Source organism: Mycobacterium sp. DBP42 (assembly GCF_005924235.1).
GTDB classification, from domain to species: Bacteria; Actinomycetota; Actinomycetes; order Mycobacteriales; family Mycobacteriaceae; genus Mycobacterium; species Mycobacterium syngnathidarum.
On sequence record NZ_VCMY01000014.1, the window covers coordinates 1 to 111,520 of the forward strand.

At 66.4% G+C, this 111,520-nt stretch carries 114 protein-coding genes, 3 pseudogenes and 2 riboswitches (1 of these 119 cut by a window edge); of the genes and pseudogenes, 62 read left to right on the forward strand and 55 right to left on the reverse strand.

Going from position 1 to position 111,520, the window contains the following annotated elements:
- Positions 1–147: 147 nt before the first annotated feature.
- Both E0T84_RS15005 and E0T84_RS15010 read left to right on the forward strand, forming a co-directional pair.
- Positions 148–594, forward strand: a complete 447-nt coding sequence (locus E0T84_RS15005) for a transposase (protein ID WP_249383645.1) — start codon at positions 148–150, stop codon at positions 592–594.
- A 32-nt stretch (positions 595–626) separates the two neighbouring features.
- A complete protein-coding gene (locus tag E0T84_RS15010) occupies positions 627–3,914 on the forward strand; it encodes an error-prone DNA polymerase (protein ID WP_138744803.1) in 3,288 nt (1,095 codons plus the stop codon).
- A 15-nt stretch (positions 3,915–3,929) separates the two neighbouring features.
- Here E0T84_RS15010 and E0T84_RS15015 read toward each other — a convergent pair whose 3' ends face one another.
- Complete coding sequence (locus E0T84_RS15015; protein ID WP_249383646.1) at positions 3,930–4,931, reverse strand: hypothetical protein; 1,002 nt, start codon at positions 4,929–4,931, stop codon at positions 3,930–3,932.
- 264 nt (positions 4,932–5,195) lie between these two features.
- Between E0T84_RS15015 and E0T84_RS15020 the strand changes: the two genes are divergently transcribed.
- Complete coding sequence (locus E0T84_RS15020) at positions 5,196–5,768, forward strand: forkhead-associated protein (RefSeq protein ID WP_070187360.1); 573 nt, start codon at positions 5,196–5,198, stop codon at positions 5,766–5,768.
- A gap of 143 nt (positions 5,769–5,911) precedes the next feature.
- Positions 5,912–6,565, forward strand: coding sequence for a nitroreductase family protein (locus E0T84_RS15025; protein ID WP_070187359.1), 654 nt, complete (start codon positions 5,912–5,914; stop codon positions 6,563–6,565).
- A gap of 110 nt (positions 6,566–6,675) precedes the next feature.
- On the opposite strand, the gene E0T84_RS15030 is transcribed toward E0T84_RS15025, so the two are convergent.
- Positions 6,676–7,140: a tRNA (cytidine(34)-2'-O)-methyltransferase gene (locus tag E0T84_RS15030; RefSeq protein WP_070187358.1), complete on the reverse strand. Its 465-nt coding sequence runs from the start codon at positions 7,138–7,140 to the stop codon at positions 6,676–6,678.
- A gap of 332 nt (positions 7,141–7,472) precedes the next feature.
- On the opposite strand from E0T84_RS15030, the gene E0T84_RS15035 reads away from it, so the two are divergent.
- The 5 genes from E0T84_RS15035 to E0T84_RS15055 are packed head-to-tail and all read left to right on the forward strand — an operon-like array spanning position 7,473 to position 12,444.
- The gene (locus E0T84_RS15035) at positions 7,473–10,481 is read left to right on the forward strand and encodes a sensor histidine kinase (protein ID WP_138744804.1); all 3,009 of its coding nucleotides are present in this window, start codon (positions 7,473–7,475) and stop codon (positions 10,479–10,481) included.
- On the forward strand, positions 10,478–10,885 hold the full coding sequence (locus tag E0T84_RS15040; protein WP_070187356.1) for a roadblock/LC7 domain-containing protein: 408 nt from the start codon (positions 10,478–10,480) through the stop codon (positions 10,883–10,885). The genes E0T84_RS15035 and E0T84_RS15040 overlap by 4 nt, the downstream gene beginning before the upstream one ends.
- A 34-nt stretch (positions 10,886–10,919) precedes the next feature.
- Entirely contained in the window at positions 10,920–11,285 is a 366-nt protein-coding gene (locus E0T84_RS15045) for a DUF742 domain-containing protein (protein ID WP_070946031.1), read from the forward strand.
- Positions 11,266–11,877 carry an ATP/GTP-binding protein gene (locus E0T84_RS15050; RefSeq protein ID WP_070945979.1) on the forward strand — a complete coding sequence of 204 codons (612 nt, stop codon included), beginning with the start codon at positions 11,266–11,268 and terminating at the stop codon, positions 11,875–11,877. The genes E0T84_RS15045 and E0T84_RS15050 overlap by 20 nt, the downstream gene beginning before the upstream one ends.
- A 3-nt stretch (positions 11,878–11,880) precedes the next feature.
- On the forward strand, positions 11,881–12,444 hold the full coding sequence (locus E0T84_RS15055) for a pentapeptide repeat-containing protein (protein WP_070945980.1): 564 nt from the start codon (positions 11,881–11,883) through the stop codon (positions 12,442–12,444).
- Between the two features lie 171 nt (positions 12,445–12,615).
- Here the strand turns inward: E0T84_RS15055 and E0T84_RS15060 are convergent, their stop codons facing one another.
- Positions 12,616–15,279, reverse strand: a complete 2,664-nt coding sequence (locus E0T84_RS15060; protein ID WP_171055040.1) for an FHA domain-containing protein — start codon at positions 15,277–15,279, stop codon at positions 12,616–12,618.
- Positions 15,280–15,355: 76 nt separating this feature from the next.
- Here E0T84_RS15060 and E0T84_RS15065 point away from each other — a divergent pair, with 76 nt between their 5' ends.
- Positions 15,356–17,098, forward strand: coding sequence for a PQQ-binding-like beta-propeller repeat protein (locus E0T84_RS15065; RefSeq protein WP_138744806.1), 1,743 nt, complete (start codon positions 15,356–15,358; stop codon positions 17,096–17,098).
- Here E0T84_RS15065 and E0T84_RS15070 read toward each other — a convergent pair.
- Together E0T84_RS15070 and E0T84_RS15075 are read right to left on the reverse strand one after the other, a co-directional pair.
- Positions 17,095–18,003, reverse strand: coding sequence for a diphosphate--fructose-6-phosphate 1-phosphotransferase (locus tag E0T84_RS15070; protein WP_138744807.1), 909 nt, complete (start codon positions 18,001–18,003; stop codon positions 17,095–17,097). The two genes, E0T84_RS15065 and E0T84_RS15070, sit on opposite strands and share 4 nt — an antisense overlap.
- 7 nt (positions 18,004–18,010) lie before the next feature.
- Positions 18,011–19,234 carry an NADH:flavin oxidoreductase gene (locus tag E0T84_RS15075; RefSeq protein WP_138744808.1) on the reverse strand — a complete coding sequence of 408 codons (1,224 nt, stop codon included), beginning with the start codon at positions 19,232–19,234 and terminating at the stop codon, positions 18,011–18,013.
- Between the two features lie 38 nt (positions 19,235–19,272).
- Between E0T84_RS15075 and E0T84_RS15080 the strand changes: the two genes are divergently transcribed.
- The 4 genes from E0T84_RS15080 (at position 19,273) to E0T84_RS15095 (ending at position 22,738) form a co-directional block, all read left to right on the forward strand.
- The gene (locus E0T84_RS15080) at positions 19,273–20,124 is read left to right on the forward strand and encodes a bifunctional methylenetetrahydrofolate dehydrogenase/methenyltetrahydrofolate cyclohydrolase (protein ID WP_075910292.1); all 852 of its coding nucleotides are present in this window, start codon (positions 19,273–19,275) and stop codon (positions 20,122–20,124) included.
- Entirely contained in the window at positions 20,121–20,414 is a 294-nt protein-coding gene (locus tag E0T84_RS15085; RefSeq protein WP_070187350.1) for a DUF3017 domain-containing protein, read from the forward strand. Before E0T84_RS15080 ends, E0T84_RS15085 begins: the two co-directional genes overlap by 4 nt.
- A 165-nt stretch (positions 20,415–20,579) precedes the next feature.
- Positions 20,580–21,203: a TetR/AcrR family transcriptional regulator gene (locus E0T84_RS15090; RefSeq protein ID WP_138744809.1), complete on the forward strand. Its 624-nt coding sequence runs from the start codon at positions 20,580–20,582 to the stop codon at positions 21,201–21,203.
- Complete coding sequence (locus tag E0T84_RS15095; protein WP_138744810.1) at positions 21,200–22,738, forward strand: FAD-dependent monooxygenase; 1,539 nt, start codon at positions 21,200–21,202, stop codon at positions 22,736–22,738. The genes E0T84_RS15090 and E0T84_RS15095 overlap by 4 nt, the downstream gene beginning before the upstream one ends.
- Before the next feature lie 25 nt (positions 22,739–22,763).
- Here the strand turns inward: E0T84_RS15095 and E0T84_RS15100 are convergent, their stop codons facing one another.
- From E0T84_RS15100 to E0T84_RS15110, 3 genes are read right to left on the reverse strand one after another with little or no spacing between them, the layout of a single operon-like run.
- On the reverse strand, positions 22,764–23,492 hold the full coding sequence (locus E0T84_RS15100) for a class I SAM-dependent methyltransferase (RefSeq protein ID WP_138744811.1): 729 nt from the start codon (positions 23,490–23,492) through the stop codon (positions 22,764–22,766).
- Positions 23,489–24,619, reverse strand: a complete 1,131-nt coding sequence (locus E0T84_RS15105) for a homoserine O-acetyltransferase (protein ID WP_138744812.1) — start codon at positions 24,617–24,619, stop codon at positions 23,489–23,491. The genes E0T84_RS15100 and E0T84_RS15105 overlap by 4 nt, the downstream gene beginning before the upstream one ends.
- A 20-nt stretch (positions 24,620–24,639) precedes the next feature.
- Positions 24,640–25,971, reverse strand: coding sequence for a bifunctional o-acetylhomoserine/o-acetylserine sulfhydrylase (locus E0T84_RS15110; protein ID WP_138744813.1), 1,332 nt, complete (start codon positions 25,969–25,971; stop codon positions 24,640–24,642).
- 170 nt (positions 25,972–26,141) lie between these two features.
- A riboswitch (SAM riboswitch) is annotated at positions 26,142–26,261 on the reverse strand.
- A 277-nt stretch (positions 26,262–26,538) separates the two neighbouring features.
- Here E0T84_RS15110 and E0T84_RS15115 point away from each other — a divergent pair.
- Complete coding sequence (locus tag E0T84_RS15115; protein WP_138744814.1) at positions 26,539–28,794, forward strand: NADP-dependent isocitrate dehydrogenase; 2,256 nt, start codon at positions 26,539–26,541, stop codon at positions 28,792–28,794.
- 6 nt (positions 28,795–28,800) lie between these two features.
- Here the strand turns inward: E0T84_RS15115 and E0T84_RS15120 are convergent, their stop codons facing one another.
- Positions 28,801–29,634 (reverse strand): alpha/beta fold hydrolase, encoded by an 834-nt coding sequence (locus tag E0T84_RS15120; RefSeq protein WP_070187343.1) that lies wholly within the window; start codon positions 29,632–29,634, stop codon positions 28,801–28,803.
- Between the two features lie 89 nt (positions 29,635–29,723).
- Here E0T84_RS15120 and E0T84_RS15125 point away from each other — a divergent pair, with 89 nt between their 5' ends.
- From E0T84_RS15125 to E0T84_RS15135, 3 genes are all read left to right on the forward strand, one after another.
- Positions 29,724–30,515, forward strand: a complete 792-nt coding sequence (locus E0T84_RS15125; RefSeq protein WP_070187383.1) for an exodeoxyribonuclease III — start codon at positions 29,724–29,726, stop codon at positions 30,513–30,515.
- Positions 30,516–30,602: 87 nt separating this feature from the next.
- Positions 30,603–30,902 (forward strand): nucleotidyltransferase family protein, encoded by a 300-nt coding sequence (locus E0T84_RS15130; RefSeq protein WP_234998372.1) that lies wholly within the window; start codon positions 30,603–30,605, stop codon positions 30,900–30,902.
- On the forward strand, positions 30,892–31,236 hold the full coding sequence (locus E0T84_RS15135) for a DUF86 domain-containing protein (RefSeq protein WP_070187342.1): 345 nt from the start codon (positions 30,892–30,894) through the stop codon (positions 31,234–31,236). Before E0T84_RS15130 ends, E0T84_RS15135 begins: the two co-directional genes overlap by 11 nt.
- Here the strand turns inward: E0T84_RS15135 and E0T84_RS15140 are convergent, their stop codons facing one another.
- On the reverse strand, positions 31,237–31,854 hold the full coding sequence (locus E0T84_RS15140) for a TIGR03086 family metal-binding protein (protein WP_070187341.1): 618 nt from the start codon (positions 31,852–31,854) through the stop codon (positions 31,237–31,239).
- 6 nt (positions 31,855–31,860) lie between these two features.
- Here E0T84_RS15140 and E0T84_RS15145 point away from each other — a divergent pair, with 6 nt between their 5' ends.
- From E0T84_RS15145 to yhjD, 3 genes are read left to right on the forward strand one after another with little or no spacing between them, the layout of a single operon-like run.
- Positions 31,861–32,325 carry a MarR family winged helix-turn-helix transcriptional regulator gene (locus E0T84_RS15145; RefSeq protein WP_070187340.1) on the forward strand — a complete coding sequence of 155 codons (465 nt, stop codon included), beginning with the start codon at positions 31,861–31,863 and terminating at the stop codon, positions 32,323–32,325.
- A 27-nt stretch (positions 32,326–32,352) separates the two neighbouring features.
- On the forward strand, positions 32,353–33,369 hold the full coding sequence (trpS, locus tag E0T84_RS15150) for a tryptophan--tRNA ligase (protein ID WP_070187339.1): 1,017 nt from the start codon (positions 32,353–32,355) through the stop codon (positions 33,367–33,369).
- A gap of 20 nt (positions 33,370–33,389) precedes the next feature.
- Positions 33,390–34,409, forward strand: coding sequence for an inner membrane protein YhjD (gene yhjD / locus E0T84_RS15155; RefSeq protein WP_070187338.1), 1,020 nt, complete (start codon positions 33,390–33,392; stop codon positions 34,407–34,409).
- Positions 34,410–34,510: 101 nt separating this feature from the next.
- On the opposite strand, the gene E0T84_RS15160 is transcribed toward yhjD, so the two are convergent.
- Positions 34,511–34,828, reverse strand: a complete 318-nt coding sequence (locus E0T84_RS15160; protein WP_070187337.1) for a multidrug efflux SMR transporter — start codon at positions 34,826–34,828, stop codon at positions 34,511–34,513.
- 12 nt (positions 34,829–34,840) lie between these two features.
- A riboswitch (guanidine-III (ykkC-III) riboswitch) is annotated at positions 34,841–34,905 on the reverse strand.
- A gap of 31 nt (positions 34,906–34,936) precedes the next feature.
- On the opposite strand from E0T84_RS15160, the gene E0T84_RS15165 reads away from it, so the two are divergent.
- Positions 34,937–35,785: a nitronate monooxygenase gene (locus tag E0T84_RS15165; RefSeq protein WP_070187336.1), complete on the forward strand. Its 849-nt coding sequence runs from the start codon at positions 34,937–34,939 to the stop codon at positions 35,783–35,785.
- Positions 35,786–36,009: 224 nt separating this feature from the next.
- On the opposite strand, the gene E0T84_RS15170 is transcribed toward E0T84_RS15165, so the two are convergent.
- The 5 genes from E0T84_RS15170 to E0T84_RS15190 all read right to left on the reverse strand — a co-directional run bounded on the left by E0T84_RS15170 (position 36,010) and on the right by E0T84_RS15190 (position 41,097).
- Entirely contained in the window at positions 36,010–36,684 is a 675-nt protein-coding gene (locus E0T84_RS15170; protein ID WP_070187335.1) for a ferric reductase-like transmembrane domain-containing protein, read from the reverse strand.
- A gap of 135 nt (positions 36,685–36,819) precedes the next feature.
- A complete protein-coding gene (locus tag E0T84_RS15175) occupies positions 36,820–38,034 on the reverse strand; it encodes a D-alanyl-D-alanine carboxypeptidase (RefSeq protein WP_070187334.1) in 1,215 nt (404 codons plus the stop codon).
- A 94-nt stretch (positions 38,035–38,128) separates the two neighbouring features.
- Positions 38,129–39,127: an SMP-30/gluconolactonase/LRE family protein gene (locus E0T84_RS15180; protein WP_234998363.1), complete on the reverse strand. Its 999-nt coding sequence runs from the start codon at positions 39,125–39,127 to the stop codon at positions 38,129–38,131.
- A gap of 90 nt (positions 39,128–39,217) precedes the next feature.
- Positions 39,218–40,588 (reverse strand): aspartate aminotransferase family protein, encoded by a 1,371-nt coding sequence (locus tag E0T84_RS15185; protein ID WP_070187332.1) that lies wholly within the window; start codon positions 40,586–40,588, stop codon positions 39,218–39,220.
- Positions 40,585–41,097 carry an Lrp/AsnC family transcriptional regulator gene (locus tag E0T84_RS15190; protein ID WP_070187331.1) on the reverse strand — a complete coding sequence of 171 codons (513 nt, stop codon included), beginning with the start codon at positions 41,095–41,097 and terminating at the stop codon, positions 40,585–40,587. The genes E0T84_RS15185 and E0T84_RS15190 overlap by 4 nt, the downstream gene beginning before the upstream one ends.
- A gap of 123 nt (positions 41,098–41,220) precedes the next feature.
- Between E0T84_RS15190 and E0T84_RS15200 the strand changes: the two genes are divergently transcribed.
- The 3 genes from E0T84_RS15200 to E0T84_RS15210 all read left to right on the forward strand — a co-directional run bounded on the left by E0T84_RS15200 (position 41,221) and on the right by E0T84_RS15210 (position 44,209).
- Positions 41,221–42,708 carry a gamma-aminobutyraldehyde dehydrogenase gene (locus E0T84_RS15200; protein ID WP_070187330.1) on the forward strand — a complete coding sequence of 496 codons (1,488 nt, stop codon included), beginning with the start codon at positions 41,221–41,223 and terminating at the stop codon, positions 42,706–42,708.
- A gap of 98 nt (positions 42,709–42,806) precedes the next feature.
- Complete coding sequence (locus tag E0T84_RS15205) at positions 42,807–43,715, forward strand: sigma-70 family RNA polymerase sigma factor (RefSeq protein WP_070187329.1); 909 nt, start codon at positions 42,807–42,809, stop codon at positions 43,713–43,715.
- Positions 43,715–44,209 (forward strand): PPOX class F420-dependent oxidoreductase, encoded by a 495-nt coding sequence (locus E0T84_RS15210; protein ID WP_070187328.1) that lies wholly within the window; start codon positions 43,715–43,717, stop codon positions 44,207–44,209. The genes E0T84_RS15205 and E0T84_RS15210 overlap by 1 nt, the downstream gene beginning before the upstream one ends.
- Positions 44,210–44,212: 3 nt before the next feature.
- On the opposite strand, the gene E0T84_RS15215 is transcribed toward E0T84_RS15210, so the two are convergent.
- Positions 44,213–45,037 (reverse strand): 3-oxo-5-alpha-steroid 4-dehydrogenase, encoded by an 825-nt coding sequence (locus tag E0T84_RS15215; protein WP_070187327.1) that lies wholly within the window; start codon positions 45,035–45,037, stop codon positions 44,213–44,215.
- A 63-nt stretch (positions 45,038–45,100) separates the two neighbouring features.
- A pseudogene (locus E0T84_RS15220) lies at positions 45,101–45,721 on the reverse strand (carboxymuconolactone decarboxylase family protein); the annotation flags it as partial.
- A gap of 114 nt (positions 45,722–45,835) precedes the next feature.
- Between E0T84_RS15220 and E0T84_RS15225 the strand changes: the two are divergent.
- Positions 45,836–46,696 (forward strand): hypothetical protein, encoded by an 861-nt coding sequence (locus E0T84_RS15225; protein ID WP_070187325.1) that lies wholly within the window; start codon positions 45,836–45,838, stop codon positions 46,694–46,696.
- 72 nt (positions 46,697–46,768) lie between these two features.
- On the opposite strand, the gene E0T84_RS15230 is transcribed toward E0T84_RS15225, so the two are convergent.
- Genes E0T84_RS15230 through sdhC form a run of 4 tightly spaced genes read right to left on the reverse strand, consistent with a single transcriptional unit; the run spans position 46,769 to position 50,201 of the window.
- Positions 46,769–47,554 (reverse strand): succinate dehydrogenase iron-sulfur subunit, encoded by a 786-nt coding sequence (locus E0T84_RS15230; RefSeq protein WP_070187324.1) that lies wholly within the window; start codon positions 47,552–47,554, stop codon positions 46,769–46,771.
- A gap of 2 nt (positions 47,555–47,556) precedes the next feature.
- On the reverse strand, positions 47,557–49,311 hold the full coding sequence (sdhA, locus tag E0T84_RS15235) for a succinate dehydrogenase flavoprotein subunit (RefSeq protein ID WP_070187323.1): 1,755 nt from the start codon (positions 49,309–49,311) through the stop codon (positions 47,557–47,559).
- Between the two features lie 3 nt (positions 49,312–49,314).
- Positions 49,315–49,737 carry a succinate dehydrogenase hydrophobic membrane anchor subunit gene (locus E0T84_RS15240; protein ID WP_255742026.1) on the reverse strand — a complete coding sequence of 141 codons (423 nt, stop codon included), beginning with the start codon at positions 49,735–49,737 and terminating at the stop codon, positions 49,315–49,317.
- Between the two features lie 47 nt (positions 49,738–49,784).
- On the reverse strand, positions 49,785–50,201 hold the full coding sequence (gene sdhC / locus E0T84_RS15245; RefSeq protein ID WP_075910179.1) for a succinate dehydrogenase, cytochrome b556 subunit: 417 nt from the start codon (positions 50,199–50,201) through the stop codon (positions 49,785–49,787).
- Positions 50,202–50,415: 214 nt separating this feature from the next.
- Here sdhC and E0T84_RS15250 point away from each other — a divergent pair, with 214 nt between their 5' ends.
- The 4 genes from E0T84_RS15250 to E0T84_RS15265 all read left to right on the forward strand — a co-directional run bounded on the left by E0T84_RS15250 (position 50,416) and on the right by E0T84_RS15265 (position 55,128).
- Entirely contained in the window at positions 50,416–50,814 is a 399-nt protein-coding gene (locus E0T84_RS15250; RefSeq protein ID WP_070187320.1) for a cytidine deaminase, read from the forward strand.
- Between the two features lie 49 nt (positions 50,815–50,863).
- Positions 50,864–52,153: a thymidine phosphorylase gene (locus tag E0T84_RS15255; RefSeq protein WP_083284276.1), complete on the forward strand. Its 1,290-nt coding sequence runs from the start codon at positions 50,864–50,866 to the stop codon at positions 52,151–52,153.
- Between the two features lie 96 nt (positions 52,154–52,249).
- Positions 52,250–53,338: an adenosine deaminase gene (locus E0T84_RS15260; protein WP_070187319.1), complete on the forward strand. Its 1,089-nt coding sequence runs from the start codon at positions 52,250–52,252 to the stop codon at positions 53,336–53,338.
- A 476-nt stretch (positions 53,339–53,814) separates the two neighbouring features.
- Entirely contained in the window at positions 53,815–55,128 is a 1,314-nt protein-coding gene (locus E0T84_RS15265; RefSeq protein WP_131823137.1) for a PQQ-binding-like beta-propeller repeat protein, read from the forward strand.
- Positions 55,129–55,131: 3 nt separating this feature from the next.
- Here the strand turns inward: E0T84_RS15265 and E0T84_RS15270 are convergent, their stop codons facing one another.
- From E0T84_RS15270 to E0T84_RS15290, 5 genes are all read right to left on the reverse strand, one after another.
- A complete protein-coding gene (locus tag E0T84_RS15270) occupies positions 55,132–56,403 on the reverse strand; it encodes a primosomal protein (protein ID WP_070187317.1) in 1,272 nt (423 codons plus the stop codon).
- Positions 56,404–56,475: 72 nt separating this feature from the next.
- Positions 56,476–57,543, reverse strand: coding sequence for a C40 family peptidase (locus E0T84_RS15275; protein ID WP_070187316.1), 1,068 nt, complete (start codon positions 57,541–57,543; stop codon positions 56,476–56,478).
- A gap of 2 nt (positions 57,544–57,545) precedes the next feature.
- The gene (locus E0T84_RS15280) at positions 57,546–57,845 is read right to left on the reverse strand and encodes a type VII secretion target (RefSeq protein WP_234998361.1); all 300 of its coding nucleotides are present in this window, start codon (positions 57,843–57,845) and stop codon (positions 57,546–57,548) included.
- A gap of 42 nt (positions 57,846–57,887) precedes the next feature.
- Entirely contained in the window at positions 57,888–58,622 is a 735-nt protein-coding gene (locus E0T84_RS15285) for an SDR family NAD(P)-dependent oxidoreductase (protein ID WP_070187315.1), read from the reverse strand.
- A gap of 20 nt (positions 58,623–58,642) precedes the next feature.
- Complete coding sequence (locus E0T84_RS15290) at positions 58,643–59,260, reverse strand: sigma-70 family RNA polymerase sigma factor (protein WP_070187314.1); 618 nt, start codon at positions 59,258–59,260, stop codon at positions 58,643–58,645.
- 106 nt (positions 59,261–59,366) lie between these two features.
- Between E0T84_RS15290 and upp the strand changes: the two genes are divergently transcribed.
- Positions 59,367–59,990: a uracil phosphoribosyltransferase gene (gene upp / locus E0T84_RS15295; protein ID WP_070187313.1), complete on the forward strand. Its 624-nt coding sequence runs from the start codon at positions 59,367–59,369 to the stop codon at positions 59,988–59,990.
- Positions 59,991–59,994: 4 nt separating this feature from the next.
- On the opposite strand, the gene E0T84_RS15300 is transcribed toward upp, so the two are convergent.
- The 3 genes from E0T84_RS15300 to E0T84_RS15310 are packed head-to-tail and all read right to left on the reverse strand — an operon-like array spanning position 59,995 to position 63,592.
- Entirely contained in the window at positions 59,995–61,611 is a 1,617-nt protein-coding gene (locus E0T84_RS15300; RefSeq protein ID WP_138744815.1) for a phospho-sugar mutase, read from the reverse strand.
- A gap of 52 nt (positions 61,612–61,663) precedes the next feature.
- On the reverse strand, positions 61,664–62,428 hold the full coding sequence (locus E0T84_RS15305) for a hypothetical protein (protein WP_138744816.1): 765 nt from the start codon (positions 62,426–62,428) through the stop codon (positions 61,664–61,666).
- A 15-nt stretch (positions 62,429–62,443) separates the two neighbouring features.
- Positions 62,444–63,592 carry an NAD(P)/FAD-dependent oxidoreductase gene (locus E0T84_RS15310; RefSeq protein WP_138744817.1) on the reverse strand — a complete coding sequence of 383 codons (1,149 nt, stop codon included), beginning with the start codon at positions 63,590–63,592 and terminating at the stop codon, positions 62,444–62,446.
- 100 nt (positions 63,593–63,692) lie between these two features.
- Here E0T84_RS15310 and E0T84_RS15315 point away from each other — a divergent pair, with 100 nt between their 5' ends.
- Positions 63,693–64,238: a TetR family transcriptional regulator gene (locus E0T84_RS15315; protein ID WP_138744818.1), complete on the forward strand. Its 546-nt coding sequence runs from the start codon at positions 63,693–63,695 to the stop codon at positions 64,236–64,238.
- On the opposite strand, the gene E0T84_RS15320 is transcribed toward E0T84_RS15315, so the two are convergent.
- Positions 64,235–65,041 carry a purine-nucleoside phosphorylase gene (locus tag E0T84_RS15320; protein WP_171055041.1) on the reverse strand — a complete coding sequence of 269 codons (807 nt, stop codon included), beginning with the start codon at positions 65,039–65,041 and terminating at the stop codon, positions 64,235–64,237. The genes E0T84_RS15315 and E0T84_RS15320 overlap by 4 nt on opposite strands.
- A 79-nt stretch (positions 65,042–65,120) precedes the next feature.
- Between E0T84_RS15320 and E0T84_RS15325 the strand changes: the two genes are divergently transcribed.
- Positions 65,121–66,305: a M20 family metallopeptidase gene (locus E0T84_RS15325; RefSeq protein WP_138744820.1), complete on the forward strand. Its 1,185-nt coding sequence runs from the start codon at positions 65,121–65,123 to the stop codon at positions 66,303–66,305.
- Positions 66,306–66,355: 50 nt separating this feature from the next.
- Positions 66,356–67,468 (forward strand): M20 family metallopeptidase, encoded by a 1,113-nt coding sequence (locus tag E0T84_RS15330; protein ID WP_138744856.1) that lies wholly within the window; start codon positions 66,356–66,358, stop codon positions 67,466–67,468.
- Here the strand turns inward: E0T84_RS15330 and E0T84_RS15335 are convergent.
- Positions 67,465–67,932 (reverse strand): gamma-glutamylcyclotransferase, encoded by a 468-nt coding sequence (locus tag E0T84_RS15335; protein WP_070187306.1) that lies wholly within the window; start codon positions 67,930–67,932, stop codon positions 67,465–67,467. The genes E0T84_RS15330 and E0T84_RS15335 overlap by 4 nt on opposite strands.
- A gap of 41 nt (positions 67,933–67,973) precedes the next feature.
- Between E0T84_RS15335 and E0T84_RS15340 the strand changes: the two genes are divergently transcribed.
- The 4 genes from E0T84_RS15340 to E0T84_RS15355 are packed head-to-tail and all read left to right on the forward strand — an operon-like array spanning position 67,974 to position 72,840.
- Positions 67,974–69,389, forward strand: coding sequence for an NAD(P)H-quinone dehydrogenase (locus E0T84_RS15340; protein WP_138744821.1), 1,416 nt, complete (start codon positions 67,974–67,976; stop codon positions 69,387–69,389).
- A 42-nt stretch (positions 69,390–69,431) separates the two neighbouring features.
- Positions 69,432–71,177, forward strand: a complete 1,746-nt coding sequence (locus tag E0T84_RS15345) for a glycerol-3-phosphate dehydrogenase/oxidase (RefSeq protein ID WP_138744822.1) — start codon at positions 69,432–69,434, stop codon at positions 71,175–71,177.
- Entirely contained in the window at positions 71,174–72,028 is an 855-nt protein-coding gene (locus E0T84_RS15350; RefSeq protein ID WP_171055042.1) for a pseudouridine synthase, read from the forward strand. Before E0T84_RS15345 ends, E0T84_RS15350 begins: the two co-directional genes overlap by 4 nt.
- Before the next feature lie 41 nt (positions 72,029–72,069).
- Positions 72,070–72,840, forward strand: coding sequence for an SDR family NAD(P)-dependent oxidoreductase (locus tag E0T84_RS15355; protein ID WP_138744823.1), 771 nt, complete (start codon positions 72,070–72,072; stop codon positions 72,838–72,840).
- On the opposite strand, the gene E0T84_RS15360 is transcribed toward E0T84_RS15355, so the two are convergent.
- Positions 72,837–73,604: an enoyl-CoA hydratase/isomerase family protein gene (locus E0T84_RS15360; protein WP_138744824.1), complete on the reverse strand. Its 768-nt coding sequence runs from the start codon at positions 73,602–73,604 to the stop codon at positions 72,837–72,839. The genes E0T84_RS15355 and E0T84_RS15360 overlap by 4 nt on opposite strands.
- Before the next feature lie 168 nt (positions 73,605–73,772).
- Here E0T84_RS15360 and E0T84_RS15365 point away from each other — a divergent pair, with 168 nt between their 5' ends.
- The gene (locus tag E0T84_RS15365; protein WP_070187301.1) at positions 73,773–75,161 is read left to right on the forward strand and encodes a sodium:alanine symporter family protein; all 1,389 of its coding nucleotides are present in this window, start codon (positions 73,773–73,775) and stop codon (positions 75,159–75,161) included.
- On the opposite strand, the gene E0T84_RS15370 is transcribed toward E0T84_RS15365, so the two are convergent.
- Entirely contained in the window at positions 75,155–75,850 is a 696-nt protein-coding gene (locus E0T84_RS15370; RefSeq protein WP_138744825.1) for a TetR family transcriptional regulator, read from the reverse strand. The genes E0T84_RS15365 and E0T84_RS15370 overlap by 7 nt on opposite strands.
- 71 nt (positions 75,851–75,921) lie before the next feature.
- On the opposite strand from E0T84_RS15370, the gene E0T84_RS15375 reads away from it, so the two are divergent.
- From E0T84_RS15375 to E0T84_RS15395, 4 genes and pseudogenes are all read left to right on the forward strand, one after another.
- A complete protein-coding gene (locus E0T84_RS15375) occupies positions 75,922–77,001 on the forward strand; it encodes a ferredoxin reductase (protein WP_138744826.1) in 1,080 nt (359 codons plus the stop codon).
- Between the two features lie 27 nt (positions 77,002–77,028).
- A complete protein-coding gene (locus E0T84_RS15380; protein WP_070187298.1) occupies positions 77,029–78,165 on the forward strand; it encodes an acyl-CoA desaturase in 1,137 nt (378 codons plus the stop codon).
- 330 nt (positions 78,166–78,495) lie between these two features.
- Positions 78,496–79,116, forward strand: a complete 621-nt coding sequence (locus E0T84_RS15390; RefSeq protein ID WP_138744827.1) for a TetR/AcrR family transcriptional regulator — start codon at positions 78,496–78,498, stop codon at positions 79,114–79,116.
- Between the two features lie 93 nt (positions 79,117–79,209).
- Positions 79,210–80,531: pseudogene (locus E0T84_RS15395) on the forward strand (flavin monoamine oxidase family protein).
- Between the two features lie 6 nt (positions 80,532–80,537).
- On the opposite strand, the gene E0T84_RS15405 reads toward E0T84_RS15395, so the two are convergent.
- The 5 genes and pseudogenes from E0T84_RS15405 to E0T84_RS15425 form a co-directional block, all read right to left on the reverse strand.
- On the reverse strand, positions 80,538–82,124 hold the full coding sequence (locus tag E0T84_RS15405; RefSeq protein ID WP_138744830.1) for an HNH endonuclease signature motif containing protein: 1,587 nt from the start codon (positions 82,122–82,124) through the stop codon (positions 80,538–80,540).
- Positions 82,125–82,231: 107 nt separating this feature from the next.
- Positions 82,232–83,402, reverse strand: a pseudogene (locus tag E0T84_RS15410) (integrase core domain-containing protein); the annotation flags it as partial.
- Positions 83,403–83,594: 192 nt separating this feature from the next.
- Positions 83,595–84,347 (reverse strand): endonuclease VIII Nei2, encoded by a 753-nt coding sequence (gene nei2 / locus E0T84_RS15415; protein WP_138744831.1) that lies wholly within the window; start codon positions 84,345–84,347, stop codon positions 83,595–83,597.
- Positions 84,348–84,359: 12 nt separating this feature from the next.
- Positions 84,360–88,877, reverse strand: coding sequence for an ATP-dependent helicase (locus E0T84_RS15420; RefSeq protein ID WP_138744832.1), 4,518 nt, complete (start codon positions 88,875–88,877; stop codon positions 84,360–84,362).
- Between the two features lie 36 nt (positions 88,878–88,913).
- On the reverse strand, positions 88,914–89,567 hold the full coding sequence (locus E0T84_RS15425; RefSeq protein WP_138744833.1) for a TetR/AcrR family transcriptional regulator: 654 nt from the start codon (positions 89,565–89,567) through the stop codon (positions 88,914–88,916).
- A 22-nt stretch (positions 89,568–89,589) separates the two neighbouring features.
- Here E0T84_RS15425 and E0T84_RS15430 point away from each other — a divergent pair, with 22 nt between their 5' ends.
- Both E0T84_RS15430 and E0T84_RS15435 read left to right on the forward strand, forming a co-directional pair.
- Positions 89,590–90,978, forward strand: coding sequence for a cytochrome P450 (locus tag E0T84_RS15430; RefSeq protein WP_138744834.1), 1,389 nt, complete (start codon positions 89,590–89,592; stop codon positions 90,976–90,978).
- A 78-nt stretch (positions 90,979–91,056) separates the two neighbouring features.
- Positions 91,057–92,505: a lipase maturation factor family protein gene (locus tag E0T84_RS15435; protein WP_138744835.1), complete on the forward strand. Its 1,449-nt coding sequence runs from the start codon at positions 91,057–91,059 to the stop codon at positions 92,503–92,505.
- Here the strand turns inward: E0T84_RS15435 and E0T84_RS15440 are convergent.
- Entirely contained in the window at positions 92,485–93,288 is an 804-nt protein-coding gene (locus E0T84_RS15440; protein ID WP_138744836.1) for an SDR family oxidoreductase, read from the reverse strand. The genes E0T84_RS15435 and E0T84_RS15440 overlap by 21 nt on opposite strands.
- Positions 93,289–93,339: 51 nt before the next feature.
- Positions 93,340–94,890 carry an aldehyde dehydrogenase family protein gene (locus tag E0T84_RS15445; protein ID WP_138744837.1) on the reverse strand — a complete coding sequence of 517 codons (1,551 nt, stop codon included), beginning with the start codon at positions 94,888–94,890 and terminating at the stop codon, positions 93,340–93,342.
- A gap of 41 nt (positions 94,891–94,931) precedes the next feature.
- On the opposite strand from E0T84_RS15445, the gene E0T84_RS15450 reads away from it, so the two are divergent.
- Complete coding sequence (locus tag E0T84_RS15450) at positions 94,932–95,396, forward strand: Lrp/AsnC family transcriptional regulator (protein ID WP_075910106.1); 465 nt, start codon at positions 94,932–94,934, stop codon at positions 95,394–95,396.
- Positions 95,397–95,448: 52 nt separating this feature from the next.
- On the forward strand, positions 95,449–96,786 hold the full coding sequence (gene lat / locus E0T84_RS15455; RefSeq protein WP_138744838.1) for an L-lysine 6-transaminase: 1,338 nt from the start codon (positions 95,449–95,451) through the stop codon (positions 96,784–96,786).
- Here lat and E0T84_RS15460 read toward each other — a convergent pair.
- The gene (locus E0T84_RS15460; protein WP_171055043.1) at positions 96,777–97,349 is read right to left on the reverse strand and encodes a restriction endonuclease; all 573 of its coding nucleotides are present in this window, start codon (positions 97,347–97,349) and stop codon (positions 96,777–96,779) included. The two genes, lat and E0T84_RS15460, sit on opposite strands and share 10 nt — an antisense overlap.
- A 71-nt stretch (positions 97,350–97,420) precedes the next feature.
- On the opposite strand from E0T84_RS15460, the gene E0T84_RS15465 reads away from it, so the two are divergent.
- From E0T84_RS15465 to usfY (E0T84_RS15475), 3 genes are read left to right on the forward strand one after another with little or no spacing between them, the layout of a single operon-like run.
- Positions 97,421–98,107 carry a PAS and ANTAR domain-containing protein gene (locus E0T84_RS15465; RefSeq protein WP_138744839.1) on the forward strand — a complete coding sequence of 229 codons (687 nt, stop codon included), beginning with the start codon at positions 97,421–97,423 and terminating at the stop codon, positions 98,105–98,107.
- A 58-nt stretch (positions 98,108–98,165) separates the two neighbouring features.
- Entirely contained in the window at positions 98,166–98,783 is a 618-nt protein-coding gene (locus tag E0T84_RS15470; protein ID WP_138744840.1) for a flavodoxin family protein, read from the forward strand.
- Between the two features lie 12 nt (positions 98,784–98,795).
- Positions 98,796–99,104 carry a protein UsfY gene (usfY, locus tag E0T84_RS15475; protein ID WP_138744841.1) on the forward strand — a complete coding sequence of 103 codons (309 nt, stop codon included), beginning with the start codon at positions 98,796–98,798 and terminating at the stop codon, positions 99,102–99,104.
- Positions 99,105–99,163: 59 nt separating this feature from the next.
- Here usfY (E0T84_RS15475) and E0T84_RS15480 read toward each other — a convergent pair whose 3' ends face one another.
- Positions 99,164–99,406, reverse strand: a complete 243-nt coding sequence (locus tag E0T84_RS15480; RefSeq protein WP_036388797.1) for a CsbD family protein — start codon at positions 99,404–99,406, stop codon at positions 99,164–99,166.
- A gap of 192 nt (positions 99,407–99,598) precedes the next feature.
- On the opposite strand from E0T84_RS15480, the gene E0T84_RS15485 reads away from it, so the two are divergent.
- Both E0T84_RS15485 and E0T84_RS15490 read left to right on the forward strand, forming a co-directional pair.
- Positions 99,599–100,276: a HemK2/MTQ2 family protein methyltransferase gene (locus tag E0T84_RS15485; RefSeq protein WP_138744859.1), complete on the forward strand. Its 678-nt coding sequence runs from the start codon at positions 99,599–99,601 to the stop codon at positions 100,274–100,276.
- The gene (locus tag E0T84_RS15490; protein WP_138744842.1) at positions 100,273–100,476 is read left to right on the forward strand and encodes a CDGSH iron-sulfur domain-containing protein; all 204 of its coding nucleotides are present in this window, start codon (positions 100,273–100,275) and stop codon (positions 100,474–100,476) included. Before E0T84_RS15485 ends, E0T84_RS15490 begins: the two co-directional genes overlap by 4 nt.
- Here the strand turns inward: E0T84_RS15490 and E0T84_RS15495 are convergent.
- Together E0T84_RS15495 and E0T84_RS32730 are read right to left on the reverse strand one after the other, a co-directional pair.
- Positions 100,456–101,475 carry an iron-containing redox enzyme family protein gene (locus E0T84_RS15495; protein WP_138744843.1) on the reverse strand — a complete coding sequence of 340 codons (1,020 nt, stop codon included), beginning with the start codon at positions 101,473–101,475 and terminating at the stop codon, positions 100,456–100,458. The genes E0T84_RS15490 and E0T84_RS15495 overlap by 21 nt on opposite strands.
- Positions 101,472–102,023, reverse strand: a complete 552-nt coding sequence (locus E0T84_RS32730) for a DUF4383 domain-containing protein (protein ID WP_371725979.1) — start codon at positions 102,021–102,023, stop codon at positions 101,472–101,474. The genes E0T84_RS15495 and E0T84_RS32730 overlap by 4 nt, the downstream gene beginning before the upstream one ends.
- Here E0T84_RS32730 and E0T84_RS31840 point away from each other — a divergent pair.
- Positions 101,944–102,111, forward strand: a complete 168-nt coding sequence (locus E0T84_RS31840) for a hypothetical protein (RefSeq protein WP_159437534.1) — start codon at positions 101,944–101,946, stop codon at positions 102,109–102,111. The two genes, E0T84_RS32730 and E0T84_RS31840, sit on opposite strands and share 80 nt — an antisense overlap.
- A 159-nt stretch (positions 102,112–102,270) precedes the next feature.
- Here E0T84_RS31840 and E0T84_RS15505 read toward each other — a convergent pair whose 3' ends face one another.
- Both E0T84_RS15505 and E0T84_RS32575 read right to left on the reverse strand, forming a co-directional pair.
- Positions 102,271–102,573 (reverse strand): hypothetical protein, encoded by a 303-nt coding sequence (locus tag E0T84_RS15505; RefSeq protein ID WP_138744845.1) that lies wholly within the window; start codon positions 102,571–102,573, stop codon positions 102,271–102,273.
- Between the two features lie 81 nt (positions 102,574–102,654).
- Positions 102,655–102,783 carry a hypothetical protein gene (locus E0T84_RS32575; protein WP_256366544.1) on the reverse strand — a complete coding sequence of 43 codons (129 nt, stop codon included), beginning with the start codon at positions 102,781–102,783 and terminating at the stop codon, positions 102,655–102,657.
- A 163-nt stretch (positions 102,784–102,946) separates the two neighbouring features.
- Here E0T84_RS32575 and E0T84_RS15510 point away from each other — a divergent pair, with 163 nt between their 5' ends.
- Positions 102,947–103,342, forward strand: coding sequence for an ATP-binding protein (locus E0T84_RS15510; RefSeq protein ID WP_138744846.1), 396 nt, complete (start codon positions 102,947–102,949; stop codon positions 103,340–103,342).
- A gap of 3 nt (positions 103,343–103,345) precedes the next feature.
- On the opposite strand, the gene E0T84_RS15515 is transcribed toward E0T84_RS15510, so the two are convergent.
- From E0T84_RS15515 to E0T84_RS15530, 4 genes are all read right to left on the reverse strand, one after another.
- Positions 103,346–103,774, reverse strand: a complete 429-nt coding sequence (locus E0T84_RS15515) for an STAS domain-containing protein (RefSeq protein ID WP_138744847.1) — start codon at positions 103,772–103,774, stop codon at positions 103,346–103,348.
- 302 nt (positions 103,775–104,076) lie between these two features.
- The gene (locus E0T84_RS15520) at positions 104,077–104,430 is read right to left on the reverse strand and encodes a maleylpyruvate isomerase N-terminal domain-containing protein (RefSeq protein ID WP_138744860.1); all 354 of its coding nucleotides are present in this window, start codon (positions 104,428–104,430) and stop codon (positions 104,077–104,079) included.
- Positions 104,427–104,654: a hypothetical protein gene (locus E0T84_RS32075; protein ID WP_212757710.1), complete on the reverse strand. Its 228-nt coding sequence runs from the start codon at positions 104,652–104,654 to the stop codon at positions 104,427–104,429. The genes E0T84_RS15520 and E0T84_RS32075 overlap by 4 nt, the downstream gene beginning before the upstream one ends.
- Positions 104,651–104,971, reverse strand: coding sequence for a helix-turn-helix transcriptional regulator (locus E0T84_RS15530; RefSeq protein ID WP_070947019.1), 321 nt, complete (start codon positions 104,969–104,971; stop codon positions 104,651–104,653). The genes E0T84_RS32075 and E0T84_RS15530 overlap by 4 nt, the downstream gene beginning before the upstream one ends.
- 80 nt (positions 104,972–105,051) lie before the next feature.
- On the opposite strand from E0T84_RS15530, the gene E0T84_RS15535 reads away from it, so the two are divergent.
- The 4 genes from E0T84_RS15535 (at position 105,052) to usfY (E0T84_RS15545) (ending at position 106,193) form a co-directional block, all read left to right on the forward strand.
- Entirely contained in the window at positions 105,052–105,285 is a 234-nt protein-coding gene (locus E0T84_RS15535; RefSeq protein WP_070187273.1) for a hypothetical protein, read from the forward strand.
- A gap of 7 nt (positions 105,286–105,292) precedes the next feature.
- Positions 105,293–105,448, forward strand: coding sequence for a hypothetical protein (locus tag E0T84_RS31845; RefSeq protein ID WP_019348837.1), 156 nt, complete (start codon positions 105,293–105,295; stop codon positions 105,446–105,448).
- Between the two features lie 57 nt (positions 105,449–105,505).
- A complete protein-coding gene (locus E0T84_RS15540) occupies positions 105,506–105,763 on the forward strand; it encodes a Rho termination factor N-terminal domain-containing protein (RefSeq protein WP_070187272.1) in 258 nt (85 codons plus the stop codon).
- A gap of 121 nt (positions 105,764–105,884) precedes the next feature.
- The gene (usfY, locus tag E0T84_RS15545) at positions 105,885–106,193 is read left to right on the forward strand and encodes a protein UsfY (protein WP_070187271.1); all 309 of its coding nucleotides are present in this window, start codon (positions 105,885–105,887) and stop codon (positions 106,191–106,193) included.
- Between the two features lie 30 nt (positions 106,194–106,223).
- On the opposite strand, the gene E0T84_RS15550 is transcribed toward usfY (E0T84_RS15545), so the two are convergent.
- Positions 106,224–106,508 (reverse strand): hypothetical protein, encoded by a 285-nt coding sequence (locus tag E0T84_RS15550; RefSeq protein ID WP_242671642.1) that lies wholly within the window; start codon positions 106,506–106,508, stop codon positions 106,224–106,226.
- A gap of 111 nt (positions 106,509–106,619) precedes the next feature.
- Between E0T84_RS15550 and E0T84_RS15555 the strand changes: the two genes are divergently transcribed.
- Positions 106,620–107,606 carry an LLM class F420-dependent oxidoreductase gene (locus tag E0T84_RS15555; RefSeq protein WP_075910146.1) on the forward strand — a complete coding sequence of 329 codons (987 nt, stop codon included), beginning with the start codon at positions 106,620–106,622 and terminating at the stop codon, positions 107,604–107,606.
- On the opposite strand, the gene E0T84_RS15560 is transcribed toward E0T84_RS15555, so the two are convergent.
- The gene (locus tag E0T84_RS15560) at positions 107,574–108,119 is read right to left on the reverse strand and encodes a DUF6328 family protein (protein WP_138744849.1); all 546 of its coding nucleotides are present in this window, start codon (positions 108,117–108,119) and stop codon (positions 107,574–107,576) included. The two genes, E0T84_RS15555 and E0T84_RS15560, sit on opposite strands and share 33 nt — an antisense overlap.
- A gap of 278 nt (positions 108,120–108,397) precedes the next feature.
- Here E0T84_RS15560 and E0T84_RS15565 point away from each other — a divergent pair, with 278 nt between their 5' ends.
- Entirely contained in the window at positions 108,398–108,832 is a 435-nt protein-coding gene (locus E0T84_RS15565) for an ATP-binding protein (protein ID WP_070187269.1), read from the forward strand.
- A 26-nt stretch (positions 108,833–108,858) separates the two neighbouring features.
- Positions 108,859–109,581, forward strand: coding sequence for an RNA polymerase sigma factor SigF (locus E0T84_RS15570; protein ID WP_249383647.1), 723 nt, complete (start codon positions 108,859–108,861; stop codon positions 109,579–109,581).
- Here E0T84_RS15570 and E0T84_RS15575 read toward each other — a convergent pair.
- The gene (locus tag E0T84_RS15575) at positions 109,552–109,974 is read right to left on the reverse strand and encodes an STAS domain-containing protein (protein ID WP_138744851.1); all 423 of its coding nucleotides are present in this window, start codon (positions 109,972–109,974) and stop codon (positions 109,552–109,554) included. The genes E0T84_RS15570 and E0T84_RS15575 overlap by 30 nt on opposite strands.
- Before the next feature lie 195 nt (positions 109,975–110,169).
- On the opposite strand from E0T84_RS15575, the gene E0T84_RS15580 reads away from it, so the two are divergent.
- Entirely contained in the window at positions 110,170–110,715 is a 546-nt protein-coding gene (locus tag E0T84_RS15580; RefSeq protein WP_138744852.1) for an NTP transferase domain-containing protein, read from the forward strand.
- Between the two features lie 3 nt (positions 110,716–110,718).
- Here the strand turns inward: E0T84_RS15580 and E0T84_RS15585 are convergent, their stop codons facing one another.
- A protein-coding gene (locus E0T84_RS15585) for a malate dehydrogenase (RefSeq protein WP_070187266.1) crosses the window boundary here: on the reverse strand, positions 110,719–111,520 show its 3' portion. It continues 194 nt past the right edge of the window; the window shows 802 of its 996 coding nt (coding positions 195–996); its start codon lies beyond the right edge, outside the window; it ends in the stop codon at positions 110,719–110,721.

Consider the following 111,520-nt stretch of genomic DNA (forward strand, 5'->3'; position numbering starts at 1 on the left):
TTCTTCACCCGCGAAGTGCCTTCCCGTCAGGACGATTGAACCCTAGAGAAGTCCAATTATCCCTTGCAGGACAGGCACTTTCGCTTACCTACACACCCCACACGCAACATTCCGTGAAAAATCCGGGCTAGCCGCGCAGACTTCACATTGTCCTCAGGACAATGGCGAAAAGCCCGCACCGCGTTACGAACCGGCGCCGAGCGACTCAACCCCGCCCGCGGTCACCTCGTTGAAACCATCACCACACAGAACCACGACATTGGCACCGCCTGGCGAATGAAAGAGCAACTACGACAACTCTTTCGAATAACACACCCCGCACGAGCATCACGGTATCTACGACGCTGGATCCGCCGCGCCACCGACAGCGGCATCCGCCCTCTCATTCAACTGGCACGCCGGCTCGACCTGCACTTCGACGGCATCATCAACACCATCAAACTCGGCATCAGCAACGCCCTCATCGAAGGCATCAACGCCAAAATCCGCCTCATCAACGCACGCGGCTACGGACACCACTCCGCCAAAGCACTGACCTCAATGATCTACCTCTGCCTCGGCGGCCTGAACCCTCAACTACCCACAAGAACATGAGGAGTAGCACAAATGTTCGATATGCTGGCGTGGTGGGTTGGCATAACGGGCCGCCGAGCTGGTCGGAGATGGAGCGGGTACTTACCGGTAAACCGCGTCGTTCCGGGCTGCCGTTGGAACCCGTCGGCGACGGTGGGGACAGCCCGGCCTGGTCGCGTAAACGCGGTAGCTATCAGCCGCCGGAACTTGACCGGCCGCGGACGTCCGTCCGCTATGCCGAGCTACATGCGCACAGCGCCTACAGCTTCCTCGACGGCGCCAGTACGCCGGAGGAGTTGGTCGAGGAGGCGGCCCGGTTGAACCTGCGGGCGATCGCGCTGACCGATCACGACGGCCTCTACGGCGTGGTCCGGTTCGCCGAGGCGGCTCGGGAGCTGGACGTGGCCACGGTGTTCGGTGCCGAATTGTCGCTCGGCAACATTTCGCGCACCGAAGATCCCGATCCACCTGGCCCGCATCTGCTGGTGCTGGCCCGCGGGCCGGAGGGGTACCGGCGGTTGTCCCGTGAGATCGCCAAGGCGCACCTGGCCGGTGGCGAGAAAGGTAAGCCCCGTTACGACTTCGACGGCCTCGCCGAGGCTGCCGGTGGGCACTGGCACATCCTCACCGGATGTCGTAAAGGTCATGTCCGCCAAGCGCTCTCGAAAGGCGGTCCGGAAGCGGCTGCCGTCGCACTGGCCGATCTGGTGGATCGCTTCGGGGCGGGCCGGGTTAGCGTCGAACTCACCCGTCACGGTCATCCGTGTGACGACGAACGCAACGCCGCCCTGGCCGGGCTGGCCCGGCGGTTCGGGCTACCGGTGGTGGCCACCACAGGTGCGCACGTCGCGGTGCCTGAACGGGGCAGGCTGGCCATGGCGATGGCCGCGATCCGGGCCCGGAACTCGATGGATACCGCGGCTGGCTGGCTGGCCCCGCTCGGCGGGTCTCACCTGCGCTCGGGGGAGGAGATGGCCCGGTTGTTCGGTACCGAGATCGTGACGGCTGCAGCAGATCTCGGTGAGCAGTGTGCCTTCGGGTTGGCGCTCATCGCCCCGCAGCTGCCCCCGTACCCAGATGTACCGTCCGGCGAAACCGAAGACAGTTGGTTGCGGCATCTGGTCATGACGGGTGCGGCCGAGCGGTACGGCCCGGTCGGCAACGCCGAGAAGGCCTATGCGCAGATCGAACACGAACTGCGCATCATCGAGCAGTTGAAGTTTCCCGGCTACTTCCTTGTGGTGCACGACATCACCCGGTTCTGCCGGGACAACGACATCCTGTGTCAGGGCAGGGGATCGGCGGCCAACTCGGCGGTCTGCTATGCGCTGAAGGTCACCAACGTCGATCCGATCGCCAACGAGCTGTTGTTCGAACGGTTCCTGTCCCCGGCCCGTGACGGCCCGCCCGACATCGATATCGACATCGAATCGGACTTGCGTGAGAACGTCATTCAGTATGTCTACGAGCGTTACGGCCGTGACTACGCCGCGCAAGTCGCCAACGTCATCACCTATCGCGGCCGCAGCGCAGTCCGTGACATGGCCCGGGCCCTGGGATTCTCCCAGGGGCAGCAGGACGCCTGGAGCAAGCAGCTCAGCCGGTGGAACGGACGTCCGGACTCGCCGGAGGCCGAGGACATCCCGCGGCCGGTGATCGAGTTGGCCACCCAGATCGCCAACCTGCCGCGGCACCTCGGCATCCACTCGGGAGGCATGGTGATCTGTGACCGTCCGATCGCCGACGTGTGCCCGGTGGAGTGGGCCCGCATGGCCAACCGCAGCGTGCTGCAGTGGGACAAAGATGACTGTGCGGCAATCGGTTTGGTGAAGTTCGACCTGCTTGGCCTCGGGATGCTCTCGGCGTTGCACTACGCCATCGACCTGCTGGCCGAGCACAAAGGCATCGATGTAGACCTGGCCAAGCTGGACCTGTCCGAACCAGCGGTCTACGAAATGCTGCAGAAGGCCGACTCGGTCGGGGTGTTCCAGGTGGAATCCCGCGCACAGATGGCCACCCTGCCCCGGTTGAAACCGCGGAAGTTCTACGACCTCGTGGTGGAGGTGGCGCTGATCCGGCCGGGGCCGATCCAGGGCGGCTCGGTACACCCCTTCATCAAGCGGCGCAACGGTCTGGAGGAAGTGACCTACGACCATCCCTCGATGGAGCCGGCGCTGAAGAAAACCCTTGGGGTGCCACTGTTCCAGGAACAGCTCATGCAATTGGCAGTCGACTGTGCGGGTTTCACCCCGGCCGAGGCCGACCAGTTGCGCCGGGCGATGGGTTCCAAACGCTCCACCGAGAAGATGCGCCGGTTGCGTGCCCGGTTCTACGACGGCATGCGAGACCTCCACGGCATCACCGGCGAGGTGGCCGAGCGGATCTACGAGAAGCTGGAGGCATTCGCCAATTTCGGTTTCCCGGAAAGTCATTCGCTGAGCTTCGCGTCGCTGGTCTTCTATTCGTCATGGTTCAAGCTGCACCATCCGGCGGCGTTCTGCGCGGCACTGCTGCGGGCCCAGCCGATGGGGTTCTATTCCCCGCAGTCACTGGTGGCCGACGCGCGCCGACACGGGGTGGTGGTACACGGCCCTGATGTCAACGCCAGCCTGGCCTACGCGACGTTGGAGAACGCCGGTATGGACGTACGGCTGGGGTTAGGCAGCGTGCGGCACATCGGTGACGAGTTGGCGGGGCGTCTGGTCGATGAACGAAATGCCCACGGGCCGTTCACCACCCTGATCGACCTGACCAACCGGGTGCAGCTGTCGGTGCCGCAGACCGAGGCGCTGGCCACCGCCGGGGCGCTGGGGTGTTTCGGGATCAGCCGGCGTGAGGCGCTGTGGGCCGCAGGTGCGGCGGCTACTCAGCGGCCGGACCGGTTACCGGGAGTGGGCTCTTCCTCCCACGTCCCGGCATTGCCGGGCATGAGCGCGCTGGAGCTGTCGGCCGCCGACGTGTGGGCCACCGGTATCTCACCGGACAGCTATCCCACCCAGTACCTGCGTGCCGACCTCGATGCGATAGGCGTGATTCCGGCCGACAAGTTGCTGGATGTCGTCGACGGGACTCGGATCCTGGTTGCCGGGGCGGTAACTCACCGGCAGCGTCCGGCGACCGCGCAGGGGGTGACGTTCATGAACCTGGAAGACGAGACCGGGATGGTGAACGTGCTGTGTGCACCGGGGGTGTGGGCGCGCTACCGCAAGCTGGCGCAGACGGCGCCGGCCCTGGTGGTCCGCGGAATCGTGCAGAACGCCAGCGGCGCGGTCACGGTGATCGCCGACCGGATGAGCCGGGTCGAGCTGAGGGTGGGGTCCCGGTCGCGCGATTTCCGTTGAGCGCTGAGGCCGGGTTCAGTGCTCCGCGTCGGCGCTCGGCTCCGCCTTCGGCAGCTCCGGCGGGCTCGCACTGGTGCCGTTCTCAAGCCCGCTCCGCAGCAACGACCATGCCAGCCGCCGCGCGGCAGTGGCCCGCTCTTGTAGCAGCCGCTGGACCGCCGGGATGGGGTTGGTTTCCGGGGTGCGTCCCTCGACCACGTCGGAGTGCACATCCTCGGCGACCTGGATCGCCATCAGAACCGCGTCGTTGACGCGGTTCAGCGCATCCTGCAGGCGCTCGTCTTGGTTGAGCAGGTGGGCATTGTCCAGCTCGACCGAAACGTCGTTCACGACCTGGCTGATCTGCTCGAAGAGCGCGTTCATCGCGGTTTCCCGCTCGTCACGGTCCGGGTTGCGCAATTGCGTCGCAGCTTCGGTCCACAGCGTTGCGAGCATCCGGGTGTGTGCGCCGACCGCCCGCGAGACCTCGATCATGGCCTGCTTCTGCAGTTGTTCGAGCAGGTTGTTGCGCTCGATACGGGCCAGTTCCTGCTGAGCCGCCAGCTCGGCATGGTGCAGTCTCTGCTGGGATTCCATCTGGGCCCGATGCCATTTCTGGTTCAGGGCGATCTCGAGGGCGGAGCGTTCGTCGGCGGCCGCGAGCTCACGGCGTAGCCGTTCGTCGGCTTGGGCGATGTCGTACTTGGCCTGACGCTGGAGCGTGAGGATGAGCCACATCGTCACCATCACGACGACGAAGACGACGGCGCCGAAGAACCACTCGGCCTTGCTTCCCGACTCGCCCGGACCGAACACCAGGTATCCGACGATGGCCAGGGCGCCCAGACCGGCGCACACCAACCAGCCGATGCTGACCTTGGTGATGCCGGCCTTGGTGTCGATCGGCGTGGCGTCGGGGGCCCGGACTTGATCCACTGCGGCCACCCGCATGGGCTCGGTCGTCTCGCCGATCTCGCTGTAATCCAACGGGGCACCCCCTGGCTCAGCGACCCTTGTCGATTCAGTTAGTCCGGCCATGTCGACCTCCCGTCGGCCAAGCCTGCCACCGTGCGGCGTTCAGAGTAAGGCCATCCTCGGCAGCGGGTGCTACCGGCCGGTGGCATCCGCATTCGCATACCTTGTTTTTCGTCATTCTTCAAGTGCCCCTAGCGATGACGCGCGGCGTCGAAACCGCTAGTGTCATCCCGAGTTCAACCGCGAGCGGCGGCGAATCGACCACCCAGGCCGAGCAGCCGGCCGTTCACCATGTATCTATTGCACTCGCTGGAGAATTGAGGCCTCATGGGACAAAAAGCCACGCTGGAAGGTGATTCGGCGGTCATCGTCAGTCTGTCGGAAGCGGCGATGCACATGTACTCGGCCGCCATCGACGCACTGCCGTTCCCCGAGGACAAGAAGTTCCACAAACGCGCCGACGTTGTCCTGTCCGGGCTGCGGAAGCTGCGCGCTTCCCTGACCGAGGCAGCCAGCAGCGACCGCCCTTCACCCTCGGTCATCGTGGCGCTCAGCGGAGTCCGTCAGCGGTACGACTCGCTGATGGCGCACGCCGCCGCGGCGCCGGGATCCTCTCTGGGGCAGCAGATCTACGTCACGCGCGTCCACGCCAAGCTGTCGGCGCAGGAAGTGGCTAACGGTGCCGGCCTGCCTGACGGCCTGCTCGACGAGCTCGAGGCGGGCGCAACCCCGACCGAGGCCGAGGCGCAGAAGATTCGGGACACCATTGCCGCGCTCGGCGGGTTGCCCGGCGACGATCACGGTATTCACGCTGTGCCCAACCCGATCGACTACGCGTCGTCCGACGAGTCGCAGGTCAGCGGCTGGGAGCCCATGGTGGTCTCGGAGAACGCCGGCTGATCGGCCCGTGCGCCGGCGCCTCGACGGCGTCGGTGTGCAACTTTCATCGGTTAGCTGAGTTTCACTGCGGCGCACGATGATTGAAGCTCCCCAGCAAACTGCTGGGGAGCTTCGCTGTTTTGGCGGCGCGGTAGTCTCGCGGCATGACAGCCGAATCCACCCTGAACCTGACCGTCGATGAACTCCTGACCACCACCCGATCGGTGCGCAAACGGCTCGACTTCGAGAAACCGGTGCCCCGGGACGTGGTCATGCAATGTCTCGACCTGGCGCTACAGGCCCCCACCGGGTCGAATGCACAAGGCTGGCAATGGGTTTTCGTGGAGGATGTGGCAAAGAAGAAGGCGTTGGCCGACATCTACCGGGCCAACGCCAACCCGTACCTCGACCTACCGAAGCCGGAGCGCGGTGACATCCGTGATGAGCAGATCGGCGCGGTGATGAGCTCGGCCAAGTACCTGGCCGACAACTTCGAGAAGGCGCCGGTGCTGATGGTGCCGTGCCTTGAGGGCCGGCCCGACGGTGCGCCAGCCGGGATGAGCGCGTCCTTCTGGGGCTCGCTGCTGCCCGCGGTGTGGAGCTTCATGCTGGCACTGCGGTCACGGGGCCTGGGGTCGGCCTGGACGACGCTGCACCTGCTCGGTGACGGAGAGAAGCAGGCCGCCGAGCTGCTGGGGATCCCGTTCGAGCGGTACGCCCAGGCGGGTCTGTTCCCGATCGCCTACACCGTGGGCACCGACTTCAAGAAGGCCAAGCGCCTTCCGGCCGAGCAGTTCTCACACTGGGACAGTTGGTGAGTCGGGCGCTCTGGGGCCTCTGGTGCACCCGATGCAATTGTGAAGCCGGTGTATGAACTCTCTGTGAGATTCGGGCGTGGGTCGCGGGGCGGCCCACGCCCGAGGCGTAACTAGACGCCGCCGGCGAACCCGTGCTGGCGCCACGCCTCATAGGCGGCGACTGCCGCCGCATTCGACAGATTCAATGACCGTCTGCCGTCGAGCATCGGAATACGCACCTGCTCGGTGATATTCGGGTCGGCCAGAGTGTGTGCGTCCAGGCCGGTGGGTTCCGGGCCGAACATCAAAACGTCTCCCGGCTCATAGGCGATATCGGCGAACGAGGTCGACGCATGCGCGGTGAACGCGTAGACCCGGGCCGGCAGCAATGCCCGCCACGCGGCGGCCAGATCGGCGTGCACGGTCACCGATGCCAGGTCGTGGTAGTCGAGGCCGGCCCGGCGCAGCTTGGGCTCGGACAGGTCGAAGCCCAACGGCTCGACCAGGTGCAGCTCGCATCCGGTGCCCGCCACCATCCTGATCGCATTGCCGGTGTTGGGTGCGATGCGCGGAGAAAAGAACAACACCCGGAACATCCGACGATGATCGTACGAAGGCCGGCCGCGGGGCGAATCGGGATGCAAATGCGGGCGAAATCGGCTACCCGGAATGCGGCGCGGAAATCGGTACGCGATTCGGCAAGGTCGGCGCTGTTTGCTCGATTACCACACAACTGCGCTACAGCTCGGTCACGAACTCTGTCTGTTCAGTAAGAATTGTGGAAACGCTCGCGGGAGACTGTCATACTCGTGCAATTGCCAAGGCGTTTGACGCCCGCCCCCGCGTGGGCGGAAACAGCAGGAAGTCTTATGAATCACGCCCCACGAGTGAATTGCGGCCACGCAGCCGGTAGTGCGGTTGGGCGCCGATGACTGCCTTTACGCAGCTGAAACAGGCTGACGGCACCCTCGTCGAATTCTCCCCAGCTCCATCGGCTCCGGCCAAGCGCCCCTCGCGCTGGTCACCGGCCAACTGGCCGGTCACGAGGAAAGTCCTTGCCATCGTCGTCGTGCCGTTGATCCTGGCGGCGACATTCGGTGGCTTGCGCATCTATGCCAGTGCCAGCGCTGCCGGAGACCTGCGGTTGGCGGCCGACCGCGCCGAACTGATCCCCGACATCGACGGCTATATGGCGGCGATGGAGGGCGTGCTGATCGCAGCCACCGAAGGCGGCGACGGGCAGTCGGCCATGTCGACGTTCGACGAGCGCAAATCCGACTTGAAGCAGCGGGTGGATGCCACCGATCTGCCGGAAGACGTGGATCAGGCGGTGACCGGCCTGCTCGGGAAAGGCCAGCAACTCGTCGATGCCGTGATGTCCAATTCGATCGACCTGCGGCAGCGCATCCTCGAGTACGGTCCGCTGCTGCTGACCGGCGAAGCCGCCATCACCGGTTCGGTGCACAGCAATCAACAGGCGGTCCAGGCCCGGGTGGAGGCACTGGCTCGCGCGGTGGGCGCCCGTGGGCAGATGGCGATCCAGCGGATGCTGGTCAACCGCGGCGGCGACGAGCCGGAGCCGTTGCTGCGCACCTCGATGATCACGATGGCCGGCACCGAGCCGTCCACGGTCGCGGCGCTGACGAAGGTGCTCGGGGGCGGCTCCGAGGAGGCGGCCACACTGCGCGCCGAGATGGTCAAGCGCATGGCGATGATGTCCAACCCCGGCATCCCGCTCGTCGGGAACCCGGACATGTTGGCCTCGCTGGACGCGACCAACAAGATCGCCGAGCAGATCATCGAGGACACCACGACGTCCATCCCGGCGGCCGTGGAGGCACAGGCCGCCGATGCCCGCAACGACGCCATCCGCGACGCCATCCTGGTGGCGACCGCGATCGTCAGCGCCATGGTCATCGTGTTGTTGGTGGCCCGATCGCTGGTGCGCCCGCTGCGCACCCTGCGTGACAGCGCGCTCAAAGTGGCCCACCAGGACCTGGCCAAGGAGATCGAGCGGGTTCGCGCCGGCGGCGAGTTGGTGCCGGTCAACCCGATCCCTGTGCAGACCACCGAAGAGGTCGGTCAGGTGGCCCATGCCGTCGACGAACTGCACGAGCAGGCGGTGTTCCTCGCCGGGGAACAGGCCCAGCTGCAGCTGCAGGTCGCCGACATGTTCGAGACGTTGTCGCGGCGCAGCCGTTCCCTGGTCGACCAGCAGTTGTCGCTCATCGATCAGCTCGAACGCAACGAGGACGATCCAGAACGCCTGGAGAGCCTGTTCCGGCTCGACCATCTGGCTGCCCGCATGCGCCGCAACGGCGCGAACCTGTTGGTGCTGTCCGGTTCCAAACTCGCGCGTGAGCACAGCCGTCCGGTGCCGCTGGCGACGGTGATCAACGCCGCTGCCTCGGAAGTGGAGGACTACACCCGCGTCGTCACCGCGTCGGTGGCCGACGTCGAGATCGTCGGTGCGGCGGCCGGTGACCTGATCCACCTGCTGGCCGAACTGCTCGACAATGCGCTGCGCTATTCGCCGCCGATCTCGCAGGTGCGGGTCTCGGCCGTGCATGCCGCCAAGGGCGCGTTGGTGATCGAGGTCAGCGACGTCGGCCTGGGCATGACCGAGGCCGATCTGCGGGTCGCCAACACCCGACTGCAGTCCGGCGGTGAGGTCAACCCCTACACCGCGCGTCACATGGGTCTGTTCGTGGTCGGGCGCCTGGCCACCCAGCACGGCCTGGTGGTGCGGCTACGCAGCACCGTGGCCGAAGAACCGAGTTCGGGTACCACGGCAGGGGTGTACATCCCGGCGGCACTGCTGGCCCGCGACGGGGCCGACCCGATCGACGAGCTGCCTTACGGCAGGCCCGTCGACGCCCATGCCGGGATCTCGACGGCGCTGTCGTTGGACGCCGACCCGGCCGATGCGTCGGCGTTGGACTCGGAAACGGCTGAGGCCCACCTGAACGGCGCGGAGATGCCGTTCGACCTGCTGCCGCAGCGCAGTCCCGGGGCCAGCGGAATCTCGGAGCTGCCGGGCACCCTCGCCCCGCAACCGGAACCGGAGCCGGCGGCGGAAGTGCCGGCCCAGGAACCTGAGGACGAATCGGTCAGCGAATGGCCACAGCAATGGCCCGTGCATACCGAAGAGAGTGCGGCGCTGGCCAAGGGCGAAGTCAAGGGTGAGGGCGCGGGTGCGGCCGGCCCGCCGGCCGACGAAGTGGACGACACCGACGAAGTGGACGACACCGAGGCTGGACGTCAAACACCCACCAACACGTCGTCGTTCTTCGCCTCGCGCGGCCAGGCCGCCGCCTACGGCGTCAACGGCCTCAACGGCGCAGACGACCACGACGGCCGCAACGGCGTCAACGGCCACAGCGGTCTGAACGGAGTCAGCGGTCTCAGCGGTCTCAACGGTGCGGCTCAACCAGCCGAGCCCGCACCCGAGGAGCACGTCGAACCCGCGGCCCAGGTCGAAAGCCCCGAGGCCCAGGGCGACTCCATCTATCAGTCGATGGTCTCCGAATTCGAGATCGACCCGACCACCCACGTGGGCAGCGCCGACCTGGATTGGCAGACGGTCTGGGAGAAGGGCTGGTCGGTGGCCGCGGCCGCGCAGGACGCGCCCGTCGACCAGCGCACCGAGGAAGGCCTGCCCATGCGTACCCCGGGCGCCCGCCTGGTGCCGGGCGGCGTCGCCGCTGCCGTCGGCGCTGCCGGCGAGTCCAACGGCCGTCACCGCAACGGTGGAGTACACCGTAACGACGACAGCATCGAGACGGTAGCATCGGCAGACGAACCTGACAGCGGCATGTTCGCGGCGTTCAAACCGCGCGATCCCGAGGCTGTCCGTACGAGCACCAGCAACCTTTTCGGAGGCGTGCACGCCGGCCGGTCGCATGCCCGTGAGACCAGAGGAACCGATAACGAATGACCCGTCCGACGCAGCGCGACTCCCTGGACTGGCTCGTGTCCAAGTTCGCCCGCGAGGTTTCCGGGGTGTCCCATGCGGTGCTGGTTTCGGCCGACGGACTGCTGATGGCCGCCAGCGAACACATGCCGGTCGAACGCGCCGACCAGCTCGCCGCGGTCTCCTCCGGACTGGCCAGCCTCGCCACCGGAGCGTCCCAGTTGTTCAACGGCGGCCACGTGATGCAGTCGGTGGTCGAAATGGAGAACGGCTACCTGCTGCTGATGCGGGTGGGAGACGGCTCCAACCTGGCCACGCTGACCACCCCGTCGTGTGACATCGGCCAGGTCGGCTACGAGATGGCGATTCTGGTCGAGCGGGTCGGCGCGGTGGTGCAGTCTTCGCGCCGCACGCCGCAACCGTCCTGAGTCCCCGCCCCCTTCTGCCCTTCGCGAGGTGCCTGTGGACGAACCGGAAAACACTGACCGTCCGAGTCTGGTGCGGCCGTACACGCTGACGGCCGGCCGCACGGACTCGCGCGTGCACCTTCCGCTGGAAGCGCCGGTGCAAAAAACCGACACGACACGTGAACCGCGCTGGACTGGGCACGATGTGCGCGCACAGATCGTAGAGTTGTGCACCGGCAGCCCTTCGGTTGCCGAGATTGCCGCTCATTTATCTCTCCCGCTCGGCGTGGCGCGCGTGCTGATCGGGGACTTGGTGACGCAGGGTTATCTACGGGTGGAAGCCACCCTTGATGATTCGGCTAGCTTCGACGAACGCCGCGAATTGATTGGAAGGACCCTGCGTGGCCTACGAGCACTCTGAACCCCGCTCGGCCTCCGCCGGTGGCGCCCCCCGACGTGGGGCAGCCTCGACGAAGATCGTCATCTCTGGCGGGTTCGGGGCAGGGAAGACGACATTCGTCGGCGCGGTCTCCGAGATCATGCCGCTGCGGACAGAAGCGTTGGTCACCAACGTGTCTGAAGGTGTCGACGCCCTGGACGGAACCCCGGACAAGCGCACCACCACGGTCGCGATGGATTTCGGCAGGATCACGCTGGACGAGGATCTGGTGCTCTACCTGTTCGGCACGCCCGGGCAGCGCCGGTTCTGGTTCATGTGGGACGACCTGGTGCGCGGCGCGATCGGTGCCATCATCCTCGTCGATGTGCGACGCCTGCAGGACAGCTTCGCCGCGGTCGACTTCTTCGAGGCCCGCAAGCTGCCGTTCATCGTCGCGGTGAACGAGTTCGACGACGCGCCAAAGCATCCCACCCAGGCAGTCCGCAAGGCGCTGGCACTGCCCGAGCACATCCCGGTGGTCGCCGTGGACGCCCGTGACCGCAACTCGGCCAAGGCTGCCCTGATCGCGGTCACCGAGTACTCGTTGACGACGATGTCGGCGTTGCCCGGCTGAGGCGTGGCAGCTGACGAAACCGCCTGGGCGGACCGGGAATTCACCGGCCACGACTTCCGCGACGAAGATCTGAGCCGGTTGCGAACTGAGCGGGTGGTGTTCACCGAGTGCGATTTCAGCGGCGTTGACATGTCTGAGTCGGAGCATTTCGGCTCTGCGTTCCGCAACTGCACGTTCCGGCGCGCCACCCTCTGGCACAGCACCTTCACCAACTGCAGCCTGCTCGGTTCGGTGTTCAGCGAGTGCCGGCTCCGGCCGATCAAGATCGTGGAATCGGATCTGACCCTGGCCGTGCTCGGTGGTTGCGATCTGCGCAACGTCGACCTGTCGGACTGCCGCCTGCGGGAGGCCAGTCTAGTCGGTGTGGACCTGCGCAAGGCGGTGCTACGGCAGGCGGACCTGACCGGTGCGCGGGTGCAGGACGCCAAGCTCGACGAGGCCGATCTGCGTGGTGCCCGCGTCGACCCCACTTTCTGGACCACCGCGAAGCTGCGCGGCGCCAAGATCGACATCGCCCAGGCGCTGGCGTACTCCGCGGCACACGGTCTCGACGTCCACGGCGGCTAGCCGGGGCCCAACCGGCCGGCCTTCCGGCGCCCGCTTTGTCACGCCAGCCGGCCCGTCGGCGTCGAGCGTCACGCTGGCGTGGCATCCAAATCTGTCTTGTCACGTCAGAGTGGCGCCCGAGCCCGAGCGTCACTCTGGCGTGACAAGGGCCTGACAACGAACGGGTAGAACTCAGCCGGCCTTGAGGCGGATGCGCCAGCGCACGAACCCGGTGTAGACGATGCAGAGCAACAGCAGGATGCCGATGTTGATCAGCCACACGGTCGGGGTGTGCTTCCAGTGCGAATCGGCGGGCAGCAGCGGTGGCGGCACCAGGCGGGTCAGGTCGATGGTCGACGCCGACGCCGCGAAGCCCCAGCGGGCCGGGGTGATCCACGACAACTGATCGAGCACCACGCGGTCGGTCACCGGGATCATCCCGCCGGAGAACACCAGCTGGCTCATCACGGTCACAACCAGCAGAGGCATGATCTGTTCGGCAGAGCGGGCCAGTGCCGACAGCGCCAGGCCCACCATCGCGGAGGCCACACATGTCATGGAGATGTCGATGAACAGCTCCAGGTTGCGGCCGCTGACGAAGGCCCCGCTGTCGACAGAGCCCGGACCCCAGCCCTTCCCCAGGATCGTGATCACCGTGACGATGGCGGATTGGAGCACGGCGAACACGGCGAAAACCGCGATCTTGGCCAGCAGGTAGGCCGTCGTCGACAGGCCGACCGCCTGCTCGCGACGGAAGATCGCCTGCTCGCCGATCAGCGCCCGGATGGTCAGCGCGGTGCCCATGAAGATCGCACCGACGTTGAGCATCACCAGGATCTGCCCTGCTTCGTTGGGCGCCTCGCCGCCTTGGACGGCCGGCACCGGCAGACCGAACCCGACATCACCGGGCACCGACAGCGACAGCACACCCATGATGAACGGCAGCATCAGCAGGAACGCGGTGTAGCCCCGGTCGGACACGATCAGCCGAACTTGTCGGCGGGCGATCGTGGACAGCTGCCGGAACAGGCTGGTCTTGGCGGGCTCACCCAGATCGCCCGGCTGTGCCGACGACGCCGCGGCCGCCGGTGCCGGACCGGTACGGGCCAGATACTTGCGGTTGGCCTCGGCCGGATCACCTGCCACGGTGCTGAAGATGTCGGCCCAGTTGGTCGTGCCGAGCTCGGGACCGATCTGATCGGGCGGGCCACAGAACGCGGTCTTACCGCCGGGGGCCAGCAGCAGCACCTGATCGCACACGTCGAGGTAGGTCAGCGAGTGCGTGACGACGAGCACCACGCGGCCGGCGTCGGCCAGCTGGCGCAGCATCGTCATCACCTGGCGGTCGAGTGCTGGGTCCAGGCCGGAGGTGGGCTCGTCGAGGATCAGCAGTGACGGGCCGGTAAGCAGTTCGAGTGCGACCGAGGCGCGCTTGCGCTGCCCGCCGGACAGCTTGTCGACGCGAGTGTCGAGGTGCTTGGTCATCTCAAGCTCTTCGAGCACCTGCATGACGACCTGCTCGCGGTCTTCCTTGGTGGTGTCCGGCGGCAGTCGCAGCTCAGCTGCGTACATCAGGGCCTGCCGGACCGTGAGCTGGCCGTGCACCACGTCGTCTTGGGGGACCATGCCGATCCGGGAACGCAGCGAGGCGTATTCGGCGTGGACGTCGTGACCCTCGAAGGTGACCGAGCCGGTCGTCGGATGTGTGTAGCCGGCGACCTGTTTGGCGAATGTCGACTTGCCCGCACCCGACGGGCCGATCACCGCGGTGAGGGTGCCGGGCCGGGCATCGATGGAGATGTTGTCGAGCAGGGTCTTGTTGCCCTCGATGGTCCACGTCAGGCCGCGTACCTCGAGACCGCCGGTGCGGGTGTCGGCCTCGGTTTCACTGCGGCGCACCAGGGTGCCCCCGGTGAACACCAGGTCGACATTGCCGATGGTGACCACGTCGCCGTCGTGCAGGACGGCGGAATCCACCCGCGCGCCGTTGACGAACGTGCCGTTGATGCTGCGCTCATCACGGATTTCGGTGCCGCCGGTCATCGGGATCAACGTCGCGTGATGTCGCGAGGCCAGCACGTCGGGAATGACGATGTCGTTGTCGGTCGCGCGGCCGATCTTCACCGAACCTGCCGGCGCCGTGGTGGTGCGCCCTGGCCGCAGGATCTTCATCATGCTGGTCGCGATGTTGCCGCCGGCTTCACTGCTGCCGCGAGCCGAGCCGGCCGCCGGGCCCATCGCCGTCGGTGCCGCGGCCGGGTTCGAGTTGCGGACCGGCTGCGACTGATAGGACTGCGGCCCGCTGGGGTGGCCCGGCTGCGGGCCGCTCGGGTAACCGGTTTGTGGGCCGCTCGGGTAGCCGCCCTGTGGGCCGCTGGGATATCCGGCCGGCGCGGTGGGGTAGCGCGGCTGCGGACCGGACGAGTATCCGGGGCGGGCAGGTGCGGGCGGCTGACCGTAGTGCTGACGGCCGGGAGCGGCCGCCTGGGTAGGCCAGGCGCCGCTGGGACGGTTGCCGACGGGCACCGCAGCGGTCGGTGTCCGGCCGACCGAACCCTGGTGTCGCCCCACCTCGAAGGTCAACTGGGGCCCGTCGGGGTTACCGATGTTGACGACCTGGCCGTCGTGGATGTCGATCGTGGGCACCCGACGGCCGTTGGCATACATGCCGTTGAGGCTGCCGTTGTCGATCGCGACCCAACGGCCTTGGTCGAAGCGCAGCACCAGGTGCGCACGCGAGATCAGCGGGTGGGCAATGCGGACGTCGGCACGAAGGTCTCGGCCGATGACGACATCGTTGCCCGGGGCAAAGGTACGGGTCGACCCGTCGAAACGAACAGTCAGCGCAGGGCTCATCGCGCTCAACTCTATCGGTTGTTCTCACCGGGGCTGGGCCGTTGCGGAGGTGTCGCCGCGTGTGACGATGGCACCCATGGGTTCTGAAGAGGCGCGGAAGACGGCAGGCCGGGTGCTCGGCGTGCTGCGGTCGCTCGGCACGATGCTGGCTGGGGCGGCAGTGGTGTGGCTGGTGTGGGCGGCGGTGCTGGCGGCCTGGGCGCGGCTCGGCGCGCAGCACAGCGCCGGCGAAAGCGCCTGGTACGTCTCCGGGCTGCACCGGTGGGGCGACGCCCTCCCGGGCCGTATGGCGCTGATCGTGGTGGTCGTCGCGGTGGTGCTGCTCGCGGCGATGGCCTACAGCGTCTGGCGCGGCCACACGGGCCGGGATCTGGCGGCCACCCCGGCCGGAGCGGCGGGTGTGGCGGCGCTGCTGGTCATCGCCTACGTCTCCCAGGGAATCCCGGCGTTCTACCGGACGGCGATGGACAACGCGCCGGTCACCGCGGCGCTGCCGGCCGGGATGGCGGCCTGGTGGTTGGGCCTGGCGGGTGCCGCGGCGACTTTCCTGGCGGCCCGGGCCTTCCCTGTGCTGGATCGCGGTGCCGTGAAGTTGCTGGCGCTCGGTGCAGCGATCGCAGTCGTGGTTGCCGCGGTGGTGACCGTGGGCGCCTTTCGTGCCGGTGACGACACACGTTTCCTCGATGCGTCGACGGCAGCAGCTACCGATGTGCCTGCGGTGCCCGACACGTTGGGGAAGCGCACGTTCACGGTGTCTGTGCCCGACGCGTTCGAGGGGGACAGGCACGAGCCCACTCGCCAAATCGCTGCTGCCGGAGCCGGTTTCGCGGTGTACGGCGATCATCGCATTACCGCCTACGGCGTCGACGGCAAGGAACGCTGGCACTTTGTGCGCACCGGGCCCGGCGGGGTGGCGGTCAACGGCATGCGGGTGTTCGACAACGGCGCCACGGTGGTGGCCGTCGTCGACAAGGGTCTGGTGGGTCTCGATGCCACCACCGGCGAGCGGCTGTGGGCAGGCGCCGACGATCAGATGATGTATGCGCTGGCCGAAGTGCCCGGCTACAACCTGGAGGCGCCGTTCTTGGTGTACCGCGACGACCGGGCTTGGGTGCGCTTCGACACCCGCACCGGTGCCCCGAAGTGGACGGTGCCCGCACCCCACGCCGATTGCGTCTTCCCGGCCCGCGCGGTGGACACCCGCGCGTGGCTGGTGTCGGTGGTGCAATGTCCGTCCGAGCAGGGCAATGCGATCCGGGTGGTCGCACTCAACCCCGACAACGGCGAAACCGTTTGGGACCACGAGGTGTTCAAAGGTCAGGCCGACGCGGGCGCGGTGGCCACTGCGGCGAATGCGGTGGGCATCTTCATTCAGTTCGGTGGGGCCGGCGCACCTTCGGGGATCTCCTACGTCAACGTGGTGGACAAGAGCGTGACCCCGCTTCCGGAGCGGGGCACCGGCGAACCTTCCCTCGGGCCCAGTGACAACTTCCTGTTCTCGGGCCGTGACGGCGGCCGCCAACTCATGTTGTTCGGTCCCGACGGTAAGCAGAGATGCGCTGGCGTCCAAGGTGTTCGCGGTACCCAGACCCGTCTTGCGGGGCACGGTTCGGGCCTGGCGTATCTGTCGTTCGCGAACAGCTTCGTGCTGGCGGACAACTCAGATCAGGGGTCGCTGCGTACCTTCGACGCGAAGACCTGCGCTCAGACCGCGGCGGTGCCCGCGGAGTCGGTGGAGGGTTTCGTTCCGGTGCCGGGTGCGGTCCTGGTGCTGCGGCGCGACGGGCAGACGCTGCAGATCGACGGGTACACCGCTTAGGCGGGCGTGTTGGCCAGTGCGGGCACCGCTTCTTTCGGGTAGCGGTCCTGGGCGTCCCAGACGTCCCAGGTCTGCACTGCCCAGAACACGGCGAACAGCACGATGAGGATGAGTTCGACGGTGATCACGCCGAAGTGCCAGCCGAGGATCAGCAGTACGACGCCGGCCGCGATGGTGATGAGCATGAGCCCGGCGATCGTGGCGTAGAACCGCGCCAGGTGCCGGCGCACAGCTGCCCTGGCGTAGCACGCGTGGTAGACCGCCACGAGCGTGATGGCCAGAAACATTGCCACCGAGGCGATTACGTGTGCGTGTTGAGCGAACCAGCCCCACAGCATCAGCGGTGCCCCGGCGACGGAGATGGCCAACAACCCTGCCGGAAGCCACTTTTCGGTGCGAATCAGCGTCGTGGCGATGGTCTTCCACGGTGTGGCGGCCTCGGAGCAGGACGGCTCAGAGGCCACGGGGGGCTCATGCGGTCGCCGCCAGTGACTCAGCGCCAGATAGGTCCCGGTGCCGACGGCGACGGCCACGAACAGCGCGGCGACGTTGTTGGCGACGCCGCCGAACGGGTCGGTGACGGTGGGAAGCCATGGTCGGCACAGATCACCGGGGCCGGTGGGCACCAGCGCCACGATGAACGCCATGAACCCGGAATAGTTCAGCAACGCGTCTTCACCGATGCGGCTGCCCTTGTAGGCGATCAGGCAGATCCCGATCGCACACAGCGAGGCCAGGAACACCGCGTGGGTGCGGGTGTAGAAGAACGCACTGATCGAGCCCTGCGGGCAGGTGTGCGCCCACGTCAACGCCAGCGAGGTCAACAGGAACACCACCAGCGCGACCAGACCGACCCGCACATAGCGGTAGGTAACCATGGTGTCGCTGGGATCGTTGCCAACCATGGAGCTATTACCTCACGAGTGAGTCCGGGGCTCCCGTCACCACGCAGTGGGTATGGCTGTAGATCGTCGGCATACACATGTTGCAGTGCGTGCACAGCGATTTGGTGGAACCCTTGGATTCCTCGTTCTTGATCCGGTTGAGCAGGTCCGGCTCGGCGAGCAGGGCGCGGCCCATTGCAACGAACTCGAAGCCCGCCGCCATCGCCCGGTCCATGGTCTCGCGGTTGGTGATGCCACCCAGAAGGATGATCGGCATGCTCAGCTCGGCGCGGAACTTCTCGGCGTCGCGCATCAGATATGCCTCGTGGTACGGATACTCGCGGAAGAACTTGTTGCCGCTCATCCGGATGCCCCAGCTGATCGGGGGTTTGAAGTTCGCTGCGAACTCCTTGACCGGTGCACCCCCACGGAACAGGTACATGGGGTTGACCAGCGAGCTGCCCGCGGTGAGCTCGATCGCGTCCAGCCCGCCGTCCTCCTCGAGCCACTTCGCGGTCTGCAGCGACTCGTCGATCGGGATGCCGCCGCGGACTCCGTCGCTCATGTTGAGCTTGGCGATGACGGCGATCTTCTTGTCGCCGTGCTTGTCGACGGCGTCGCGCACCGCGCGCACCACGCCGCGGGCCACCTTCGCGCGGTTCTCCAGCGATCCGCCGAACTCATCGGTGCGGCGGTTGATCAGCGGGGACAGGAACGAACTGGCCAGGTAGTTGTGGCCGAGGTGCACCTCGACGGCGTCGAAGCCCGAGTCGATGGCCAGCCGGGCGGCGTTGGCGTGGGCTTCGGTGACCTCGCGGATGTCGTCGATCGTGGCCTTCTTGGCGAACCGCATCGACAGCGGGTTGAAGAACCGTACCGGCGCCAGTGCCGTGGCCTTGTTGGTCCGGGAGTTGGCCACTGGCCCGGCGTGGCCGATCTGGGCGCTGATGGCCGCACCCTCGGCGTGGATGGTCTCGGTCAATTTGGTCAGTCCGGGCACGGCTTCGGGCCGCATCCAGATCTGCCAGCCATCGGTGCGGCCGCCGGGCGCCACCGCGCAGTAGGCGACGGTGGTCATGCCGACCCCACCGGCTGCGGGCAGCCGGTGATAGTTGATCAAATCCTCGGTGACCAGCGCGTCAGGAGTGGACGCTTCGAAGGTGGCGGCCTTGATGATGCGGTTACGCAGCGTCACGGGGCCGAGCTTGGCCTCACTGAAAACATCAGTGAACACATTGGGCTGAGTGTTCATAGGTGGAGCTTGCCACGCCACCTGACACAATGGCACCCGTGGGTGCGATTGTTTTGGACGGTAAGGCCACGCGTGACGAGATCTTCGTCGACCTCAAGCAGCGCGTAGCGAAATTGGCCGAAGCCGGCCGGACGCCGGGCCTCGGGACGGTGCTGGTCGGTGACGACCCAGGATCGCAGGCTTATGTGCGCGGCAAGCATGCCGACTGCGCCAAAGTCGGCATCAACTCGATCCGCCGCGACCTGCCTGCCGACATCACCCAGGCCCAGCTCGACGAGACGATCGACGAGCTCAACGCCAACCCGGACTGCACGGGATACATCGTGCAGCTGCCGCTGCCCAAGCACCTGGACGAGAACGCCGCGCTGGAGCGCATCGACCCGGACAAGGACGCCGACGGCCTGCACCCGACCAACCTCGGCCGGCTGGTGCTGGGCAAGGACGCGCCGCTGCCCTGCACCCCCCGCGGCATCGTGCACCTGCTGCGACGGTTCGAGGTGCCGATCGCCGGGGCGCATGTCGTGGTGATCGGCCGCGGCGTCACCGTCGGTCGGCCGATGGGCCTGCTGCTCACCCGACGTTCGGAGAACGCCACCGTGACGCTGTGCCACACCGGAACCCGCGATCTGCCGGCGTTGACCCGCCAGGCCGACATCATCATCGCTGCGGTCGGCGTACCGCACATGGTCACCGCGGACATGGTCAAGCCGGGCGCGGCCGTCGTCGATGTCGGCGTGAGCCGGGTGGACGGCAAGCTCACCGGTGACGTCGCGCCGGACGTCTGGGAGGTGGCCGGGCATGTATCACCCAACCCGGGCGGGGTGGGTCCGCTGACGCGCGCATTCTTGCTGACCAATGTCGTCGAGCTCGAAGAGTCGAAACTGGCGTGACAGCAAAGGAGTTCGTCCGCAAGGTGGTTGCCGGGCAGTGGCCGATCCTGGTGGTCGGGCTGATCTTTGTCGCGGCCTTCGCCTTGGTGGTGGCGGGCTATTGGCGGCGCGGCGCGCTGGTCATCGGCATCGGGGTGGGCGCGGCAGCGGCGCTGCGACTCGCGCTGACCGATGACCGGGCAGGCCTTCTGGTAGTGCGCTCGCGCACCATCGACTTCGCGACCACGGCGACGGTGAGTGCTGCGGTGCTCTACATCGCCTGGACCATCGACCCGCTGGGCACTTCGTAGTTCCTCGCCGAGTGGCCAGTTGTTGCCCATGAATTGGGAAAACCCGTGTCATAACTGGCCTTTCGGCACAGCCCAGGTGTCGGCGGAGTTGTCGTAGACGCGCCGTTAGATAAATGCCCAGTGGGCAATATTGCTCAGTGGGCAATAATTGGCTACCGTGGTGGCATGGCACCGGGACTGCGAGAGCGCAAGAAGCTCGACACGCGACGGGCGCTCAGCGATGCGGCGCTGACACTGGCGTTCGAGCGCGGGCTGGAGAACGTCACCCGCGAAGACATCGCCAATCTGGCTGGCGTCTCGCTGCGCACCTTCACCAACTACTTCTCCGGCAAGTACGACGCCTTGGCGTACCGGCAGCAGGAGCGCCTGCGCCGCAGCATCGACCTGTTCCGCTCGCGCCCGGCCGACGAACCGCTGTGGACCGCCATCACCGAATCGGTGGTCAATCCGGTGGACGCCGACATGTCCGACGTCTACGGTGTGGAGAACGCGCTGCCGACTCGCCAGCAGCTGGCCGAGGTCCGAAAATTGCTGATGATCCCGGAAATTCGCGATGCCACCTTCCGGGGGATGGTCGACGAGTGGGTGGCGGCGATCGCCGAGCGGACCGGCACCGACCCCGAATGCGACATGTATCCCCGGCTGGTGGCCGCCGTGGTGCGCGCGGTCGGCGATGTAGCGATGGACGAGTACGGGATCTCCGATCCGCCAGTGTCTTTCACGGCACTGCTGCGCCAAGGATTTGCGGCAGTAGCCGCAGGCCTGCCTGAACCAGGAAGGAACTCATGAACGAGAACAGGGTAGACGTCGTCATCTCCGGTGCCGGCCCCAACGGCCTGTTGGTGGCGGGGGAGCTGGCGCTGGCCGGGGTGCGGCCGGTGGTGCTCGAGCAACTGCCTGAGCCCAGCGCGGAACTCAAGGCCAATGGCATTGTCGGACAGGCCAACCGAGTGCTCGATCTCCGGGGTCTGTACGGCGAGCTCAGTGGTACCGGCGCGGCGCCGGAACCCATGGCCGGTTACATCTTCGCCGGAATGCAGGTGCCGTTCGTCGATGTTGTCGACAATCCCATGTACGGCATGCTGATCCAGCAGCCCCAGGTGGTGCGTGAGCTGGTGGACTGGGTGCAAGGCCTGGGGGCTGAAATCCGTTGGGGACACGAACTCATCGACTTCGAACAGGGACCAGAAGGCGTCGTCCTGCACGTCTCGGCGCCCGAGGGGGCCTACCGGTTGCCGGCCACCTACCTCGTCGGCGCCGACGGTGGCCGCAGTCCGGTGCGGAAGAAGGCCGGCATCGAGTTTCCCGGACTCACCACCGACGTCGTCGCACGGGTGGCACACGTCAGCCTGCCCAGGGAACTGCGGACCGCGCCCGGGTGCATCGAAATCCCCGGCGTCGGACATATCCCATTCGGGCACAATCGGTTTGATGACGGAGTGCTCATCTATGCGGAATTCCAGGAGGGACGGTCCATGCTCGGAACCATCGAGTACGGTTCCGTTCTTCCCGACGACGCGCCGGAGCTGATGATCGACGAGTTGCGCGCGAGCGTGAGGCGAGTGGTCGGCGCCGACCTGCCGATCGAGCCCCCGGCCGGGCCGGGGCCGCACGCGTTACGGCGTATCAACGGCCAGAACACCCGCCAGGCCGAACGGTACCGTGCGGGCAACGTGTTCCTGGTCGGCGATGCGGCCCACGTGCATTCGGCCATGGGCGGGCCGGGCCTGAACCTGGGCCTGCAGGATGCGATGAACCTGGGCTGGAAACTGGCCGCGACTGTGCAGGGCTGGGCGCCAGACGGCCTGCTGGACAGCTACCACAGCGAGCGCTGGCCGGCCGGGCAGCGGGTGATGATGCACTCCATGGCCCAGGCTGCCCTGATGGCCGCCGGCCCCGAAGTCACGGCGCTGCGAACGCTTTTCGGTGAACTTCTGGCCACACCGGACGGCTCGACGCACATCGCCGGCGTGCTGGCCGGCTCCGATGTCCGGTACTCGGTCGACAGCGGGCACCGGCTGTCCGGATACTTCATTCCCGATTTCGTGCTGGACGACGGCCGCCGTATTGCCGAGCTGTTGCGCACGGGCCGGCCGATGTTGCTCGACCTCTCGGGCGGGGCTTACGCCGAGATCGTCGACGGCTGGCGTGACCGCGTCGACGTGACGGTGACGACCGCAGCAGGTCGGCCCGCCGCCGCTATGCTTATCCTCCCCGACGGCTATGTCGCCTGGGCGGCAGACGAATTCGATGGCGAAGGGCTCCGGGCGGCTCTGGAACGCTGGTTCGGCCCGGAGGCCGAGTCGTCCGCGCTCAGCGCCTGAGGGCGCCTCAGCTTCAGTCTCTGCCTCAGCCGAGGGTGGCCCGGATCCCCACGGTGACATAGGGCAGCGCAAGCCCCGACGAGTTGGCCAGCGCTGGGTGGGTGGCCAGCAGTTCACGCACCTGCTCCAGCGTCCGGGTACGCACCTGCTCCGGTGAGGTGATGCAGTAGCTGCGCGAGGCCACGAGGTCGATGAGGGCCTGGGGCGTCAGGTAGCTCGTCCACTCCACCTGGTGGCGTTCGATATCACCGAACGGCTCGGCCAGCGTCACCTCGCTGTTGAACGGATCGTGCTCGGGGCCGATGATCCGGCCCAGATCCTTGACCCATCCGGACCGTTCGTCGCGGGTGTTCCACACCAGGCCCAGCCGGCCGCCGGGGCGAAGCACCCGGCTGACCTCCTTGACGGCCCGCTCGGGGTCGAACCAGTGCCAGGCCTGCGCCACCAGCACGGCGTCGACGCTGTTGTCGGCCAGTGGGATCTCCTCGGCCGTACCCAGCAGCGCCGGGGTGTCCGGCAGTGAGTTCGACAGCAGCTCAAGCATTTCGGGGATGGGATCCACGGCGATCACGTCCAGCCCGCGCTCGACGAGCCGGGTGGTCAGCTTGCCGGTGCCTGCGCCCAGATCCAGCACGTCGTGCGCACCCTCGGGAAGCAGCCAGTCGATCGTCTCCGGCGGATACGACGGCCGGCCGCGTTCGTAGGCTGCGGCTTCCGAGCCGAAGGACAGAGAACGCGCCTTGGGCGAGCTCACCGTGCTGCCAGCTCCAGCGTGCGGCGGATCAACTTGCCAACCACTTCCGTCTCGACCAGGAAGCCGTCGTGCCCATAGGCCGAGTCGACCACGTCCAGGCCGTTGCAGCCGGGTAGCAGCTCGGCCAGCTCCTGTTGTAGCCGGATGGGGTAGAGCCGGTCGGAGGTGATCCCACCGACGATGACGGGCACCGGACAGCTGCGCAGAGCACTGGTGACGCCGCCGCGGCCGCGGCCCACATCGTGGGTCGACAGCGCATCCGAGAGGGCCACATAGGTGCCCGGGTCGAACCGGCGGGCCAGCTTGCCGCCCTGGTATTCCAGGTAGCTCTGCACTCCGTAGCGTCCGCCGGTGGCCGGATCCTCATCGCCCTGGGCGTCGTTGCGGAAACGCTCGTCGAGCTCTTCCTCGCCGCGATAGGTCAGGTGCGCGAAGCGCCGGGCGATCTCCATGCCGGCCAGCGGGGCCCGGTCGGTGTCGTAGTAGTCCCCGCCCTGCCAGTCCGGGTCGGCCTTGATCGCGGCCACCTGGGTGCTCTGGGTACCGATCTGATCGGCCGTGGCGCGGGCGCCGACCGCCAGCACCAGTCCGGTCCGAACTTCGTCGGGGTGTCCGACGAGCCATTCCAGGGCGCGGGCTCCGCCCATCGACCCGCCGATCACGGCGGCAATCTCGGTGATGCCGAAGGCGGCCAGGGCGGCCCGGTCGGCTGCGACCTGGTCGCGGATGGTGATCTGGGGAAACCGTGAGCCCCAAGGCTTTCCGTCGGGCGCAAGCGAACCGGGCCCGGTCGAGCCCTGGCAGCCGCCGAGCGCGTTGGTCGAGATCGCGCACCACTGGTCGGTGTCGATCGGGGCACCCGGTCCGGCCACCCCGTCCCACCAGCCCGCGGTCGGATGGCCGTCGCCGGCCGGTCCGGTCACGTGGGAGTCGCCTGTCAGGGCGTGCAGCACCATCACCACGTTGTCGCGTGCGGGCGACAGTTCGCCCCAGCGCTGCACGGCGATCGACACGTCGGGCAGGACGGTGCCGTTCTCGAGCGTCAGCGCACCGATGTGCACGACGGTGGTCTCGCCTTCGGCGGGCAACGGGAGGGTGGACACGGCCGGTTCTTCGGTGATCGTCATGGCGGTCTTCTCTCGCCGTCCTACACCGTCGCCGCAGTCTGCGGTACGCCGCTGAACGGGCGGGCGGCGGCGAACCCCTGCTCCAGGTCGGCCAGGATGTCGTCGATGCCCTCGATGCCGACGGCCAACCGCACCAGACCGGGCGTGACACCGGTGGACAACTGTTCGGAGGGGGAGAGCTGCTGGTGGGTCGTCGAGGCCGGATGGATGACGAGCGAGCGCACATCGCCGATGTTGGCGACGTGGCTGTGCAGGGTCAAGGCGTTGACGAAGGCCTTGCCCGCTTCCACACCTCCGGCCAGCTCGAAGGCCAGCACAGCGCCGGTGCCCTTGGGGGCGATCCTGCGGCCCAGCTCGTACCAGGGTGAGTTGGGAAGTCCGGCGTAGTTCACCGAGGTCACGTCGGAATGTCCGGCGAGGTACTCGGCGACCTTCTGCGCATTGGCCACGTGGCGTTCAACACGCAGCGACAGCGTTTCCAATCCCTGCGCGATCAAAAAGGCATTGAAGGGAGAGATCGCGCTGCCCAGATCGCGCAGCAGCTGCACGCGGGCCTTGAGGGCATAGGCCGGTGCGCCGAGTTCGGCGAAGACCACGCCGTGGTAGCTGGGATCTGGGGTGGTGAACCCGGGGTGGCGGCCCTGCGTCCAGTCGAAGTTGCCGCTGTCGACGATCACGCCCGCGATCGCCGAGCCGTGCCCACCCAGGTACTTGGTGGCCGAGTGGACCACGATGTCGGCCCCGAGCGCGATCGGCTGGATCAGGTACGGGGTGGCGATGGTGTTGTCGACGATCAGCGGGACGCCGCTGTCGTGTGCCACCGCGGACACGTTCGGGATGTCGAGGATGTCGATCTGGGGATTGGAGATGGTCTCGGCGAAGAACGCCTTGGTGTTGGGCCGTACCGCGGCCCGCCAGCTGTCGAGGCTGTCCGGGTCCTCGACGAAGCTGACCTCGATGCCCAGCTTGGGCAGCGTGTAGTGGAACAGGTTGTAGGTGCCGCCGTACAGGCGCGGGCTGGACACGATGTGGTCGCCGGCGCCGGCCAGGTTGAGGATGGCGAACGTCTCGGCCGCCTGACCCGAGGACAGCAGCAGTGCGGCCACGCCGCCTTCGAGCGCGGCGATGCGCTGCTCGACGACGTCGGTGGTCGGGTTCATGATCCGGGTGTAGATGTTGCCCGGCTCGGCCAGGCCGAACAGCGCGGCGGCGTGGTCGGTGCTGTCGAAGGTGTAGGAGGTGGTCTGGTAGATCGGCAGGGCCCGGGCCTTGGTGGCGGCGTCGGGAGTCTGACCGGCGTGGACCTGCTTGGTTTCGAACGACCAATTGGCGGCGACGTCGGGGTTTGTCATGGCTGGGATGTCTCCTCCGTGAAGGGGATGAGGAAGGCAGGGCGTGTGGTCGGCTACCGGGCGCCGGGCTTGTCGTCGATCACGACGGGCCGACGCGTTGGGTTCACGGACACATACACATGGCTGGCCTCCATCAGGTTTCCCTGTCTGTCTGGGGGCCCGTACCTTCGGACCCGCGCTTGCCTTACAGCCGCGAACGACTGCTCAACCTGGTCATCACCCGGGGCACCCCACCGCGGTTGGAGGGTTGCCGGCCAGCAAGCCGGGGCTTGATGCTGACACTCATGACCGGCCTGCAGCTTATCGCAACGCGCTGAGGCCATGCCAGTCGGTTCTGCGGGGTGTTTGCCCGTTTTGTGCGACCGCGACTGAAACACGTTCAGTTCGGCGGGCCGGTGAAGGTGTCGGACGCCTGAACACAAGCCAAAGTTACTGGTCAGTAATGAAAGCTGCCCCTTCGAGGCGGTGCCCGTCCTTGTAGTCTGGCCGCGACACAAGAGCAGCGAATAACCACGAGTGACAACGAGTGATCCTCGTCGAACCGAGACTGACGCCGGGAGAGCAACCATGACTGCCCAGCAGCCGACCATCATCTACACGCTGACCGACGAGGCGCCGCTGCTTGCGACGTACTCCTTCTTGCCGATCATCCGCGCCTTCGCGGAGCCGGCGGGTATCGATATCCAGACGAGTGACATCTCGGTGGCGGCGCGCATCCTGGCCGAATTCGGCGACTGTCTGACCGACGAGCAGAAGGTTCCGGACAACCTCGGTGAGCTAGGCCGTCTCACTCAGCTGCCCGAGACCAACATCATCAAGCTGCCCAACATCAGTGCCTCGGTCCCGCAGCTCACGGCCGCGATCAAGGAACTACAGGAGAAGGGTTACGCGGTCCCCGACTACCCGGGGGATGCCAAGACCGACGAGGAGAAGGCGATCCGTGATCGCTACTCGAAGATCCTCGGCAGCGCGGTGAACCCCGTTCTGCGCGAAGGTAACTCGGACCGCCGCGCCCCCAAGGCCGTCAAGGAGTACGCGCGCAAGCATCCGCACAGCATGGGCGAGTGGTCGCAGGCCTCGCGGACCCACGTGGCCACCATGAAGACCGGCGACTTCTACCACGGTGAGAAGTCGATGACGCTGGACAAGGCTCGCAATGTCCGGATGGAGCTGGAGACCAGCCCGAAAGACGGCGGGGTCGGGGAGACGATTGTCCTCAAGCCCGAGGTCAAGCTCGACGAGGGCGACGTCATCGACAGCATGTACATGAGCAAGAAGGCCCTGATCGAGTTCTACGAGGAACAGATCGAGGACGCCTACAAGACGGGCGTGATGTTCTCGCTGCACGTCAAGGCGACCATGATGAAGGTCAGCCACCCGATCGTGTTCGGCCACGCGGTCAAGGTCTTCTACAAGGACGCCTTCGCCAAGCATCAGAAGCTGTTCGACGAGCTCGGCGTCAACGTCAACAACGGTCTGTCTGATCTCTACAGCAAGATCGAGGCGCTGCCCGCCTCGCAGCGTGAGGAGATCATCGAGGACCTGCACCGCTGCCATGAGCACCGGCCCGAGCTGGCCATGGTCGACTCGGCCAAGGGCATCTCGAACTTCCACTCGCCGTCCGATGTCATCGTCGATGCGTCGATGCCGGCGATGATCCGCCTCGGCGGGAAGATGTACGGCGCCGACGGCCGCACCAAGGACACCAAGGCGGTCAACCCGGAGTCGACGTTCTCCCGGATGTACCAGGAAGTGATCAACTTCTGTAAGACCCACGGCCAGTTCGACCCGACCACGATGGGCACGGTGCCCAACGTCGGTCTGATGGCGCAGAAGGCCGAGGAGTACGGCAGTCACGACAAGACATTCGAGATCCCGCAGGCCGGTGTCGCCAAGATCGTCGACATCGATTCCGGTGAGGTGCTGCTGAACCAGGACGTCGAAGAGGGCGACATCTGGCGGATGCCGATCGTCAAGGACGCCCCGATCCGCGACTGGGTCAAGCTGGCCGTCAACCGGGCTCGGTTGTCCGGTATGCCTGCCGTGTTCTGGCTCGATGACGAGCGTCCGCACGAGAACGAGCTGCGCAAGAAGGTCAAGGCCTACCTCAAGGAAGAGGACACCGAGGGCCTGGAGATCACGATCCTGCCGCAGGTCTGGGCCATGCGCTACACCCTGGAGCGGCTGATCCGCGGCCAGGACACGATCTCGGTGACCGGCAACATCCTGCGTGATTACCTGACCGACCTGTTCCCGATCCTGGAACTGGGCACCAGCGCCAAGATGCTCTCGATCGTGCCGCTGATGGCCGGCGGCGGGCTGTACGAGACGGGTGCCGGCGGCTCGGCCCCCAAGCACGTGCATCAGCTGGTGGAGGAGAACCACCTGCGCTGGGATTCGCTCGGCGAGTTCCTCGCCCTGGGCGCCAGCCTGGACGACTTGGGCAACAAGACCGACAACGCCAAGGCCAAGGTGCTCGCGGCCGCGCTGGACACCGCGACCGGAGAGTTGTTGAACGAGAACAAGTCTCCCTCGCGCAAGACCGGCGAGCTGGACAACCGCGGCAGCCAGTTCTACCTCGCGCTGTACTGGGCGCAGGCGCTGGCCGAGCAGACCGAGGACAAGGAGCTGGCCGCGCACTTCGCGCCGCTGGCCAAGGCCCTCGGCGAGCAGGAGCAGGCCATCGTCTCCGAACTCAATGCGGCCCAGGGCAAGCCGGCCGACATCGGCGGCTACTACTACCCGGACCCGGAGAAGACCGCTTCGGTGATGCGTCCGAGCAAGACGCTCAACGATGTGCTGGGGGCCGCCGAGAAGGCATAACCTCCGTCAGCCCGTCGCTCGGGCCTGGCCGATGTGCGGGTCGACGAACTCGGTGATCACCCGGGTGATGGTGTCGGGTGCCTCGAACATCGGGACGTGCCCGACACCCTTGAGCGTGGTGACGACGGCGTCCGGCGCCAGGCTTCTGGTGAAGTGCCGGGTGAATCGCGGCGCCGGCAGCACCCGGTCCTTCTCGCAGATGACGAGCTGGGTCGGGGTTCGCGAATCGGCGATCTCCATCAGCCCGGCGGTGGTCAACGCCTTGACCATGAGTTTGAAGTAGGCCGGGCAATGTGCCAGGTCGTCGATCAGATCGCGGCGGTCGCTGTCGTTGAGCACGTCGGGGGTCGCGCTCACGGCGACATATGAAATCTGCTTGGTCAGTGGGAGTTTCAGCAGCTGCTGACGCAACACCGCGGTGGAGAGCACGATCGGCAGCGCTGCCATGAACTTGGCGATGATCTCGTACTTCGCCAGCGTGTGCATCGACCAGCCGCCGGCCGGGGCGATGCCGGTCAGGGTGCGGGCCCGGCCGCGCCGTTCCAGTTCGAAGGCCACCCAGCCGCCCAGGGAATTGCCGACGATGTGCGCGGTGGTCCAGCCGAGTTCGTCGAGCCGGCGTTCGACATCGTCGGCCAGTGCCGCGACGTCGAGGAGCAGGGGTGCATGCGCGCCACCGTGGTGGCCGGCCATGGTGGGGGCGAACACGTCGTAACGGCCGGTCTGGGCGAGTTGTGGCGCGACGTACTTCCATACGCTCTGCGACAACAGGAACGGGTGCAGCAGCAGGATCGGATCGCCGTCGGGAGTGCCGAGGTGGATGGGTGCACGTTCAGCCATGCCGCCAGACACTAAGGTGATACCTGCGGTACCGCAAGGCCCTGTCGGTGCCGATCGGTAGGGTCTGGGCCGTGGCATCTCCGGGACCTCTGACCGTCAGCACCATCAACGTCAACGGTATTCGCGCAGCGGTCAAGCAGCGCTCCACCGATAACCTCGGCCTGCTGCCGTGGCTCAAGGAAACCGAGGCCGACGTGGTGTGCCTGCAGGAGACGCGGGCCGACGATGAGCAGCTCAACGATGCCTTGGCGCCGGCTTTGGCCGACGGCTGGAACCTGGCCTCGGCCGTTCCGCATGTCAAGGGCCGCAACGGGGTTGCGGTGTTGTCCCGGCATCCCATCGAGGCGGCTCGGCTGCTGGTTTCTGAAGAGTTCGAGACGCACGGGCGCTACCTCGAGGTGGATACCGCCGGCGTGACAGTGGCCAGCGTGTATGTCCCCACCGGGGAAGCCGAGACGGATCGTCAGCTGGAGAAGGAACGGTTCATGGCCACGATCGCCGCCCGGATGGCCGAGCTGCACGGACGCGACGCGGTGCTGTGTGGTGACTGGAACATCGCGCACACCGAGAACGACATCAAGAACTGGAAGGGCAACGTCAAGAAGGCCGGCTTCCTGCCCAGTGAGCGGGCCTGGCTCACCGAGCTGCTGGGCACCGGCTGGGTGGACGTGGTGCGGGTGCTGCATCCCGATGTGGCCGGGCCCTACAGCTGGTGGTCCTGGCGCGGTAAGGCGTTCGACAATGATGCCGGCTGGCGTATCGACTATCACCTGGCCAGCCCGACGCTGGCGGTCAAGGCCACTTCTGCGCGGGTGGACCGGGCCGAGCTGTACGCGTTGCGGTGGTCGGATCATTCACCCGTGACGGTCTGTTACGGCTGAGCGCCGACGCACCGATCGCGCGTTTGGTTCGCCAAGAACTGGATTTATCGGGGACAATTTGCGGTGGAGGTGGCGACGTTGCATGAAGTGGTCGAGTCGAAACGGCATGAGGTCGAGTTGTTGTGTCGTGAGCTCTCGGTTCGTCGGCTCGACGTGTTTGGTTCTGCCGTCGGGGATGCGTTCGACGCCGAGTCCAGTGATCTCGACGTTCTCGTCGAGTTCGGCGAAGCGGCTGGCGTCGACTACTTCGACCATTACTTCTCGCTAAAGGAAGGTCTGGAACGGATATTCGGACGTTCGGTCGATGTCGTGACGGTGTCAAGCATCAAGAACCCGTACTTCAAGAAAGATGTGATGAGGACGCGGGAAGCGCTGTATGCCGCGTGACGCGAGGAAGTACCTGTGGGACGCTCGGCAAGCGGTGATGCTGGTCCGTCAGTTCAGCGATGGAAAGACATTCGCTGATTACCAGGCTGATGCATTCCTGCGTTCTGCGGTTGAACGTCAACTTGAGATAGTTGGTGAAGCGCTCAATCAATTGTCCAAAGCAGACAAGGTCATTTCGGCGCAGATTCCGGAGCTCTCACGGATAGTGGCCTTTCGGAACATCCTTATTCATGGGTACGCCGATGTTGACGATGCATTGGTGTGGCAAGTAATCGTCGACAAACTCCCGGAGTTGGAGAACGTCCTTCGTTACCTTCTTCCTGGGCAGCAATAGCTACGTCTGACGCCAGCCTGGCGTACGGCCAAGGTGCAACAGAATCTTCTCGAAATCTGTTGCCGCCGAGGCGTTGATAGCCCGGTCGAACGGCGAGGCTGTGCTGTCGCGGAAGTCGCCGTCGGGGATCGCCGTCACCAACGGCACCAACGCGGTGACCACGTCGGCCGGTAGTTCGTAGGGCGTGCCGAGAGCGGCGGCGACATCCCACCCGTGCACGGCGTAGTCCACGAAATGGAACCCGATCACCAACGCGCCCGGGAACGTCGCATCCGGGCCGAACTCCGGTAGTGCAAGCGTCGCCTCCATGACCCCGTCGGCGGCGAAGGCGTCGAGCACGTCGTGGGCGGCCGCGGCGTATGCGCCGCACGGGTCGGCGCGTACGGCGTCAGCCACGGCCGTGACCTCCCACGCGGACTGATCGGCGCCGTGTCCGCGGGCTGCGGCGGCGAACCCGCGGTGCTGCACGGTCATGTGGGCGAGCAGATCGGCCACCGTCCACCCGGCGCAGGGCGTGGCCCGGTCCAGGTCGGAGGTGCCGACAGTGTCGACGACATCGATCGATTGCAGAACAACGGTGCGGTGAAGGGGGCGGAGATCGGTCTCAATAGTAGGCATGCGCTTATGATAAGCGTGAGCATATCATATCGCAACGCTTACGCTGACCCGGTGTCTCGACGCCCCGATCTGGCGGCCATGCTTGCCCCGTTGCTGCGGGAGCTGATCGCCGCCGAACAGCCGATACTGGATGCCCACGGCGTGTCGATGTGGGGTTACGTTGTCCTGCTCGCACTCGACCGGTCCTCGGTCCGGACCCAAGCGGCACTGGCCGAGGCGATCGGTGCCGACAAGACGCGCATCATCCGCACCCTCGATGACCTGCAACGGCAAGGCTTCATCGAGCGTGAGGCCGATCCCGACGACCGCCGGGTGCGGCTGTTGGCCATCACCGACGCGGGCCGCGCGGTCAAGGATGCGGTCCAGCGGGAGATCCAGCGTGGGGAGGAGCGGTGGCTGGGCGAGCTGGCCGCCGATGATCGCAAAGTGTTCCTGCGGGTGCTGCAGCAGCTGGCCCCTGAACAAACCTGATGACGTCAGTGCGAAAATCAGAAGATCATGAGTAGCGGAAGCAAACAGGTCGTATTCTCGGGCGCCCAGCCCACCTCCGACTCCCTGCACCTCGGCAATGCCCTGGGTGCCGTCACGCACTGGGCGCAGCTGCAGGACGGCTACGAGGCGTTCTTCTGCGTCGTCGACCAGCACGCCATCACCGTGCCGCAGGACCCCGAGACCTTGCGCCGTCGCACGCTGGTGACGGCCGCGCAATACCTGGCGCTGGGCATCGACCCGACGCGCAGCACCGTATTCGTCCAGAGCCACGTCCCGGAGCACAGCCAATTGGCCTGGGTGCTGGGATGTTTCACCGGCTTCGGCCAGGCCTCGCGGATGACACAGTTCAAGGACAAGTCGACCAAGCAGGGGGCCGACGCCACCACCGTGGGCCTGTTCACCTACCCGGTGCTGATGGCCGCCGACGTGCTTCTCTACGACACCGATCTCGTCCCGGTCGGCGAGGATCAACGCCAGCACCTGGAACTGGCTCGCGACCTTGCGCAGCGATTCAACGCGCGGTTCCCGGACACCTTCGTGGTGCCCGAGGCCATGATCCCCAAGACCACCGCCAAGATCTACGACCTGCAGGATCCGTCGGCGAAGATGAGCAAATCGGCAGCCACCGACGCCGGTCTGATCAGCCTGCTCGACGCTCCGTTGGCCACCGCCAAGAAGATCCGCTCGGCGGTGACCGACAGCGAGCGTGAGATCCGGTTCGATCAGGTGAACAAGCCGGGCATCTCGAACCTGCTGACCATCCAGTCGGCGGTGACCGGTGCCGACGTCGACAAGCTGGTCGAGGGCTATGCCGGCCGCGGCTACGGCGACCTCAAGAAGGAGACCGCCGAGGCAGTGGTGGAGTTCGTCACGCCGATCAAGACCAGGGTGGATGAATTGCTGGCCGATCCGGCTGAGCTCCAGTCCGTTCTGGCCGCCGGGGCACAACACGCCCGCGAGGTCGCGGGGAAGACCCTCGCTCGGGTTTACGACAGGATAGGGTTTCTCCAGCAAACGTCGTAAACACCGGGGAGGGGTTGACGGTGGACGAGCCGGAGAAGCCGGGATTGCTGGATCGGATGCGGGCGCGCTTTCCCTGGTTCGACCATGTGATGCGGGCGCAGGAGCGCTATAGCGACTGCAATGGCAACTTCTACGCCGCCGGCATCACGTATTTCACGATCTTCGCGCTCTTCCCGCTACTGATGGTCGGGTTCGCCGCCGGCGGCTTTCTGCTGGCCAGTCGGCCTGACCTGATGTCGGAAATCGAGGAGCGGATCCGTGACGCGGTGTCCGGCGACCTCGGCCAGCAACTGATAACGCTGATGGACTCCGCCATCGACTCCCGCGGCACGGTCGGTGTCATCGGGCTCGCGACCGCCGCATGGGCGGGGCTGGGCTGGATGGCCAACCTGCGTGCCGCGCTCACCCAGATGTGGGAGCAGCACCCCACCGAATCAAACTTCGTCCGTTCCAAACTCTCGGACTTGGTGGCCCTGATCTCTGCGTTTCTGGCGATGGTCATCACGATCGCGCTGACCGCACTCGGAGATCCCGCCCTGATGCGTAAAGTCCTGCACTGGATGGGCATTCAGGACATCGTCGCGTCCGTCGGCGGGCTGCGCGTGTTGTCGATCCTGGTGTCGGTGGGCATCTCATGGATGCTGTTCACCTGGATCATCTCTCGGTTGCCGCGCGAGGCCGTGCCGTTTCGTAGTGCGCTGCGAGCCGGGCTGCTGGCCGCCGTGGGTTTCGAGATCTTCAAACAGGTGGCGTCGATCTACCTGCAGTCGGTTCTGAACGGTCCTGCCGGTGCGACATTCGGGCCGGTGCTGGGGTTGATGGTGTTCGCCTACGTGACCGCCAGGCTGATCCTGTTCGCGACGGCGTGGGCGGCCACCACCAGGGAGAGCCTGGCCGCTGCACCGGTGCCACCACCGGAGCCTGCGCAGATCGTCACGCGCGTGCAGGTCCACGAGGGGGTCGGGGTGTCCGGAGCCTTGGCTGCAGCTGCCATGGGAGCGGTTGGGGCGCTGGGGCTTTCGAGGCTGCTGCGGCGCTAGGTGCGGTGCGGGTGCGGTGCGGGCCCGCGCCTTTGTCACGCCAGAGTGGCGCCGGAGGGCGACAGCCACGCTGGCGTGACAAAGCGAGGGCCGAAAGGCGCCTAGTGCGTGACGACTTTCAGCCCGACGATGCAGCCGACGACCCCGAGCATGAGCAATACCTTGATCACCGAGGCGGATTCGGCGCCGGTCACCATGGCGAAGCCGACAGTGAGCACCGCGCCGATGCCCACCCACACGGCGTAGCTGGTGCCGGGCGGCAGGCTGCGCATTGCGATGGCCAGTCCGATCATCGACAGGGTGAGCGCCACGAGGAATACGAGTGACGGAAACAGGCGGGTGAAACCTTCGGTCTTGCTCAGGGCGGTCGCCCAGACCGCTTCGAGAACACCGGAAACGACGAGAATCAGCCAAGCCATGGCACACCTCCAAACATCCCGTCTTTTCGCTGGCCGGGTACGGGTGTGCCTCGTCCGGTGCCATGTGCTGGCATTGTCGATTGTAACAACGACGTAACATTGCAGGCTGTGAGCTTGGCAACCACGTGGTCTCGGTCGATCGGCATCGACGCCCCCATCGTCAACGCGCCCATGGGTGGCGCGGCAGGAGGTCGGTTGGCCGCGGCGGTCTCGGCCGCGGGGGGCTTGGGCATGGTGGGGATGGGCAGCTCGGCCACCGCCGAGCAGTTGACCGCCGAGTTGGCCCTACTCGATGGCCAGCGGTTCGGAATCGGGTTGGTGCACTGGGTTGCCCAGGACCGGCCGGACCTGCTCGAGGTTGCCCTGGCCGCCCGACCCGCATTACTCAGCGTGAGTTTTGGAGACGACTGGGCCTGGGTGCGTCGGGCCCACGACGCGGGCCTGACGGTGACAACCCAGGTGGCCACGGTCGACGCTGCCCGGCGCGCGGTGGATGCCGGGGTCGACGTCGTGGTGGCGCGCGGGGCCGAAGGTGGTGGCCACGGTGAGCCGACGGTCGGCACCCTGCCGCTGCTGGCCGAGGTGCTCGACACCGTCGACGTACCCGTGCTGGTCGCCGGCGGAATCTCGTCGCCACGTGCGGTGGCCGCGGTGCTGGCCGCCGGGGCGGCGGCGGCTTGGGTCGGCACGGCATTCGCGGCATGTGCCGAGGCGCTGACGCCATCGGCGGCGCGCGACGCCCTGCTGGCCGCGCAGAGCGAGTCCACCGAGCTGACCACCGCGTATGACGTCGCAGCCGGATACCGTTGGCCCGCAAGCATTCCGGAGCGCGTCCTGCGCGGGTCGCCCGTGAACGCGGGACAGGGGGTGGGTCTGGTGACGGCTTCGGACGGCGCGGCCGAGATCCTTCGATCGCTGTGCGACGGGGCAGAACAGCTACTTGGACAGTGGCGTTGACCGGGCCTGCCGAACCGCCGAGAGCGGCGGCGGTTCGGCAGGCCCCGCGTGTATTTAACTAGATCGGCAATTACTTGTCAGTGTATTGGGCAAATTCATGATCAGTTGCTCGGTGCATCGTCCACGCTGCGGCTTTGTCGCGAAAACGTGGTTTGCGAGGACTCGATGGATCGCCGCCTTCAGCCGATACAGGGCGCCATCTCCGTGGCAAGCCGACGTCGGCGTTACGCGTGCTTGGCTTTCGCCGTACCTCGCTTCGCCTTCGCGATGAAGCGGACGATCAGCGCGGCCAGGACAACCATGAGAAACGGTCCGTAGAACTCCGTGTAGGTGACGCCCCGGCGCCAGTAGGCGATGAAGAAGGTGAACCAGATGACGTAGCTGCCGGTGACGTGCAGGTGCTTCCACGTCGAGTACGACATCCGTTTGGCGACACGGTCAAACGAGGTGATGGTCATCGCGATGATGAATCCGTAGGCGATGAAATCGAGGACGAAGACGCCGTGCGGGGTGGGATCGACGACGCGGGTCTCGAACCGGTGTGAGTTCAGAACGATTGTCGTGACGATGAATCCGGCGTGGACCAAATGAGATCCGGCGAAGCCGACACCGAGATAGCGTCGGTTGCGGCGGATCCACCTGGTGGTGTCGTTCGGCCACAGCTGATAGAGCGACGACGCGGTGAAGGCGAGCAGGAAAAGTATCGCCGATGTGCGCGCGGTGATGCGGATGCCGAGGTTGGCTCCGTTGACGCCGCCCACCGCCCACGCCGCGATGGTGGAGCCGGCGGCGATCGCCACGATGAGCAACCACGTCAGTGTCCAGCCGGACAGTGCGGACTTGAGTGGCGTGTGGCCGGCCGGTGTGGCGATCGCGGCATCGGATGATTTGATCGACACTTCTGAAGCTCTTCCTGCCGAATCGGGCATTGCCCCTGATTTCATGTCCTCAAGTCGAACATCGTGGAGTCATCGCGTCCAACGAACGTTTTCAATGATCGTCATCGACTACGTAGATGAGATCGCGGTAGCGGGTCAACGAGCCGGGCGACGATTGAGCGAACGGGCGCCCATGATCAGCAGGAACACGATCACCGCGCCCACGATGGCCACACCGACCCGCACCGGCAGTGAGTCCGCCGGTGGCAGGACCGAAGCGGCCTGGGCGGCCGTCGGTTCGTCGGCCTTGGGTGTAGTCAAGGACGGATCGGGGTCGACGAGATTGCCGACCTTGGTGCCGGGCGCGGTGGCGAATCCGTAGTCGAGCAGGTGCGCGGCTTGCTCCCACGGCGCGATCGGGACGCGAGTGCCCTTCATGAGCACCGCCACCAGGCGCCGGCCATCACGATCGGCAGCGCCCACGAAGGTCTGCCCGGCATCGTCGGTGTATCCGGTTTTACCGCCCAGCGCGCCCGGATAGTTGTAGAGCATCTTGTTGTCGTTCTCGATGGGGTAGGGCGGATTGCCGTCCCGCCCCGGGAAGTCGTAGCTCTGCGTTGCAACGATGTCGGCGAACACCGGGTTCTGCCAGGCGTAGCGGTAGAACAGCCCGATGTCGTAGGCCGAGGTGCTCATACCGGGGCCGTCCAAACCTGACGGGGTGGCGGCGCGGGTGTCGCGGCCACCGAGCTTGCCGGCCAGAATGTTCAGCTTCTGCAGAGCGGGGTCCCAGCCGCCGAGTTGCATCGCCAGGGCATGCGCGGCGTCGTTGCCGGAGTGCATCAACAACCCGTGCAACAGATCGTTGATCGTGTAGCGGCCGCCGGGCCCGACGCCGACACGGGTGCCCTCGGAGTTGGCGTCCTCCTGAGTGCCCGCCACCAGCTTGTTGAGGTTGAGTTCGTTGAGCGCGGCGGTGGCGGTGAGCACCTTGATGATGCTGGCCGGCCGGTGGCGCCCGTGTGGGTCCTTGGCGGCGATGATGTCACCGCTGTCCAGATCGGCGACCAGCCAGGCCTCGGCGGAGACGTCGTTGGGCAACGGCGGGGTGTCGGGAGCCGTGATCACGCCACAGCTTGAAAGCGCTTCACCGCCAATCGTCTTGGCAGGTACCGGTAGCGGGCCGGGGGCGACCTCGCCGGGCTTGGGCACCTCGGAGGCGTCCACCGCCGGAGGCGTGGTCACCTTGTAAGGGCATTCCGGGGCCGGGTCCGCGTGTGCGATACCGGCTGTCATCAGGGGTGCCGTCAGCATCGCCAGTGCCGCGAACGCAGACACGGCGCGCTGGGTAGTCCTCCGCAAGGTCGCCATCGTGACCGAAGATTAGGCGACGAGGACCGGTTTTCGGGTTTGCCACGCTGTGACGTGTGTGGTTTGTGTGACAATTGTTAACGTGCGGAAACCGCTAACCCAGGTCGCGAAGATCCGCATAGGCCAGCGCAGGGAAGGCGATCGTCGACATCCAGAGCCTGCCCGCCGATTCCACCACCCCGGTGACGGTGCCGAAGTCCGGACGCGCGGTCTGCACACCGGTGAGTACCTCGCCGGAATCGGCGTCGAACGCCAAAACCCACACTTGCGGCTGGATCTTGGGTTGAAGCCGATCGGGCAAATGCCACAAAAGCTTTCGTATTACCGGTGCGCGCGGCGCGAGCGCCTCCGCGGCGGCATTCGGTGCGGACACCATCGCCACCCAGATGCGGTCATCGGCACCGGTGGAGATGTTGTCCGGATAGCCGGGTAAATGCACGGCCAGTGGCGTCACCGTCCCGGCCTGTGGCCCGCTCAGCCAGTACTTCGACAGTCTCCTGCCCTGAGTTTCGGCGAACACCAACGCCGACCCGTCGGCGGTGACGGTGACACCGTTGGCGAAGTAGAGGCCGTCCAGCACAGTGGTCACGTTGCCGTCGGTACCCAGCCGGAACAAGCTGCCACGGCCGCGAGCCTCCATGATCGCCCCGGTGAAATGCTCGAAATGGAACTGGCTGGTGGACTCAGTGAAATAGATTGTGCCGTCTGCTGTTTCGGTGACATTCGAGCAGAACCGCAACGGCCTGCCGTCGATGTCCCGCACCAGGACATCCAACGCACCGGAGCCGGGGTCCAGCGCGAGCAGCCCACGGTGACTGTCGCAGATCAACACCCGTCCATCGTGGGCGACATGCATACCCAACGGGCGTCCACCGGTGTTGGCAACCACCGCTGCCACTCCGTCGGGGGACAACCGCACGATGCGCCCATCGACCAGGCCGGTCCACAATTGTCCGGATGCGTCGACCACGACATCCTCGGGCCCTTCGCCCGGTACCGGCACGATGGTGAGTGTGGCTGGGCCGAAATTCGGCAGCTCGTCGATGGGAGGCGGAGTCCAACGGACCGGATCGATCGGGGGTTTACGAGCCACGCCGCCAGTCTGCCGCCGAATCGGCATTCCGGCAGAGAGTTACTCGAACTTGTTCTGCCGGAGTGCCGTTTTGGCGGAGAGCGGCACGAGCTACAACAGCTTTCCCGCTTCGGTGAGCACACCGTGCAGGATGTCGTAGATCGCGTCGAACTCGGCCTGCCCGCTGATCAGCGGCGGCGCCAGCTGGATCACTGGGTCGCCACGGTCGTCGGCACGGCAGTACAGCCCGGCCTCCCACAGCGCCGGGGTGAGAAAACCTCGGAGTAGCCGCTCGCTTTCCTCGTCGTTGAAGGTGGCCTTGGTCGTTTTATCCTTGACCAGCTCGATTCCGTAGAAGAAGCCCTCACCGCGGACATCGCCGACGATCGGCAGGTCGTAGAGCTTCTCCAACGTGGCCCGAAACGCCGGAGCGGCTTCCTTGACGTGGTCGTTGATGCCCTCACGCTCGAAGATGTCGAGGTTGGCCATGGCGACCGCGGCCGAAACCGGGTGTCCGCCAAAGGTGTAGCCGTGACCGAAGGTGGTCTTGCCGTCGTTGAACGGCTCGAACAACCGGTCGCTGGCCACCATCGCGCCCAGCGGCGAGTAGCCCGAGGTCAGACCCTTGGCGCTGGTGATGATGTCCGGCACGTAGCCGAAATCGTCGCAGGCGAACATCGAACCGATGCGGCCGTAGGCGCAGATCACCTCGTCGGAAACCAGCAGCACGTCGTACTCGTCGCAGATCTCGCGGACCCGCTCGAAGTATCCGGGCGGCGGCGGGAAGCACCCGCCGGCATTCTGCACCGGCTCGAGAAAGACCGCGGCCACGGTGTCGGGGCCTTCGAACTCGATGGCCTCGGCGATACGGTCCGCGCAGTATTGGCCGAAAACCTTTTCGTCGTGGGCGTATTCGGCCGGAGCTCGGTAGAAGTTGGTGTTCGGTGCGCGGAAGCCGCCGGGGGTCAACGGCTCGAACGGGGCCTTGAACGCCGGTATGCCGGTGATCGCCAGCGCGCCCTGCGGGGTGCCGTGGTAGGCGATGGCACGCGAAACCACCTTGTGCTTACCGGGTTTGCCGGTCAGCTTGAAGTACTGCTTGGCCAGTTTCCACGCGCTCTCGACGGCCTCACCGCCGCCGGTGGTGAAGAACACCCGGTTCAGATCACCCGGTGCATAATTGGCGACGCGCTCGGCCAGTTCGATGGCCGGTGGGGTGGCGTAGGACCACAGCGGGAAGAAGGACAGTTTCTCGGCCTGCTTGGCCGCGGCTTCGGCAAGTTCTTTGCGGCCGTGGCCGACCTGGACGACAAAGAGGCCGGAGAGGCCGTCGATGTAGCTCTTGCCCTTGTCGTCGAAGATGTGGACACCCTCGCCGCGGGTGATGATCGGCGGTGTGATGCCCTCGCCGTGGCGGGCGAAGTGTCCCCACAGGTGGCGGTTGGCTTTGGCTCTCAGATCGGATTTTTCAGTGACACTCATCGAGTTCCCCAATTGTATTGCTGCTTAACAAGTTTCAGATAGACGAGGGTTTCGGTGGTTATCACTCCCGGCAGTGCTCGGATCTGGGTGTTGAGAAGTTCGAGCAGGCTGTCGTCGTCCTCGCAGACCACCTCGCAGATGGCGTCGAACGATCCTGCGGTCAGTACCACGTAGTCCACGGCATCGATGGCCGACAGTTTCTCGGCCAACTTCAGGGTGTCGCCGGTGCAGCGGATGCCGATCATCGCCTGCCGGGCGAACCCGAGTTGCAGCGGATCGGTCACCGCGACGATCTGCATGACGCCGGCGTCGACCATGCGCTGGACGCGTTGGCGCACGGCGGCCTCGGACAGGCCGACGGCCTTACCGATTCCGGCATACGAACGGCGGCCGTCGGCCTGCAGCTTCTCGATGATCGCCTTCGACAGTTCGTCGAGCTGAAAGGCGGTGCGAGAATTGCTCACGCGCAGCGGAACGGCCTGAAGGTCGGGACCATCAGGGTTCGTCATGCACCGATTGTGCACGGAATCCGTCGTTTAGGGCAACTGATTCGATGAAATCCCTCGTTTGAACCGGGCCCTGGCGCGGGATTGCGTAGATATCAACTGACGCATCGGTTACCGTGGGGCTCCATGAGCGTGGCAGTGAATGTGACGAGCAGCTGGATCAACGGGGCGCCTGTGACGACGGCCGGGGCCACTCACCAGATCATCGACCCCGCGTCCGGTCGGCCTGTCGCCGAGTATGCCCTGGCCACCCCGGCCGACGTGGACAACGCCGTCGACGCCGCCCGTCAGGCGTTTCCCGCCTGGTCGAAGGCCACCCCGGCCGAGCGCTCGGCGGTCCTGGCCAAGCTGGCCGAACTCGCCGACGAGCACGCCGACCAGTTGATCGCCGAGGAAGTCGCCCAGACCGGAAAGCCGGTACGGCTGGCCACCGAGTTCGATGTCCCCGGCAGCATCGACAACATCGACTTCTTCGCCGGTGCCGCCCGCCGCCTCGAGGGCAAGGCCTCCGCGGAGTACTCCGGTGACCACACGTCCAGCATCCGCCGGGAGGCCGTCGGCGTCGTCGCCACCATCACGCCGTGGAACTACCCGCTGCAGATGGCGGTATGGAAGGTCATCCCGGCACTGGCGGCCGGCTGCTCCGTCGTCATCAAACCCGCCGAGATCACCCCGATGACCACCCTCACGCTGGCCCGGCTCGCCACCGAGGCCGGTCTGCCCGACGGTGTGTTCAACGTCGTCACCGGCGGAGGTGCCGACGTCGGCACCGCGCTGGCCGGGCACCGCGACGTCGACGTGGTCACCTTCACCGGATCCACCGTCGTCGGCCGCAAGGTCATGGCCGCCGCCGCGGTGCATGGCCACCGCACTCAGCTTGAGCTGGGTGGAAAGGCCCCGTTCGTGGTGTTCGACGACGCCGATCTCGATGCGGCCATCCAGGGTGCGGTGGCCGGAGCGCTGATCAACACCGGACAGGACTGCACCGCCGCGACCAGGGCGATCGTCGCCCGCGACCTGTACGACGACTTCGTTGCCGGCGTCGCCGAGGTGATGAGCAAGATCGTCGTCGGTGACCCGCACGATCCTGACACCGACCTGGGCCCACTGATCTCGTTCGCGCACCGCGACAAGGTGGCGGGGATGGTGGCCCGCGCGCCTGAACAGGGCGGACGCGTCGTCACCGGCGGAGTGATGCCCGACTTGCCCGGTGCGTTCTACCGGCCCACCCTGATCGCCGATGTTGCCGAGACCGCCGAGGTCTACCGCGACGAGGTCTTCGGACCGGTGCTGACCGTGCGGCCTTTCGCTGACGACGACGACGCGATCCGGCAGGCCAACGACACGGTCTACGGGCTGGCCGCCTCGGCCTGGACCCGCGACGTGTACCGCGCCCAGCGGGCTTCCCGCGAGATCAACGCGGGCTGCGTGTGGATCAACGACCACATCCCGATCATCAGCGAGATGCCGCACGGCGGCGTCGGTGCTTCGGGCTTCGGCAAGGACATGAGCGACTACTCGTTCGAGGAGTACCTCACCATCAAGCACGTGATGAGCGACATCACCGGCGCTGCTGAAAAAGGCTGGCACCGAACGGTTTTCGCCCAGCGCTGATCTGCGTCCGGTCACCGCACGCTCGGATGCCACGCTGGAGTGGCCCTCGACGGCCACGGCCACTCTGGCGTGGCGCTCAGCGGGATTAAGCTTGGGCTGTGACCACTGCGGCGCGCACCGACGAATTCGAGGCGCTGCGGCCGCACCTGCTGGCGGTCGCCTACCGGTTGACGGGTACCTATGCCGATGCCGAGGACATAGTGCAGGACGCCTGGCTGCGTTGGCATGACAACCAGACCACGATCGCCGACCTGCGGGCCTGGCTGACCACCGTCGTGAGCCGGCTCGGCCTGGACCGGTTGCGCTCCGCGGCGCACCGGCGCGAGGCCTACTACGGGGAATGGCTGCCAGAACCCGTCGTGACCGGGCTCGACGCGAACGACCCACTCAACGCGGTGGTGGCCGGGGAGGACGCTCGGTTTGCCGCAATGGTGGTGTTGGAACGGCTCACGCCCGATCAGCGCGTGGCATTCGTATTGCACGACGGGTTCGGCGTGCCGTTCACCGAGATCGCCGGTGTGCTGGGGGTCAGCGACGCATCGGCGCGCCAGTTGGCGTCGCGGGCCCGGCGCGCGGTCGCCGACAATCCGCCGCCCGCGACGCCCGACGAGCTGCACAACCAGGTTGCCGGCGAACTGATGGCCGCCCTGGCATCGGGTGAGCTCGAAGCCGTTGTGCGGTTGCTGCACCCCGACGTCACGTTCACCGGCGATTCGAACCGTCGGGCCCCGACCGCTGCCCGTGTCATCCACGGACCGGACAAGGTGGCCCGGTTCATCCTGGGGCTGTCCAAGCGGTACGGACCGAATTGGTTGGCCGGCAGTCAGTTCGCGCTCGTCAACGGCCAGCTGGGCGTCTACACGACCGGCGCGCCGGCCGGCGACGGCTACCCCGAGATGATGCCCCGGGTCACGATCTTCACCGTTCGTGACGGTTTGGTCTGCGCGGTCTGGGACGTCGCCAACCCGGACAAATTCACCGGATCCCCGATGCGAGGTGCACAGTGATGCCGAACGAACCCGGAACATTGACCCATACGTTCAGCCGAATGATGTTTCGCGGCATGGACAAGATGCGACACCGCGACGCGTTCCACATCGGCACGCCGACCGGATCGGATTTCGCCGGTTTCGACAAATACCGGCAGATCGTGTTGGTGACGTACAAGCGGTCGGGGGAGGCGATGCCCAGCCCGATCAACCACGGGGTCGACGGCGGCAAGATCTATGTGCGCACAGATCCGTCGACCGGGAAGGTCAAGCGCATCCGCAACAACCCGAAAGTCCTTGTGGTGGCGAGCAATCTGCGCGGCAAGCCCACCGGACCGGTGGTGGCCGGCGTGGCCCGCATCCTGCCTGAGGCCGAGCATGCGCATGCCGAAGCCGTGATCGCCGCCAATTGGAGTGCTCCGATGAAGCTTTTCGAACGCAGCCTCGACTACGGCAGCCAACTCGCCGGGGTACCAACGGCTTACATCGAGATCACGCCGGCTGAGGTGTGACCGTCACAAGACGTACGGGATCAGCGCCTTGCGGTCGGTCGGGTAGTCGGGAAACTTCTCCTGATACCAGCTGTGTGTGCCCAACGCCCGGGGGATCAAGTTGCCCGCGGTGATCAGCAGGATGGCAACGCCGGGCAACGCCCAGGTCAGCAGCGCGAACCCGGACCAGGCGATGATCTCGCCGAGATAGGCCGGGCTGGTGACGAACCGGAAGCCGCCGCCGAACGGGATCCGGTATTCGGTGGATGAGCCGCTTGCGCGAAGACCAGATGCAGATGCGCCGGGGCCGCCCTTCTCCCGCAGGTTCCGCACGATCGATTCGGAGTTCACCAGCAGCGCGAACCCGCACAGGTAGATCACCAGCCCCACCAGGAATCGAGGGTCGGTCAACCACGCGGTGGTGTACTGCCCGAAGAAGTCGTGACTGAACAGGGTTCCGTTCAGGTAACCGTGCATGGAGGTGACGAGCATGCCCATCACGATCACCGAGATGTTGAAGGTGCCGCGCTTGCCGGGGGCCTGGCGGATCGCCAACGGAAAGAACCAACCGCGGTTGGCGTAGTGCAGCATCCAGATCCCGGCGAGCACCAGCGACGTCGGCTCGAATCGGTGAGGCCCGGCCAGGTAACTGATCAAGAACACCACGGTCGCGGGGATCTCCATCAGCCACCAGCCGAGCTTCGGGTTGAGGTTCAAGCCGAGCTTGGTCGACGAGAAGCGTCCGTAGGAACTCTGTGCGAAGAACCCGCCGATGATCACGAAAGCCGCGAACGCGAAAGCCGCGGTCAGCACCGTGTCGTAGATCGTGTTGCCGGTGTACCAGTGCATGAGTGTCCCTACGTGAGCGGGTGATTTCTGTAACGTGTTCTACCACCCGGCCTCATCGCGCGATCACTCAGTGTCGGCCCACGGCACCCGGCACGCGTCTCCGGAATTGAAGCCCTGCTCGGTGATACCCAGCGCCGAATACATCCGCGACCGCATGTTCTCCACACCGATCTGATAGGTCAGCTCGATCACGCCGTCGTCGCCGAAACGCTGACGGAGATCGGCCACCTGCTCGTCGGTGACGGTGTGCGGGTCGGTGGTCATCGCGTCGGCGTAGGCGATCGCGGCGCGCTCGTCATCGGTGAACAGCGGGGAGGTGGCGTAGTCGTCGATCGACTTGAGCCGCTCGACGTCGAGGTTCTCCAGGCGCATGAGCATGGAGCCGAAGTCCACACACCACGAGCACCCGACGGTGCGGGCGGTCCAGAACACCGCGAGCTCGCGGACGGTTGCGGGCAGCTTCTTGGAGCCGCCCTGCAACAGCATCTCGTGGACGCCGTTGGCGACCAGCAGGCGTGGATGGTGGGCGGCCACCGCGAACGGCTCTGGCACCTCACCGAATTCGCGCTTGGCGTACCAGTACATGGCGCGGGTGAGCAGGCCGGCTTGCTTGGGGGTTACAGCGGGGATTCGTGTCTTTGTCTCGGTCATATGAGTTAGACGAGATGGCCCGTCAATGTGTGACGGGTTCCTTCGGCCGAACGTGAACAAGATGGCGAGGATTCCGACGATTCTCACCATCTTGTTCACATTGGCGGGCCGTGGAACCGGAAGGGCGCCGTCGTCGTCCTAATCGACATGGCAGGTGACTGGCCCTTTCTGGGCTCGGAGGCACTCGTGGCGGGCAAGCTCAATCGGTATCAGCTGACTACCCGCTACGAAATGCTGCACCGGGACGTGTATGTCCCGCGCGGTGCACTGCTCACGCCGGTCGACAAAGCCACCGCGGCTTGGCTCTGGTCAGGGCGGCGGGGAACTGCGGCCGGGTTGTCAGCGGCCGCGTTGCACGGCTCGCGGTGGATCAAAGACAGATATCCGGCTGAGCTCAACCACTCCAGCAGACACAAGGCCCGCGGAATCATCCTGCACAGCGATGTACTCACAGCTCACGAGCGTTGTCTGGTCCGCGGAATCCGGGCCACCACACCGGCTCGGACAGCGTTCGACCTGGGCCGCCGACGGGGGTTGACCGTCTCCGTCGAACGGGTTGACGCGCTGCTGCAGGCCTGCGATCTGAAACTTGTTGATGTACAGGCACTTATCAAAGAGCATCCGGGTGTGCGCGGGCTGGTGCAGTTGCGGCAGGTTCTCGATCTCGCCGACTACGGCGCCGAGTCGCCGCAGGAAACCCGTCTGCGTCTGCTCTATACCGACGCGGGCATGAGGCCGACCCAGACGCAGATCGAGGTGTTCGATCATGGCCGGCAGGTGGGGAGGATCGACATGGGTTGGCTGGAGTGGAAGGTCGGGGTTCAATACGACGGGATCCAGCACTGGACCGATCCGCGACAACGCACCAAGGACATCGACCAGAACGTCGAATACCAGGATCTCGGCTGGCGGATAGTCCGAGTGGGTGCCGATCTACTCCGATACCGCCAGGGCACCGTCATCGCCCGCACTCGCGATGCCTTGCGCGCCGCGGGTGCGCCCTTTTGACGCCCAACGTGAAGAAGATCGCGAGATTTTCCAGAAATCTCGCGATCTTCTTCACACTCGACAGAACAAAAACTAGCGCGCAAACATCAACGCGCGCTTGACCTCCTGGATCGCCTGGGTGACCTGGATGCCACGCGGGCAGGCCTCGGTGCAGTTGAACGTGGTGCGGCAGCGCCAGACGCCGTCGACCTCGTTGAGGATGTCCAGCCGCTCGGCGGCCGCCTCGTCACGCGAGTCGAAGATGAACCGGTGGGCGTTGACGATCGCGGCCGGGCCGAAGTACGACCCTTCGCTCCAGTACACCGGGCACGACGTGGTGCAGCACGCGCACAGGATGCACTTGGTGGTGTCGTCGTAGCGGGCCCGGTCGGTGGCGCTCTGGATGCGCTCCTTGGTGGGCGGGTTGCCACTGGTGATCAGGTAGGGCTTGACGGCACGGTAGGCGTCGAAGAACGGCTCCATGTCCACCACGAGGTCCTTCTCCACGGGCAGGCCGCGGATCGGCTCGATGGTGATGGTGAGCTGCTTGCCCGCCTTCTTCGGCAGCATGTCGCGCATGAGCACCTTGCAGGCCAGCCGGTTCACGCCATTGATCCGCATGGCGTCCGAACCACACACCCCGTGGGCGCAGGAGCGCCGGAAGGTCAGCGTGCCGTCCAGGTAGCCCTTCACATACAGCAGCAGGTTGAGCAGCCGGTCGGTGGGCAGGCAGGGAACCCGGAAGCTCTGCCAGCCCGCGGCGTCGGGGTTCTCCGGGTTGAACCGGGCGATCTTGAGGGTGACCATGACCGCGCCCTCGGGGACGGGGGGCAGGGGCGGGTCGCCGGCTTCGGGCTTATCGATGACAGGTGCACTCATGATCAGTACTTCCGTTCCATCGGCTCGTAGCGGGTCTGGACCACGGGCTTGTAATCCAGCCGGATATCGGAGAGCAGCTCGCTGCCCTCTTTGTAGGCCATGGTGTGGCGCATGTAGTTGGTGTCGTCGCGGTCGGGGTAGTCCTCGCGCGCGTGCCCGCCGCGGGACTCCTTGCGGTTGAGCGCGCCGACCACGGTGACCTCGGCCAGCTCCAGCAGGAAGCCCAGCTCGATGGCTTCGAGCAGGTCGCTGTTGTAGCGCTTGCCCTTGTCGTGCACCGTGATTCGCGCGTAGCGCTCCTTGAGTGCGTGGATGTCGGTCAGCGCCTGCTTGAGCGTTTCCTCGGTGCGGAACACCGCGGCGTTGTTGTCCATCGACTGCTGCAGCGCGGTGCGGATGTCGGCGACGCGCTCGTTGCCGTGCTCGGAGAGGATGTCGCCGACCCAGCCGACCACCATGTCGGCCGGGCTCTCCGGCAGGTCGACATGGTTGTGGTTGGCGGCGTACTCGGCGGCGGCGATGCCGGCGCGACGGCCGAACACGTTGATGTCCAGCAGCGAGTTGGTGCCCAGACGGTTGGCGCCGTGCACCGACACGCACGCACATTCACCGGCGGCGTACAGGCCCGGGATGACGTTGGTGTTGTCGCGCAGCACCTGGCCGTGGACGGTGGTCGGGATGCCGCCCATGACGTAGTGGCAGGTCGGGTAGACCGGCACCAGTTCCTTGACCGGATCCACGCCCAGGTAGGTGCGGGCGAACTCGGTGATGTCGGGAAGCTTGGCCTCCAGCACGTCCTCACCGAGGTGACGCACGTCGATGTAGACGTAGTCCTTGTTCGGTCCGGCGCCGCGGCCTTCGAGCACCTCGAGCACCATCGACCGGGCGACGATGTCACGCGGCGCGAGGTCGACGATCGTCGGCGCGTAACGCTCCATGAATCGTTCGCCCTCGCCGTTGAGCAACCGGCCGCCCTCGCCGCGCACGGCTTCGGAGATCAGGATGCCCAGGCCGGCCAGGCCTGTCGGGTGGAACTGGTGGAACTCCATGTCCTCCAAGGGAAGTCCCTTGCGGAAGACGATGCCCAGGCCGTCACCGGTCAGGGTGTGGGCATTGGAGGTGGTCTTGTACATCCGGCCCGAACCGCCGGTGGCGAACACGATCGCCTTGGCGTGGAAGATGTGGATGTCGCCGGTCGCCAGCTCGTAGGCGATGACGCCGGTGGCCACCGGGCCGGCCGGGGTCTCGGTCAGCGCGATGTCCAGTGCGTAGAACTCGTTGAAGAACTCCACGTCGTGCTTGACGCAGTTTTGGTACAGCGTCTGCAGGATCATGTGGCCGGTGCGGTCGGCGGCGTAGCAGGCCCGGCGCACCGGGGCCTTGCCGTGATCGCGGGTGTGGCCGCCGAACCGGCGCTGGTCGATGCGGCCCTCGGGGGTGCGGTTGAAGGGCATCCCCATCTTCTCGAGGTCCAGCACCGCATCGATGGCCTCTTTGGCCATGATCTCGACGGCGTCCTGGTCAGCGAGGTAGTCGCCACCCTTGACGGTGTCGAAGGTGTGCCACTCCCAGTTGTCCTCTTCGACGTTGGCCAGTGCGGCGCACATGCCGCCCTGGGCCGCGCCGGTGTGCGAGCGCGTCGGGTACAGCTTGGTCAGCACGGCGGTGCGGACGCGGGGACCGGCCTCGACGGCCGCGCGCATGCCTGCGCCGCCGGCACCGACGATGACGACGTCGTAGCGGTGTTCCTGAATCATTGGTTAACCCCCAATATTCGGGTCGAAGGTGACCAGGACGTAGGTGCCCAGAACCAACGTGAACCCTGTCGCCAGCAGAAGCAGCGAATTCAGGTAGAACTTCGTGACGTTCTTACGGGCGTAGTCGCCGATGATGGTGCGCAGTCCGTTGGCCCCGTGGATCATCGCGAGCCACAGCAGGGCCATGTCCCAGATCTGCCAGAACGGGGAGGCCCAGCGCGCTGCGACGTAATTGAAGTCGATGCGGTAAACACCGTCCTGCCACATCAGCATGATGAACAGGTGGCCGAGCGCCAGGAAGACCAGCGCCAGCCCCGAGAACCGCATGAACAGCCAGGCGTACTTCTCGAAATAGGGAATGCCGCGGGGACGACGGGGCGCGCGGGGGTGGTCCAGCGCGGCCGGCCGGTCGTGCTCACGTTCCATGACCGGTGCCGGGCGGCCCAACCGCGACTCGCCCGCTCCTGGCGCGCTCACAGGAACCGCTCCACCATGTGCATACCGATCACTCCTAGTGCTGCGATGAGGACCACGGCAAAGACGCCGACGGCGACCGCGAGCATCTGCCGCTGGTAGCGGGGACCCTGCTGCCAGAAGTCGATGAGGATGACGCGGATGCCGTTCAGTGCGTGGAAGAGCACTGCGGCGACCAGGCCCATCTCCATCAATCCGACGATGGGGGTCTTGTACGTCTCGATGACCTCGTTGTAGGCCTGCGGGCTCACCCGGACCAACGCGGTATCAAGGACGTGTACGAACAGGAAGAAGAAGATCGTGGCACCGGTAATACGGTGCAGCACCCAGGACCACATTCCCGGATCACCGCGATAAAGGGTGCGCCGTCGTGCTTTCCTGGGTTGCGGAGCCGGTACCTCCGTCTGAGTACTCATCGGGCCCTCCAACGCCATCGGTGGGACGTATGGGACTGCCTGTTAATTAGCCCCAAACCTCGGGGCGACTCTAAACCCATTTGTAGTGGCGAACGAATTACGGTTGAGCAGTTCGGCCCGCCAAACAGGGAAAAGTTAGGCTTACCTATCTTAATGTGCGGGTCGGGAATTGGGGTTTCGGAATGCATTCAGAACCTGTGGCCGGGGTGGTGGCATGAGCGCCGATGTCGACTGGAATATATTGCGCAACAAGGCAATTGAGGTGTCATTCCACGCCTACGCGCCCTATTCGGGCTTTTCGGTGGGGGCTGCGGCCCTCGTCGACGACGGTCGGATCGTGGCCGGCTGCAATGTGGAGAATGTCTCATATGGCCTAGGTCTCTGTGCCGAGTGCGCTGTGGCCTGTGCCCTGCATTCCGGGGGCGGCGGAAGGCTCGTCGCGCTGTCGTGTGTAGGGCCCGACGGGGGCCTGCTGATGCCCTGCGGACGGTGCCGTCAGGTGTTGCTGGAGCACGGCGGGCCCGGGCTGCTGATTGACCATCCTGACGGTGCGCGGCCACTGCGCGAGCTGTTGCCTGACGCCTTCGGTCCCGACGATCTGGGGCGCCGGTAAGGCCAAGTGGTCCAACAACTCCGGGTTACTGGCGAGTAGGTTTGGCGTCATGCCGCATCTCGACGCTCCCACCGTCATCCGCACCAAACGTGACGGCGGGATGCTGTCCGATGCCGCGATCGATTGGGTGATCGACGGCTACACCCATGGACGGGTCGCCGACGAGCAGATGTCGGCGCTGTTGATGGCGATCTTCCTCAACGGCATGGCCCCGGCCGAGACCGCCCGGTGGACCGCGGCCATGGTCGATTCCGGGGAACGGTTCGACTTCACCGACCTACGTCGTGAGGGAAAGCCACTCGCCTTGGTGGACAAGCACTCCACCGGTGGGGTGGGGGACAAGATCACCATTCCGCTGCTGCCGGTCGTGATGGCCTGTGGCGCAGCCGTGCCGCAGGCCTCCGGGCGCGGGCTCGGGCATACCGGCGGCACGCTGGACAAGCTCGAGGCGATCCCGGGATTCACCGCAGAGCTGTCGAAAGAACGGATCCGGCAACAACTTCGGGACATCGGTGCGGCGGTGTTCGCCGCAGGCGAGCTGGCGCCGGCCGATCGCAAGATCTACGCATTGCGCGACATCACCTCGACAGTCGACTCACTGCCACTCATCGCGAGTTCCATCATGAGCAAGAAACTGGCCGAGGGGGCGCGGTCCCTGGTGCTCGACGTCAAGGTAGGGCGCGGGGCGTTTCTCAAGACCGAGGCCGAGGCGCGGGAGCTGGCCGCCACCATGGTCGGGCTCGGCAACGACTACGAGGTCTCGACCCGGGCGCTTCTGACCGACATGAACTGCCCGCTGGGCCGCGCCGTCGGCAACTCCGTGGAAGTCACCGAGTCCATGGAGGTGCTGGCCGGGGGCGGGCCGGCCGACGTCGTCGCGCTGACGCTGGCGCTGGCGACCGAAATGCTCGACGCGGCCGGCATCGACGGCGTGGATCCGGGCGAGACCCTGCGGGACGGCAGCGCGATGGATTGCTTTCGTGCGCTGGTGACCGCCCAGGGCGGTGACCTGAGCCGGCCTCTGCCGATCGGGGCGGTTAGCGAGACGGTGACGGCTCCCCACGGCGGTTTCATGGGCGACCTGGACGCCATGGGCGTGGCGATGGCGGCGTGGCGCCTGGGCGCCGGCCGGGCGCAGCCCGGTGAGCCGGTGCAGTTCGGCGCCGGTGTGCGGATCCACCGCACGCCCGGCGAGCCCGTGGCCGCCGGGGAGGCGCTGTTCACGCTGTACACCGAGACCGCCGACCGGCTACCGGCGGCGTTGGCCGAACTCGACGGCGCCTGGACTGTCGGCGACGCGGTGCCCGCCCGGCGGCCACTGATCATCGACCGTCTGTAGGTGTCCAGTCGCCCGCCCTGTTTCGTCACCGACTGTTGAGCGCGTCGCAGCCTGATTGAGCCTCGCTGACCTCCCGGTGTCGCGCATGATGGGGACATGAGTACGCCGCTGACTTTGGACAAGATCCAGCACGCTCCCAAGGCCCTGCTGCACGATCATCTGGATGGCGGACTGCGGCCGGCAACCGTGCTCGACCTGGCCGGTCGGCTGGGCTACGACGGCCTGCCGGCGACCGAGGTCGACGAGCTGGCCACGTTCTTCCGTACGGCCGCCCACAGCGGCTCGCTGGTGCGCTACCTCGAGCCGTTCGCCCACACCGTCGGGGTCATGCAGACCCCCGAGGCGCTATATCGCGTCGCCTTCGAGTGCGTCGAGGACCTGGCCGCCGACAACGTCGTGTACGCGGAGGTGCGGTTCGCACCCGAACTGCACATCGACCGGGGGCTGTCGCTGGACGACGTGGTCGACGCGGTGCTGGCCGGCTTCGCCGCCGGCGAGAAGGCCGCCTCGGCCGAGGGGCGCACCATCACCGTGCGCTGCCTGGTCACCGCCATGCGGCACGCCGCGCGCTCGCGCGAGATCGCCGAGCTGGCGATCCGGTTCCGGGACAAGGGCGTTGTCGGCTTCGACATCGCCGGTGCCGAAGCCGGATACCCACCCACTCGTCACCTCGATGCGTTCGAGTACATGCGAGGCAACAACGCGCGCTTCACCATTCACGCCGGTGAGGCATTCGGCCTGCCGTCGATCCACGAGGCCATCGCATTCTGCGGGGCCGACCGTCTGGGCCACGGCGTGCGCATCGTTGACGACATCACCGAGTTGGACGACGGTACCCAGCACCTGGGCCGGTTGGCATCCATCCTGCGGGACAAGCGAATTCCGTTGGAGATGTGCCCCAGTAGCAACGTGCAGACCGGGGCGGCGCCGAGCATCGCCAAGCATCCGTTCGACCGGTTGGCGCGGTTGCGGTTCCGCGTGACGGTCAACACCGACAACCGGCTGATGAGCGATACCACCATGAGCCAGGAGATGCTGCGCCTCGTCGAGGCCTTCGGCTACGGCTGGAGCGACCTGGAGCGGTTCACCATCAATGCGATGAAGTCGGCGTTCATCCCCTTCGATGAACGGCTCGCCATCATCGACGAGGTGATCAAGCCGCGGTACGCGGTGCTGGTGGGCTGACCGACACGCGGTACGTCAGCCACGCCGCGTTTGAGTGCCTGGACGTCGGGTAGGAACTCCCAAAGGGGAGGCTCGTGTGCCACGAGGGTGCGCACCCGGCCGGGGTGGCGAGCGACCACTGTGCAGGCGCGCGCCGAGAACCTCCAGGGTGTGGGTGGAAAGGCCCGTCGATGCGGTCATGAGTGGATTGACCGCGGCCGCCGCCGAATTCATCGGCTCATCCCAGGGAGAGCGTCGAATACACTCCGAGCGTGAACCAGTGGGGGAGTTCGCCGTGGGGCGATAGTCATGGTCAGCCGGGTGCGTCGGGGACGGGGGAGTCGCCGTTCGGTCCGCCCGGGGTGCACCCCGGAGGGCCCCCGGTCTTCGGCGCCGCTCCCGGTTTTCCGGCCCCGGGTTACGGTGGCTACCCACCTCAGTTCAGTCCGCAGCCCCCCGAGGTTCGCCGCCGCGACGGGAAGGTCATCGGAATCGTTGTGGCTGCAGTGGTGGTCGTCGTGCTGGCCCTGGTGGTCGGCTCGATCGTATTCTGGATGTCAGGGTCGGACGAGTTGTCCGAGGCCGATGCCGCCGCTGGAAAAGCTGAGATTGCCGGTGTGGAGCGTCCGCCCGCTGCGGCGCAGCTACCCTCGCTGAGTGCGGCGCCCACCAACAACCTGTGGAGCTATCCGCCGGGTCCGGATTCCAACGCGTACCCGTTGGTCATGGGCGGCGATTCGAAAACCGTCATCGTCAATCTGAACAAATCCATGATCGCGCTGGATGCCGCGAACGGTACGCCGCTGTGGCAGCAACCGCTTCCCACGTCGTTCGGCAGGGTGGCGCACTGTGTCGTCGGTACATCGGGCGGGGCCGCCCTCTGTGCCGGCGGCAAGGAGGCAGTACTCGTCGATATGAGGTCCGGCGCGACGAAGGAATCCATGTCAACTGACGGCGTCCCTCAGGTCTATTCCGGTTCCGGTTTGCTCGCATTCGCCGACAACAAGAAAAGCCTCACGGTGTTCGACGATTCTGGACAGCAGCTCTGGACGAAGCCGACAACTGGGTCGGCATCGGTGTACCTGGATCAAGGCGTCGTGGCAGAAGTGGGCGGCACCAGCACGAAGTTCTACGACGCCGAGTCCGGCGCCGATCTGTTCTCGATCGGCGCGGTCGACGAGCTCATCGCCACCAGCCGGGGCATCGTGGTGGCTGTACGCGGCAGAGCCCTCCTGAATTCGGACCACTTCCCCGAACAGCAGATCGATTTCTACTCCTTCACCGGCAAGCTCGCCTGGCGTATTCCCGCGGATCACGGCTATCGGCTGCCAAACACCGATCTGATGTCGAACCCCTCGTTCCCACGTTCGGTGGTGTACGCGACATCTGGGATTGTGTTGCCGATCGTGTACAGCGAGAGCAAGGGGGAGATCGCAGCGGTGGACACCCTGACCGGCGATTTCAAGTGGTCACAGCAGTTGCCGCTAACCCCGTCGCCTCGGGTCACGCTCGCGGGGGTGGGCAATCTGTGCATCGTGTCGTACGGGGAGGTGGGTTCGGACACGGGCGGGGTGCGCGCATGGGACTGCACAGACGGAACCGGCGCGTTCATTGAGAAGGCGAAGCTCGATAGCCTGGTCGCGGCCGACAACAACCACATCGTCGGCACGCATGACGTTGACCCCACGATCGCCTACGACACCGCAACCGGCCAGCGATCGTGGCAGGTGGGGAGCGATGTCGGCATAGTCACATGGGTGGGAGCCGGGCTCTATGGAAACGGGCGCGGCAAGATCACCCGGTTGTCCTGAGGGCTACTCCGCCCGCAGGCGTGACTCCACGAACCGTTCCAGTGCGTCCCACTGCTCGACGGCCTCGGCGTGCGGGACCTCCGGCTTGCGGGCGTTCTCGTCGCCGAGCACGTAGCTCACGAACTTGCCCAGCGCCTTGGTCCGTGCGAGCGTCTCGTCGACGGTCTTGTCCTCGGCGTAGTCGCTGACGTCGCGCAACAGTTCGACGGCCAACTCCAACTGGTCGTGGTCGACCGCATCGGGCCCGTCGGCGATGTCGTCGGAGATGCCGGACAGGACGTAGATGTTCTCCTCGGCGACGTCCACCCGCAGGGAGCCGTCGGTGGCGGCGGTCCTGATGTCGTCGTAGGTGGCCAGGTCCGACAGGTCGTGATCGTGTTCGTCGGCCAGATACCGAGCCAGCGCCCGCTCGGAGCTGAACACGCTGATACGGCCGTTGCGCCCGAGGAACACCGGGTCGTCGTCGAGGTAGCAGCGCAGGGTGTAGACGGTGCCCGAACCGGTCATGATGCGCACCGGGTCGATCCCGACCTTCTGCCAGAAGTCCTCGTCGTCACCCAGGACCGCGGTGTCGGCGGCGCTGCGTACCGGCTCGGCCGCGGCCTCGCCGTCCTCGTCGTCGGTTTCGGCGTCCTCGGTGTCCACCGCGACGTCGTCCTCGTCCTCCTCGGGGGCCGGCTCCTCGAGCTCGGCCTCGGCCTTCTTCACCGCATCGGCGTCGACGGCCTCAGGGATGGCGACGATCTCGTCGATGGAGTCGAGCACGCCGTCCCAGCCGCGGGCGATCACGGCTTCGATCTCAGCCCACCGCTTGCGTCCGGAGCGGCCGGTGAAGCCTTCCAGTCCGCCGCCGACCGTGCCGAGAACGGGGTTGCCGTTGAAGAACTTGCTGATGGCCGGCAGCTCACACACCGAGCCGATCGAGGACACCACGACGAGGGTGCGGTGCAGGCGCGCGACGGATTCCTCGGTCGGCTTGTCGGAGACCAGGTCGGGCACCCCGACGATGTCGTACTCACGGTCCTCGGCCGGCTGCAGCTTGTGCGCGTTGGCCGCAGTCAGCTTGTCCCACTTCGGGTGATCGGCGAGGTCGTTGTCGGTGTTGGTGCGGACGAAGGCGACCAGGTCAGCGACAGATTCGAAGGCGTAGAGAGCGTCACCTTCGCCCAAGAAGGCCTCCCACTCGTCGCCGGCATCCCGCCAACGCGGAGCCCACAGTGTGTAAAGGTCGCCCTTGGTCAGCCCGAGCCGGACCGGCACGATGTCAGCAGCCATGCGGCACAGCCTAATGGGGTGCCCTGGACGCCAGTCAGCTTGTCTCCGGTTCGGGGCCTGCCGGTACTGCGCTCAGGCCGTGGGCCGCCAGAATCCCTGAAAGCCCTGACCGGCATTCGTGGTCCGGACGGGCGACAGCTTCACCGGATCACCGGCCTCGATCATCGTGTTCGGCCCGACGATCATCGCGACATGCCCGTCCCACACTGCCAGGTCACCCGGCCGCAGTGTTCCGGGCGACACTGCCTTGCCGATGTCCTGTTCCTGTGCCAGTCGGGGGATGGCCAGCCCGGCTTCGTGGTAGGCCCACTGGGTCAGGCCGCTGCAGTCCAAGCCGACGCCCGGGGTGGTACCGCCCCATCGGTAGGGCACCCCGAGTTGGGTCAACGCGTGCCGCACGGCGCTGGCCGCCACGGCATTGGGGGCCACCGCCGTGCTGCCGTCGGGCAGCCGCACCGCCACCCCGTCACCGAACATCCCGGGGTCGCGTAGCCCGACCACGGCGTCCGCGCGATCGTCGGCCGGAGCCGCCGGTAGACCTGCGGCCCGGCTCCAACTTGCCGGCGCTGTGGCTCCCGACGACCCCGCGGCGGTCGGGGCGAAACCTCCGGAGCCTGCCGATCCCGCGTGCGTGCCGGCCGCGGGCGCCGAGCCGGTGACCGCGTCGGCGCGCTGGTCGAGTTCGGTGCGAAGTTCGTCGACGACGGCCGTGGCCTCGGTGATCGCGCGTCGTGCTTCGGCCTGCATCTGCTGGGCCACTCCGGGTTCATCGAGGTGAGGAGCCAGCGCGGCGGCGCGTTCCTCGAAGCGGTCGATGATCGCCTGCAGTCGGATCCTGGCCCGGGCCACGGCCGAGCCTGCGTCCCGGGCCGCGCAGCTCAGGATCTGTGCGCGCTCGGCCAGGCTGGTGACTTCGGCCGCAGCGCGGGAGGCGAACTCCGCGGCCGCCGTCGCCGAGATGCCGGACCAATCCCCGGCGGCACGGTCCCACGACCGGCCGAGCGCAGCCGCGATGTCCGAAAGAGCGCCGTGGGCGCCGTCCATCGCGGCCACCGCGGGCCGGTGGTCCGGCCAGCCGCTGCCGACGAGATCTCGCAGTTCGTACAGCGGCGCGGCCAACACGATTGTGGATCCGGGCACGGCTACATCCGAGGCAACAGCGTGGCGGCTCGTTGACCGGCGGAGTCGTAGTCTGCGGCGGTACATCGAGCGCTGACGGCCCCGGCCCCCGTGCAGGCGCCGAGCGCCGCGACCGCATCGCGGTGTGCGCTGACGGCCTCGGCGAACGCGGTCGCGAACCGTTCGCCGACCGGGCCGAGCCCCGGTGCCGGGATCGATCGCAGGGAAACGGCCACGGCACTCAGATCGGCGGCGTGCGCATCGAGGGCATCGCCAAGGGCACGGATGGCCGCCAGGTCGGCGTGCAGGGTATCGGCAGGCATGTGGTTAGGACGCCGGCCGACGCCGTTCGGTTCCCCTGTGTTTCAGATGGCGGTACCGCCCCCGTCGACATGCAGCGTCGAGCCGGTGATGAACGCTGCGCGCGGTGACGACAGGAACAGCACCGCGTGGGCGACCTCCTCCGGGGTGGCCGTGCGGCCCAACGGCAGGGCCTGCCCGAGTTCCTCGTTCGTGTCGCCCCATTGAGCCTCGACGCCTTCGGTGCGGGTCGGACCCGGCGCCACACTGTTGACTCGCACACCGCCGGAACCGAACTCGGCAGCCCAGGTCCGGGTCAGCGATTCAACGGCCGCTTTGGAAGCGCTGTAGGCCGAGGCGCCCGGCACCCCTTTCGAGGCGACCATCGAAGTGACGTTCACGATGCTGCCGCGGCCGCGCTCGAGCATGCCACCCACCAGTTGAGCCACCAGGAAATAGGTGCCGCGCACATTGGTGTCGAAGGTCTGCTCGAACGACGCGACATCCTGTTCCACCGTGAGCGCACCGGGAAAAGCAGCTGCGTTGTTGACCAGGATGTCGAGCTGATCACATTGGTGGGCAAGCGATTGCACCGACCCGAGGTCGGCAAGGTCGGCACGGATGAATCGGACCTCCCCGCCGAGTGCGGCTGCGGCATCACGGCCCCGCCGTTCGTCTCGTCCGGTGATGGTCACGGCCGCGCCCGCCCGCGCCAGCAGGTCGGCACTCGCCAACCCGATGCCGGCGGTGCCACCGGTCACCAGCGCACGGTACCCCTTGAGTTCTTCTCCGGATTCCATTGTGTCCCTCCATTGTTTCGTCACGCGACACGTCGGGTGTCGTCGTTGCCCAGAGCTGCCCTGAGGCGTTCGCGACTGCGGGCGATGCGCGACATGACGGTTCCCAGGGGGATTTCCATGCGCGCCGCGGTTTCGGCGTACGTCAGGCCTTCGATATCGGAGTAGTACAAAACCGTTCGGAAACCTTCGGGCAGCGTCAACACCGCATCGCGGATCCGGCTGTCGCAGAACATGTCGAGCGCACGGTCTTCGGCTGAGCGCTCGGCAGTCGCGGAATGATTTGCGCTGCAAAGCATGTCGCTGTCAGTGATCTCGGCAACGGCGAACGCATCGGGGCGTCGCTGCTTCATCCGGTGTGTACTTATCCACCGGTTGTGCAGGATGCGGAAGAGCCAGGCCCGCAGGTTGGTGCCCGGCTCGAACCGGCGGAAACCGGTGTAGGCGTTCATCAGTGTGTCCTGAACCAGGTCTTCGGCGTCGGCCTGGCTGTGGGTGAGCCGCCGGGCGGTGCGCAAGAGCATGGGGTGGAACGGCATGGCCTCGTGAACGAACCGCTCCGCGAGTTGCGCGTCAGACTCGACGCCGAGGACGGCCACGGCGCTGATTCCCGCTGGCGGGGCGGCGGTGACTTTCGTCATGGTCAGATCTCCAGGGTCAGGGACAAGAACGAACGCCCCCTCAGCGTGGTGTGGGGGCACCCCGTTGCGGACCCTTGAAAATCCGTAGTCCGTTAAGGTCAGCGGCATGGATGTACGCGTCGTCGACCACCCCCTGGCCGCCGCACGGCTGACCACTTTGCGCGATGAGCGGACCGACAACGCCGGGTTTCGTTCCGCACTGCGCGACCTCACCCTGATGCTGGTGTACGAGGCCACCCGGGACGCGACATCCGAACAGATCCCGGTACGCACGCCCGTCACCGACACCACAGGTTCGCGATTGGCCAATCCGCCGTTGCTGGTGCCGGTATTACGGGCCGGGCTGGGGATGGTCGACCAGGCGCATGCCCTGATCCCCGAGGCGCAGGTGGGGTTCGTCGGGATGGCGCGCGACGAGACGACGCATCAGCCGACGCCGTATCTGGCGTCGTTGCCCGACGACCTGAGCACACGGTCGGTGTTCATCCTCGACCCCATGTTGGCCACCGGCGGGTCGATGGCCTACACCATCGACTTGTTGAAGGAACGCAACGCGGTCGACATCACCGCGGTCTGTGTGGTGTGTGCGCCGCAGGGGATCGCGGCGATCGAGGAGGTTGCCCCCGATATGCGGCTGGTCACCGCGACCATCGACGAGGGCCTCAACGACATCGCCTACATCGTTCCGGGGCTCGGGGACGCCGGGGACCGTCAGTTCGGGCCGCGCTGAGGTATCACCAGCGCACCGCGGCGTCGGATAGGTCCTGGCTGAGCTTCTGGGCGTGGGCCCGCGCGGTGTCCAAGTCGTCGGTCGGCGTGCAGCGAACTTCGGTGTAGGACTTCAGTTTCGGTTCGGTACCCGACGGGCGCACCACCACCCGGATGGAGGTGCCGGCATCGCTGCCGGTGAAGATGAGGGCGTCGGTGTGCTGTTGCCCGTTCCGCTTCAGCAGGTCCTCCACAGTGATGGCGATGCCGGCCAGCTCGGTCGGCGGGGATTCGCGCAACCGGGTCATGGCGGTAGCAGCATCATCGACATGGCGGCTGACGGCTCCCGTCACGTGCACGCCGTGAACCTTGGCCAGACCGTCAAGGGCATCGAGGATGGTGCGTTCCTGATCACGCAGTGCAGCCACCAGGTCGGCCGCAAGGATCGCAGCGCTGATCCCATCCTTGTCGGGTACCGAGGCCGGGTCGACGCAATGGCCGATCGCTTCCTCGTAGGCATAGACCAGGGTGTTGCCGGGAGTCTGGGCGCGGGCCAACCACTTGAACCCCGTGAGGGTTTCGGCGTGCTGGGCGCCGTGCGTCGCCGCGATCGATGCCAGCATCCGCGACGAGACGACGGTGCTGGCCACCAACGCAGCTTCGCTGACCGGGCCCGGTTCGAGCTGAGACAGGATGTAATCGCCCAGCAGCCAGCCTGTTTCGTCGCCGGTGAGCATGCGCCAGCCGTCGGGTCCGGGCACCCCGACGGCGCAGCGATCGGCATCCGGATCGAGGGCGATCGCGATCTCGGCGTCGATGTCGTCGGCCAGGGCGAGGAGTGCGTCGACGGCGCCAGGCTCCTCGGGATTGGGGAAGTTGACCGTGGGGAAGTCCGGATCCGGGTTGAACTGTTCCTCGACCACGTGCACGTCCTCGAACCCGGCCAGGGCCAGTGCATCGAGGGCGTACTCTCCGCCGACGCCATGTAGCGGAGTCAGGGCGATCCGCACCGAACCGGTGGTGCGGCGCACCCGAGAGGCACGTTCCAGGTAGCCGTAGACCTGGTGAAGGCCGCCAGTTTCCACTGCAGCCCTGGGGATCTCATCGGCGTGTGGGGCACGGGCCAACGCAGCCTCGATCTCGCGGTCGGCAGGGGAGATGATCTGCATGCCGCCGTCGAGAAAGACCTTGTATCCGTTGTCCGTGGGCGGATTGTGCGATGCGGTGATCTGCACTCCGGCCACAGCAGGAAGGTGCCGGACGGTATAGGCGACCACCGGTGTCGGCACGGAAGCCATCATGAGAAGGACCTGAAAACCCTCGGCGGCAAGGACTTCGGCAGCCGCCAAGGCGAACTCGTCGGAGCGGTGCCGAGCGTCGCGGCCCACCACCACATGTGAGCCGCCCAGACCTCCGTCCTTGAGCATCTGCGCCAGCGCCCAGGTGGTGCGGGTGACCACCGCCAGGTTCATCCCGTCCGGCCCGCCCCGCAAGGGGCCCCGCAACCCGGCGGTGCCGAAGGTCAGCGGACGGCTGAATCGACGATCGAGCTCATCGGGACTGCAGGCGGACAGTTCGGCCGCGGTCTGCGGGTCGGGGTCATGTGCGATCCAATCTGCGGCGGCGGTCGCGACGGAGGTCATGACCCAAGTGTGCCCGCAGCGGCGTCCGAGTACGCAAACTTGCGCAGGTCTGTCAGATTTTCCCCGATGAGCCGGTGGCCGGGCTCAGGCGATAGATGATCGGCTGGGCCGCGACGCCATTGGCTTTGAAGTTGGCCAGCACAAATGACCGGAAGGTGCGCCGAAACAGCAGGCTGGGAAGAAACGCCCGCAATGCCGGCCAACTCGCGTGGTTGACGATGCTGTAATCGGTCGGTTCGCCGGGCCGCGGCGCAAGCAGGGTCGAGTCCGGCAACGCGGTGTGCTGTTGAAACCAGCCTGCTGTGTATTCCCATGTGTCATAAACCGTTTCCGCGGAATCACAGTGAAAGTAGTTGAACAGGAACCAGCGGTCGTCGGTGTGCTCGACATCCGCGATCCGGGCTGCGTTGCTGGCTGCCATCCGGTAGGAGTGTCGCGCGTGACGGTCGAATTCGGCGACAATGGCGCGATAGGCGTTGTCCGCTCGCAGGCTGTCGATGCTCCCGACTCCGGTGGTGCGGATCAGGACGACGACGTCGTAGCGCGCGGGTCGCACACCCGCGCGGGCGAGCAGTGCCGAGCCTTCGCCGGGTGGGCGCAGCGCCGCGTCGAACACCACGGCCTCGACGACGTCGTCGCGGTGGGCCAGCTTCGCCGCCATTTCGGTGAGACGGCCGGTCAGCCGGCGGCGGGCGCGCGAGGGCAGGGGAAGAGGCCCGCACCAGCGGCCGACCTCGGCCGCCAGCACCAGGAAGCCGTTGTCGGTGGGCTCGGTGAGCCGGACCGGTACCGCGAGTTCATCGTTGACGAGTTTCATGAGTGTCTCCTCTACTCAGCGTCGGTTCAGGCCGGACAAACGCCAGGCCAGCGCCCGGCGAACGGCGGGAAGCTTGCCGGCCATCCGCATGACGCGATTGCGGATGGGTCGGCGGCGGGCAGATGCGGTGGCGACTTCGGTGAGCCGGCTGGTCATGGCGACCACGCTGCCCGCGGTGCGGCGTCGAGCGGCGGCGTACTCGTCGAGCAGCGCCTCATCGGCCCCGGCATCCAGCACCTGCGAGAGCTGTTCAGCAAGGACGACCGCATCCTCGATCCCGAGGTTCATGCCCTGTCCGCCCGCGGGGGAGTGCACGTGGCCGGCGTCGCCCGCCAGCAGGACGCGCTCGTTGCGGAACTCGTCAGCGATCCGGTGATGCACGCGGAAGCGTGACCCCCACACAACGTCCTCGACCACGGCGGGCCGTGCCTGCGGACCGCGCTCGTCGAGCAGCGATTGCACGAACGCGACGTCGGGATTTTGCGGTGCTTCATCGACCGTCGCGACGATGCGATACATCCCGTCGGGCAGTGGAGCGACGACGACCAGGCCGGCCGGCGAGAAGTAGAGGATGACCTCGTTGGCCGGGACGCCTCCGGACAGGTGCACGTCGGCCAGCACGAACGACTCGGCGTAGGTGCCACCGGTGAACGCGATGCCGGCCTGGTCGCGGACCGTGCTGTGCATGCCGTCGGCACCGATCAGATACCTGGTCCGGATCTGCGAGCCGTCGGTGAAGGTCGCGACCGCGTAGTCGGCGGACTGTCGGATCTCGGTGACCGCGGCGGGCCGGACGACCTTGCCACCCAGCGCCTCCAGCCGGTTGAGCAGGAACGTCTCGGTGTCGGCCTGCGAAATCATCAACGTGTAGGGGTAACGGGTCGGCAGCTCGCTGAAGGGGACCGCGATCAGGAGGTCGTCGCGGTCGCGGATCGTGAAGGTCGGGGTGTGCACGCCGCGTGATACGAGGGCGTCGACCACGCCGTAGGGCTCCAGCAATTCCAGGGTGTGGGGATGGACGACGGCGGCCCGCGAGGTGTTGGCGCCCTCGGCTTGGCGGTCCACCACCGTCACGTCGTGGCCGTGCTGGATGAGCACGATGGCGGCGCTCAGGCCGACGGGTCCGGCTCCGACGATGAGGACGTCGGTGGTGGTCGTTTGCATCTTCGGCTCCTTTGTCAACAACCGTTGGTCAACAACTGTTGACTTCAACGTAGGCGCGGTGCGCAGCGATGTCAACGGTTGTTGGCCTACACTTGTTGGCATGCGACGACCGGCAGCTGAGACCAAGTCCGTGATCCTGGCCGCGGCACGTGAGCGCTTCGCTGCCGACGGCTATGAACGCGCCACCATCCGGGCGATTGCCGCAGATGCCGGGATCGACCCGTCGATGGTGATGCGCTACTACGGCAACAAGGAGCGACTGTTCGCCGCCGCTGCCGAATTCGATCTGGAACTACCCGATCTGGCCCAGGTCCCGCGCGAGCAGATCGGTGCCGCGCTGGCCACACACTTTCTCGATCGCTGGGAACGCGACGAAGCACTGTTGATCCTGTTGCGGGCCGGCGTGACCAACGAGGCGGTCGCCGAGCGGATGCGGACGATCTTCGCCGCGCAACTCGCTCCCGTCATCGCCGAAACCACGGGCAACGCTCCTGACACCCCGGTGCGGGCCAGCCTCGCGGCATCACAGGTGCTCGGGATGGCGTTGTGCCGCTACGTACTGGAATTCCCGCCGTTGGTCGGCATGCCGCGTCACGAGGTCGTCGACTGGATCGGGCCCACCCTGCAGCGGTATCTCGTCGGCTAGATCTGTCGGATCACCGAAGCCAGCAGGGAACCCATCCGGGTTGCGGACTGACGCCCGGCATCGAGCACCTCGATGTGGCTGAGCGGCTCGCCCGTCATCCCCGCGGCCAGGTTCGTCACCATCGATATGCCCAGCACCTGTAGGCCGGCGGCCCGGGCAGCGATCGTTTCGTGCACCGTCGACATACCGACCAGATCGGCTCCCAGGGCGCGCAGCATCCGGATCTCTGCCGGCGTCTCGTAGTGCGGGCCCGGCAACCCGGCGTAGACACCCTCGGTCAGAGTCGGCTCGATCTGCCGGGCCAGTGCCCGTAGCCGGGGTGAGTACGCATCGACCAGGTCGACGAATTGTGCCCCGACCAGCGGGGACCTTGCGGTGAGGTTGAGGTGGTCGCTGATCAGGACCGGCTGGCCCACCTGGTACTCGGCCCGCAGGCCGCCGGCCGCATTGGTCAGCACCACCGTCGAAACGCCGGTGGCCGCCGCGGTCCGCACCGGATGCACCACATGCTGCAGGTCGTGTCCCTCATAGGCGTGGATGCGCCCGGCCAGGACCAGCACGCGATGATCGCCGACCTGAATCGAGTGCACCTGGCCGCCATGCCCCTGTGCACTCGGTGGGGTGAAGCCCGGCAGATCGGCCATCGGCACGGTGGCCACCGGATCGCCGAGCGCGGCAACCGCGGGTGCCCAGCCCGACCCGAGCACGACCGCGACGTCATGGCGCTCGACGCCGGTGCGTTCCGCGATGGCTGCTGCGCACGCGAGGAGCAAATCTGGCACAGCTGCCTCCCGATCGGTCACGATAGGCGAGCTTAACGGCCGTGAACACGGTGATGAGCGCTCGCGCGAAGAACAAAACCTCAAGTGAGATACTGCGAGGATGCCGTCTGCCACCGCCTCGCGCAGCGTCGAGGACGCCATCAACCGGCGTCGTGGCGACCTCATCGAGCTCTCGCATTCGATCCACGCCGAGCCGGAATTGGCCTTCGCCGAGCATCGCAGCTGCGCCAAGACGCAAGCTCTGGCAGCGGAGTACGGATTCGAGATCACCGAGCGTGCCGGTGGGCTGGATACCGCGTTCCGTGCGTCCTACGGCAGCGGCCCACTGGTCGTCGGGATCTGCGCCGAGTACGACGCGCTGCCCGAGATCGGGCACGCCTGCGGCCACAACATCATCGCGGCGTCGGCCGTCGGCACTGCCCTGGCCCTGGCCGAGGTGGCCGACGAGCTCGGCCTGACGGTGGTGCTGGTGGGGACGCCGGCCGAGGAACTCGGCGGCGGAAAGGTGTTGCTGCTCAACGCCGGCGTGTTCGACGACATCGCCGCAACGGTGATGCTGCATCCCGGGCCGGTCGACATCGCCGCGGCCCGCTCGTTGGCCCTGTCCGAGGTGACGGTCGACTACACCGGTAGGGAGTCGCACGCCGCGGTGGCGCCGTATCTGGGCGTCAACGCCGGCGACGCGGTCACCGTCGCTCAGGTGGCGATCGGCCTGTTGCGTCAGCAGCTGATGCCGGGGCAGATGGTGCACGGCATCGTCACCCACGGCGGGCAGGCCACCAACGTCATCCCCGGCCGGGCCGAGATGCGGTACACCATGCGGGCCACCGACATGTCCGCGCTGCGTGAGCTGGAAGACCGGATGGCAGGATGCTTTTCGGCCGGAGCGCTGGCGACCGGCTGCGAGCATCAGGTCAGCGAGATCGCACCGGCCTATGCCGAACTGGCGCCCGACCCGTGGCTTTCGGAGACTGTCCGCGCCGAGATGGTGCGCCTGGGCCGTAGTCCGTTGCCGGAAAACGTGGAGGCGAGCGTGCCGCTGGGCAGTACCGACATGGGAAACATCAGCCAGGTGATGCCCGGCATTCACCCGGTGATCGGTATCGACTCGGGCGGCGCCGCGATCCACCAGCCGGCGTTCACCGCGGCGGCCGCCGGGCCGAGTGCCGACCGGGCCGTGGTCGAGGGAGCAATCATGTTGGCCCGCACCGTCGTTGCGCTGGCTGAAACTCCCGCCGAGCGGAGCCGGGTACAGCAGGCGCAGGAAAGGAGGCGGGCTTCGTGAGTGTGTTACAGCACGCCGCTGCGCGCTGGCTGTCGGCGAACTACGACGAGATGGTGTCGTGGCGCCGGCATCTGCACGCTCATCCGGAACTCGGCCGTCAAGAGTTCGCCACCACCGAGTTCGTCGCCCGGCACCTCGCCGAGGCCGGGCTGAACCCCAAGGTGCTGCCCGGTGGCACCGGCCTGACGTGTGACTTCGGACCCGAAGACGGTCCGCGGATCGCGCTGCGGGCGGATATGGACGCCTTGCCGATGGCTGACCGGACCGGCGCGTCCTATGCGTCGACGGTGCCCAACGTCGCGCACGCCTGCGGCCACGATGCCCACACCGCGGTGTTGTTGGGCACGGCCATGGCCTTGTCGTCGGTGCCGGAGTTGCCGGTCGGCGTGCGACTGCTGTTCCAGGCGGCAGAGGAGCTCATGCCCGGCGGAGCGATCGATGCCATCAACGCCGGTGTGCTCAACGGCGTGAGCCGGATCTTCGCCCTGCACTGCGATCCGCGCCTGGCCGTCGGACGGGTGGCCACGAAGCCCGGACCGATCACCTCGGCAGCCGATTCCATCGAGATCACCCTGCACTCGCCGGGCGGGCACACTTCCCGGCCGCACCTGACCGGCGACCTCGTTTACGGACTCGGCGCGCTGATCACCGGGCTACCCGGCGTGCTATCTCGTCGCATCGACCCGCGCCACGACACCGTGATGGTGTGGGGTGCGGTCAACGCCGGCGTGGCCGCCAACGCCATCCCGCAGATAGGCACGCTTGCCGGGACGATCCGCACCGCGAGCCGCGACACCTGGCTGACTCTGGAATCCATTGTGGAAGAGACGGTTACAGCGATATTAGCGCCGCTCAACATCGAACACAGCCTCAACTACCGGCGCGGGGTGCCGCCGGTGGTCAACGAAGAGGTCTCCACCCGCATGCTCACCCATGCCATCGAGGCGATCGGACCTGATGTGCTCGCCGACACCCACCAGTCCGGCGGCGGCGAGGATTTCTCCTGGTATCTCGAAGACGTACCCGGGGCCATGGGCCGGCTAGGGGTATGGAGCGGGCAGGGGCCGCAGCTGGACCTGCATCAGCCCACGTTCGACATCGACGAACGCGCGCTCGGTGTCGGTGTGCGCACGATGGTCAACATCGTCGCCGCCGCTGGCTAGGGGCCGATGTTGCGGGCGGGGCGGGTGCGCAGATCGTGCACGTACTCGTCCGGGGCTCCGGCGATCTCCGCGGCATCGGCCATCACCCCGAGATAGCGGGCCGAGGGCAGGCCACCTTCCCACGCGTCGACGACGTACAGCCAGGCCAGCACCGGGTCGGTGGTGGTGTCCGACGACAACCGGTCCACCCGGCAGCGGATCTTTTTGTGGAAGCCGAGCTCGGAACCTTCCCACCGGTCCAGCGAGTGCTCGTCGGCCGGTGTCATGTCGTAGAGCACGACGAACACCTTGGACAGCGGGTCCTCGACGACGGTCGCGAGGGCGCCTTCCCAGCCGATGTCCTCCCCGCCGAACGTCAGCCGCCAGCCATGCAGCCACCCGGTGCCCGCCATCGGCGAGTGCGGAGCCCGTTGCTGCATTTGCTCCGGGTGCATATTCGATCCATACGCGGCATAGAGCGGCACGGTAAGACAGCTTAATCGGCGAAGTTGGTTAGGTTGGTTCCGTGGCTACCCGCATCGTGATCATCGGCGGCGGACCCGCCGGCTATGAGGCGGCACTCGTCGCCGCTGCCCGCGGCCCGGAGGTCGCTCACGTCACCATCGTCGACTGCGACGGTATCGGCGGGGCGTGCGTGCTGTGGGACTGTGTGCCGTCCAAGACATTCATCGCCTCCACCGGCGTGCGCACCGAACTGCGGCGTGCGCCCAACTTGGGGTATTCGCTGGATTTCGAGCAGGCCAAGATCTCGCTGCCGCAGATCAACGAGCGGGTCAAGAACCTCGCGACGGCGCAGTCCGACGACATCGCCGAGCGGCTGCGCAGCGAGGGTATCGAGCTGGTCGCGGGCCGTGGCGAGCTCATCGACGACGTCCCCGGGATGGCCCAACACCGCGTCAAGGTGACCGGCCCGGACGGCGCGGTCAGCCAGCTGACGGCCGATGTGGTGCTCATCGCCACCGGCGCCAGCCCGCGCGTGCTGCCCAACGCGGCGCCCGACGGGGAACGCATCCTCAACTGGCGCCAGCTCTACGACCTCGAAGCGCTGCCCGAGCACCTCGTGGTGGTGGGGTCCGGTGTCACCGGTGCCGAGTTCGTCAACGCCTACACCGAGCTCGGGGTCACGGTGACGGTGGTGGCCAGCCGCGACCAGATCCTGCCGCACGAGGACTCCGACGCCGCTGCGGTGCTGGAGGAGGTGTTCTCCGAGCGCGGTGTCACGCTGGTCAAGAATGCCCGCGCCCAGTCGGTGACCCGGACTGATTCGGGCGTCCTGGTCACCATGGCCGACGGCCGGGTGGTCGAGGGCAGCCACGCCCTGATGACCGTGGGGTCGGTCCCCAACACGAACGGGCTCGGTCTGGAGCGCGTCGGCATCGAACTCGGGCCGGGCAACTACCTCAACGTCGACCGGGTCTCGCGGACGTCGGTCCCGGGCATCTACGCGGCCGGTGACTGCACCGGACTGCTGCCGCTGGCGTCGGTGGCGGCCATGCAAGGGCGCATCGCGATGTACCACGCGTTGGGCGAGGCGGTGGCCCCGATCCGGCTGCGAACCGTCGCCGCCGCGGTGTTCACCCGTCCGGAGATCGCCGCGGTCGGCGTTCCGCAGGCCGCGATCGACGACGGATCCGTGCCGGCCCGCACCCTCACGCTGCCGCTGAACACGAATGCCCGGGCCAAGATGTCCAGCCTGCGCCGCGGTTTCGTCAAGATCTTCTGTCGTCCGGCCACCGGTGTGGTGATCGGCGGAGTGGTGGTGGCGCCGATCGCCTCCGAGTTGATCCTGCCGATCGCGCTGGCCGTGCAGAACGGCATTCCGGTCGATGAGCTGGCCCAGACCTTCTCGGTGTACCCGTCGTTGTCCGGATCGATCACCGAGGCCGCGCGTCAGTTGATGAAACACGATGACCTCGATTAGAGAATCGGGCGGATCTCACCTCACCCACGTAGCCTGGGGATCGTGACTGACCCGATCTCAGCACCGGGCGACGGGCAAACGTTCCTCGGACCGCAGCAACGGGCGCAAGCCTGGCAACGACTCGGCAGCGAACAATTCGACGTGGTGGTGATCGGCGGCGGTGTCGTCGGCGCCGGTGCCGCGTTGGACGCGGCCACCCGAGGGTTGAAAGTCGCGCTGGTCGAGGCCCGTGACTTCGCGTCGGGCACGTCGAGCCGTAGCTCCAAGATGTTCCACGGCGGGCTGCGGTATCTGGAGCAATTGGAGTTCGGGCTGGTTCGCGAGGCCTTGTACGAGCGTGAGCTGAGCCTGACCACGCTGGCACCGCATCTCGTCAAACCGCTGCCCTTCCTGTTCCCGTTGACCAACCGTTGGTGGGAGCGGCCTTATATCGCGGCGGGCATCTTCCTCTACGATCAGCTCGGCGGGGCGAAATCTGTTCCCGCACAAAAGCATCTGACAAAGGCCGGTGCGCTTCGGTTGGCCCCCGGACTCAAGCGCAGCTCGCTGATCGGCGGGATCCGTTACTACGACACCGTTGTCGACGACGCCCGCCACACCATGACCGTGGCCCGCACCGCCGCCCATTACGGCGCGGTGGTGCGCTCGTCGAGTCAGGTGGTGGCGCTGCTGCGCGAGGGTGATCGCGTCGTGGGCGTGACGCTGCGCGACTCCGAGGATGGGGCCACCACAGAGGTGCGGGGCCATGTCGTGGTCAACGCCACCGGGGTGTGGACCGACGAGATCCAGGCCTTGTCCAAAGAGCGCGGCCGGTTCCGGGTGCGGGCCTCCAAAGGTGTGCACATCGTGGTGCCGCGCGATCGGATCGTCAGTGAGGTCGCGATCATCCTGCGCACCGAGAAATCAGTGCTTTTCGTGATTCCGTGGGGCACGCACTGGATCATCGGCACCACCGACACCGACTGGAATCTGGACCTCGCGCATCCTGCCGCCACCAAGGCCGACATCGACTACATCCTGGGCCACGTCAACACCGTGCTGGCCACTCCGCTGACCCACGACGACATCGACGGTGTGTACGCCGGGCTGCGCCCGCTGCTGGCCGGTGAGAGTGAGGAAACCTCCAAGCTGTCGCGTGAGCACGCCGTCGCGGTGCCTTCGCCGGGCCTGGTGGCGATCGCCGGCGGGAAATACACCACCTATCGGGTGATGGCGGCCGACGCGATCGACGCTGCCGCGGAGTTCATTCCGGCCCGGGTGGCGCCGTCGATCACCGAGAAGGTCCCGCTGATGGGGGCCGACGGGTATTTCGCCCTGATCAATCAGACCGAGTTCGTCGGGAAGCACTACGGGCTGCATCCGTACCGGGTCCGCCACCTGCTGGACCGCTACGGCTCGCTGATCGGTGAGGTGCTCAAGATGGCCGAGGGCGAGCCGGACCTGCTGGCTCCGATTACCGAAGCGCCGGTGTACCTCAAGGTCGAGGCCTACTATGCCGCCGCGGCCGAGGGCGCGCTTCATCTCGAAGACATCCTGGCTCGCCGGATGCGGATCGCGATCGAATACCCGCACCGTGGGGTCGACTGCGCGCGTGAAGTGGCCGAAGTGGTTGCGCCCGTGCTGGGTTGGACTGCCGAGGACATCGACCGCGAGGTGGCCACTTACATCGCCCGGGTGGAGGCCGAGGTGTTGTCGCAGACGCAACCCGACGACGAGTCGGCCGATGCGTTGCGCCAGGCCGCGCCGGAGGCGCGTGCCGAGATCCTCGAGCCCGTGCCGCTCAATTGAGCAAACGCCCGCCGCTGCCGGTGCGTGACGGACTCGGACCGGCGCGGTTGCGGTTGTGGGGCGGCAATGTGCACGACGAGTTGCAGCAGCGGTTCGGTTTGGGCGCGAAAGTGCTTGCCGGAGAGGTGGTTCTGCCCGACGGTACGCCCGTCGATGCGACGACGACGCTACCCGCCGGCGCGCACGTCTACTTCTACCGTGACCTGGTCGACGAGGTGGAGGTGCCGTTCGACATTCCGGTGCTGTATCGCGACGACGACATCGTCGTGGTCGACAAGCCACATTTCCTGGCCACCATGCCCCGCGGTGGTCACGTCGCGCAGACCGCGCTCGTACGGCTGCGTCGCGCACTGGAACTCCCCGAGTTGAGCCCCGCGCACCGGCTGGACCGGTTGACTGCGGGGGTGTTGCTGTTCACCGCGCGCCGCGAGGTTCGGGGGCGGTATCAGCGGTTGTTCGCCGAAGGTCAGACTCGCAAGACATATCTGGCTCGCGCCGAGGGCACGGCAAAGGTGCCTCTGCCTGCCGCATTGCGCAGCCGGATCATCAAGCACCGCGGGCAGTTACAGGCTTTCGAAGAGCCCGGGGAGCCCAACGCCGAGACCTACATCGAGGAGCTTGGGCAGGGGCTGTACCGGCTGTCCCCGCGCACCGGGCGGACACATCAGCTGCGGGTGCACATGGCTTCGATCGGACTGCCGATTGCGGGTGATTCCCTGTACCCCAACGTGATCGACGTCGCGCCCGACGACTTCGGGAACCCATTGCAATTGCTGGCGCAGCGCCTCGAGTTCACCGATCCGATCACCGGTGAGCACCGTGAATTCTTCAGTTCCCGGGTATTGGGCTGAAGCCTTGCGCGACCGGATCGCGGTGATGTTCTACTGACGGGGTGAACCGTGAGACTTTTGACCATCTGTTCGACATGACCGACCGGACCGTGATCGTGACCGGCGGCACCCGTGGGATCGGGCTGGCTCTCGCCGAGGGCTTCACGCTGGCCGGGGCGCGAGTCGTGGTCGCCAGCCGCAAGCCCGAGGCCTGCGAGACCGCGGCTCAGCATCTGCGCGAGCTCGGGGGACAGGCCATCGGGGTCCCCACCCACAGCGGCAACGTCGACGATCTCGGTGCACTGGTGGAGCGCACGGTCGCCGAGTTCGGCGGGGTCGATGTGGTGGTCAACAATGCCGCCAACGCGTTGGCCCAGCCGTTGGGGCAGATGACCCCGGAGGCCTGGGCAAAGTCTTACGAGGTGAACCTGCGCGGGCCCGTGTTCCTGGTGCAGCACGCGTTACCGCATCTGAAGACCAGCTCGAACGCAGCGGTGTTGAACTTGGTGTCGGTGGGAGCGTTCAACTTCGCGCCCGCGCTGTCCATCTATGCCTCGGGCAAGGCTGCGCTCATGTCGGTCACCCGATCCATGGCGGCGGAGTTCGTGCCGTTCGGCATCCGGGTGAACGCCCTGGCGCCTGGGCCCGTCGACACCGACATGATGCGCAACAACCCGCCAGAGGCCATCGACGCCATGAAGGGCGGCACCTTGATGAAACGGCTGGCCACGCCGGACGAGATGGTCGGCGCGGCCCTGCTCATGTGTTCGGACGCCGGCAGTTACATGACCGGGCAGGTGGTCATCGTCGACGGCGGTGGGACCGCACGCTAGCGGGGTGGCTTTCCGCTGAGGCTGCCGGCGCCGACGGACAGGATCTGGCTGCGGTTCTCCACGTGAAGCGCTGTTTCCAGGCAACCGGCGTCCAGGTTGGCCCACAGTACCTGCTTGGTCGATTCCAACCCGAATTTCCCGTAGCTGCACAAGGTTTCGGCCACTTCCAGGGCTGCACCGACCAGATCCGCGGTGTCCTCGACGACGCGCGTGACCAGGCCGAGCCGCAGTGCCTCTGCTGCATCGACGGCACGCGCGGTCAGGATCAAGTCGAACGCCGGGCCCGCGCCGATGATCCTGGGCAGCGTGTAGCTCACTCCGATGTCGCAGCCGCCGATGCCGAGCTTGATGAACTGCGTGCAGAATTTCGCTGCCGGACCGGCGATGCGGATGTCGCTGGCCGCCGCCAAGGCGAAGCCACCGCCGTAGGCGGCGCCGTTGACCGCGGCGATGACCGGTTGGCGCAGTCGGTGCAGTTTGACCGTCAGGTTCGCGATGCGTTCCTGCCAGCGCATTCCTGAGCGGGGAAATTCGGTGCCGCCACCGGCCTCGGGCGGATTGGGGTTGCTCAGATCCAGACCCGAGCAGAACCCGCGGCCGGCACCGGTGAGCACCACGACACGGCATTCGTTGTTCGCCGCGATCTCGTCGAGGGTGGCGTGGAGCGCCTCGACCAGTTCGTAGGACAACGCGTTGAGCTTGTCGGGGCGATTGAGCGTGATGACGGCGATGTCGGGACGCGGGTAGGCAAGGTCGAGTGGCATGCGTGGAGGTTAACGTCGCCGGGGCACACCGGACAGCCCGTTGTGTTGCACTGCTGCCAAGATCCGACCGTGACACCATGACCGGGTGATGGCGTCGTGCTCGATTTCTCGGCCTCCACGAGCGTGCGTGCATTACGGTTCGACGGACACTGACGAGACGGCGAGACGATGACGACATTCGATGACTATTTGAACGATGCCAGCAGCTTCATCTGGGGCCCATGGTTACTGATCCCGTTGCTTCTTCTCACGGGTGTGTATCTGACGGTGCTGTTGCGTGGAATTCAGTTGCGCCGCCTCGGAATGGCTTTCTGGTTGGCGTTCGTCAAACGCACGGACGAAGGCGCCGAGGGAGACATCTCGCACTACCAGGCGTTGTCGACGGCGCTGGCCGCCACAGTGGGTGTCGGCAACATCGCGGGTGTAGCGACCGCGATCGCACTCGGCGGCCCGGGTGCGGTGTTCTGGATGTGGTGCACCGGCCTGGTCGGCATGGCCACCAAGTACAGCGAAGCCTTCCTCGGCGTGAAGTTCCGACGTACCGACGCCGCCGGTGAGCAGTCGGGTGGACCGATGTATTACCTGCGGCGCGGCATCAAGGGGCCAGTGGGGGTGTTTCTCGGCGGGTTCTTCGCGGTCGCGGGCGTGTTGGCGTCGTTTGGTATCGGCAACATGACCCAGGCCAACACCGTCGCTGCCAACGTCAACGAAGAATGGGGAATCGCGGCACCGGTAACCGGAGCCGTCGTGCTGGTGCTGACCGCGGCCGTGATCATCGGCGGCATCAAGAGCATCGGCCGCGTCACCAGCTTGCTCGTCCCGTTCATGATCGTGGTGTACATCGTCGGTGCGGCCGCCGTCCTGGCGTTCAACATCGACCAGCTGCCCGAGGCGGTCGGCATCATCTTCACCGATGCCTTCACCGGCACCGCGGCGACCGGTGGGTTCGCCGGAGCGGCCGTGGCGGCGGCAATCCGCTACGGCGTCGCACGGGGCATCTTCTCCAATGAATCGGGCCTGGGCACCGGCGGTATCGCCGCCGCGGCGGCCAAGACCACGCACCCGGTACGCCAGGCATTGGTGTCGATGACCCAGACCTTCATCGACACTCTGGTGGTGGTGAGCTTCACCGCGCTGGCGATCGTGGTCACCGGAGTGTGGAAAGACGCCGGAGCCGACGAGGCCGCCAGTTTCACCGCCCGTGCCTTCGCCCACGGGCTGCCCGGGGAGTGGGGCAGCGTCATCGTCACGGTCGGTGTGATGCTGTTCGCCTTTTCCACCCTGCTCGGCTGGTCCTACTACGGCGAGCGGTGTATGGAGTACCTGTTCGGACGAAAAGCCGTGCTGCCGTACCGGATCGTGTTCATCATCGTCACCTACATCGGATCGACCACCGCGCTGAAGACGGTGTGGACTTTCTCGGACGTGATGAACGGGCTGATGGCGTTGCCCAACCTGATCGGTCTACTGATCCTGTCTCCACTGGTTTACCGCGAAACGCGGGCCTATTTCCGAGACAAGCGCGATGAGGATGTGCTGTCCGGCGGAGCTCACTGACCCTGGCTGTGCCACCCGTTGACGCCGACGGCGATCATCCGTAGTTGTTTGACCGCGGTGCGGTGGATTGCCTGGACCGACTGGGTGTCCACCGCATCCTCCAGCGACTCGGCTATCGAGATCATCGCATTGACGAACAGACTGGCCAGGATGTTGAGATCCTCGCTGCTCCAGTCCTTGAGGGCGGGAAACCGGGCCAGGTCGATCGCGAGCTCGGAGGTGATCAATCGGATCTCGGTGCGAATTGCGTAGCGCAGCACCGACACCCCGCTGGAGCGTTCGCGGGCGATGAAGCGCCAGTGCTCACGCCGGTCGTTGAAACTGCCGATGAGGATCTCGGCCGAGGATTCGATGACGTGATGCGGATCGAGCTTGCCGGCGCGGGCGCCTCGCAGCATGTCGCGCAGCGACCGGAACGATTCGTCGATGAGTACCAGGCCGAGCGCGTCCATCGAGTCGAAGTGGCGGTAGAACGCGGCGGGGACGATGCCGGCCTCGCGGGTGACCTCCCGCAGCGACAGCGCGCTGAAGCTGCGGTCTTCCAGAAGTGTGAGGGCCGCGGTGATGATCGCCCGGCGCGTGGCCTCTTTGCGCTCTTCCCGCGACAGCGTCTCGCGCGAACGCGCCGCCGACTCCGGCTTTCGTGTTCGTGAGCTCGATGTTCGTGAATTGGGCGTACGTCTGTTCACTGGTGTGAACCCTACCACTTGCTGCACTTTTATCGTTGACAGAGTCGCCTGTGCACGCGCACTGTGTACACATGTTCACTCAAACATTGACGAAGCGAGTGCTCGCGGCACCGCGGATGAGTGCGCTCGCGAACCTTCTGACCGGCCCGCACGGGGTTGACCGTTACACCGAGCTGGTCGAGCCGACCTGGACCCGTGGCGACGCCCGGGCCAAGGTGGTGGCGGTGCGGCGGCAGACGTCGCGCAGCGTCACGCTGACCCTGGAACCCAACGAGGCCTTCGTCGGGTTTCGGGCGGGTCAGCACATCAACCTCTCCGTCGAGATCAACGGCAGGCGTCGTACCCGCTGCTACTCGCCGGCCAGCGCCGAGGGGGCGCGCCACCTGGAATTGACCGTCGGCCGCCATGAGGGCGGGCTGGTCTCGAACTACCTGTGCGACCACGCGTACCCGGGCATGGTGCTCGGTCTCGACTCGGTGGGCGGGGATTTCGTCCTGCCCGCGGAGCTGCCGCAGCGCATCCTGTTCGTCTCCGGCGGCAGCGGCATCACCCCGGTGCTGTCCATGCTGCGCACCCTGCGTGCACAGGCGTTCACCGGCGAGGTCGCATTCATCCATTACGCACGCGGCGTCGAGGAAGCCTGCTACCGCACCGAGTTGGCGGCCATGCGCTCGGCCGGGGTGCGGATCCTGCACGGTTACACGCGCGACGGCGCCGCCGGCGAATTGGACGGGTACTTCGGCCCGGCCCACCTGGCTGAGGCCTTCCCGGGTGCTGAGCCCGATGCGGTGTTCGTCTGCGGTCCGCCGGCGCTGTTGGACGCAGTCCGGCAGTACCGCCCTGACGCGGTTTTCGAGAGCTTCGTCCCGCCGGCCTTCACGGCGCCCGCCGAGGCCACCGGCGGCACTGTCCGATTCGCCGACAGCGACATCGAGGTGGCCGACGACGGCCAACCGTTGCTCGTGCAGGCCGAGGCGGCCGGACTGAAGCCGGAAAGCGGCTGCCGCATGGGCATCTGCCACACCTGCACCCGATTCAAGACCAGCGGCGCGGTCCGCAACCTGATCACCGGCGCGATCTCCACCGCCGACTGCGAAGACATCGAAATTTGCGTCACCGCACCCGTCGGCGACGTCGTCATAGATCTTTGAGACCTGTTGACCCTGAAAGGCGCAGACATGACTCACTACACCCTGACCCCCGAGCAGTTCGAAACCTTCGGCGCCGAGCTCGACGCCATCCGTGAGCGCGCAGTCGCCGACCTCGGCGAACGCGATGCCACCTACATCCGCGACATCATCAAGATGCAACGCAAGCTCGAAGTCGGCGGGCGGGCGCTGCTGTTCCTTCCGCCGGCCTGGCCGATCGGCACCGTGATGCTGGGGCTGTCAAAGATCCTCGACAACATGGAGATCGGCCACAACGTCATGCACGGCCAGTACGACTGGATGGGCGACCCGGCGTTGCGCGGCCAGAACTTCGAATGGGATTCGGCCTGCCCGTCCAATCAGTGGCGGCATTCGCACAACTACATGCACCACACCTACACCAACATCGTCGACATGGATCGAGACATCGGCTACGGCATCCTGCGAATGAGCGAGGACCAGAAATGGAGCCCGTACTACCTGGGTAATCCGTTGTACGCCTTCCTGTTGATGGTGTTCTTCCAATACGGCGTCGCACTGCACGAGCTGGAGACCGAGCGCATCCGCTCCGGCGAGATCAAGCTGCGGGACAAGAAAGACATGCTGCGCGAGATGTGGGCCAAGGTCCGCAAGCAGACCGTCAAGGACTATGTGGCCTTCCCGCTGCTGGCGGGACCATTCGCACCATTCGTGTTCGCGGGCAACATGACTGCCAATCTGATGCGCAACGTGTGGTCCTACACCATCATCTTCTGCGGGCACTTCCCCGAGGGCACCCATGAGTTCACCATCGAGGAAACCCAGAACGAGACCCGCGGCCAATGGTACTTCCGTCAGCTGCTGGGGTCGGCAAACCTGTCCGGCGGCAAGTGGTTCCACATCTTCAGTGGCAACCTGTCGTTCCAGATCGAACACCACCTGTTCCCGGACATCCCGGCACATCGCTACGCCGAGATCTCCGGTGAGGTCAAGGAGATCTGCCAGCGCTACGGCCTGCCGTACAACACTGGTCCGATCCACAAGCAGTTCGCTTCGGTGGTTCGCAAGATTGTGCGGCTGGCTTTCCCGTGGGGTGGTACGCCCAAGGATCCCGAGACGACTGTCAAAGAGCCTGCCCCGGAACCGGCTTCGCAGCCGATCGTCGAGCCCGAACTCGTCAACTGCTGACCGTGCTTGTAGCCCACCGGATGCCTGCGCGCTGCAGCCGCCGGTGCAATGCGGGGTGAGGTAGGTCGAGTTCTCCACGGTGTGCCGGTAGGCCGGCCTTGGTTTCCGGGGCGCGCAGTATGCGTAACCCGCGATCTTGTCATTGAGTACCGCTGTGAGGAAGGGCAATTCGCGTTCGCGAGACGTTGCCAGTCGGCGCTCCAACTCTTCGCGATGCGGTGGGATCAGCTCGAACGTGGCCACGTCGAGGTCATCCGGTGACGTCGGGCGGACGACGGCGTTGGTCATGGTGGCACCCTAAGCTGACGCTCAGTCGAGGAAGGGATTCCGATGGCCTATGTCAAGGCGGCTGAGCGCCATGAGCAGATCGTGGCGGCGGCGATCCGGGTGCTCAGTGGTGTCGGCGTGCCGGGAACGACGCTGCGCGCCGTCGCGGCCGAGGCGGGTATCCCGCTGGGCACGTTGCACTACGTGTTCCCGTCCAAGGACCAGATGCTGCGCGCCGTCATCGCTGCGGTCATCGACGATGTCGTCGCCACTGTGCACGACAGCCTGCAACTCGACCAGGGTCTGGCGCACGCACTGAGTCACGGCGTCACGACGTTCTGGGACGCCCTGGTCGAAGGCGACGTCGGTGTGCAGGTCATGCAGTACGAACTGGCGATGTATTCCGTGCGCAGCGAGGGATCGGGCGGACTGGCCCGGCTGCAGTACGACCGCTACACCGCACTGGTCACGGAGTTCTGCGAAAAGGCGGCGAATGCCGCCGGTGAGCGCTGCGCCGTGGATTTCGCCACCCTGGGGCGGCTCGGGCTCGCAATGCTCGACGGCTTGATCATCCAGTACGTGGCCAGCCGCGACGGCCGGCGTGCGCGCGGCGATCTCGACCGCGGGATCCAGATGCTGGTGACGCTGGCAGATCCTCAGCCGGTGGCGGGTACGCGCGGCTAGACATCCCAGGATCGGCCTGGACGTGGGCTGTTGTCCCTGGCGGTTCCGTGCTATAAAAGTCGGACGGTTGACCGACTTAGAAGCGGAGGTCCGATGACGGCACCGGGCAGTGCAACGGACGCCACGGTGGTTGTGGTCGGCGCCGGAATATCCGGACTGATCGCAGCCCGCGAGCTTCATCGCCGTGGCGTCGACGTGGTGGTGCTGGAGGCGGCCGACCGGCTGGGCGGCCGGACGATGAGCGAGACCACCGCACTGGGATCGACGGTTGACCTCGGCGGTCAGTGGATCGGCCACGATCACCACCGGCTCATGGCGTTGGCCGACGCGCTCGGCCTGACCCGGTATCAGATGCACACGGGTCCGATGCCGGGACTGATCGACTGCTCACGCCGGTTGTCGGTGATCTCACCCGCGGTACTCACTGCCGTAGCAGTCTTGGTGGGCGTCGAGGTGTTGTCGCGCACGGGAGTCCCACGGCGATGGAGTGACAGGACCGTGCAGTCGTGGCTGCGCCGGGTACCGGGCCGCACCGCTCGCCGGCTGCTGGAAGTGATTGCCGAGGTGTCCTGGACGGCAGATCTGGACCGGCATTCGGCGTACGCGATGGCGCGAATGATCCGCCTGCAGGGCGGGGTGCGCACCATGCTGTCGACCAAAGGGGGCGCGCAAGACTCGCTGCTCGTCGAAGGTATGAAAGGGCTCGCCGACGGTTTGGCTGCCGACTTGGACTCCCGGATCAGTTTGGGGCACAAGGTCGTATCGATTGCTCGCGATAGCTCTGGCGTGACGGTGCAGACGGCGGCGGGGGCATCCGGGCAGCCAAGGTCATCGTCACGGTTCCGGCGCCCGTGGCCGGCTCCATCGCCCACCAACCACCGCTCCCGCTGGATCGGGCTCGGCTCGCGGACGACACCTATATGGGTTCGGTCTACAAGGCCATCGCGGTTTACGACCAGCCGTTCTGGAGGCAGGGTAAAGGCGGCGAGCTGATCGTCCTCGACGGTCCGGGTAGCGGTGTCTTCGACACCAGTCCGCCGGACGGTCCGGGCCACCTGTGCGTGCTCATCGGTGGACCTGCGGCCCGTGAACTCGATGGCCTCACCGCCGACGAACGGCGACGGGTTGTGCTGGAGCCCTTGGTCAGCCAGATCGGGCCCGATGTTCTCCGGCCGATCAGCTGGCACGAGAAGTCATGGCATACCGATGAATACGCCGGCGGCGGCTATATGGCGTTGCCCGTCGCGGGCGTCCCGGGCGGGCTTCTTCCGTTGCCCTCCACACCCGTCGGTGACATCCACTGGGCCGGAACCGAAACTGCCGGCGATCATCCGGGTTACATCGAAGGCGCGATCGAATCCGGCCTCCGCGTGGCGCAGGAGGTGGCCGAGGCGCTGACTGTGAGTGCCCGCTAGGGCTTCTCAGAAGGGTGGAGGTGGTCCGTATTCTTCGGCGAGCCAGGCTTGGTAGTCGCGTTCGGTGGCGAGGTCGTTGTTGAATTCGGCGCGCAGTTGTCGTTCTTCGTTGATGCGGTCTTGGCGGTCTTGCTCGCGGGTTTGTGACCGTTTGGGCATCTTGGTGGCCCGGTTGGGGCTGGGTGCTTCGGGTTCGGGGACGTTGAGGTCGCCGGTGGGTTGGCCCAGGGTGGGGAACATCCCGGCGCCGTGGGGTTCGGTGGTGTAGGTGTGGCCGGTCGGTGTAGTGACTTCGACTGTCCCGTCGGGTAATTGGCGATCCGACCAGCCTGGGCAGAACGTTTTCACCAAATGATGTGTACGACAATAAAGTTTGGTGTTCGACGGATGCGTCGGGCCCGCGGGCCACGGTGCGGTGTGGTCGATGTCGCAGCGGTCGACGGGAGCGTCGCAGCCGGGGAACCTGCACGTCAGGTCACGCCAGCGGATGAACTCCGAGAGCGCTACCGACGGGCGATACCCCGGCTCAGCCGGGTCGCCCGGCCCAGACGTCTCAGACGTCTCACCGGGTCCCGTCGATTCGCTCCGCTCCGAGGTGTCCACCGGCTCGGCGGGTTCGGTCGCACCGCCCGGCTCGTCGCTCACCTCATCCGTGTCGGCCGCCTCGCCGGATTCGGTCGGTTCCTTCGGTTCGGCGGGCACTGGCACGTGCAGTGGTTTGATCTTGGCTGTGGCGGCGAGGTCGCGCACACGCTGGGCGGGCAGGATCCCGTACCCGGGCAGATACCCCGGATCGTCCGAGGTGCCCTCCAGGGTGGATTGGTTGGCCAGCACGTGATACACCGCCGCATCGGCTGCGGCCCGATTCTGGGCGGCCGGGCAGTCGTCGCGGCCGCACCGGCACGCCAGTTGGGCTTGCAGCCGGGCCAGTGGCCCCACTGCATCGGCGCGACGCCGCTCCCGGCTGCGGGGATCATGTTCGCACACGGTGTCGGCTAACGCGTTCAGGCGTTGATCCAGGGCTGCGGCGTCGGCGGCGTCGACATTGGCCCAGATGGTGGCGGTTCCCGGGCTGCCCGGCTCGACCTGCACGAACCGGTCCTCGGCCAGGTTCGGGGGCACCCGTTCCCCGTTGGGGTCGAGTTTGGCGACCCAGTGATCGATCCGATCCCGCAACTGCCGCTCAGAGAATCGCATCCACCGAGACGCGCGGGCGGCCAGTTCAGCGTCCAGTTCGGCCCACACCGAGCGATCGGCGGTGGTGGTGCGGGCGATGAGCATCCGCACCACCCGGTAGTCGATGTCGCCGACGGCGAAGCGGGCCGCGACCTGGGGCAGCTTGTCGCGTAGTACCCGGGCGTGGTGGACCTGGGTGCCGGCCCGGCCGCGGGCGATCCGCATCGCCGCCGACACCTCGGCGCACACCTCCTCGAACGGGTCGGTGCGCCACAAGATGCTGTCGATCAACTCCTGCTCGCGCAGCGAGTCCAGGGCCCCGATCGCGGCCAACCGGGCCGCGATCGCCACTGACTCGGCCCGCGCGGCGGCGCTGATCTGGTCGATCAGCTCCACATCCGACGCATCTTCGAACATACATTCGATTGTAGCGCATTCCACTGACTCGGACTGTGATGTCTCAGGACATTGGTGACAGTTCTGCATCAGGACATCGGTGACGGTTCATCGTTGTTGGGGCGGCCGCCGCGGGGTCGTCCGTTGCCGACGTATCTCACTCCGGGTGCGGGTCGAGTGTGTTCGATGAGGACCTCTCCGTCGAGGTCTGTCACGGTGATCTTGTCGCCGTCAGTGGCGACCAGGACCTGCGCTAGGCCGGGCTGGCCGTCGACCTTGTAGGTGACCCCAGCGATGGTGAATGTTCCGGCGGTGCTGAGCCTTCGGATGTGGGTGTCGGCGGGGAGGTCCTTGGGGTTCGGTGCGGGCCGGTTGCGCTTGACGGAGGATTGGACGACCAAGAGTGCGTCGGGCTTGGGGCGTGGAGGCTGGCGCTTTCGCGGTGCCTTCCCATGCCGTGCGGGGTGTGATGCGCCCAGGCAGCCCCTGGTGGGGGGCGCTCGGTGTTGTAGATGTCGTCGAAGGCGTCGACCTGGGCCTGCAGCTCGGCCAGGGTATTCGCCAGCGGCTGTTTGTCCAGGTAGCGGAACAAGGTCTGATGGAAGCGTTCGTTTTTGCCCTGGGTGGTCGGCTTGTGCGGCTTGCCGGTGATCGCCTGCACACCCAGGCGTGAGATGTGTTCGACCAACCGGCCCAGGGATCCACGCCGCGAGGGATTGAGCGCGACCCCGTTGTCTGACAGCAGCCGTTGGGGCACCCCGTGGACGGCGACCGCCTTGTTGAACACGGTGATCGCCGCCTCGGCGGTCTCGCCCCATGCCACGTGGGAGGCGGCCGTGTAACGGGAGTGATCATCGATGAGCTGGAGGATCACGCATTTGCGTCCAGTTGCCAGCACGCATTCGGGGCTGGATACACGAACCGCCGCCACGCCGAGCGGGGCTTTTTGTTCGGCTCGGCCCTGGCAACACCTGCCTGGCGGAAGATCCTGGCCAGCGACGCCACCGAGGGCACGCAGTCCAGCCCCATCGCGCGCATCTTCTCGTGCACGCTGATCGGACCGTGGTCCAAGCCGGAGGCCTCCAGAGCAACGCGTACCGCCACGGCCTGTTCCTTGACCGCGTCGGTCAGCTTCGATGGACTCGACTTCGGCCGCCGGGGCCGGGGTTCGAGCACCGCGGCCGGCCCGTCGACCTTCGCGCGTTTGCGCAACTCGTAGAACGACTTTCGAGAGATGCCGTGCTCGGCGCAGAACGTCGAGACCGCCCCGCGGGGCGCATTGTCGGGCCACTGCGAGATCGCAAGGCGGACGAGAGGATCGATGGGTTCATGAGCAGCCACCACCGGAACTTTGGGGCAGAAGTGTCACCACCAAAACCACTTGAACTGTCACCGATGTCCTGATGCAGAACTGTCACCGATGTCTTGAGACATAACACACTGACTCGGGCTATGACTGCGATCTCCACAGGCGCTGTCACACAACGGGAGTCAGGTTTGGCAGGTCGGGCACCAGTGCGTCACCCGCTCGCCGCCCGCATCGGTCTCTATCAGCGTCCCGCAGCGACGGCAGGGCTCACCGGCGCGGCCGTACACCCAAAGTTGTCGTCCAGATCGCGTGTCTCCGGTGGTGGTGCGGTTCCACCGGGACCGGTTGAGCCACAGCATGTCCCGCGCGCGCTGCACGACGCGTAACGGATCGGTCAGCGAGTCCACGGGTGAAACCGGCAGCCGGCCGAAGACGAAACACAGTTCATTGCAGTAGACATTGCCGACGCCGGCCATCACCCGCTGATCGAGCAGGGCCGGCGCCAGCGGACGGTCTGGATCGGCAGTGAGGTTGGCCGCCGCTGTCCGGGGTTCCCAGTCCGGACCGAGCAGATCCGGGCCCAGGTGTGCCACTGCGGCCATGTCGGTGTCTCGGTCGAGCACCTCCAACAAGCCGAGGTCGATCCCGGTGGCCCGGCTGTCGGCGGTCTCCAGCAAGGCACGGATGCGGTGCAGCGCGACTTTGGACCACCCGATGCGCCAACTGCCCTCCATCTTCAGATGGGAATGGATGCTGGCCGGGCCCACCCGGACGAACAGATGCTTGCCTCGGCTGAGCACCTCGTCGACCACCTGCCCCGTCAGATCGACGGTGGCGTAGCGGGGCACTCGGATATCGCAGCGGGTCAACGTCTTGCCGGCCAACGCGTTGCGCAGCGCGGTGGCGGTGTGGAAGACGGTGTCACCTTCGGGCATGGCATCACGAACTTACCGAAGCCGTAGCCCCCGCGGGGTGCGGGAAAACCCGGCCCCGGTCAGCGCGTCCTGCACGGCGGCGCGGTCCGCGTCGACGCCGGGATCCAGCACGGCCGCCCCGTTGATTCGTTCGACCAACAGCGACGGCATGCGGCCCGAACTGACGAGTTCGGCCAAGGCCGCCGCGGCAGCTCGCTGAGCCTCGACATCGGAGGTGAAGCTGAGCAGGGTCCGGCCGCCGCGTTCGAGGAACCACACCAACTGTCCGTCGACCAGTGTGACCAGGGCTCCGGCTTTGCGGCCAGGACGGTGGGTGTCCTCGCCGCCGCGGTCCGGCCAGGCCAGTGCGGCTCCGTAGGGATTGGCCGGGTCCGTCGCCGCGAGTACGACGGCGTGGTACTCGGGTCGCTGAGGATCGACCCCGTCGAGGTAGGACCGCAACCGGTCGACAGTGGAAGCCACGGCGAACTGTGCTCCGCCGAGAGACTCGACGAAGTACCCGCGCTGGCAGCGACCGGCATCCTCGAACGCACTCAACACCTTGTACAGGGTGGCGAACCCGCCCGGCACGCCCTCGGCTGCCGCCGCCCCCTTGGTCAGCACCCCGTGCCGGTTCAACAGCAGCTCGGCCTGGAAATGCGCGCGCACGGTCGAATCCGGTTCGGCACCAGGCAATGCCGACCACCGGCCGGACACCATCGGATCGGCTGCGCGGCTGTGCGGGCGTGCGACGCTGTAGCGGCTGAGCCTGGGTGGCCGTTGGCGCTGCCGGTGCGCCGGCGCGCCGGACCGCCGCGGGCCGGTCAGCATCGCCCGCACCGGGGCGAACGTGTCCCCGGTGACCCAGCCGGCCCAGATCAATTCCCACAGTGCTGTTTTCAGCTCGGACTCTGCAGCATCCTGGTCGGTGAGTTGCCGGAAGAAGTACGCCCCGCCATGTCCCAGCGTCTCCATGATGACCCGGTGCGTATCGGTGAACTCGATCTCGGCGGGGACGGGCAGTGTCAGCGGTGCGGTCTCGGCCAGATGGAATGCCACCCAACCGTCGCTGCTGCCGATCTGTCCGGCGCCCGACCACATCACCTCACCGGAGGCCAGCAGCTCGTCGAGCATGGACGGCTGGTAGTTGCGGACCCGTTGACCGAAGACGAGTGACTCCACCGCCGACGCGGGAATGGGAACGCCGGCGAGCTGCTCGATCACTGCGCCCAGCCCGTCAATGCCCGTGCTGTGGGTGGAACCGACGTGCTGCCAGGACGGCAGGAACCGGCCGTAGGCCGCGGTGCTGACCGGTTCGACCTGAGCGCGTAGCGCGGCCAGGGAACGACGCCGCAAAATCCTCAGTACCTCGGCGTCGCACCATTGATCGCCGGGCAGTTCGTCGACGAACTCACCACGCACCAGCCGGCCGTCGACAGCCATGCGGCCCAACACATCTGCGGTCACCCGAAGACCGAGCCCGAACCGGGTGGCGACCTCGGTGGTGGTGAACGGCCCATGGGTGCGGGCATAGCGGCCGATCAGATCCCCGAGTGGATCGGCGACGGATTCGGTGAACGCCGCGGGCACCCCGACCGGTACCGGCGCGCCGACGCCGTCGCGGAGCAGGCCGATGTCCTCCACCGCGGACCACCAGGTCTGCCCGGCGTAGGTGACCGGTAGTGCGCGCTTGGCGGCGTGCAGCCCGTCCAGCCAGCCGCCGATCGCGTCGGTGGTGGCGCGCTCGGCGATCTCGGCCTCGGTCAGCGGGCCCAGCATCCGCAGTAGATCGGCCACCGCCTCGGCGTCGCGCGCTGCGCGCTCCTCGGTGAGGTGTTGCAGCTGAGCGGAGGTCGAGGCGACCACGGCGGGGTCCAGTAGCTCGCGCAGCTCGACCCGGCCCAGCAATTCGGACAGCAGCACGGTGTCCAGCGCGAGCGCTGCGGCCCGTCGCTCGGCCAGCGGGCTGTCACCCTCGTACATGAAGGCACCCACATAGCCGAACAGCAGTGAGGCCGCGAACGGTGACGGCGCGGCGGTCTCCACCTCGACCACCCGCAGCCGGCGTTGCGCCACCCGCCGCATCAACTCGGTGAGCGCGGGCACGTCGTAGACGTCCTGCAGGCATTCCCGGACCGTTTCCAGCACGATCGGGAAGTCCGGATACTTGCGGGCGATGTCGAGCAGCTGTGCGGCGCGTTGCCGTTGATGCCACAGCGGGGACCGCTTGCCCGGGTGCCTGCGTGGCAGTAGCAGGGCACGGGCGGCGCATTCACGGAACCGGGACGCGAACAACGCCGATCCGCCCACTTCCGCGGTGACGATGGGCTCTACCTCGTCGGCATCGAACACGAACAGGTCTGCACCCGGCGGGGTTTCGCCGCTGTCGGGAAGCCGAACGATGATGCCGTCGTCGGAGGCGGTGGGCTTTTCGTCGATGCCGTAGCGTTCCCGCAGCCGTCGCCCCACGGCAAGGGCCAGCGGCCCGTGGACCCGCAGGCCATATGGAGAGTGCAGGATCACCCGCCAGTCGCCGAGCTCGTCGCGGAAGCGCTCGACCACGAACGTGCTGTCGCTGGGGACCACTCCGGTGGCCTCACGCTGATCGTGCAGCAACTGGTACAGATTGTCGGTGGCGAATCCGGCGAAACCCATTGTCTGGCAGCGCTCGTCGAATTCGGCACGGCCGAGTGCCGCGAGCTCGCCGGTGAACGCTCCGACCGCCGCACCGAGTTCGGCGGGCCGGCCCACGCTGTCTCCACGCCAGAACGGCAGCCGGGCGGGCTGGCCCGGGGCCGGGATGACGAGTACCCGGTCGTGGGTGATCTCGGTGATCCGCCAGCTGGTGGCGCCCAGCGATATGACGTCGCCCGGCCGGGACTCGTAGACCATCTCCTCGTCGAGTTCACCTACCCGCGAGGGTTTTTCGGAATCGGTGGCCAGATAGACGGTGAACAGCCCGCGGTCAGGGATGGCCCCGCCGGACGTGACGGCCAGGCGCTGGGCGCCCGGGCGGGCGGTGAGGGTGCCGTGGTCGCGGTCGTAGACGAGCCGCGGCCGGAGCTCGGCGAATTCGGTGGACGGATACTTCCCCGACAACAGGTCGAGCGTGGCTTCGAAGGCGCTGCGCGGCAACGTGGCGAACGGGGCGCTGCGCCGGACCGCATCGAACCACGCGTCGGCATCCACGGGCTCCAGGGCGGCCACGGCGACCGTGTGCTGGGCCAGCACGTCGAGCGGGTTGGCCGGCACGTGCATGGACTCGATGTCGCCGGTGCGCATGCGTTGCACCGTCACCGCGCAGCCGATCAGGTCGGTGCGATGTTTGGGAAACAGCACGCCCTGGGAGATCTCGCCGACTTGATGCCCGGCACGCCCGATCCGTTGCAACCCGCTGGCCACCGACGGGGGTGACTCGACCTGGATCACCAGGTCGACCGCGCCCATGTCGATACCCAACTCCAGGCTGGAGGTGGCGACGACGGCGCGCAGTCGCCCGCGTTTCAGGTCGTCTTCGACCTGTGCGCGCTGCTCCTTGCTGACCGAGCCGTGGTGCGCGCGGGCCAGCAGTGTGGGCGCACCGTTGGCTTGGCCGCTGGCCATGAGTTGGGCCGGGGCACCGCCACCCACCTGGGGGTTGTGGTCGAGCGAGAGCTCGATTCCGGCCCGTTCGGCGTGGATCTCGTTCAGCCGCGAGGTCAGCCGCTCGGCCAGCCGCCGGGAATTGGCGAACACGATCGAGGATTGGTGCGCCTCGATCAGGTCGACGATGCGTTCCTCGACGTCGGGCCAGATGCTGTTGTTGTCGAGGTTGGCCATGTCGGGAACCGGAACCTGGACCGACAGGTCGAAGGTCTTGGCGGCGGGCGGGGACACGATGGTGGTGGGTGCCTGACCGGACAGGAACCGGGCCACCTCTTCGGGAGGACGCACCGTCGCCGACAAGCCGATCCGCTGAGCGGGCTCGTCGAGAAGCTGATCCAGCCGTTCGAGTGAGAGGGCCAGGTGCGCACCGCGTTTGGTGGCGGCTACGGCGTGAACCTCGTCGACGATCACGGTCCGGACGGAGGCCAGAGTCTCGCGCGCCGCCGAGGTCAGCATCAGGAACAGCGACTCCGGGGTGGTGATCAGGATGTCGGGCGGCTTGCTCAGCATCGCGCGGCGCTGGCTCGGGGTGGTGTCCCCGGAGCGGACGCCGACGCTGATCGAAGGGGCGGGCACCCCGTGTCGCTCGGCGACGCGGGTGATCCCGGTCAGGGGGGTGCGCAGGTTGCGTTCGACGTCGACGGCCAACGCTTTGAGCGGGGACACGTACAGCACCGTTGTGCCCGAGCGCGGTTCGGCAGACCGGGTCAGCGCGTCGATGGCCCACAGGAACGCCGCCAGCGTCTTGCCGGAGCCGGTGGGGGCGATGACCAGGGTGTTGTGCCCCTCGGCGATCGCGGCCCAGGCCTGTGCCTGGGCGGCCGTCGGCGCGGGGAAGGCAGCGTTGAACCACTCCCGGGTCAGTGCGCTGAACCGGGCCAGCGAATCGACCGGCGTGGTGGCCACCCAGTCATACTGCCGCGTACCACCGACAAGCGGACGTCAGCGCTGGTCAGGAGCGGCCGCGCAGACCAGGTCGGCCGGCAGTCCGGGTACCCGGCCGATGGCGTCGAGCAGGGCGTGCGCACAGGTGTCTGCGACGAAGCCCGCATCGATCGACGGATCCTTGAGTCGCTGCCGGCACATTTCGAAGGTCAGGGCCAGCCAGCCGTACACGGTGGCTCGCAGATCGCGTTGCACCTTGGGATCCAACGGGTCGGAGACCGCCTCGGCGATCCGGGCCATGATCCGGTCGGCCTGGCGGTCGTTGTCGATGTCGTCGACGCCGCGCAGCACGGGATCGGTGCGGCCCAGGCCCATGTAGGCCGCCCACGCGCCATGTGGATGCTCCTCGTCGTAGCGCAGGTAGGCCAGCACTCCGGCGCGCAGTTGGCCGAACAGGCTCTGGCCAGGCTCGGGCAGGGTGCTGGTGGCGGCGAACAAGCGCTCGCCCTCGGCCTGCACCACAGCGGCGAAGAAGGCCCGCTTGTCGGGGAAGTAGTGGTACATCAGGGCCCGAGACACCCCGGCGCGTTCTGCGATCTCGTCGATACGCACTTCGTCGTACGGTCGTTGGCCGAACACCTCGGCTCCCAGCGCCAGCAGCTCGTTACGTCTGTCGGCGGGGGACAGCCGGCGTCTCGACTCGGCACCCACGCCTGCAGCCTAACCTGGTGGCATGACCGTCATGGGCGCGCGGACCTCAGCTGGGCGGCAATATCCGAAACTGCCCCATCCGCCGCGTCGCGTGCCGTTGCTCGGGGATGTACTCAGTCTGCAGGCCGGCTCCTCGATGCAGAACGCGATGGGCATGGCCGAGCTCGGGCAGGTCTGCGAGTTCCGCTTCCTGGGCGCCCGCTACGTGGTCGCCGCCGGTGCCGACGCCGTCGCCGATCTCAACGACGAAACCCGGTTCTGCAAGCATGTCGGGCCCGACATCGAGGCGCTGCGGGTCGTCGGCGGCGACGGGTTGTTCACCGCGTACAACGACGAACCGAACTGGCACAAGGCTCATCAACTGCTGTTGCCCGCCTTCAGCCAGGCGGCGATGCGCCGCTATCACGGGGTGATGTTCGACGTCGCAGACGAGCTGACCGACCGTTGGGACCAGCGGGCCGATCTCGGCGACACCGTGGATGTCTCGGCCGACACGACCAGGGTGACGCTGGAGACCATCGGGCGGTGCGCGGCCGGGTACTCGTTCCGCTGCTTTCAGGACGATGCGATGCACCCGTTCGTCGCGCACATGGTGTCCGCCCTGCTGGGGGCCGATCGCCTTGGAGTGCTGCGCGAAACCTCCCTTCCCGCGCTCTTCTACCGGCGTTACGACCGCCAGGTCCGCAGCGACGCGAAGTATCTGCACGAGTTGGCCGACGACATCGTTGCCAACCGGCGAGCACGGCCCTCGGACACGCACGAGGATCTGCTGCAGATCATGCTGGAGTCCGACCTCGACGCCGCCAACATCCGCTATCAGCTGATCAACTTCCTGATTGCCGGCCACGAAACCACCTCAGGTGCACTGTCGTTCGCGTTGTACTTCCTGTCGCAACATCCAGACGTGTTCGCCAGGGCTCGCGCAGAGGTCGATGAGGTGTGGGGCGAAGACGCACGGCCGGACTTCGAAAAGGTCGCCAAACTTCGCTATGTGCGACGGGTTCTCGACGAGTCCTTGCGACTACAGCCGACCGTGCCGGCCTACTATCGCGCGGCCCGCCACGACACCGTGCTCGCCGGAATCCACCCGATGCGCAAGGGGGATTGGGCGCTGGCGCTGATCTCGACCCTGCACCGCGACCCGCGTTGGGGCCCCGACCCGGATGCTTTCGATCCCGACCGGTTTGCCCCCGAGCAGATGCGAGCCAGGCCAGGTGGTCTGTACAAGCCGTTCGGTACCGGTGAAAGATCATGCATCGGGCGGCAATTCGCGCTGCACGAGGCGGTGCTGATGCTCGGCGTGCTGATCCGGCGCTACGACATGGCCGCCGATCCGGAATACTCGCTGCGGGTACAGGAGCGCCTGACCATGATGCCGTCGGGATTCCGGCTCGAGCTGCGTCGAAGGTAGTCGTTCGTATACGCATGAAACGCCCCGAATCGGGGTACCGTTTGCGTGGACAGAACCCCAGTGTCGGCAGGTCCGCGTATGGAATGGTTCATCGCAGACGAATATTGGTTGGCCAGGCAGGTGTTGCAGCGGGGGACCGCCGCGATCTACCTGATCGCGTTCATCGTGGCGGCCCGGCAGTTCCGCGCGCTCCTCGGTGAGCGAGGCCTGCTGCCGATACCCCGTTTCCTGGCCGTCAACTCATTCCGGCAGGCCCCGAGCCTGTTCCAGTTCCACTACTCGGACCGCTTTTTCGCCGCGGTGTGTATCGCCGGGGCCGTGATCTCGGCAGCGCTGGTGGTGGGATTCGGCGACCTGGTGCCGTTATGGGCGGCGATGTTGACCTGGTTACTGGTCTGGGTGCTCTACCTGTCGATCGTCAACGTCGGCCAGACCTGGTATTCGTTCGGCTGGGAATCCCTGTTGCTCGAAGCCGGGTTTCTGGTGACGTTCCTGGGCAACGACGACGTCGGCCCGCCGCTGCTGGTGCTGTGGCTGGCCCGCTGGCTGGTTTTCCGCGTCGAGTTCGGCGCCGGCTTGATCAAGCTGCGAGGTGACCCGTGCTGGCGCAACCTGACCTGCCTGTACTACCACCACGAGACACAACCCATGCCTGGGCCGCTGAGTTGGTTCTTCCACCACCTGCCCAAGCCGCTGCACCGAATCGAGGTGGCCGGCAACCACTTCGCCCAAATCGTCGTACCCTTCGCGTTGTTCGCCCCGCAGCCGGTGGCCGGTGCGGCGGCGATCGTCGTCATCGTCACCCAACTGTGGCTGGTCGCTTCGGGGAACTTCGCCTGGCTCAATTGGATAACCATCGTTCTGGCGTTCAGTGCGATCTCGGATTCCACCGCAGCGGTGTTGCTGCCGCTGCCAGAACACCAATTCGGCCAGACGCCACCCTGGTTCACCGTCGTGGTCATCGGCTTTGCGGTGGCAGTGGCCTGCCTGAGTTACCGGCCGGCACGCAACCTCATCTCCAGACGGCAGCGGATGAACGCCTCTTACAACCGCTATCACCTGGTCAATTCCTACGGGGCATTCGGCACCGTCGGTCGCACCCGCGACGAGGTGGTGTTGGAGGGCACCTCGGACCCGCAGCTCAGCGATCACACCGTCTGGAAGGAATACGAGTTCAAGGGCAAGCCAGGCGATGTCCACAGGTGGCCACGGCAGTTCGCGCCCTACCACCTACGGCTCGACTGGTTGATGTGGTTCGCCGCGATATCGCCGGCATATGCCCACGGCTGGCTACGTATGCTGCTGACCCGGCTCCTGGAGAACGACCGAGCTACGCTGAAGCTGTTGCGGCACAACCCGTTCCCCGACACGCCGCCGAGGTATGTTCGCGCCACGCTATACCGCTATGAGTTCAGCACCTGGACCGAACTTCGTCGAGAGCACATTTGGTGGCACCGCATCTCGCTGGGCGTGTATGTACCGCCGCAAACCCTGCCTTCCAGACGCTCATCTGCCGGCGCGCAATGATCGCTGGTAACGGCGCATCCCCGCGATCCACCGGCCGTAATCGGAGCCCTTGTGGCGGTACATGTCGAGCACCTGCGGGTGGGGGAGGACAAGGAATTGGTCCGTCTTGACCGCGTCGACGGTGGCCGACGCGACATCCTGGGCGCTGATCACCTCACCGGACTGCACGATCGACGCCGCACCCGCCGCGGCATCCGGATTCGCCGAAGTGCGCACCGCATCGAGCAGTGGCGTGTCCACGCCCAGTGGGCATACGCAGCTGACCCCGATGCCGTCGTCGCCGTACGTGATGGCCAGCCATTCAGCGAATCCGACCGCCGCGTGTTTGGTGACGGCATATCCGGCGGCGCCGATCTGGGACAGCAGGCCCGCCGCCGACGCAACCGATACGAAATAGCCTCTACCGCGCGATGACCATTGCGGGACAAGCACTTGTGCTGCCCGGATGTGCGACCGCAGATTGACATCCAAGATCGCGTCCCAGTCCTCGTCGGCGCCGAGGCCGGGCGCGCCGATGATCCCGGCGTTGGCGACATAGATGTCGACCGGGCCGAACTCGGTGGCGGTCAGCGCCTCGACATCGGCCGTAACACCGGCGTCCGCCCGGATTCCCAGCGCCTGCCCGCCGTGGGAACGGATCTGTGCGGCGGTCTGTTCGGCCGCATCGGCGTCGAGGTCGGCGGCCACGACGCGGGCCCCGTCCGCGGCGAACGATTCGGCCAGGGCCCGGCCGATACCCGATCCTGCGCCGGTGACTACCGCGACCGTGTTTTCAATCTGCATGCCTCCTGCTTACCCGACGTGATCTCGGTGCCCGTTCGACGGCACCACATGTCACCCGAAATGCACGCCCTGGGCCAGTGGCAGCTCCGACGAGTAGTTGACGGTGTTGGTCGCTCGACGCATGTAGGCCTTCCACGCGTCCGACCCGGATTCACGGCCGCCACCGGTGTGCTTCTCACCGCCGAACGCGCCGCCGATCTCGGCACCGGAGGTCCCGATGTTGACGTTGGCGATGCCGCAGTCGGATCCGTCGGCAGCCAGGAACCGTTCGGCCTCGCGCACGTCGGTGGTGAAGATCGCCGACGAAAGGCCCTGCGGCACCTCGTTGTTCAGGGCGATTGCGTCGTCGATATCGTCGTAGGTGAGTACGTAGAGGATGGGGGCGAACGTCTCGGTGTGCACGATCTCGGTCTGTGCAGGCATCCTGACCACCGCTGGGGCGACGTAGAACGCCCCTTCATCTCCCAGATCGTGACGCTCGCCGCCGAAGACCTCGCCGCCATCGGCCTCGGCCCGCTCCAGCGCTCCGACCATGTCGCGGTAGGCGCGGGTGTGAATGAGCGGGCCGACCAGGGTCCCGTCCAGGCTCGGGTCACCGATGGGCAGGCTCTGATACGCCGAGACGATTCGCGACACCAGCTCATCGGCGATGGAGGAGTGCACGATCAACCGGCGCAGCGTGGTGCAACGTTGTCCGGCAGTGCCCGCGGCGGAGAACACGATGGCACGTACCGCGAGGTCCAGATCGGCCGAGGGGGTGACGATCGCAGCGTTGTTGCCGCCGAGTTCGAGCAGCACCTTGCCGAACCGTGCCGCCACCCGCGGACCGACCTGTTGGCCCATCCGTACCGAGCCGGTCGCGCTGACCAGCGCCACCCGGGGATCGTCGACCAATTGCTCTCCCAGTTCGCGGCCGCCGAGGATCAGCCGAGACACGGCGGCAGGGGCGCCCACGTCGGTTGCGGCTCGTTCGACCAGTGCCTGGCAGGCGATCGCGGTCAGCGGGGTCAGCTCGGAGGGCTTCCACACCACGGTGTCGCCGCACACCAGCGCGACCGCGGTGTTCCACGCCCACACCGCCACCGGGAAATTGAACGCGGTGACGACCCCGACGACGCCCAACGGGTGCCAGGTCTCCATCAGCCGGTGCCCGGGCCGTTCGGAAGCGATTGTGCGGCCGTACAACTGGCGCGAGAGGCCGACGGCGAACTGGCAGATGTCGATCATCTCCTGCACTTCGCCCAGTGCTTCGGAAGTGATCTTGCCCGCCTCCACCGTCACCAGGGTCGCCAGATCCGTCTTGTGCTCGACAAGCAGTTCGCCCAGGCGGGCCACCAGTGCGCCGCGCACCGGGGCAGGGGTGGTACGCCAGGTCGAGAATGCCTGTGCGGCATCGGCAATCGCGGCGTCAACGTGTTCGGGACTGTGCTCGGACAGGGTGAACAGCACGTCGCCGCTGATCGGGGTGCTGGCGTGCAGGCCGGGTCCGGGAGCGGTCGGCTCGGCCAGTGCCGGCGTCGCGCCGACGGCGGCCAACGCCTGCCGCACTCGCCGACGCAGGTCCTGCGCGGTGGGCAGATCCGTCCGTTCAGTGGTGGTCATCGTGTGCCTTTCTGGTTGGCTGCGGCGTTACAGTGCGGGCCATGGGTGAAGCCGACGAATACGTGCTGGACGACACCGACCGGACCCTCGTCCGCGCGCTCGCGGCTGACGGCAGGTCCACGTTGGCGCAGCTGGCCTCGGCGGCCGGGTTGTCGGTATCGGCGGTGCAGGCGCGGGTGCGGCGGCTGGAGTCGCGGGGTGTCGTGACCGGATACGCCGCACGGCTCAATCCCGAGGCGCTGGGCAACATGCTGTCGGCGTTCGTCGCAATCACTCCTCTCGATCCTTCTCAACCCGATGATGCGCCTGCCCGGTTGCAGCACATCCCCGAAATCGAATCGTGCCACTCGGTGGCGGGCGAGGAGAGCTACATCCTGCTGGTCCGGGTGGCCTCGGCCCGGGCATTGGAGGACCTGCTTCAGCGGATCAGGACCGCAGCCAACGTCCGGACTCGCAGCACCATCATCTTGCAGACATTTTACAGCGGGCGGGACCATATTCCGTAACAGTTACTGTTATGACGGGCAGATGCCGTAAAACTTCCGTTAGCATGGTGTCATGACCGCAGTGCTGACGAATATGCCGACCATGACGCCCGAGCGGGTGCGCGCGGTCCTGGCGCGCAGCATCCTGACCGACGGTTTCGACTTCGTGCTCGATCTCGAGCGCTCTCGCGGCCCGTATCTGGTGGACGCGCGCAGCGGCGAACGCTTCCTGGACATGTTCACTTTCTTCGCCTCGGCGGCGCTCGGGATGAACCACCCGGCCCTGGCCGGCGAAGCATTCCGCGCCGAGCTGGCCCAGGCCGCAGTCAACAAGCCGAGCAATTCCGACATCTACAGCGTGCCGATGGCCCGGTTCGTCGACACCTTTCGCCGCGTGCTCGGTGACCCCGACCTGCCGCATCTGTTCTTCGTCGACGGCGGTGCGCTGGCAGTCGAGAACGCGCTCAAAGTGGCCTTCGACTGGAAGAGCAGGCACAACGAGGCACGGGGAATTGACCCGGCGCTGGGCACCAAGGTGCTGCACCTGCGCGGAGCCTTCCACGGCCGCAGCGGGTACACCATGTCGCTGACCAACACCGACCCCGTCAAGGTGGCCCGCTTCCCGAAGTTCGACTGGCCTCGCATCGACGCTCCCTACCTGCGTCCGGACACCGATATTGCTGCGCTCGAAGCTGATTCGCTGCGGGCGGCCAGGGCTGTCTTCGAGGCCCACCCCCACGACATCGCCTGCTTCATCGCCGAGCCGATCCAGGGTGAGGGCGGCGATCGCCACCTACGCCCGGAGTTCTTCGCGGCAATGCGCACGCTGTGCGACGAGTTCGACGCCCTGTTCATTTTCGACGAAGTGCAGACCGGATGCGGGATCACCGGAACTGCCTGGGCATACCAGCAATTGGGGGTCAGCCCGGACGTGGTCGCGTTCGGGAAGAAAACACAGGTGTGCGGAGTGATGGCCGGAGGCAAGGTCGACGATGTCGCCGACAACGTCTTCACGGTGAGCTCGCGGATCAACTCCACCTGGGGCGGCAACCTGGTAGACATGGTGCGGTCTCGGCGCATCCTCGAAGTCATCGAGGCCGAGAATCTGTTCCGCAATGCCGCGATGACGGGTGACTACCTGCTCGGCCAGTTGCGCCTGCTGGCAACGGATTTCCCCGGTACGGTGCTCGATCCGCGTGGCCGAGGGCTGATGTGCGCGTTCAGCCTGCCCACCACGGCCGCGCGGGACCAGCTGGTACGGCGGTTGTGGGACCGGCACGTCATCATGCTGCCGAGCGGGACCGACTCGGTACGGTTCCGGCCGGCGCTGACCGTGACCCGCGAGCAGATCGACGAATGCCTCGCGGCGGTGCGCGATGCACTGCGATCCCCGCTGACGGCTCAGGGCTGATCGGCGGGTTCTTCTGACGACGCCGCGCGTCGCAGGATCGACTTGAGCCGGGGCAGGTCGGCTCCGGCCACCAACTCACAACCGTGCAGTGCGGCGAGTTTGCGTGCGGCCGGGGTGAAATCGTTGTTCGTCACCACCATTGTTCTGGCGCAGTCCTGCATCGGCGCGCCGGCGACGACCTCCTGTACGGCGCTCGCGCCCACCGGCCGGGACAATCGTTTGCATTGCACGGCAATCCGGTTCGGCCGGCGACCGACGATGAGATCCACCCCCCAGTCCCCGGTCAGCGGCGTCATGATCACCGGTAGCCCACAGGTCCGGGCCACATGGGCCACATGGTCTTCGAACTCCAGCCCGGTCATCTCTGCGGACGCGTCCTCGCGCGTGCTCGGGGTGCTGACGCCCTGGAATGCACCCAGCAGGAATCGGGGAGCGGCCGCCAGCATCACGGGCGCCAGCAGGCCGATGACCAGGCTCCATGCGGTGTCGACGCCGGCAAGGCGACTCGCGATCGCGACCGCTGCGCCGGCCGCGATGAAGATCTTGATCCGAAGCCGCCTCACGGGCCGAATGTAGATGGGCCCTGTGACAAATCGGCTGACCCGCTGCCAGTTCGGCGCGCTAATCTCAACCCGTGACGAGTGATCCCGCGGCGGGGAACCCCGATTCGCCGATCGAGCATGCCTTTGCCGGTGGCGAGGCGCAGCGTGTCGGCTGGTTCCGGTTCTATTTCGCCGACGAGCGCTGGGAATGGTCACCCCAGGTAGAGCGGATGCACGGGTACGAGCCCGGCACCGCCCGTCCAACAACCGAGCTGGTGCTGTCCCACAAGCACCCAGAGGACTACGGACAGGTCGCTGCAACTCTGCTGGAGATCCGACGGACCTCCGGCGCGTTCAGCACCCGCCACCGCATCCTCGACACCTCGGGGGAGGTCCACCACGTCGTCGTAGTCGGGGATCAGCTTTTCGACGACGCCGGCGCGGTCATCGGAACGCACGGTTTCTACGTCGATGTCTCGCCGTCGATCAGCCGGGCACGAGAGGACGCCGTCACCGAGGCGGTAGCCGAGATCGCCGAGGCGCGTAGTGCCATCGACCAGGCCAAAGGAATGTTGATGCTGATCTATCGCATCAACGCAGATGCGGCATTCGAGCTGCTCAAATGGCGGTCTCAGGAAACCAACACCAAATTACGGGCGTTGGCCGAACAGCTGGCCGAGGACTTCCTGGGTCTGGACTACGCCGAGACACTCCCTGAGCGCGCGATCTTGGACCGCTTGCTGTTGACGGCCCATCTGCGCGTCCGCCCGGAGGTTTAGCCCCGTCCCGCCCAGGGAAGACTCCCGGCGCTGATCCGAAGCGAATGGGAGTTGACTGATGACTGCCCCGACCCTGACCGCACTGGCTCTCGTTTGCAGTCTCAAGCGGCAGCCCGCCGAGTCCAGCAGTGAGCTCATCGCCGATCAGGTCTGCGAGAACCTCAGGGCGATGGGAGTGGGCACAGAGACGCTACGGTGCGCCGACTTCGTCATCGAACCCGGCGTGGAAACCGACATGGGTGGCGATGATCAGTGGCCCCAGATCCGCGAGAAGGTGCTTGCCGCCGACATCCTTGTGCTGTCGACCCCGGTCTGGCTGGGCCATCCGTCGAGCATTGCCCAGCGGGTCCTGGAGCGCCTCGACGCTGAACTGTCAAACACCGACGACGTCGGTCGCCCGGTGCTCGCGGGCAAGGTGGCGCTGGTGTCAGTGGTCGGGAACGAGGACGGTGCTCACAAGACGGTCGCCGACCTCTTCCAAGGGCTCAACGACATCGGCTACACCATCCCGGCCCAGGGCTGCACGTACTGGAACGGCGAGGCCATGCACGGCACCGACTACCTCGATCTCGACGAGGTGCCCAGCGCCGTTGCCGATGCCACCGCCGCGGCGGCGCGCAACGCGGCACACCTGGCCGGGGTGCTCCAGCTAGGCCAGTACCCGCGCTATGAGTGAAAGGGAGAAATGATGAAAAGTCCCGACGATCCCGTCGACCACACCAGGACGACCCGGCCGCACGCCGGCGAGTCGATGAAGGACAACCGCAACATGCCTGCGTTGGTCCTCATCGGGCTGGGCGTGGTGATGTTCGTCGCGTGTCTGTTCGGCTTCGCGACGGGCAACAGCGGGCTGGGGATAGTGCTCGCCATCCTGGCCGCCGCTGGCCTGTTGGGCGGCGGTCTGTGGCTCGCAATCGCTCACCTGCGGGTGCGGCGTATCGAAGAGCGTTGGTACGCAGAGCACCCCGAAGTGATCAGGCAGTCGCCGAACAGCTGACCCGAGACGCGAGATGGCCCAGCCGACGGTGGCTGGGCCATCTCTTCAATCAGGTCGGGCTACGGTCGCTGGCTCGCCTGCTCACGCTGCTCGGCAGCCTTGGCTCCGGCCCGAGCGGATTCGGCCTCCGCTTCCTTCTTTGCGGCATCCTGCTGGGCATCGGCCTTGTCCTGCTGGGCTTTACCCTCGCGCACAAGATCCTCGCGGCCGGTCACGGTACCGACTGCTTCCTTCGCCTTGCCCTTGACGTCCTCGACGACGCCCTTGATGCCTTCTTCAGGTCCTGAGTTCTTCTCGGTCATGCTCTACCTTTCCGCTACTGGGAGTGGATTGGTCATTCCACGCGGCTTCTCCACGCACCCCCTTGGATTTCCACGAACCGGCCGAGCTAAACGTGCCGTGACGAATCGGCTCCAGCGGCAACGAAGTTTGCGGAGCGCCTGGTTGGGTATCGAGTAGAGGTGCTTTCCGGAACAAATGAAATTGCCGGCGACATGGCCGTGGAGACCATTGCCGTCGGCGCCGAGGACGTGTATCGACCGCAGCACGATTCGTGGCTGTTGATCGATGTGCTCGAGCGTGACGACGCGGTGGCCGGCCGCCGGGTGGTGGACCTGTGTGCAGGAAGCGGAGTCGTTGCCATCGCCGCAGCCCAGATGGGCGCCAGTGCGGTTACGGCGCTGGATATTTCACCAGAGGCGATCCGTTGCACCCAGGCCAACGCATTGGCTGCCCAGGTCGATGTCGAAGCCAGACTCGGGTCGTGGACGCAGGCGCTGGAACACGAACCCTACGACGTCGTGGTGTGCAATCCGCCCTATGTTCCGGTGGCACCGGGGACCTCCGCGGACGTCCCCGTGTCGACTGGGCCGATGACTTCGTGGAACGGCGGCCCGGATGGCCGGCTGGTGCTCGACCGGCTGTGCCGATCGGCGGATGCCGCCCTGGCCGCCCGGGGGTCTTTGTTCCTGGTCCAGTCCGAGTTCTCCGATGTCGAGGAGTCGTTGCGGCTCTTGCGGGCGCGCGGTCTGGACGCAGAAATCTGTGGCACCCAGCTGATTCCGTTCGGACCGGTGTTGCGGATGCAGGCGCGTTGGCTCCGGGACACCGGGCGGTTGACCGACGCCAGGGCCGAAGAGGAACTGGTCGTCATCCGGGCGGACAAGCCATGACCGAACATCGGGCGGTGCGGGTGGTCCAGGGCGGGCCGATCCTCGTCGAGGGGCCGGTACGCATCGAAATGCCCGACGGAAGCACTGTGGAATCAGATCGGTTCATGGTGGCCATCTGTACCTGCCGCCGATCCAAGACCTATCCGTTGTGTGACACCAGCCACCGCAAGATCAAGCGTTCAGGCAAGCGGCCGGCATAGTGAACTGCGTTCGGCCAGCCAGCATTTCATCAGATGCTCGGCCAACCGGTCTTCCATGGCGGCAAACGCCCTGATCCCGAACACCACATCGGAGTCGAGGTCCGGTTCGCGGCGGACCAGATCGCCCACGACGTCGTGGCGGACGACTTGCTCATGTACCGCGTCGGCCTCGACGTGCTCGCGATAGAAGCGGATACACGCTTCCGGGGCGTCGAGCCGCTTCAAAGCGGCCACCATCCGCTGCGACCCGGGTGAGGACGTGATCTCGGTGGCCGCGAAATGTCCGGCAGCGGCCCCACGGAGGCGCCGGTGCAGACCGAACATCGACATGAGGTTGACCAGTGCCAGGCTCTCGGCGGGCACCGTGTCGAGGTAGCCGAGGTAGCTGTCGTCCAACTCGGCCTCTCTCAACAAGTCGGCGAACAGGTTCTGGTGCAGGCGAGCGGCCGAGCCGGCGCCGTATTCGTCGTATTCGACGGCGACAAACGCGGCCTTTGCCTGGCCACCGAGGCGGGGGATCAGCCAGGCGTGCGGATCGCCCTCTTTGAGGTGGTACAACGACCGGTGCACGAAATACTCGCGCATCTGTTCCCAGGTGCCCTGGTCGCGGAGGTGAAAAGAAGGGCCGGTTCCGTCGGCGGGTTCGACCGACAGCCGCGCCATTTCCTGCTCGGCGGTGTCGTCCGGATCGATGGTGCCGACCTCGTGGCGGACCGCGGCGAGGAAGATCCGTTCGAACTGGGAACGCAGGTGCAAGAGCCCGGCGTTCCATTCCCAGTCCTGGTCGACGCCGGCAAAGCCCCGATAGTGCAGTTCGTAGCAGATGTAGATGGCGAATTGCACGTCCAGCCCCAGCGGATCGGAATCGCGCAGCGGGATCCAGACCGGTTCGAGGTGGTTGTGCGGGGCACGGTCGCCGAGCCGCTCGATCAGGGCGGCCGAGATGGGCCCTTTCGGGGACGGAAGCCCAGGTTGCTGAAGGGTCGGGAGGGTCGTCATGGCGGAACAGTTATGCCCGTCGGCGGTCGTTGGTAAACCGGTATGGCGCAGCGTGTTTGCGATACGGGCAGGCCTACTCGATGGTCCCGGGCGCTCCGGTACCGATTCCGTGGGTGGTGGTAACAGACCGGCCGAACACCAGCCCGAGCGCGATCATGACCAGCGCCAGACCCGAAGTGCAGCCAATTGTCGGCCGTGTTCACCGGAATGAAGTTGGCCGAGCTGTCCCGGTCGATGAACAGACCGTAGAGGCGCAGCACGGCGTAGATCAGGCCGCCGCCGATCAAATAGGCGCGCGCGGCACCGGCCTGGCGGGCCATGATCACACCGACCACGCCGAAGGTCAGGGCGACGGCTTGCAGCGGTGTGACCGGGAATACCCGCCGAGGCCCATTCCAACCCGGTCGCGCGGTTTGTCCGGGTACCTGCCGGGGTATCCCGTGACAAGTTGGAGTCGAGGTGAGGGACATGACGAGCCCAGCCCTTTTCGAGCGAGTGGCCGACGCTATCGAGGCGCAGCACCGGCGGGCGCTCAGCGCGTACGCCATCGCCGAGTTCGTGTGGTTCTGGCGTGGTGACGTGATCACTGGCTCCGAAGGGTCGCAGCCTGCGGGTTATAACCAGCACGCAGCGTGACGTGATCTGAGCCCATTCGGGCGACATCGCCACGCGGAGCCCGAGGAGATTACTCAGCTGCACGGCGTCCTCCCGGGATCCGAGCGACGATATGGTCTCGCAACCAGCGCTCGACCCAGCCGGTTTCCGCCGGCAGCTCGCTGGTCCTCAGTTGCACCGTCACTCCGACCGAAGCGAGCTGTTTCCAAGGGATCTCGTGCAACATCGATCGCGGACCGTGTCCTCGCCAGGCTCCATGCGTTCCCCCTTGTCCTCGCGGTCCTGACGGTCGAACTCATCGAGTCCGAGGTCGTCGGTGACCGCCTCGCGCTGGTCTCGCCAATCCGGATCGGCGGCCTCCAGGGGAGGGCCGTCCAGGTCTGTCACGGGTACTTCAGAGTCGGGAACCAGTTCGCTGGGTTCACGGTCCTGCTCGAGCGCATCGGCGATGGGCACATCGTCGGGTACGTCTTGGCGGGTCATACCGGCGGGATAACCCGATGCCCCCGAGGTCAAACTCTTCGTGTGTTCAAGTGGGACACAGGAGATCTACCGGCCCGCCCGTCAGGTCTGCCTACCGACCTTCTTGATCAACCGCGCGGTGCTGCGATCCAGGAACTCCTGGCGCTTGTCGCTGTCCTGGACCCGGGCGGCGCGGCCCGGCCCGCCGACGACACTGTGGCGCAGCCTCATTGGGTGCGCCACATGGGTTTGGCGACCTCACAGCAGTGGGTACGCGTCAGATATGTCATCTTCTGACCGGGCACCGGGGCCTCGGCTCACTGTGTTGCACGGCCAGCGAATACCCGGCCGGGGATCCGGTCACACCAGCGGAGGGCGGGCTGTGGAGTTTCGGGTGCCCGCGCGAACTGAGGCGCTCGCGGTGGTGAGGGCGATGACCTCTTGCCTGGCCGACTACGAGGGGCTCGACGGGGAGACGGCCGCGAACCTGGCTTTGGCAGTGGACGAAGCATGCACCGTGCTGATCGGTATGGCGTCGCCCGGAGCCGCTCTGGTGGTGGAAGAAGATCCCCACGCACACGAACTCACCGTACGGATATCGGCTGTCTGTGACAGCGTCCATGGTGATCCTGGCACCGCTGTTCTGAGCGGATTCAGCCGCCGGGTGCTCCAAGCGCTCACCGAGCGCGTCGAAACTTTCGTCGACGACACTGCTTTCAAGCGCACCGCCGTTGCCACGCCGGCACTGGGGATCGCGCTGACCGTTCGTCGGCGTTGGGCCATGACTTAGCGCTCAGCGGTCCGCATTCACCAACTGCAGCTGTCGTGGCTGATCACGCAGCATCGACAGCGCGGCCGGAAGTTCGGAGGCGATCGGCAGCGCGCAGGCCGGATCGCAGATTCTCAGCACCCGAGAGACCGCACTGCTGGGAATCAGTACCCAGTCGACGCGGTCTCCGACATACCTCACATTGAGGGTGTGTAGGCAGGCGAAGCACCCTGCGCCGAAGAACTCGACAGCACTGAGATCCAGCACGAGCTGTCGGCCCGGCCTGCTGTGCTGCAGTCCGCATTCGACCAGGTCGGCGGCGTTGGATGCGTCCAACTCGCCGTGCACGGTGATCACCGGCGTCGCCGAGGACAGCCATTGGGCACTGAACCCCGCGCGGGTGCGTTTGTTGGGCGTCGGTGCCGCCGGTTTGGCGGCATTCATTGTGGACATCGGTGACTCCTCAGTAGAAATACTGTGGTCACGTCACTCTCAGGCTCTGTGGGCTCAAAACCCCTGGATACAGGGGGTGTCACGACCCTGCACCCGATGACGATTCCGGGGCGGCTGTGAACTCAACCTGCCTTGGACTCTACGCCCAGGCATGGTCGTGAACAATTGATCACGGGTTTCTTATTATCCTCAGGTCACGTTGGCCACATGCGCCACACCGGCCGCCCGGCGGCCGGCCGGTTCCCCGCGGGGGCGTTTCCGGGATTTGGAAGTCATTGCCGGACAAAGGTATTCGATCTGTCTCAGAGGTGGCCGCGCAGGACTTCCGCACCGGCGCCGGTGAGCTCCTCGGCGGCTTGTCGACGGCCCGTCATGGCCATCAGTAGTGCTTCACCCGTGCCGGTGACCTCGGGTCCGCTGTCGTGCTCCCAGTCGATGTCGTTGGCGCGCAGGATCCGTCCGTTGCTGAACCGCTTGAGCAGCCCGGCCCACCCCAGCTCCTCGTAGCTGATGACTTGGGCCACAACGTCTTTCACAGTCCGCCCCGCGCACAGGGACTCGGTCTGCCATTGCTGAGGTGTCAGGGTGGCCAGAAGATCCGCAAGGTCGGCGCGCTCGTCGTGGGCGAGGTCCATCAGGGACGGTTCGGTGTTCATTGCGGCACCTCCTGCACTTCTCCGGTGACCGCGTCGAGGTAACGGTGTTCCAGCTCGACGCGGGTCCGGGCGGCGCCCTCGGGGCTGCGCCACCGGTACCGCGAGCAGGTTGTGTTCGCGCGGCTGATCGCGTCGAACCGGTCGATGAACAGGGTGAAAGCCCGGTCCGCGGCCGCATTGACGACGATGCTCTTTCGGACGGGTGCGGCTGCTGTGGGTTTCATGTCGGCTGTGCCTCCTGTTCGACGAGGTCCTTGTACGCCTCCAGAGCCTGGCTCCAGAAGCTGTCCAGCTCGGCACGAAGTGCCGCGATACCGGCTGGATCGACGTGGTAGACGCGGCGTGTTCCGGCGGCCCGATCGCCGACGAGCCCGGCTGATTTCAGCACTTTGAGATGTTGTGAAACCGCCGGACGGCTGATCGGGAGTTCGCGGGCCAGCTCGCCCACTGCCATCGGGCCCACAGCGAGTCGCCGGACGATGGCCCGGCGACTCCCGTCGGCCAGGGCGGCCCATGGATCGCTTGCTGGGTAAGTCACCACGAACCGTAAGTCTACGCTTACCCATGGTGCCGGTCGAGTCCGAAAGTTTGACCTGCGCGTAAGCGGGTACATGGCATGCCATGAGACTTGGTGGATTATTCGGGACACTCGTGCTCATCTGGCTGATCATCGGCGTGGTGGCAGCCTGGCAGCGCGACTATTTCCATGGTGGATCAACTAACTGCGCGACCGCCGGTGCCGTCGCGCTCACAGTCCTTGCCGGGCCGCTCAACTATGCGGGCGTCAACCCGAAGGTCCAGGAGTGCCGTCTACCGCAACCCAGCGCGATGGAATCCATCGCGGCATTGAATTGAGGTCGCCATGATTGTTCTCGGTGCGGTTCTGCTCATTCTCGGCTTGATCCTCGACATGTATCTGCTCTGGGTGATCGGCGTGGTCCTGCTGGTCATCGGGGGTGTGTTCTGGCTACTCGGGGCGATCGGGCGGCCGGTCGCGGGCCGGCGAAGCTGGTATTGACGCGGACGGCGCCGACAACGCCGTCGCGACAGTTGGCAACAACAAGGGAGGTGCTTGATGCCGAATCCGTCGATCAAGGACGAGAAGCTCTACGAGGAACTTCGGGACGAAGGAAACTCGAAGGAGAAAGCCGCGCGGATCTCCAATGCCGCTGCCGCCAGGGGGCGTTCGAATGTCGGGCGTTCGGGCGGCAAATCCGGATCCTACGAGGACTGGAAAGTCGACGACCTGCGTCACCGGGCGAAAGAGCTTGGTATCAAAGGATATTCTGACAAGAACAAGCGCGAGCTGATCGGGATGCTCCGAAACCACTGATCGTCATCGGAGCTGGAGCCGGAGCGTCGGTCGACAATCTGACGGTTTTTCTCGCCAGCGGAGCCACGGAGTTCTACCGTGGAGACAGCACGTGGTGCGAGTAATGGCGGAAGGAGCAGCCATGCACGGCCCAAAGGACCCAGTTGACCACGCCCGGACAACCCGGCCGCATGCCGGCGAGTCGATGAAGGACAACGTCATCATGCCTGCGCTGATACTCATCTTCGTGGGGCTGGTGCTGTTCGTCGGGACCCTGGCGGCATTCGCCACCGGCCACCCCGACGTCGGCCTGACCGTCGGCACGCTTTCTGCGGCCGGCTTCATCATCGGATCGATGTGGCTCGCCCTCGAGCACATGAGGGTGCGTCGCATCGAGGAACGCTGGTACACAGACCATCCCGGGGTGATGCGCCAGCGGCCGAGCAGCTGACGGCCGGCACCGTGCTGAGCCGTTCACTGCTCAGAACGTGAGTGCGAGTATCGCGAAATCGATTGCCAGCAGCGCCAACCCGACTATCGGTACCAGGATTCCGTACCGCATCCGTGCGGTGAAGATGGATATGGCGATGGTGACGATCGGCACCACCGGCGCGCCGTAGAACAGGACCCCGAACCAGAATTCACCCGGACCCTTGTTCGCGCAGACCTCGCCGGTGCAGCCGGCCATGCTCATCACCGCACCCATGCCGTACAAAAACACCGCGATGGCCGCCGGGATGGTCAGCACCACCAGTACCCAGGTCATCGAAAACCGTGTTCGCCGCCCACCATTGTGCTGTGTCTGCAGAGTCTGTGATTCCGTCATTGGGTTCGCATACCCAGTTTCGTGGAGTTCTGCACGGGTTATCCCAGCGGCATGGCCAGATTCGGATACACCTTGATGACCGAGCAGAGCGGCCCGCGAGAGCTGGTCGACTATGCGGTGTCAGCAGAGCAGGTCGGCTTCGACTTCGAGGTCAGCAGCGACCACTACAGCCCGTGGCTGGCCAGTCAGGGGCACGCTCCCAACGCCTGGCCGGTACTGGGGGCGGTAGCCCATGCCACTCACTCCGTCGACCTGTACTCCTACGTGACCTGCCCGACGATCAGGTACCACCCAGCGATCGTCGCCCAGCAGGCGGCCACCGTGCAGATCCTGTCCGAAGGGCGGTTCACCCTCGGGCTGGGCAGCGGCGAGAACCTCAATGAGCACGTCGTCGGTCAGGGTTGGCCGACGGTCGAGCGTCGCCTCGACATGCTGGCGGAGGCGATCAAGCTGATCCGAGAACTACTCAGCGGAGAGCTGATCGACTTCACCGGGGAGTTCTTCGAAGTGGCCTCGGCGCGCATCTGGGATGTACCGGAAATCCCGGTGACCGTTGCCGTCTCGATGACCGGCGAGAAGTCCGTCGAAAAACTGGCGGTGTCCGCCGACCATCTGATCAACGTCGCGCCCGACCGGGCGATCGTCGAAGACTGGCAGCAGCGCCGGCAGGCCACCGGCGTGCTGCCCGAGGGACGCGTCATCGGGCAGATACCGGTGTGCTGGGATCCCGATCGAGACGCCGCCGTACAACGCGCCCATGACCAGTTCCGTTGGTTCGCCGGCGGCTGGGCGGTCAACGCCGATCTTCCCACCCCGGCCGGATTCGCGGCGGCGACGCAGTTTGTGCGCCCCGACGATGTGGCCGAATCCATTCCGTGCGGACCAGACCTGGACGCGATCGTTGCGGCCGTGGCCCCCTATCTCGACGCGGGATTCACCGACATCGCCTTGGTCCAGATCGGCGACGAGGGGCAGCAGCGATTCCTGGACGAGGCCGCCAAGCCGCTACTGGCTGCGCTGCACGCCGAGTTCGACTGACGAGCCCGACGACATCGGGTGACCCAGCCGCATCACCAGCGGCAGCAGCAGCCAGACACCCACGAACGTCAGCAGGGCGACCGCCCCTGCGATCACGCCGGCCTCACGTCCGGCGACGGTGTCGAAGATGAGCTCGGTGACCCCGGTCATCGCGAGGCCCAGCAACACCAGCCCGAGGAATGCACAACGGTGGGCGGCCGAGACGAGCAGGTTCAGCCGATGCCTGCGGAACAGGAGGCGGTGCATGCCGACAGGTGCCACCAGCAGTGCGGTGGCAGCTGACGAACACGCGACCGTCGCGAGGTAGAGGACCCGCATCGGTCCGTCGAGCATCGAGAACCGTTCCTGGAAAGGCAGAGTCAGCAGCAGTCCGGTCAGCAGTTGAACGCCGGTTTGCACCACCCTCAGCTCCTGCAGCAGGCTGCTCCAGTTGCGGTCCAGCCGCTCCGCTTCCGTTTCGTGGCGAGCGGTCTGGTCCCACCGCTGATCCAGCTCGGGACGGTCCGGATCCATACTGTCGATGATCCCATGCCAGTCGCAGGTTTCGGGTTGCGTCCGGGCGGGCATCCCTGGCCCGGGCGTCGCAGGCGGGTTCCTGTCTGGGCGCAGAAGGGAACGATAGTGTCAATGGCGAGACCGACATCGAGCCACCGGGGCAGGCCCGGCGCGCGTCCGGTGGAAACTGCTCGGAGCGTTGTGATTCAACACCGCGCGAGCGTCATCAGCAGAGCGGTCTCGTGAGACTAGGGTCCCAGTTGGGATACTGTCGATCCGAGATGCCGGGAGGTGAAATGGCCGACGAACAGGGCCAGTCCATGCCGTCGAGCCGTGGAGAGCGGTCGGTGGAGATTCGGGTCGCGGCCAGGCTGGAGAACCTGGCCGTGGTGCGCACACTTGTCGCCGCCGTCGCAGCGTTCGAGGACCTCGATTTCGACGTTGTCGCCGACCTGCGGCTGGCGGTGGACGAGGCCTGCACAGCGTTGATCCGGGCCGCCGTCCCGGATTCGAGCCTGCGTTTGATCGTCGACCCGAGCGAGGATGCGGTGGTGATCACCGCCTCGACCACCTGCACCGGTTCCGCGGTGGTCGAGCCGGGCAGCTTCAGCTGGCACGTCTTGAGTTCCCTGACCGACGAGGTCAAGACGTTCACCGACGGGGACGGGCCCGAAGCCGGTCAGGTGTCCGGCATCACCCTCACGACGAGACGAGCGAGCCTGCTGCGGTGACGTCCGAATATGCGGACGTTCGCGAAATGTTTCGCGAACTCAGCGGAATGCCCGAGGACTCGTCGGCTTACGAGCGTCAACGTGAGCGGATCGTCGAGCGGTGTCTGCCGCTCGCCGACCACATCGCGCGGCGGTTCGACGGCCGCGGCGAATCACGCGAAGACTTGACGCAAGTGGCGCGGGTCGGCCTGGTCAATGCGGTCAACCGGTTCGATGTCGAGGCCGGATCAGACTTCGTGTCCTTCGCGGTGCCGACGATCATGGGGGAGGTCAGGCGCCACTTCAGGGACAACAGCTGGTCGGTGAAGGTGCCGCGGCGGCTCAAGGAGCTGCATCTGCGACTCGGCTCGGCCACGGCGGAGCTGTCTCAGCGGCTGGGCCGGGCCCCCACCGCCTCCGAGCTGGCCGAAGAACTCGACATGGACCGCGAAGAGGTGATCGAAGGCCTGGTCGCGGGAAGCTCGTACAACACGCTGTCCATCGACAGCGGAGGCGGGGGGAACGAGGACGCGCCGGCGATTGTCGACACGCTCGGCGACGACGACGCCGGTCTGGACCAGATCGACAATCGGGAAACCCTGCGGCCATTGCTCGCGCAGTTGCCCGAGCGGGAACGCACGGTCCTGTTGCTCCGGTTCTTCGAGTCCATGACGCAGACGCAGATCGCCGAGCGTGTCGGTGTCTCGCAGATGCACGTCTCGAGGCTGTTGGCGAAATCGCTAGCGCGACTTCGTGACCAGCTGCAGTAGCGCGGCCTTGCCGTTCAATGTGGACAGTGCCGCGGCCACGCTGTAGCACGTGTGCAACGCCGAATCCGGGTCGCAGACGCGCAGCAGCCGGTTCACTGCTTTGCTGGGTACCACCACCCATTCGACATCCGAGGCCGAGCAGCGCACCTCGATGTCGGTAAGGGCGTAAAACCCTGCGGTGCCGAAGAAGTCGACCTCGCTGAGGTCGATTGCGACCCGCTCGGCCCTGGCAATGTGGTGCGACACGTAGTCGGCGAAATCGGCTGCGTTGACGGCGTCGATCTCGCCGCGGGCGCTGATCACCGCCGTTGACGGCGGCAGCCAGCGGGTGGCGAAGGCGGCCGGGGAATCGTCGGTCCGGTCGATCGGTACGCTCGTCGAAATAGCGGTCATCGGTAGCTCCATCAGTCGTAATACATGTATTCGTACTGTTGGTGCGGCGTCGATCGGCAACGGTGGGAGTCCCCGCGCGTATGTCGATGACGCCCGCTGCGGCTGTGAACTCAACCTGTAACGGACCCTACCGCGATCAATGTCGGCGGACAATCGTCTGAGTGGATTCTTATGGTTCCAGGTCAGACTGTTGGCATGCCGAACTCCGATGCAGTTGCCGGGGTGCTGCTGGCCGCCGGCGCGGGGAGTCGGTTCGGGATGCCGAAAGTTCTTGCCGAAGAAGGGGATTGGCTCGCTCGGGCCGTCGCCGCGCTCGACGGCGGCGGCTGCGACGAGGTGATCGTGGTGCTGGGTGCGGCGGTGGTCGAGGTGCCGGCGCCCGCGCGCGCGGTGGTCGCCACCCGCTGGGCCGACGGCATGAGCGCATCGGTGCGCGACGGGCTGGCGGCCATCGGCCCGGCCGGCTGGGCCGTCTTGCACACCGTCGACACCCCCGATGTCGGCGCCGAGGTGGTGGCACGGGTCCTGGGTGCGGCACGTGGCTCCGATTCGGGCCTGGCCCGTGCCGTTTACGGCGGCCGCCCCGGTCACCCCGTCGTGATGGCCCGCAGGCACCTCGCGGAGCTGACCGCGACATTGCACGGCGACCAGGGGGCCCGGGCGTTTCTCGGTGGCCGCGACGACGTCATCGCCGTCGAATGCGCTGACCTGGCCACCGGCCTCGACATCGATGAACGCTGACTGCTAGAGCAGGCCGAGCTGTTCGACAGCGTGGCGCTCCTCGAGTAACTCGGCCACCGACGCGTCGATTCGGGCCCGGGAGAATTCGTTGACCTCCAGGCCCTCCACGATCTGCCACGCGCCGTCCACCGCGCGCACCGGCAGCGAGGCGACCACCCCTTCCGGCACTCCGTAGACGCCGGGGGAGGGCAGGGCCACCGATGTCCAGTCGTCGGGGTCGGTGCCGTCGACCCAATCGCGGACGTGGTCGATGGCCGCGTTGGCGGCCGACGCGGCCGAAGAGGTGCCACGAGCTTCGATGATCGCGGTGCCGCGGGCAGCGACGGTCGGGATGAACTCCTGGGTGAGCCAATCGGTGTCGGCCGCGTAGTCGGAACCCGGCCGCCCGTCGATGACCGCGTGGAAGATGTCCGGGTACATGGTCGGCGAGTGGTTGCCCCACACCGTCACCCGCGACACGTCGGTGACGTGCACGCCGGCGTGCGCAGCCAGGGCGGCGACGGCGCGGTTGTGGTCGAGCCGGGTGAGCGCGGTGAACCGCTCGGCGGGGATGTCGGGGGCGTGGGCCGAGGCCACCAAGGCGTTGGTGTTCGCCGGATTGCCGACCACGACGATGCGCACATCACCGGCCGCGCCGGAGTTCAGCGCCTTGCCGGACTCGGCGAAGATCGCGGCGTTCGCGGCCAACAGGTCAGCACGTTCCATGCCTTTGCTGCGTGGCCTGGCCCCGACCAGAAGTGCGACGTCGACACCGTCGAACGCCCGCACCGGATCGTCATGGATCTCGATGTCGACCAGCCCGTCG

Coding starts and splice junctions, on each gene's coding strand:
- E0T84_RS15565 (WP_070187269.1), top strand. CDS start 108,398: ATGGCCGACGAACAGGGCCAGTCCATGCCGTCGAGCCGTGGAGAGCGG.
- E0T84_RS15210 (WP_070187328.1), top strand. CDS start 43,715: ATGCCGAACGAACCCGGAACATTGACCCATACGTTCAGCCGAATGATG.
- E0T84_RS15200 (WP_070187330.1), top strand. CDS start 41,221: ATGAGCGTGGCAGTGAATGTGACGAGCAGCTGGATCAACGGGGCGCCT.
- E0T84_RS15515 (WP_138744847.1), bottom strand. CDS start 103,774: ATGTCCACAATGAATGCCGCCAAACCGGCGGCACCGACGCCCAACAAA.
- E0T84_RS15030 (WP_070187358.1), bottom strand. CDS start 7,140: ATGTTCCGGGTGTTGTTCTTTTCTCCGCGCATCGCACCCAACACCGGC.
- E0T84_RS15485 (WP_138744859.1), top strand. CDS start 99,599: ATGGCCGTGGAGACCATTGCCGTCGGCGCCGAGGACGTGTATCGACCG.
- E0T84_RS15570 (WP_249383647.1), top strand. CDS start 108,859: ATGTTTCGCGAACTCAGCGGAATGCCCGAGGACTCGTCGGCTTACGAG.
- E0T84_RS15065 (WP_138744806.1), top strand. CDS start 15,356: ATGGGTTCTGAAGAGGCGCGGAAGACGGCAGGCCGGGTGCTCGGCGTG.
- E0T84_RS15520 (WP_138744860.1), bottom strand. CDS start 104,430: ATGAACACCGAACCGTCCCTGATGGACCTCGCCCACGACGAGCGCGCC.
- E0T84_RS15105 (WP_138744812.1), bottom strand. CDS start 24,619: ATGACGATCACCGAAGAACCGGCCGTGTCCACCCTCCCGTTGCCCGCC.
- E0T84_RS15115 (WP_138744814.1), top strand. CDS start 26,539: ATGACTGCCCAGCAGCCGACCATCATCTACACGCTGACCGACGAGGCG.
- E0T84_RS15405 (WP_138744830.1), bottom strand. CDS start 82,124: ATGTTCGAAGATGCGTCGGATGTGGAGCTGATCGACCAGATCAGCGCC.
- E0T84_RS15035 (WP_138744804.1), top strand. CDS start 7,473: ATGACTGCCTTTACGCAGCTGAAACAGGCTGACGGCACCCTCGTCGAA.
- E0T84_RS15365 (WP_070187301.1), top strand. CDS start 73,773: ATGACGACATTCGATGACTATTTGAACGATGCCAGCAGCTTCATCTGG.
- E0T84_RS15070 (WP_138744807.1), bottom strand. CDS start 18,003: ATGGTTGGCAACGATCCCAGCGACACCATGGTTACCTACCGCTATGTG.
- sdhC (WP_075910179.1), bottom strand. CDS start 50,201: ATGAGTACTCAGACGGAGGTACCGGCTCCGCAACCCAGGAAAGCACGA.
- sdhA (WP_070187323.1), bottom strand. CDS start 49,311: ATGATTCAGGAACACCGCTACGACGTCGTCATCGTCGGTGCCGGCGGC.
- E0T84_RS15470 (WP_138744840.1), top strand. CDS start 98,166: ATGACTGCCCCGACCCTGACCGCACTGGCTCTCGTTTGCAGTCTCAAG.
- E0T84_RS15505 (WP_138744845.1), bottom strand. CDS start 102,573: ATGACCCGCCAAGACGTACCCGACGATGTGCCCATCGCCGATGCGCTC.
- E0T84_RS32075 (WP_212757710.1), bottom strand. CDS start 104,654: ATGAAACCCACAGCAGCCGCACCCGTCCGAAAGAGCATCGTCGTCAAT.
- E0T84_RS15495 (WP_138744843.1), bottom strand. CDS start 101,475: ATGACGACCCTCCCGACCCTTCAGCAACCTGGGCTTCCGTCCCCGAAA.
- E0T84_RS15560 (WP_138744849.1), bottom strand. CDS start 108,119: ATGGATCCGGACCGTCCCGAGCTGGATCAGCGGTGGGACCAGACCGCT.
- E0T84_RS15120 (WP_070187343.1), bottom strand. CDS start 29,634: ATGGCTGAACGTGCACCCATCCACCTCGGCACTCCCGACGGCGATCCG.
- E0T84_RS15430 (WP_138744834.1), top strand. CDS start 89,590: ATGACCGTCATGGGCGCGCGGACCTCAGCTGGGCGGCAATATCCGAAA.
- E0T84_RS15390 (WP_138744827.1), top strand. CDS start 78,496: ATGGCCTATGTCAAGGCGGCTGAGCGCCATGAGCAGATCGTGGCGGCG.
- E0T84_RS15060 (WP_171055040.1), bottom strand. CDS start 15,279: ATGAGCCCTGCGCTGACTGTTCGTTTCGACGGGTCGACCCGTACCTTT.
- trpS (WP_070187339.1), top strand. CDS start 32,353: ATGAGTAGCGGAAGCAAACAGGTCGTATTCTCGGGCGCCCAGCCCACC.
- E0T84_RS15580 (WP_138744852.1), top strand. CDS start 110,170: ATGCCGAACTCCGATGCAGTTGCCGGGGTGCTGCTGGCCGCCGGCGCG.
- E0T84_RS15540 (WP_070187272.1), top strand. CDS start 105,506: ATGCCGAATCCGTCGATCAAGGACGAGAAGCTCTACGAGGAACTTCGG.
- E0T84_RS15095 (WP_138744810.1), top strand. CDS start 21,200: ATGAACGAGAACAGGGTAGACGTCGTCATCTCCGGTGCCGGCCCCAAC.
- E0T84_RS15260 (WP_070187319.1), top strand. CDS start 52,250: ATGAGTACGCCGCTGACTTTGGACAAGATCCAGCACGCTCCCAAGGCC.
- E0T84_RS15215 (WP_070187327.1), bottom strand. CDS start 45,037: ATGCACTGGTACACCGGCAACACGATCTACGACACGGTGCTGACCGCG.
- E0T84_RS15240 (WP_255742026.1), bottom strand. CDS start 49,737: ATGGAACGTGAGCACGACCGGCCGGCCGCGCTGGACCACCCCCGCGCG.
- E0T84_RS15190 (WP_070187331.1), bottom strand. CDS start 41,097: ATGACGAACCCTGATGGTCCCGACCTTCAGGCCGTTCCGCTGCGCGTG.
- upp (WP_070187313.1), top strand. CDS start 59,367: ATGGATGTACGCGTCGTCGACCACCCCCTGGCCGCCGCACGGCTGACC.
- E0T84_RS15440 (WP_138744836.1), bottom strand. CDS start 93,288: ATGCAGATTGAAAACACGGTCGCGGTAGTCACCGGCGCAGGATCGGGT.
- E0T84_RS15315 (WP_138744818.1), top strand. CDS start 63,693: ATGCGACGACCGGCAGCTGAGACCAAGTCCGTGATCCTGGCCGCGGCA.
- E0T84_RS15175 (WP_070187334.1), bottom strand. CDS start 38,034: ATGGCGACCTTGCGGAGGACTACCCAGCGCGCCGTGTCTGCGTTCGCG.
- E0T84_RS15255 (WP_083284276.1), top strand. CDS start 50,864: ATGCCGCATCTCGACGCTCCCACCGTCATCCGCACCAAACGTGACGGC.
- E0T84_RS15480 (WP_036388797.1), bottom strand. CDS start 99,406: ATGACCGAGAAGAACTCAGGACCTGAAGAAGGCATCAAGGGCGTCGTC.
- usfY (WP_138744841.1), top strand. CDS start 98,796: ATGAAAAGTCCCGACGATCCCGTCGACCACACCAGGACGACCCGGCCG.
- E0T84_RS32730 (WP_371725979.1), bottom strand. CDS start 102,023: ATGGCGTACGCGCTGAGCGCCCGCCGGTGCTGCGCCTCGATAGCGTCG.
- E0T84_RS15230 (WP_070187324.1), bottom strand. CDS start 47,554: ATGAGTGCACCTGTCATCGATAAGCCCGAAGCCGGCGACCCGCCCCTG.
- nei2 (WP_138744831.1), bottom strand. CDS start 84,347: ATGCCCGAAGGTGACACCGTCTTCCACACCGCCACCGCGCTGCGCAAC.
- E0T84_RS15290 (WP_070187314.1), bottom strand. CDS start 59,260: ATGACGAAAGTCACCGCCGCCCCGCCAGCGGGAATCAGCGCCGTGGCC.
- E0T84_RS15375 (WP_138744826.1), top strand. CDS start 75,922: ATGTTCACTCAAACATTGACGAAGCGAGTGCTCGCGGCACCGCGGATG.
- E0T84_RS15380 (WP_070187298.1), top strand. CDS start 77,029: ATGACTCACTACACCCTGACCCCCGAGCAGTTCGAAACCTTCGGCGCC.
- E0T84_RS15145 (WP_070187340.1), top strand. CDS start 31,861: ATGATAAGCGTGAGCATATCATATCGCAACGCTTACGCTGACCCGGTG.
- usfY (WP_070187271.1), top strand. CDS start 105,885: ATGCACGGCCCAAAGGACCCAGTTGACCACGCCCGGACAACCCGGCCG.
- lat (WP_138744838.1), top strand. CDS start 95,449: ATGACCGCAGTGCTGACGAATATGCCGACCATGACGCCCGAGCGGGTG.
- E0T84_RS15325 (WP_138744820.1), top strand. CDS start 65,121: ATGCCGTCTGCCACCGCCTCGCGCAGCGTCGAGGACGCCATCAACCGG.
- E0T84_RS15225 (WP_070187325.1), top strand. CDS start 45,836: ATGGCAGGTGACTGGCCCTTTCTGGGCTCGGAGGCACTCGTGGCGGGC.
- E0T84_RS15445 (WP_138744837.1), bottom strand. CDS start 94,890: ATGACCACCACTGAACGGACGGATCTGCCCACCGCGCAGGACCTGCGT.
- E0T84_RS15250 (WP_070187320.1), top strand. CDS start 50,416: ATGAGCGCCGATGTCGACTGGAATATATTGCGCAACAAGGCAATTGAG.
- E0T84_RS15280 (WP_234998361.1), bottom strand. CDS start 57,845: ATGCCTGCCGATACCCTGCACGCCGACCTGGCGGCCATCCGTGCCCTT.
- E0T84_RS31840 (WP_159437534.1), top strand. CDS start 101,944: ATGACGAGCCCAGCCCTTTTCGAGCGAGTGGCCGACGCTATCGAGGCG.
- E0T84_RS15435 (WP_138744835.1), top strand. CDS start 91,057: ATGGAATGGTTCATCGCAGACGAATATTGGTTGGCCAGGCAGGTGTTG.
- E0T84_RS15360 (WP_138744824.1), bottom strand. CDS start 73,604: ATGCCACTCGACCTTGCCTACCCGCGTCCCGACATCGCCGTCATCACG.
- E0T84_RS15020 (WP_070187360.1), top strand. CDS start 5,196: ATGGGACAAAAAGCCACGCTGGAAGGTGATTCGGCGGTCATCGTCAGT.
- E0T84_RS15075 (WP_138744808.1), bottom strand. CDS start 19,234: ATGAACACTCAGCCCAATGTGTTCACTGATGTTTTCAGTGAGGCCAAG.
- E0T84_RS32575 (WP_256366544.1), bottom strand. CDS start 102,783: ATGAGGCTGCGCCACAGTGTCGTCGGCGGGCCGGGCCGCGCCGCCCGG.
- E0T84_RS15305 (WP_138744816.1), bottom strand. CDS start 62,428: ATGAAACTCGTCAACGATGAACTCGCGGTACCGGTCCGGCTCACCGAG.
- E0T84_RS15270 (WP_070187317.1), bottom strand. CDS start 56,403: ATGGCTGCTGACATCGTGCCGGTCCGGCTCGGGCTGACCAAGGGCGAC.
- E0T84_RS15040 (WP_070187356.1), top strand. CDS start 10,478: ATGACCCGTCCGACGCAGCGCGACTCCCTGGACTGGCTCGTGTCCAAG.
- E0T84_RS15110 (WP_138744813.1), bottom strand. CDS start 25,971: ATGACAAACCCCGACGTCGCCGCCAATTGGTCGTTCGAAACCAAGCAG.
- E0T84_RS15135 (WP_070187342.1), top strand. CDS start 30,892: ATGCCGCGTGACGCGAGGAAGTACCTGTGGGACGCTCGGCAAGCGGTG.
- E0T84_RS15160 (WP_070187337.1), bottom strand. CDS start 34,828: ATGGCTTGGCTGATTCTCGTCGTTTCCGGTGTTCTCGAAGCGGTCTGG.
- E0T84_RS15490 (WP_138744842.1), top strand. CDS start 100,273: ATGACCGAACATCGGGCGGTGCGGGTGGTCCAGGGCGGGCCGATCCTC.
- E0T84_RS15550 (WP_242671642.1), bottom strand. CDS start 106,508: ATGACCTGGGTACTGGTGGTGCTGACCATCCCGGCGGCCATCGCGGTG.
- E0T84_RS31845 (WP_019348837.1), top strand. CDS start 105,293: ATGATTGTTCTCGGTGCGGTTCTGCTCATTCTCGGCTTGATCCTCGAC.
- E0T84_RS15555 (WP_075910146.1), top strand. CDS start 106,620: ATGGCCAGATTCGGATACACCTTGATGACCGAGCAGAGCGGCCCGCGA.
- E0T84_RS15025 (WP_070187359.1), top strand. CDS start 5,912: ATGACAGCCGAATCCACCCTGAACCTGACCGTCGATGAACTCCTGACC.
- E0T84_RS15330 (WP_138744856.1), top strand. CDS start 66,356: ATGGTGTCGTGGCGCCGGCATCTGCACGCTCATCCGGAACTCGGCCGT.
- E0T84_RS15535 (WP_070187273.1), top strand. CDS start 105,052: ATGAGACTTGGTGGATTATTCGGGACACTCGTGCTCATCTGGCTGATC.
- E0T84_RS15090 (WP_138744809.1), top strand. CDS start 20,580: ATGGCACCGGGACTGCGAGAGCGCAAGAAGCTCGACACGCGACGGGCG.
- E0T84_RS15575 (WP_138744851.1), bottom strand. CDS start 109,974: ATGACCGCTATTTCGACGAGCGTACCGATCGACCGGACCGACGATTCC.
- E0T84_RS15310 (WP_138744817.1), bottom strand. CDS start 63,592: ATGCAAACGACCACCACCGACGTCCTCATCGTCGGAGCCGGACCCGTC.
- E0T84_RS15185 (WP_070187332.1), bottom strand. CDS start 40,588: ATGAGTGTCACTGAAAAATCCGATCTGAGAGCCAAAGCCAACCGCCAC.
- E0T84_RS15285 (WP_070187315.1), bottom strand. CDS start 58,622: ATGGAATCCGGAGAAGAACTCAAGGGGTACCGTGCGCTGGTGACCGGT.
- E0T84_RS15450 (WP_075910106.1), top strand. CDS start 94,932: ATGGGTGAAGCCGACGAATACGTGCTGGACGACACCGACCGGACCCTC.
- E0T84_RS15300 (WP_138744815.1), bottom strand. CDS start 61,611: ATGACCTCCGTCGCGACCGCCGCCGCAGATTGGATCGCACATGACCCC.
- E0T84_RS15140 (WP_070187341.1), bottom strand. CDS start 31,854: ATGCCTACTATTGAGACCGATCTCCGCCCCCTTCACCGCACCGTTGTT.
- E0T84_RS15015 (WP_249383646.1), bottom strand. CDS start 4,931: ATGGCCGGACTAACTGAATCGACAAGGGTCGCTGAGCCAGGGGGTGCC.